Annotated in this window: 104 protein-coding genes (2 of these 104 cut by a window edge); 58 read left to right on the plus strand and 46 right to left on the minus strand. The window is 64.4% G+C overall.

Features of this window, described 5'->3' with window-relative positions; translation table 11 throughout:
* From ABKS89_RS08180 to ABKS89_RS08205, 6 genes are all read left to right on the plus strand, one after another.
* A protein-coding gene (locus ABKS89_RS08180) for a TetR/AcrR family transcriptional regulator (protein ID WP_138212622.1) crosses the window boundary here: on the plus strand, positions 1 to 466 show its 3' portion. 251 nt of this gene lie to the left of the window's left edge; 466 of the gene's 717 nt are visible here — the last part of the coding sequence; its start codon lies off the left edge, out of view; its stop codon occupies positions 464 to 466.
* Between the two features lie 107 nt (positions 467 to 573).
* A complete protein-coding gene (locus ABKS89_RS08185) occupies positions 574 to 1,137 on the plus strand; it encodes a hypothetical protein (protein WP_138212623.1) in 564 nt (187 codons plus the stop codon).
* Positions 1,134 to 2,438, plus strand: a complete 1,305-nt coding sequence (locus ABKS89_RS08190) for a flavohemoglobin expression-modulating QEGLA motif protein (RefSeq protein ID WP_138212624.1) — start codon at positions 1,134 to 1,136, stop codon at positions 2,436 to 2,438. Before ABKS89_RS08185 ends, ABKS89_RS08190 begins: the two co-directional genes overlap by 4 nt.
* Before the next feature lie 88 nt (positions 2,439 to 2,526).
* Positions 2,527 to 3,462, plus strand: coding sequence for an alpha/beta hydrolase (locus ABKS89_RS08195; protein WP_138212943.1), 936 nt, complete (start codon positions 2,527 to 2,529; stop codon positions 3,460 to 3,462).
* Complete coding sequence (locus ABKS89_RS08200) at positions 3,459 to 3,782, plus strand: PA3694 family proteiin (protein WP_138212625.1); 324 nt, start codon at positions 3,459 to 3,461, stop codon at positions 3,780 to 3,782. The genes ABKS89_RS08195 and ABKS89_RS08200 overlap by 4 nt, the downstream gene beginning before the upstream one ends.
* Positions 3,783 to 3,820: 38 nt before the next feature.
* Positions 3,821 to 4,330: an O-acetyl-ADP-ribose deacetylase gene (locus tag ABKS89_RS08205; protein ID WP_138212626.1), complete on the plus strand. Its 510-nt coding sequence runs from the start codon at positions 3,821 to 3,823 to the stop codon at positions 4,328 to 4,330.
* Positions 4,331 to 4,348: 18 nt separating this feature from the next.
* Here ABKS89_RS08205 and ABKS89_RS08210 read toward each other — a convergent pair whose 3' ends face one another.
* The 4 genes from ABKS89_RS08210 to ABKS89_RS08225 all read right to left on the minus strand — a co-directional run bounded on the left by ABKS89_RS08210 (position 4,349) and on the right by ABKS89_RS08225 (position 8,765).
* Positions 4,349 to 4,798, minus strand: a complete 450-nt coding sequence (locus ABKS89_RS08210; RefSeq protein WP_348587762.1) for a DUF7832 domain-containing protein — start codon at positions 4,796 to 4,798, stop codon at positions 4,349 to 4,351.
* Positions 4,799 to 4,964: 166 nt separating this feature from the next.
* Positions 4,965 to 5,756 (minus strand): lipotoxin F family OmpA-related lipoprotein LptF, encoded by a 792-nt coding sequence (gene lptF / locus ABKS89_RS08215; protein ID WP_348587761.1) that lies wholly within the window; start codon positions 5,754 to 5,756, stop codon positions 4,965 to 4,967.
* Between the two features lie 37 nt (positions 5,757 to 5,793).
* Positions 5,794 to 6,213 carry a DUF4398 domain-containing protein gene (locus ABKS89_RS08220; RefSeq protein WP_138212629.1) on the minus strand — a complete coding sequence of 140 codons (420 nt, stop codon included), beginning with the start codon at positions 6,211 to 6,213 and terminating at the stop codon, positions 5,794 to 5,796.
* A gap of 203 nt (positions 6,214 to 6,416) precedes the next feature.
* Positions 6,417 to 8,765 (minus strand): heavy metal translocating P-type ATPase, encoded by a 2,349-nt coding sequence (locus ABKS89_RS08225; RefSeq protein ID WP_348587760.1) that lies wholly within the window; start codon positions 8,763 to 8,765, stop codon positions 6,417 to 6,419.
* Positions 8,766 to 8,852: 87 nt separating this feature from the next.
* On the opposite strand from ABKS89_RS08225, the gene cadR reads away from it, so the two are divergent.
* On the plus strand, positions 8,853 to 9,320 hold the full coding sequence (cadR, locus tag ABKS89_RS08230; RefSeq protein ID WP_088417911.1) for a Cd(II)/Pb(II)-responsive transcriptional regulator: 468 nt from the start codon (positions 8,853 to 8,855) through the stop codon (positions 9,318 to 9,320).
* A 99-nt stretch (positions 9,321 to 9,419) separates the two neighbouring features.
* Here the strand turns inward: cadR and ABKS89_RS08235 are convergent, their stop codons facing one another.
* Positions 9,420 to 9,755 carry a pilin assembly protein gene (locus ABKS89_RS08235; RefSeq protein ID WP_138212631.1) on the minus strand — a complete coding sequence of 112 codons (336 nt, stop codon included), beginning with the start codon at positions 9,753 to 9,755 and terminating at the stop codon, positions 9,420 to 9,422.
* Between the two features lie 197 nt (positions 9,756 to 9,952).
* Between ABKS89_RS08235 and ppc the strand changes: the two genes are divergently transcribed.
* The 7 genes from ppc (at position 9,953) to ABKS89_RS08270 (ending at position 17,279) form a co-directional block, all read left to right on the plus strand.
* Entirely contained in the window at positions 9,953 to 12,589 is a 2,637-nt protein-coding gene (ppc, locus tag ABKS89_RS08240; RefSeq protein WP_348587758.1) for a phosphoenolpyruvate carboxylase, read from the plus strand.
* A 248-nt stretch (positions 12,590 to 12,837) separates the two neighbouring features.
* On the plus strand, positions 12,838 to 13,485 hold the full coding sequence (adk, locus tag ABKS89_RS08245; RefSeq protein WP_138212633.1) for an adenylate kinase: 648 nt from the start codon (positions 12,838 to 12,840) through the stop codon (positions 13,483 to 13,485).
* A 101-nt stretch (positions 13,486 to 13,586) separates the two neighbouring features.
* Complete coding sequence (tsaB, locus tag ABKS89_RS08250) at positions 13,587 to 14,261, plus strand: tRNA (adenosine(37)-N6)-threonylcarbamoyltransferase complex dimerization subunit type 1 TsaB (protein ID WP_348587756.1); 675 nt, start codon at positions 13,587 to 13,589, stop codon at positions 14,259 to 14,261.
* 67 nt (positions 14,262 to 14,328) lie between these two features.
* The gene (locus ABKS89_RS08255) at positions 14,329 to 14,676 is read left to right on the plus strand and encodes a hypothetical protein (protein ID WP_348587755.1); all 348 of its coding nucleotides are present in this window, start codon (positions 14,329 to 14,331) and stop codon (positions 14,674 to 14,676) included.
* Entirely contained in the window at positions 14,673 to 15,533 is an 861-nt protein-coding gene (locus tag ABKS89_RS08260) for a DUF72 domain-containing protein (protein ID WP_348588171.1), read from the plus strand. The genes ABKS89_RS08255 and ABKS89_RS08260 overlap by 4 nt, the downstream gene beginning before the upstream one ends.
* 75 nt (positions 15,534 to 15,608) lie before the next feature.
* Positions 15,609 to 16,436 carry an isocitrate lyase/PEP mutase family protein gene (locus ABKS89_RS08265; protein ID WP_138212637.1) on the plus strand — a complete coding sequence of 276 codons (828 nt, stop codon included), beginning with the start codon at positions 15,609 to 15,611 and terminating at the stop codon, positions 16,434 to 16,436.
* Positions 16,437 to 16,496: 60 nt separating this feature from the next.
* Positions 16,497 to 17,279, plus strand: coding sequence for a class I SAM-dependent methyltransferase (locus ABKS89_RS08270; protein ID WP_348587753.1), 783 nt, complete (start codon positions 16,497 to 16,499; stop codon positions 17,277 to 17,279).
* A 182-nt stretch (positions 17,280 to 17,461) separates the two neighbouring features.
* On the opposite strand, the gene ABKS89_RS08275 is transcribed toward ABKS89_RS08270, so the two are convergent.
* Positions 17,462 to 18,094, minus strand: a complete 633-nt coding sequence (locus ABKS89_RS08275; protein WP_138212639.1) for a TetR/AcrR family transcriptional regulator — start codon at positions 18,092 to 18,094, stop codon at positions 17,462 to 17,464.
* Positions 18,095 to 18,191: 97 nt separating this feature from the next.
* On the opposite strand from ABKS89_RS08275, the gene ABKS89_RS08280 reads away from it, so the two are divergent.
* From ABKS89_RS08280 to ABKS89_RS08290, 3 genes are all read left to right on the plus strand, one after another.
* Positions 18,192 to 19,295 (plus strand): efflux RND transporter periplasmic adaptor subunit, encoded by a 1,104-nt coding sequence (locus ABKS89_RS08280; protein ID WP_138212640.1) that lies wholly within the window; start codon positions 18,192 to 18,194, stop codon positions 19,293 to 19,295.
* A 6-nt stretch (positions 19,296 to 19,301) separates the two neighbouring features.
* Positions 19,302 to 22,370 (plus strand): efflux RND transporter permease subunit, encoded by a 3,069-nt coding sequence (locus tag ABKS89_RS08285; RefSeq protein ID WP_138212641.1) that lies wholly within the window; start codon positions 19,302 to 19,304, stop codon positions 22,368 to 22,370.
* A 552-nt stretch (positions 22,371 to 22,922) separates the two neighbouring features.
* On the plus strand, positions 22,923 to 23,387 hold the full coding sequence (locus ABKS89_RS08290) for a BRO-N domain-containing protein (RefSeq protein ID WP_242015300.1): 465 nt from the start codon (positions 22,923 to 22,925) through the stop codon (positions 23,385 to 23,387).
* A 318-nt stretch (positions 23,388 to 23,705) separates the two neighbouring features.
* On the opposite strand, the gene ABKS89_RS08295 is transcribed toward ABKS89_RS08290, so the two are convergent.
* The 18 genes from ABKS89_RS08295 to plsB all read right to left on the minus strand — a co-directional run bounded on the left by ABKS89_RS08295 (position 23,706) and on the right by plsB (position 43,835).
* Positions 23,706 to 24,383: a DUF4197 domain-containing protein gene (locus ABKS89_RS08295; RefSeq protein ID WP_138212642.1), complete on the minus strand. Its 678-nt coding sequence runs from the start codon at positions 24,381 to 24,383 to the stop codon at positions 23,706 to 23,708.
* A gap of 108 nt (positions 24,384 to 24,491) precedes the next feature.
* Entirely contained in the window at positions 24,492 to 24,890 is a 399-nt protein-coding gene (locus ABKS89_RS08300; RefSeq protein ID WP_348587751.1) for a YbaY family lipoprotein, read from the minus strand.
* 84 nt (positions 24,891 to 24,974) lie between these two features.
* On the minus strand, positions 24,975 to 27,062 hold the full coding sequence (locus ABKS89_RS08305; protein ID WP_348587749.1) for a YjbH domain-containing protein: 2,088 nt from the start codon (positions 27,060 to 27,062) through the stop codon (positions 24,975 to 24,977).
* Complete coding sequence (locus ABKS89_RS08310; RefSeq protein ID WP_348587747.1) at positions 27,059 to 27,832, minus strand: capsule biosynthesis GfcC family protein; 774 nt, start codon at positions 27,830 to 27,832, stop codon at positions 27,059 to 27,061. The genes ABKS89_RS08305 and ABKS89_RS08310 overlap by 4 nt, the downstream gene beginning before the upstream one ends.
* Complete coding sequence (locus ABKS89_RS08315; protein WP_138212646.1) at positions 27,829 to 28,485, minus strand: YjbF family lipoprotein; 657 nt, start codon at positions 28,483 to 28,485, stop codon at positions 27,829 to 27,831. Before ABKS89_RS08315 ends, ABKS89_RS08310 begins: the two co-directional genes overlap by 4 nt.
* 8 nt (positions 28,486 to 28,493) lie before the next feature.
* Complete coding sequence (locus ABKS89_RS08320) at positions 28,494 to 29,603, minus strand: polysaccharide biosynthesis/export family protein (protein WP_138212647.1); 1,110 nt, start codon at positions 29,601 to 29,603, stop codon at positions 28,494 to 28,496.
* A gap of 174 nt (positions 29,604 to 29,777) precedes the next feature.
* Positions 29,778 to 31,193, minus strand: a complete 1,416-nt coding sequence (locus ABKS89_RS08325) for an undecaprenyl-phosphate glucose phosphotransferase (RefSeq protein WP_348587745.1) — start codon at positions 31,191 to 31,193, stop codon at positions 29,778 to 29,780.
* Between the two features lie 25 nt (positions 31,194 to 31,218).
* Positions 31,219 to 32,295: a glycosyltransferase family 4 protein gene (locus ABKS89_RS08330; protein ID WP_348587743.1), complete on the minus strand. Its 1,077-nt coding sequence runs from the start codon at positions 32,293 to 32,295 to the stop codon at positions 31,219 to 31,221.
* Positions 32,267 to 33,457 carry an O-antigen ligase family protein gene (locus tag ABKS89_RS08335; RefSeq protein WP_348587741.1) on the minus strand — a complete coding sequence of 397 codons (1,191 nt, stop codon included), beginning with the start codon at positions 33,455 to 33,457 and terminating at the stop codon, positions 32,267 to 32,269. Before ABKS89_RS08335 ends, ABKS89_RS08330 begins: the two co-directional genes overlap by 29 nt.
* Before the next feature lie 9 nt (positions 33,458 to 33,466).
* Complete coding sequence (locus ABKS89_RS08340; RefSeq protein WP_138212650.1) at positions 33,467 to 34,150, minus strand: CDP-alcohol phosphatidyltransferase family protein; 684 nt, start codon at positions 34,148 to 34,150, stop codon at positions 33,467 to 33,469.
* Complete coding sequence (locus ABKS89_RS08345; RefSeq protein ID WP_348587739.1) at positions 34,134 to 35,402, minus strand: oligosaccharide flippase family protein; 1,269 nt, start codon at positions 35,400 to 35,402, stop codon at positions 34,134 to 34,136. Before ABKS89_RS08345 ends, ABKS89_RS08340 begins: the two co-directional genes overlap by 17 nt.
* Before the next feature lie 5 nt (positions 35,403 to 35,407).
* On the minus strand, positions 35,408 to 35,869 hold the full coding sequence (locus ABKS89_RS08350) for an adenylyltransferase/cytidyltransferase family protein (protein WP_138212652.1): 462 nt from the start codon (positions 35,867 to 35,869) through the stop codon (positions 35,408 to 35,410).
* A gap of 149 nt (positions 35,870 to 36,018) precedes the next feature.
* On the minus strand, positions 36,019 to 36,525 hold the full coding sequence (rfaH, locus tag ABKS89_RS08355) for a transcription/translation regulatory transformer protein RfaH (RefSeq protein ID WP_348587737.1): 507 nt from the start codon (positions 36,523 to 36,525) through the stop codon (positions 36,019 to 36,021).
* A 28-nt stretch (positions 36,526 to 36,553) separates the two neighbouring features.
* On the minus strand, positions 36,554 to 38,797 hold the full coding sequence (locus ABKS89_RS08360) for a polysaccharide biosynthesis tyrosine autokinase (protein ID WP_348588170.1): 2,244 nt from the start codon (positions 38,795 to 38,797) through the stop codon (positions 36,554 to 36,556).
* Positions 38,798 to 38,816: 19 nt separating this feature from the next.
* On the minus strand, positions 38,817 to 39,263 hold the full coding sequence (locus tag ABKS89_RS08365) for a low molecular weight protein-tyrosine-phosphatase (protein ID WP_138212654.1): 447 nt from the start codon (positions 39,261 to 39,263) through the stop codon (positions 38,817 to 38,819).
* Positions 39,264 to 39,584: 321 nt separating this feature from the next.
* Positions 39,585 to 40,637, minus strand: coding sequence for a glycosyltransferase family 4 protein (locus ABKS89_RS08370; protein ID WP_348587735.1), 1,053 nt, complete (start codon positions 40,635 to 40,637; stop codon positions 39,585 to 39,587).
* Between the two features lie 149 nt (positions 40,638 to 40,786).
* Entirely contained in the window at positions 40,787 to 41,233 is a 447-nt protein-coding gene (locus ABKS89_RS08375) for a low molecular weight protein-tyrosine-phosphatase (RefSeq protein WP_348587733.1), read from the minus strand.
* A gap of 91 nt (positions 41,234 to 41,324) precedes the next feature.
* Positions 41,325 to 43,835: a glycerol-3-phosphate 1-O-acyltransferase PlsB gene (plsB, locus tag ABKS89_RS08380; protein ID WP_138212657.1), complete on the minus strand. Its 2,511-nt coding sequence runs from the start codon at positions 43,833 to 43,835 to the stop codon at positions 41,325 to 41,327.
* 169 nt (positions 43,836 to 44,004) lie between these two features.
* Between plsB and ABKS89_RS08385 the strand changes: the two genes are divergently transcribed.
* On the plus strand, positions 44,005 to 44,475 hold the full coding sequence (locus tag ABKS89_RS08385; RefSeq protein WP_348587731.1) for a hypothetical protein: 471 nt from the start codon (positions 44,005 to 44,007) through the stop codon (positions 44,473 to 44,475).
* Between the two features lie 557 nt (positions 44,476 to 45,032).
* The gene (locus ABKS89_RS08390; RefSeq protein WP_045209986.1) at positions 45,033 to 45,242 is read left to right on the plus strand and encodes a cold-shock protein; all 210 of its coding nucleotides are present in this window, start codon (positions 45,033 to 45,035) and stop codon (positions 45,240 to 45,242) included.
* 66 nt (positions 45,243 to 45,308) lie between these two features.
* On the opposite strand, the gene ABKS89_RS08395 is transcribed toward ABKS89_RS08390, so the two are convergent.
* From ABKS89_RS08395 to ABKS89_RS08415, 5 genes are all read right to left on the minus strand, one after another.
* Positions 45,309 to 45,680, minus strand: coding sequence for a hypothetical protein (locus ABKS89_RS08395; protein WP_348587729.1), 372 nt, complete (start codon positions 45,678 to 45,680; stop codon positions 45,309 to 45,311).
* Positions 45,681 to 45,690: 10 nt separating this feature from the next.
* Positions 45,691 to 46,500 (minus strand): putative RNA methyltransferase, encoded by an 810-nt coding sequence (locus tag ABKS89_RS08400; RefSeq protein WP_348587727.1) that lies wholly within the window; start codon positions 46,498 to 46,500, stop codon positions 45,691 to 45,693.
* Entirely contained in the window at positions 46,494 to 46,685 is a 192-nt protein-coding gene (locus tag ABKS89_RS08405) for a hypothetical protein (RefSeq protein WP_045209989.1), read from the minus strand. The genes ABKS89_RS08400 and ABKS89_RS08405 overlap by 7 nt, the downstream gene beginning before the upstream one ends.
* Complete coding sequence (gene dapE / locus ABKS89_RS08410; protein WP_171039347.1) at positions 46,682 to 47,839, minus strand: succinyl-diaminopimelate desuccinylase; 1,158 nt, start codon at positions 47,837 to 47,839, stop codon at positions 46,682 to 46,684. Before dapE ends, ABKS89_RS08405 begins: the two co-directional genes overlap by 4 nt.
* An 83-nt stretch (positions 47,840 to 47,922) precedes the next feature.
* Positions 47,923 to 50,523: a glycosyltransferase gene (locus ABKS89_RS08415; RefSeq protein WP_192289367.1), complete on the minus strand. Its 2,601-nt coding sequence runs from the start codon at positions 50,521 to 50,523 to the stop codon at positions 47,923 to 47,925.
* Positions 50,524 to 50,825: 302 nt separating this feature from the next.
* On the opposite strand from ABKS89_RS08415, the gene tcdA reads away from it, so the two are divergent.
* Complete coding sequence (gene tcdA / locus ABKS89_RS08420) at positions 50,826 to 51,632, plus strand: tRNA cyclic N6-threonylcarbamoyladenosine(37) synthase TcdA (protein ID WP_348587725.1); 807 nt, start codon at positions 50,826 to 50,828, stop codon at positions 51,630 to 51,632.
* Between the two features lie 50 nt (positions 51,633 to 51,682).
* Here the strand turns inward: tcdA and ABKS89_RS08425 are convergent, their stop codons facing one another.
* The 5 genes from ABKS89_RS08425 to ABKS89_RS08445 form a co-directional block, all read right to left on the minus strand.
* Positions 51,683 to 52,093 carry a SufE family protein gene (locus tag ABKS89_RS08425; protein ID WP_138212663.1) on the minus strand — a complete coding sequence of 137 codons (411 nt, stop codon included), beginning with the start codon at positions 52,091 to 52,093 and terminating at the stop codon, positions 51,683 to 51,685.
* On the minus strand, positions 52,090 to 53,295 hold the full coding sequence (locus ABKS89_RS08430; protein WP_348587723.1) for an aminotransferase class V-fold PLP-dependent enzyme: 1,206 nt from the start codon (positions 53,293 to 53,295) through the stop codon (positions 52,090 to 52,092). The genes ABKS89_RS08425 and ABKS89_RS08430 overlap by 4 nt, the downstream gene beginning before the upstream one ends.
* A gap of 94 nt (positions 53,296 to 53,389) precedes the next feature.
* A complete protein-coding gene (gene dapD / locus ABKS89_RS08435; RefSeq protein ID WP_081517880.1) occupies positions 53,390 to 54,424 on the minus strand; it encodes a 2,3,4,5-tetrahydropyridine-2,6-dicarboxylate N-succinyltransferase in 1,035 nt (344 codons plus the stop codon).
* Between the two features lie 43 nt (positions 54,425 to 54,467).
* The gene (locus ABKS89_RS08440; RefSeq protein WP_348587721.1) at positions 54,468 to 55,094 is read right to left on the minus strand and encodes a LysE family translocator; all 627 of its coding nucleotides are present in this window, start codon (positions 55,092 to 55,094) and stop codon (positions 54,468 to 54,470) included.
* A gap of 11 nt (positions 55,095 to 55,105) precedes the next feature.
* A complete protein-coding gene (locus tag ABKS89_RS08445; RefSeq protein ID WP_518301036.1) occupies positions 55,106 to 55,414 on the minus strand; it encodes a Spx/MgsR family RNA polymerase-binding regulatory protein in 309 nt (102 codons plus the stop codon).
* 213 nt (positions 55,415 to 55,627) lie between these two features.
* On the opposite strand from ABKS89_RS08445, the gene ABKS89_RS08450 reads away from it, so the two are divergent.
* Positions 55,628 to 57,292 carry a Na+/H+ antiporter gene (locus ABKS89_RS08450; RefSeq protein ID WP_138212666.1) on the plus strand — a complete coding sequence of 555 codons (1,665 nt, stop codon included), beginning with the start codon at positions 55,628 to 55,630 and terminating at the stop codon, positions 57,290 to 57,292.
* A gap of 55 nt (positions 57,293 to 57,347) precedes the next feature.
* Here ABKS89_RS08450 and dapC read toward each other — a convergent pair whose 3' ends face one another.
* The 3 genes from dapC to map form a co-directional block, all read right to left on the minus strand.
* A complete protein-coding gene (dapC, locus tag ABKS89_RS08455; RefSeq protein WP_348587718.1) occupies positions 57,348 to 58,544 on the minus strand; it encodes a succinyldiaminopimelate transaminase in 1,197 nt (398 codons plus the stop codon).
* A 52-nt stretch (positions 58,545 to 58,596) separates the two neighbouring features.
* Positions 58,597 to 61,296 (minus strand): [protein-PII] uridylyltransferase, encoded by a 2,700-nt coding sequence (locus ABKS89_RS08460; RefSeq protein WP_138212668.1) that lies wholly within the window; start codon positions 61,294 to 61,296, stop codon positions 58,597 to 58,599.
* Between the two features lie 143 nt (positions 61,297 to 61,439).
* Positions 61,440 to 62,222, minus strand: coding sequence for a type I methionyl aminopeptidase (map, locus tag ABKS89_RS08465; RefSeq protein ID WP_081517886.1), 783 nt, complete (start codon positions 62,220 to 62,222; stop codon positions 61,440 to 61,442).
* A gap of 319 nt (positions 62,223 to 62,541) precedes the next feature.
* Between map and rpsB the strand changes: the two genes are divergently transcribed.
* From rpsB to ispD, 23 genes are all read left to right on the plus strand, one after another.
* Positions 62,542 to 63,282 (plus strand): 30S ribosomal protein S2, encoded by a 741-nt coding sequence (gene rpsB / locus ABKS89_RS08470; RefSeq protein ID WP_045210003.1) that lies wholly within the window; start codon positions 62,542 to 62,544, stop codon positions 63,280 to 63,282.
* Positions 63,283 to 63,407: 125 nt separating this feature from the next.
* A complete protein-coding gene (gene tsf, locus ABKS89_RS08475) occupies positions 63,408 to 64,277 on the plus strand; it encodes a translation elongation factor Ts (protein ID WP_017521180.1) in 870 nt (289 codons plus the stop codon).
* A 206-nt stretch (positions 64,278 to 64,483) separates the two neighbouring features.
* Positions 64,484 to 65,221 (plus strand): UMP kinase, encoded by a 738-nt coding sequence (gene pyrH / locus ABKS89_RS08480; RefSeq protein ID WP_017521181.1) that lies wholly within the window; start codon positions 64,484 to 64,486, stop codon positions 65,219 to 65,221.
* Between the two features lies 1 nt (position 65,222).
* Positions 65,223 to 65,780, plus strand: coding sequence for a ribosome recycling factor (gene frr, locus ABKS89_RS08485; protein ID WP_045210004.1), 558 nt, complete (start codon positions 65,223 to 65,225; stop codon positions 65,778 to 65,780).
* 16 nt (positions 65,781 to 65,796) lie between these two features.
* Complete coding sequence (uppS, locus tag ABKS89_RS08490; protein WP_138212669.1) at positions 65,797 to 66,552, plus strand: polyprenyl diphosphate synthase; 756 nt, start codon at positions 65,797 to 65,799, stop codon at positions 66,550 to 66,552.
* Positions 66,546 to 67,361, plus strand: a complete 816-nt coding sequence (locus ABKS89_RS08495) for a phosphatidate cytidylyltransferase (RefSeq protein WP_348587716.1) — start codon at positions 66,546 to 66,548, stop codon at positions 67,359 to 67,361. Before uppS ends, ABKS89_RS08495 begins: the two co-directional genes overlap by 7 nt.
* Complete coding sequence (gene ispC / locus ABKS89_RS08500) at positions 67,358 to 68,548, plus strand: 1-deoxy-D-xylulose-5-phosphate reductoisomerase (protein ID WP_348587714.1); 1,191 nt, start codon at positions 67,358 to 67,360, stop codon at positions 68,546 to 68,548. Before ABKS89_RS08495 ends, ispC begins: the two co-directional genes overlap by 4 nt.
* Before the next feature lie 16 nt (positions 68,549 to 68,564).
* Entirely contained in the window at positions 68,565 to 69,917 is a 1,353-nt protein-coding gene (gene rseP, locus ABKS89_RS08505; protein WP_348587712.1) for an RIP metalloprotease RseP, read from the plus strand.
* 73 nt (positions 69,918 to 69,990) lie between these two features.
* Entirely contained in the window at positions 69,991 to 72,384 is a 2,394-nt protein-coding gene (gene bamA / locus ABKS89_RS08510; RefSeq protein WP_138212673.1) for an outer membrane protein assembly factor BamA, read from the plus strand.
* Positions 72,385 to 72,432: 48 nt separating this feature from the next.
* The gene (locus ABKS89_RS08515) at positions 72,433 to 72,936 is read left to right on the plus strand and encodes an OmpH family outer membrane protein (protein WP_138212674.1); all 504 of its coding nucleotides are present in this window, start codon (positions 72,433 to 72,435) and stop codon (positions 72,934 to 72,936) included.
* Positions 72,936 to 73,997 carry a UDP-3-O-(3-hydroxymyristoyl)glucosamine N-acyltransferase gene (lpxD, locus tag ABKS89_RS08520; RefSeq protein WP_348587710.1) on the plus strand — a complete coding sequence of 354 codons (1,062 nt, stop codon included), beginning with the start codon at positions 72,936 to 72,938 and terminating at the stop codon, positions 73,995 to 73,997. Before ABKS89_RS08515 ends, lpxD begins: the two co-directional genes overlap by 1 nt.
* Before the next feature lie 48 nt (positions 73,998 to 74,045).
* Positions 74,046 to 74,486, plus strand: coding sequence for a 3-hydroxyacyl-ACP dehydratase FabZ (gene fabZ, locus ABKS89_RS08525; RefSeq protein WP_081517895.1), 441 nt, complete (start codon positions 74,046 to 74,048; stop codon positions 74,484 to 74,486).
* Positions 74,483 to 75,259 (plus strand): acyl-ACP--UDP-N-acetylglucosamine O-acyltransferase, encoded by a 777-nt coding sequence (gene lpxA / locus ABKS89_RS08530; RefSeq protein ID WP_138212676.1) that lies wholly within the window; start codon positions 74,483 to 74,485, stop codon positions 75,257 to 75,259. The genes fabZ and lpxA overlap by 4 nt, the downstream gene beginning before the upstream one ends.
* Positions 75,260 to 75,261: 2 nt before the next feature.
* Positions 75,262 to 76,404 carry a lipid-A-disaccharide synthase gene (lpxB, locus tag ABKS89_RS08535; protein ID WP_348587708.1) on the plus strand — a complete coding sequence of 381 codons (1,143 nt, stop codon included), beginning with the start codon at positions 75,262 to 75,264 and terminating at the stop codon, positions 76,402 to 76,404.
* Positions 76,404 to 77,015, plus strand: coding sequence for a ribonuclease HII (gene rnhB, locus ABKS89_RS08540; protein WP_348587706.1), 612 nt, complete (start codon positions 76,404 to 76,406; stop codon positions 77,013 to 77,015). Before lpxB ends, rnhB begins: the two co-directional genes overlap by 1 nt.
* A gap of 154 nt (positions 77,016 to 77,169) precedes the next feature.
* Positions 77,170 to 80,700: a DNA polymerase III subunit alpha gene (gene dnaE / locus ABKS89_RS08545; RefSeq protein ID WP_348587704.1), complete on the plus strand. Its 3,531-nt coding sequence runs from the start codon at positions 77,170 to 77,172 to the stop codon at positions 80,698 to 80,700.
* A gap of 127 nt (positions 80,701 to 80,827) precedes the next feature.
* The gene (gene accA / locus ABKS89_RS08550; protein ID WP_138212679.1) at positions 80,828 to 81,778 is read left to right on the plus strand and encodes an acetyl-CoA carboxylase carboxyl transferase subunit alpha; all 951 of its coding nucleotides are present in this window, start codon (positions 80,828 to 80,830) and stop codon (positions 81,776 to 81,778) included.
* Between the two features lie 69 nt (positions 81,779 to 81,847).
* Positions 81,848 to 83,167, plus strand: coding sequence for a tRNA lysidine(34) synthetase TilS (tilS, locus tag ABKS89_RS08555; protein ID WP_348587702.1), 1,320 nt, complete (start codon positions 81,848 to 81,850; stop codon positions 83,165 to 83,167).
* A 171-nt stretch (positions 83,168 to 83,338) separates the two neighbouring features.
* The gene (gene pyrG, locus ABKS89_RS08560; RefSeq protein WP_348587700.1) at positions 83,339 to 84,967 is read left to right on the plus strand and encodes a CTP synthase; all 1,629 of its coding nucleotides are present in this window, start codon (positions 83,339 to 83,341) and stop codon (positions 84,965 to 84,967) included.
* 2 nt (positions 84,968 to 84,969) lie between these two features.
* Positions 84,970 to 85,815 (plus strand): 3-deoxy-8-phosphooctulonate synthase, encoded by an 846-nt coding sequence (gene kdsA, locus ABKS89_RS08565; RefSeq protein ID WP_138212681.1) that lies wholly within the window; start codon positions 84,970 to 84,972, stop codon positions 85,813 to 85,815.
* A gap of 107 nt (positions 85,816 to 85,922) precedes the next feature.
* Complete coding sequence (gene eno, locus ABKS89_RS08570; RefSeq protein ID WP_081517903.1) at positions 85,923 to 87,212, plus strand: phosphopyruvate hydratase; 1,290 nt, start codon at positions 85,923 to 85,925, stop codon at positions 87,210 to 87,212.
* 73 nt (positions 87,213 to 87,285) lie between these two features.
* Positions 87,286 to 87,570 (plus strand): cell division protein FtsB, encoded by a 285-nt coding sequence (gene ftsB / locus ABKS89_RS08575; RefSeq protein WP_017521200.1) that lies wholly within the window; start codon positions 87,286 to 87,288, stop codon positions 87,568 to 87,570.
* Entirely contained in the window at positions 87,567 to 88,265 is a 699-nt protein-coding gene (ispD, locus tag ABKS89_RS08580) for a 2-C-methyl-D-erythritol 4-phosphate cytidylyltransferase (RefSeq protein WP_138212682.1), read from the plus strand. Before ftsB ends, ispD begins: the two co-directional genes overlap by 4 nt.
* A 91-nt stretch (positions 88,266 to 88,356) precedes the next feature.
* On the opposite strand, the gene yedF is transcribed toward ispD, so the two are convergent.
* The 3 genes from yedF to ABKS89_RS08595 all read right to left on the minus strand — a co-directional run bounded on the left by yedF (position 88,357) and on the right by ABKS89_RS08595 (position 90,759).
* Positions 88,357 to 88,605: a sulfurtransferase-like selenium metabolism protein YedF gene (gene yedF / locus ABKS89_RS08585; protein WP_081517905.1), complete on the minus strand. Its 249-nt coding sequence runs from the start codon at positions 88,603 to 88,605 to the stop codon at positions 88,357 to 88,359.
* Positions 88,571 to 89,797: a selenium metabolism membrane protein YedE/FdhT gene (yedE, locus tag ABKS89_RS08590; RefSeq protein WP_348587698.1), complete on the minus strand. Its 1,227-nt coding sequence runs from the start codon at positions 89,795 to 89,797 to the stop codon at positions 88,571 to 88,573. Before yedE ends, yedF begins: the two co-directional genes overlap by 35 nt.
* A 68-nt stretch (positions 89,798 to 89,865) precedes the next feature.
* Positions 89,866 to 90,759, minus strand: a complete 894-nt coding sequence (locus ABKS89_RS08595; RefSeq protein ID WP_348587697.1) for a LysR substrate-binding domain-containing protein — start codon at positions 90,757 to 90,759, stop codon at positions 89,866 to 89,868.
* Between the two features lie 216 nt (positions 90,760 to 90,975).
* Here ABKS89_RS08595 and ABKS89_RS08600 point away from each other — a divergent pair, with 216 nt between their 5' ends.
* The 8 genes from ABKS89_RS08600 (at position 90,976) to rpoS (ending at position 98,002) form a co-directional block, all read left to right on the plus strand.
* Positions 90,976 to 92,088 carry an S-(hydroxymethyl)glutathione dehydrogenase/class III alcohol dehydrogenase gene (locus tag ABKS89_RS08600; RefSeq protein ID WP_348587695.1) on the plus strand — a complete coding sequence of 371 codons (1,113 nt, stop codon included), beginning with the start codon at positions 90,976 to 90,978 and terminating at the stop codon, positions 92,086 to 92,088.
* Between the two features lie 45 nt (positions 92,089 to 92,133).
* Complete coding sequence (gene fghA, locus ABKS89_RS08605; protein ID WP_348587693.1) at positions 92,134 to 92,985, plus strand: S-formylglutathione hydrolase; 852 nt, start codon at positions 92,134 to 92,136, stop codon at positions 92,983 to 92,985.
* Positions 92,986 to 93,044: 59 nt separating this feature from the next.
* Positions 93,045 to 93,518: a 2-C-methyl-D-erythritol 2,4-cyclodiphosphate synthase gene (gene ispF, locus ABKS89_RS08610; protein ID WP_138212686.1), complete on the plus strand. Its 474-nt coding sequence runs from the start codon at positions 93,045 to 93,047 to the stop codon at positions 93,516 to 93,518.
* The gene (gene truD, locus ABKS89_RS08615) at positions 93,515 to 94,573 is read left to right on the plus strand and encodes a tRNA pseudouridine(13) synthase TruD (RefSeq protein ID WP_348587691.1); all 1,059 of its coding nucleotides are present in this window, start codon (positions 93,515 to 93,517) and stop codon (positions 94,571 to 94,573) included. The genes ispF and truD overlap by 4 nt, the downstream gene beginning before the upstream one ends.
* Positions 94,561 to 95,319: a 5'/3'-nucleotidase SurE gene (gene surE / locus ABKS89_RS08620; RefSeq protein WP_348587690.1), complete on the plus strand. Its 759-nt coding sequence runs from the start codon at positions 94,561 to 94,563 to the stop codon at positions 95,317 to 95,319. The genes truD and surE overlap by 13 nt, the downstream gene beginning before the upstream one ends.
* Before the next feature lie 25 nt (positions 95,320 to 95,344).
* On the plus strand, positions 95,345 to 95,980 hold the full coding sequence (locus ABKS89_RS08625) for a protein-L-isoaspartate(D-aspartate) O-methyltransferase (RefSeq protein WP_088418250.1): 636 nt from the start codon (positions 95,345 to 95,347) through the stop codon (positions 95,978 to 95,980).
* A gap of 73 nt (positions 95,981 to 96,053) precedes the next feature.
* Positions 96,054 to 96,902, plus strand: a complete 849-nt coding sequence (locus tag ABKS89_RS08630; protein WP_431312025.1) for a peptidoglycan DD-metalloendopeptidase family protein — start codon at positions 96,054 to 96,056, stop codon at positions 96,900 to 96,902.
* 95 nt (positions 96,903 to 96,997) lie between these two features.
* Entirely contained in the window at positions 96,998 to 98,002 is a 1,005-nt protein-coding gene (gene rpoS, locus ABKS89_RS08635; protein WP_348587688.1) for an RNA polymerase sigma factor RpoS, read from the plus strand.
* 434 nt (positions 98,003 to 98,436) lie between these two features.
* Here the strand turns inward: rpoS and fdxA are convergent, their stop codons facing one another.
* Both fdxA and mutS read right to left on the minus strand, forming a co-directional pair.
* A complete protein-coding gene (gene fdxA / locus ABKS89_RS08640) occupies positions 98,437 to 98,760 on the minus strand; it encodes a ferredoxin FdxA (protein WP_015476292.1) in 324 nt (107 codons plus the stop codon).
* Positions 98,761 to 98,825: 65 nt separating this feature from the next.
* On the minus strand, positions 98,826 to 101,399 hold the full coding sequence (gene mutS, locus ABKS89_RS08645) for a DNA mismatch repair protein MutS (RefSeq protein ID WP_348587686.1): 2,574 nt from the start codon (positions 101,397 to 101,399) through the stop codon (positions 98,826 to 98,828).
* 82 nt (positions 101,400 to 101,481) lie between these two features.
* Here mutS and ABKS89_RS08650 point away from each other — a divergent pair, with 82 nt between their 5' ends.
* The 3 genes from ABKS89_RS08650 (at position 101,482) to recX (ending at position 103,605) form a co-directional block, all read left to right on the plus strand.
* Positions 101,482 to 101,994: a CinA family protein gene (locus tag ABKS89_RS08650; RefSeq protein WP_348587684.1), complete on the plus strand. Its 513-nt coding sequence runs from the start codon at positions 101,482 to 101,484 to the stop codon at positions 101,992 to 101,994.
* A gap of 85 nt (positions 101,995 to 102,079) precedes the next feature.
* Positions 102,080 to 103,135, plus strand: coding sequence for a recombinase RecA (recA, locus tag ABKS89_RS08655; RefSeq protein WP_045210034.1), 1,056 nt, complete (start codon positions 102,080 to 102,082; stop codon positions 103,133 to 103,135).
* Between the two features lie 5 nt (positions 103,136 to 103,140).
* A complete protein-coding gene (gene recX, locus ABKS89_RS08660; RefSeq protein ID WP_348587682.1) occupies positions 103,141 to 103,605 on the plus strand; it encodes a recombination regulator RecX in 465 nt (154 codons plus the stop codon).
* Positions 103,606 to 103,667: 62 nt separating this feature from the next.
* Here recX and ABKS89_RS08665 read toward each other — a convergent pair whose 3' ends face one another.
* Positions 103,668 to 104,741, minus strand: coding sequence for an LOG family protein (locus ABKS89_RS08665; protein ID WP_138212692.1), 1,074 nt, complete (start codon positions 104,739 to 104,741; stop codon positions 103,668 to 103,670).
* Positions 104,742 to 104,908: 167 nt separating this feature from the next.
* On the minus strand, positions 104,909 to 106,330 hold the full coding sequence (locus ABKS89_RS08670) for an MBL fold metallo-hydrolase RNA specificity domain-containing protein (protein ID WP_138212693.1): 1,422 nt from the start codon (positions 106,328 to 106,330) through the stop codon (positions 104,909 to 104,911).
* A gap of 125 nt (positions 106,331 to 106,455) precedes the next feature.
* Between ABKS89_RS08670 and xfp the strand changes: the two genes are divergently transcribed.
* Complete coding sequence (gene xfp, locus ABKS89_RS08675) at positions 106,456 to 108,861, plus strand: phosphoketolase Xfp (RefSeq protein ID WP_348587680.1); 2,406 nt, start codon at positions 106,456 to 106,458, stop codon at positions 108,859 to 108,861.
* A gap of 40 nt (positions 108,862 to 108,901) precedes the next feature.
* Here the strand turns inward: xfp and ABKS89_RS08680 are convergent, their stop codons facing one another.
* Both ABKS89_RS08680 and ABKS89_RS08685 read right to left on the minus strand, forming a co-directional pair.
* A complete protein-coding gene (locus tag ABKS89_RS08680) occupies positions 108,902 to 109,117 on the minus strand; it encodes a DUF3820 family protein (protein WP_017518005.1) in 216 nt (71 codons plus the stop codon).
* 9 nt (positions 109,118 to 109,126) lie between these two features.
* Positions 109,127 to 109,534, minus strand: coding sequence for a quorum-sensing-regulated virulence factor family protein (locus tag ABKS89_RS08685; RefSeq protein WP_138212695.1), 408 nt, complete (start codon positions 109,532 to 109,534; stop codon positions 109,127 to 109,129).
* 331 nt (positions 109,535 to 109,865) lie between these two features.
* Between ABKS89_RS08685 and ABKS89_RS08690 the strand changes: the two genes are divergently transcribed.
* A complete protein-coding gene (locus tag ABKS89_RS08690; protein WP_348587678.1) occupies positions 109,866 to 111,563 on the plus strand; it encodes an OmpP1/FadL family transporter in 1,698 nt (565 codons plus the stop codon).
* Positions 111,564 to 111,699: 136 nt separating this feature from the next.
* Positions 111,700 to 112,024 carry the start of a tRNA-uridine aminocarboxypropyltransferase gene (locus ABKS89_RS08695; protein WP_081517923.1) on the plus strand. Its footprint extends 392 nt past the window's final position, so only the first 325 of its 717 coding nucleotides appear in the window; the start codon lies at positions 111,700 to 111,702; its stop codon lies off the right edge, out of view.

A 112,024-nucleotide genomic window follows, 5' to 3' on the forward strand; every position in this document is an offset into this window, starting at 1 on the left:
CGATACCTTCGCGCTGTTCGTCGAACGCAGCGCAGAAGCCCTGTCGACCTTCTGGACCAGCGTCGAGGGCGACCTCCAGGCCATGGCCGCCGGCCTCGGCCAGGACGACCCGCAGGCGCGCCGCGAACTGACGGCCAATATCGTCGAGCTGGCGATCCAGTACGTCATGGTCCAGCTCAACGAGCGCCGCGAGCATCTGCTGGCCGAACAGGCCTTCCGCCAGGAAGCGCTGCTCAACCCCAGCCTCAGCGATCTGGCACAGCGTCACCGGCGGATTCTTTCCCTGGGCGTGGTGCATTTCTTCGAAGTGCTCGGCTCCAGACAGCCCGAGCAGGATGCCCGGGTGTTGACGGCCATCATCCTGCAGATGGAGTATCAGGGCCTGCTGGACGGGGCCGACCACCTGCAGATCGAGGAAATGCGTGCCATCCTTAGCCGCTATCTCGATCTGGTGATGGGCCTGTAGCCCCGGCTGCTGCATTCCAACCCCGCCATCCGGCGGGGTTTTCGTGTCGGAACTCCGGACGCCCTTGCGCATCGCATGCAAAGGCATCCGGACCTAAGGAGGGCGTGATGAAAGTCTGGCGTGCACTGCTGCTGTTGAGCATCGGCCTGCTCAGTGGCTGTCTGGTGACGTTCAAGGACCCGATTCCGGCCAATGAGCCCGCGCCGGCTCACCTGCTGGGCCAGTGGTCGCGTGTGGACGAGTACGGCGAGGAGCAGTTCCTCGAAGTCACCCGTTCCGGCTCCAACCTCTACCGCGCGCTCAGCTACGTCGACAGCAAGGACAACACCGACAGCGTCGAGGACTTCGGCTTCACCGTCGCCCACCACGGCAAGCGCTGGTACCTGTCGGCCGGTTTGCCGAAGAGCATGGGCGGCAACTTCGCCCTGGCCGGCTTCGAGATCACCGACAAGGACGAACTGGTGATCTATAACCTGGATGTCGAGCACATCCTGCAGGACATGAAGGAAGGCGCGCTCAAGGGCGAGAAGGTCGACACCGAACAGGGTGCCGGCGCGCTGGTGACCAGCCAGTTGCCCCAGGTCATCGCCTACCTCAACGATCCGGCCAACTCCGACGTGTTCATCGAAGCGCTGCGCTTTTCGCGCGTGACCCCGGGAGAAAAGCAATGACCCCACGGCGCAAGAAGTCCACGCCCAACGAGTACCAGCAGATCATCCGCGGCCTGTCCGACCGCATCGTCGAGGCGCAGACGCCGATCCGCGTGCTCGACGCCATCAAGTGGGACGACGGCGTCCGCGACGACTTCCTCAAGGGCCGCGGCAAGCACGCGCCCAAGGTCGACCGCGCCTACTACGACAGCCGCCCGCTGTCCTTCGACAGCAGCGCGAAGAAGCAGGAATTCCAGAACATCGAGCGCGACATCACCCGCCACCTGGGGCAGTTCAACCCGGTCGGGCAGATCATGCGGCGCATGTGCAAGGAATACCGCATGGTCATCCGCATGCTCGAAGCGCGCGGCACCCAGGACTTCGGCCTGATCTCCCAGGAGCTCTACGGCTCGGCCTCCGACGCCTTCCATGCCGGCGACCCGACCCTGGCAGACCTCGGCCTGATGCTCTCGGACTACCTGAACAACATCGCCGACCGCGGCGACCTCAAGGACGAACCCAAGACCCTCACCGCCAGCGATGCGGTGAAGATGCTGCAGGAGCGCCTGAACAAGGTGTTCGACGGCAAGGAAGACACCATCCGCGTCTTCGAGTCCGACGGCATCGTCGCCGACGCTGCGGCCGGCGCCGACTACATCAAGGTGCGCGCCGACGCCATGTTCAACGAGCGCGACGTGCGCGCGCTGGAAGTCCATGAAGGCCTGGTGCACGTCGGCACCACGCTCAACGGCCTCAACCAGCCGATCTGCACCTTCCTCGCCAAGGGGCCGCCGTCCTCCACGGTGACCCAGGAAGGCCTGGCGATCCTGATGGAAGTGATCGCCTTCGCCTCCTACCCGACGCGCCTGCGCAAGCTCACCAACCGCACCCGCGCCATCCACATGGCCGAGGAGGGGGCGGATTTCCTCGAGGTGTTCCAGTTCTACCGCGAGCAGAACTACAGCGTGGAGAGCAGCTACCAGAACGCCAGCCGCGTGTTCCGTGGCTCGACCCCGGTCGGCCTGCCGTTCACCAAGGACCTGTCGTACCTCAAGGGCTTCATCCTGATCTACAACTACATCCAGCTCGCTGTGCGCAAGGGCAAGCTGGAGCAGATCCCGCTGCTGTTCTGCGGCAAGGCCACCCTGGAAGACATGCGCACCCTGCGCCAACTGGTAGACGAGGGCCTGGTGGTGCCGCCCAAGTACCTGCCGCCGCAGTTCCGCGACCTCAACGCACTGTCGGCGTGGATGTGCTTCTCCAACTTCCTCAACCACCTCAGCCTCGACCGCATCGAGGCGGATTACGCGAATATCCTCTAACCAGTCGGTCACCGTGTAGGAGCGGGCCATGCCCGCGATCGCGCCCATGGGGCGCTCCTACAGGTCAGTTTCCAAGGATGACTTGCCGATGATCCGTTGCTTCAAGGCCGCCGCTCTCACGCTGCTTTTCGCACTCGGCGGTTGCAGCTCGCTGCTGTTCTACCCCAGCGACGACGTCGCCATCACCCCCGCCCGCGCCAAGCTCGACTACCGCGATGTCACCCTGACCACCGCCGACGGCGTGAAGCTTGCCGGCTGGTGGTTGCCGGCGAAGGCGGGCGTACCGGTGAAGGGCACCGTGCTGCACCTGCACGGCAACGGCGGCAACATGGCCTGGCACCTGGGCGGAGCCTACTGGCTGCCGGAGCAGGGCTACCAGGTGCTGATGGTGGATTACCGCGGCTACGGTCATTCCGAGGGCGAACCGAGCCTGCCGGCGATCTACCAGGATATCGATGCTGCCTTCGCCTGGCTGGACAAGGCGCCGGAAGTGCAGGGCAAGCCGGTGATCCTGCTCGGCCAGAGCCTGGGCGGCGCCATGGCCGTGCACTATCTGGGCCTGCACCCGGAGCGGCAGAAGCAATTGCACGCGGTGGTGCTCGATGGTGTTCCGGCCAGCTACCGCGACGTGGCGCGATACACGCTCTCCACCAGCTGGCTGACCTGGCCGCTGCAGGTTCCGTTGTCCTGGCTGGTGCCCGACGGCGACAGCGCGATCCGCTCCATGCCGCGACTTTCTGGCGCACCCGTGCTGCTCTTCCACAGCATCGACGATACCATTGTGCCCCTGGACAACGGCCTGAGCCTCTACAAGGCCAAGCAGCCGCCGAAGGTCTTCCAGCTGACGCGCGGCAACCATGTGGAAACCTTCGGCGAACCCGTGTGGCGCGAAGTGATGCTGCGCTTCCTCGACGACCCGCAGCACTTCACCGGTTTGCGTCGTCTGGCTGAAGTCCCGAACTATCCCTCTCCGGCGAAGCCACAGGAATCGCAGGCGGACCCGAAACAACAAGGCAACCCATGAACGACCGCAACCCGATCTCCTACATCCTCACCGTCATCGCCACCATCTTCGTCTCGGTCGGCACGCTCTGGTACTACGGCTACCTGCACTTCGCCAAGCCTGAGGACGCACTGGAACTGACCCAGTTCACCATGCTGAAAAGCATCCCCGGCCAGGACACCAAGCTTTCCCTCGACCCAGCCGACCAGCAGGCGCAGTGCATCGACGGCGTGCTGGTGATGTTCGACATGAGCCAGAAGGGCCTGACCGGCGTGCTGGTCGACGGCCGCAAGCGCGCCGTGCGCTGCATGGGCGAGCAGACCCCGCAAGAGGTCAAGTGACGGCGAGCCCGCCGTCGCAGGCCAAGGGAGCAAGCACAGTGAGTCATCTCGAGATCCGCGTCTGGCAGGGCGACATCACCCGTCTCGACGTCGATGCCATCGTCAACGCCGCCAACAGCTCGCTGCTGGGCGGCGGTGGTGTCGACGGCGCCATCCACCGGGCCGCCGGCCCGGACCTGGTCCACGCCTGCCGCCCGCTGGGTGGCTGCAAGACCGGCCAGGCGAAGATCACCGCTGGCTTCCGCCTGCCGGCGCGCTTCGTTATCCACACCGTCGGGCCGGTCTGGCGCGGCGGCGAGCACGGCGAGCCGGAGCTGCTAGCCCAGTGCTACCGCAACAGCCTGCAACTGGCCGAGGACAAGGGCCTCGCCAGTGTCGCATTCCCCGCTATCAGTACCGGCATCTACGGCTATCCCGCCGAAGCGGCAGCACAGGTCGCCGTGGACGAGCTGCGTCGTCCACGCGGGCAGGGGAGTTCGCTGAAGGAGTTGGTGCTGGTGCCGTTCTCGGCGGAGATGGCAGAGCTGTATCGGCGCTTGCTGGCCTAGATCAACGGCTGGTCCGGTTCAGACCACGTATTCCGGGCGTCCGTCGTCAATCCAGCGCTGATAACGCGCGTCGATAGCCGGGCTCAGCTTTGCGTAGTTGTCCCAGTTGTCGGTCACCGAATACAGCGCCTCTTCGTCCACGCCGAACGTCTCGAAGTAGTCATCGATATAGCGGCTGTCATGATCCAGGCCCCGGTAGTAGGCAATGGTGAACGCGTTGCCTTGCGCGGCGAGGTCTTCGCCGATCAGCTTCTCGTCCAGCACCTCGATCAGGAACCGGGCCCCGGTCATGTCCTTGCGCTGCAGCGCCGCTACTGCCTCGGCGGCATCCTCGAGCAACTCCTCGCTGACCATTTCATTGAGGATCAGCCAGGCCAGGAACATACCGATGTGGGTGGCGGCGGCGGACGGCGGCAGGTGTTCGGGGAAGTCGCCTTCGTAGTGCCAGGAGGCGTCATCGTATTTCATGGGAGCTCCGACTGCAGTTGGGCCGCTGATTCTGCCAGATCGGTAAGCACGTGGTTGGCGATGGGGCTCATCGTAGACGGGCCCCATGGGAACAATCGCGCTCTATACGCTCTTCTAAAAGGCGGCCCGCTCCTACCGTGCGAGCAGGAGCGGGCGTTCTGCCGGGTCAGTAGGTGCCGCTCACCGAAGAGCGCGGTTGCACCGGATTGGCGTCGTTGGAAATGGTCACCTCGACGCGCCGGTTCATGGCACGGCCGGCGGCAGTGCCGTTGCTCGATACCGGGTATTCCTTGCCGTAGCCACGGGCGACGACGCGGTCCGGCGTCACGCCCTGGCTGAGCAGCGCCAGGCGGATGGCGTCGGCGCGGCGCTCTGAGAGCCCCTGGTTATACGAGGACGAGCCGCTGCTGTCGGTGTAGCCCTCGACGATGACCTTGCGCTCGGGGTTCTGCTGCAGGTAACCCGCCAGGTTCTGCACGTTGCTCATGGCGCCGGGCTTGAGTTCGGCTCGGTCGAGATCGAACAGCACGTCACCGAAGGACACCATGGTCCCGCGCGAGGTCTGCTTGGCGTTCAGCTCGCCCTTGAGCTTGTTCAGTTGCGCGGTACGGGCGTCGAGACGAGCCTGGGCGCGCTGGGCGGAGGTGTTCTTCAGCTGATCCTCGGCGTCGCGCAGGGCAACGGTCTGGTTGGCCAGTTCGATGCGCTGCTGGGTCAGGTAGGCCAGCTGGTCCACTTCCTTCTGGTTGGCGCCGTCACGGTAGGCCTGGTCGGCCTTGGCCAGCCAGTCGCCGGCGTCCTTGGTTTCCAGCGCCGCCTGCTGGGTCGCCTGGGGCTCGGCCTGCAGGGCCTGGAAGTCGCCACGGGCTTTCTCCAGGTTGGCGTTGGGCGGCGTGGAGCAGGCAGCCAGGGCCAGGGCGAGGGTCGAGATGGCGGGCAGTACGATGAGTTTGTTCATGTCGAAATTCCTTATATGACCGGGCGTAGGGGCGGGATCACTGGGCCTGCTGCAGGCCTTCCTGACGCAACTCCATCACGCCCTGCTGGGCGTCCTTCACCGCGTTCTGGGCCTTCACGGCCTGGGATTTGCGCTCGGCCACGCGGGCGTCCCACTCGGCCTGCTGGGCCAGGTTGCGCGCCTGGTCGTATTCCTTGTCGTTCAGGGCGATGCGCGCCTGGGCGAGCTTGTCCTGGGCATTCTTGGTTTCCACCGGAGCGAATTCGGGGCCGCCGTTGCTGACGGCAGCATTCACCGCGGATTCGGTGACTGCCATCTGTTCGCTGGGCGGGTTACCGGCGCAGCCGGCCAGCAGCACGGCGCTGCCGAGGGCGAGCAGCCCCAGGCGCCAGCTGCGCAGCGAGGCGCGGGTGGAAAGGGCAGGGACGGTTCGAGCGCTCTGAGATTTCAGTTCCATTGGGCGAATCCTCTGACGTTGGTAAGGGGTTCCCTCGGCGTTTCGATTGCCGGCGGATGCGCGCCGCTCTCCGGTGTAGTTCTGCCAGACGGATAGCGAGCATCTGTTTAGGGGGCTATCTGTTTAGAGGACTGGGGTGTTGTCAGGGGGTTCAAAAAAAATGCCCGCCGTACAGGCGGGCATTCTTCGGTCATCGGTGTCGATCAGCCGCGATAGCGCAGCAACCGCAGGCCGTTGAACACCACCAGCAGGCTGGCGCCCATGTCGGCGAACACCGCCATCCACAGGGTGCCTTCGCCGGTCAGGGTGAGGGCGAGGAACACCGCCTTGATGCCCAACGCCAGCGTGATGTTCTGGATCAGCACGCGGTGGGTCTGGCGCGACAGGCGAATGAAGGACGGCAGCTTGCGCAGGTCGTCATCCATCAGCGCCACACCGGCGGTTTCGATGGCTGTGTCGGTACCGGCCGCGCCCATGGCGAAGCCGATGTCGGCGCGGGCCAGGGCCGGCGCGTCGTTGATGCCGTCGCCGACCATGCCGACGCGCTTACCGCCTTCCTGGCGCTGCTTCACTTCGCGCAGCTTGTCCTCGGGGAGCAGGTTGCCCAGGGCCTCGTCGATGCCCACCTGGGCGCCGATGGCGTTGGCGGTGTGCGGGTTGTCGCCGGTCAGCATCAGGGTCTTCACGCCCAGTTCGTGCAGCTGAGCGACCGCTTCACGGCTGCTCTGCTTGACCCCGTCGGCCACGGCGAACAGCGCCAGCGGACCTTGCGCATCGAGTAGCACGATGACCGTCTTGCCCTGTTGTTCGAGGGCGTCGAGGCGGGCTTCCAGCTCCCTGGAGCACAGCGCCAGTTCCTCCACCAGGCGGTGGTTGCCCAGGTGATAGGTGCGGCCGTCGATCTCGCCTTTCACGCCGCGACCGGGCAGGGCGGTCAGCTCGCCGACGCTGTACAGCGCGAGGTCGTCGGCCTCGGCGGCCTGGGCCACGGCCTGGGACACCGGGTGGTCCGAGCGCGCGGCGAGGCTGGCGGCCAGGGTGCGCACATCGCCGGCGACGGATTCGCGCAGGGCGGTGAAGTCGGTCTGGCGCGGGCGGCCTTCGGTGAGGGTGCCGGTCTTGTCCAGGGCGATCCATTCCAGCGAACGGCCCATCTCCAGAAACACCCCGCCCTTGATCAGGATGCCCAGGCGCGCCGCTGCAGACAGGCCGCTGACGATAGTCACCGGCGTGGAGATCACCAGCGCGCAGGGGCAGGCGATCACCAGCAGCACCAGCGCGCGGTATACCCAGTCCAGCCAGGCGCCGCCGAAGAACAGCGGCGGCAGCAGCGCGGTGGCGATGGCGATGAGGAACACCACCGGGGTATAGATGCGCGAGAACTGGTCGACGAAGCGCTGGGTCGGCGCGCGCGAGCCCTGGGCCTCTTCCACGGCGTGGATGATGCGCGCCAGGGTACTGTCGTCGGCCACGCGGGTGACACGGTATTCCAGCGCGCTTTCGCCGTTGATGGTGCCGGCGAACAGGGTGTCGCCGACCTGTTTTTCCACCGGCAGGCTCTCGCCGGTGATGGGCGCCTGGTTGACGCTGGAGCGGCCGTCGAGCACTTCGCCGTCCAGCGCGATGCGCTCGCCGGGACGCACCCGCACCCGCGCGCCGAGGGCGACGGATTTGGCGGAGACTTCCTGCCACTGTCCATTCACCTGCACCGTGGCCTGTTCCGGGGCCAGTTGCAGCAGGCCGCGGATGGCGTTGCGCGCGCGTTCCAGCGACTTGGCCTCGATCAGTTCGGCGATGGCGAACAGCACCGCTACCATCGCCGCTTCCGGCCACTGGCCAATCAGCATGGCGCCGGTCACGGCGATGCTCATCAGGGCGTTGATGTTGAGGTTGCGGTTCTTCAGGGCGATCCAGCCCTTGCGGTAGGTCGGCAAGCCTGCACCGAGGATGGCAGCGACGGCCAGTACGGCCACCAGCCATTGCGGGCCGATGGCGAACCACTCGAAGAACTCCGACGCAGCGGCCGCAACGGCGCCCACGGCCAGCGGCCACCAGGGTTTCTGCTTGGCAGGCGGCGCGGACGCGGGAGCGTTTTCATCCACCGGTTCGGCCTGCATGCCGAGGGAGGCCACCAGCTTCTGCAGCGGTTCGATACTGTCGAAGCGGTGCTGTACGCGCAGCAGGCGCTGCATCAGGTTGAAGTCCAGGTCTTCCACGGCGGACACACGGCCCAGCGCGTCGCGCAGCAGGCGTTCCTCGGTGGGACAGTCCATGGCTTCGATGCGCAGGCTGGTCCAGTGCAGTTCACCGCTGGCCGAACCGGCCGCGGCCGTGGCGGCACTTTTGGCACGCGCACTTCGATCGTCGCCATGATCATGGGTGTGATCGTGATCGTGATCGTGATCGTGATCGTGGTCGTGCTTGTGCGGTGCAGGTTCGGCCGTCGGGGCACGCAGCAGCGCGCCTTTGTCGCAGCCACAGCAGTCGGCGGCGTCATGTTCACGGTCCTGGACGGGGCCGTGAATGGTCGGCCCCTGGCGATTGGCAGTCATGTCGTCCGTTCCTGTTTGACGAGTTGCTGCTGATTGCACACCCTGTAGCAACTACAGAGTCAAGCGTCCGTTGGCGAGGAGTCGAAAATGAAGATCGGTGAACTGGCGAAACTGACCGGCTGCCCGGTGGAAACCATCCGCTACTACGAGCGCGAAGGCCTGCTGCCCGCGCCGTCGCGAAGCGAGGGCAACTACCGGCAGTACGACGCCAGCCACGTCGAGCGGCTGTCGTTCATCCGCCATTGCCGTTCGCTGGACATGACCCAGGAGGAAATCCGCATCCTGCTCGGCCTGCGCGACCGCCCCGAATCCGACTGCGGTACCGCCAACCGGCTGATCGACGAGCACCTGCACCACGTCGAGGTGCGCATCGCCGAGCTGCAGTCGCTCAGCCAGCAACTGCGCGACCTGCGCGCGCAGTGCCAGGGAGAGGGCAGCAGCGAGGATTGCGGCATCCTGCGTGAGCTGGAGCAGCCGGCGGAGCCGTCGGTGATTCCGGAGGCCTGTGCGGAGGCGGGGCACCTGCATGTGCCCGGCGTTCACGGCCGGCATTGATTGCACCCTGTAGGAGCGCCCCATGGGCGCGATCGCGGGCATGGCCCGCTCCTACAGGTGCCAAAACAAACGCCCCGGCATCTGCCGGGGCGTTTTCGTTCAGGAGTGCTCGGCCTCCGTCAGCTCATGCAGGTACTTGCGCGACAGCGCCAGGAAGCGCGGCGTAGGGCCGGTGTCTTCATAGATCGGGTCACCCTGTTCGTCCTGCGCCACCACCTTGGTCCCCTGCACATAGGGGAAGCTCGCCTCCAGCTCCTCCAGCGCCGCGTTGACCAGTTCCCCCAGCAGCTCCTCGACACTGCGCTTGGGGTACATGTCATGCAGCGCGGCCAGACGCGCGGCCGTCTCGACGTCCAGCGGAATGCTGTACTGGTGGTTGGTCATGCGCCCCCTGGCGTTCTTTTCCCAATGGCGTACCAGCTCGCGGATTTTCATGTTCACCTCTAGGGTCGTTACGTGGCGGTCGGCCCTCGTGAGGTCGCCGCAGGTTTTCCCATCGATGGGGATAACTTTCAGCCTAGACGTTGTCCGAGCAGGATTGCGGGCGTTCGTCGAGCGCTTGCCTGCCGGCCCGGCCGGCGGCACTGTGAAACCCAGCGACGCCCTTTCTCTCTCTGATTCAGGAGACTGCGATGCCGGATATCGATGCGCGCCTGCGCGAGGACGTTCACCTGCTCGGCGAGCTGCTCGGGCAGACCATCCGCGCCCAGTACGGGCAGGGCTTCCTCGACAAGATCGAACTGATCCGCACCGGCGCCAAGGCCGCTCGGCGCGGCTCCGCCGAAGGCGCCAAACAGCTCACCGCGACCCTCGACGGCCTCGGTGAAGACGAACTGCTGCCGGTGGCGCGAGCCTTCAACCAGTTCCTCAACCTGGCCAACATCGCCGAGCAGTACCACCGCATCCGCCGGCGCACGCCCAAGGAGCCGGAGCCCTTCGAGAACCGCGTGCTCGCCGAGCTGCTGGGCCGCCTGCGCAAATCCGGCCTGGGTGCCGAGGGCCTGGCGCGCCAGGTGGCGGACCTGGAAATCGAGCTGGTGCTCACTGCGCACCCCACCGAGGTGGCGCGCCGTACGCTGATCCAGAAGTACGACGCCATCGCCGCGCAACTGGCCGCCGGTGACCACTCCGACCTGCTGCCCGAGGAGCGCCAGGCCGTGCAGGAAAAGCTCCAGCGTCTGATCGCCGAGGCCTGGCACACCGACGAGATCCGCCGCACCCGCCCGACTCCGGTGGACGAGGCGAAGTGGGGCTTTGCGGTGATCGAACATTCCCTCTGGCATGCCTTGCCGGACTTCCTCCGCCACGTTGATCGAACCCTGCAGGAAACCCTCGGCGAGCGCCTGCCGTTGAGCGCCGCGCCGATCCGTTTCGCCTCCTGGATGGGCGGCGACCGCGACGGCAACCCCAACGTCACCGCCGCCATCACCCGCGAAGTACTGCTGCTGGCGCGCTGGATGGCGGCCGACCTCTACCTGCGCGACGTCGACAGCCTGGCCGCCGAACTCTCCATGCAGCAGGCCAGCGACGAGCTGCGTGCTGAAGTCGGCGACCTCGCCGAGCCTTACCGTGCGCTGCTCAAGCAACTGCGCGAACGCCTGCGGGCCACTCGTGCCTGGGCCGAGCGCGCCATCCACACCGGCGAGGAACCGGGCGCCGAAGTGCTGCAGGACAACCGCGAACTGCTGGAGCCGCTGCAACTCTGCTATCGCTCGCTGAAGGCCTGCGGCATGGGCGTGATCGCCGACGGCGACCTGCTCGACACTCTGCGCCGCGCCGCCACCTTCGGGCTATTCCTGGCGCGGCTGGACGTGCGCCAGGACTCCACGCGCCACGCCAAGGCCATGAGCGAAATCACCGAGTACCTGGGGCTGGGCAACTACGCCGAATGGGATGAAAGCGTGCGCCAGGAATTCCTCCTGGAGGAACTCGCCAGCCGCCGCCCGCTGCTGCCGGCCAATTACCAGGCCTCGGCCGAGACCGCCGAAGTCCTCGCCACCTGCCGCGTGGTGGCGCAGGCACCGGCCGCTTCGCTGGGTTCCTACGTCATCTCCATGGCCGGGCAGCCGTCCGACGTGCTCGCCGTCCAGCTGCTGCTCAAGGAATGCGGGCTGGAGCGGCCGATGCGCGTGGTGCCGCTGTTCGAAACGCTGGATGACCTGGACAACGCCGGCCCCTGCATCGACCGCCTGCTCAGCCTGGACAGCTACCGCACCCGTCTCGGCGGGCCGCAGGAAGTGATGATCGGCTACTCCGACTCGGCCAAGGACGCCGGCACCCTGGCCGCCGCCTGGGCGCAGTACCGCGCTCAGGAAGCGCTGGTGGACATCTGCCGCAACCATGGCGTCGAGCTGCTGCTGTTCCATGGTCGCGGCGGCACCGTCGGCCGTGGCGGTGGCCCGGCCCACGCGGCGATCCTCTCGCAGCCGCCGGGCTCGGTGGCCGGGCGTTTCCGTACCACCGAGCAGGGCGAGATGATCCGCTTCAAGTTCGGCCTGCCGGACATCGCCGAACAGAATCTCAATCTCTACCTCGCCGCCGTGCTGGAGGCCACCCTGCAACCGCCACCGGTGCCCGAACCGGCCTGGCGCGAAGAAATGGACCGACTGGCCGCCGACGGCGTACTCGCCTACCGCGCGGTGGTGCGGGAGAACCCGCAGTTCGTCGATTACTTCCGCGAGGCCACGCCGGAGCAGGAACTGGGCCGCCTGCCGCTGGGCAGCCGCCCGGCGAAGCGCCGCGAGGGCGGCGTGGAAAGCCTGCGGGCGATCCCCTGGATCTTCGCCTGGACCCAGACGCGTCTGATGCTGCCGGCCTGGCTGGGCTGGGAAGACGCCCTGTTCAAGGCCATCGAGCGCGGCGAAGGCGCACTGCTGGGACGCATGCGCAAGGAGTGGCCGTTCTTCACCACGCGCATCGACATGCTGGAGATGGTGCTGGCCAAGGCCGACCGGGAAATCGCCCAACTCTACGACGAGCGACTGGTGCAATCGGAACTGCGACCTTTAGGTGCGCATTTACGCGACCTATTGTCGCAGTCGGTGCGAGTGGTGCTGGGGCTTACAGGGCAATCGCAGCTGCTCGCCCATGCCGCCGAGACGCGTGAATCCATCGGCGTGCGCAACACCTACCTGGACCCGCTGCACCTGCTCCAGGCCGAGTTGCTGGCGCGCTCGCGGCGCTGCACGGGCGACGCCTGCGGCGGTCTGGAGCAAGCCATGCTGGTGACGGTGGCGGGGATTGCAGCCGGGCTGCGAAATACCGGCTGAGGCACTCCCACCCCCCACCAAAGGTGGATTGCCGAGCCGCCAGATGAGATTAATTTGATGGCTGATCCGGGCGTAGAAATACGCCTGGGATCGGTGCGCGCCGTCCCCATGGCTGGCTTGTGTGGTGGGGGACCGCTGTGTATCGTGAGCAACCTTTCGGCGCACCTCTGCGCCATTCCAAGCATGATGAGATTGGCCCCACGAGGCGGATCCGTGATTTCGCTTAACAAGTATTAAGGAGCATATCGATGCGTGTGATTCTGCTCGGGGCGCCCGGTGCCGGCAAAGGTACCCAGGCTCGCTTCATCACTGAGAAGTTTGGCATTCCGCAGATTTCCACCGGCGACATGCTGCGTGCAGCGGTCAAGGCTGGCACCGAGCTCGGCCTGCAGGCCAAGAGCGTAATGGACGCCGGCGGCCTGGTATCCGATGACCTGATCATCAACCTGGTCAAGGAACGTATCGCCCAGCCCGACTGCGCCAAGGGCTTCCTGTTCGACGGCTTCCCGCGCACCATTCCCCAGGCCGAGGCCATGAAGGAAGCGGGCGTCTCCATCGACCACGTGGTCGAGATCGCCGTGGACGACGAGGAAATCGTCGGCCGTATCGCCGGTCGCCGTGTTCACCCGGCCTCGGGCCGCGTCTACCACGTCGAGCACAACCCGCCGAAAGTGGCTGGCAAGGACGACGAGACCGGCGAAGAGCTGATCCAGCGCGAAGACGACAAGGAAGCCACCGTGCGTCACCGCCTGTCGGTCTACCACTCGCAGACCAAGCCGCTGGTCGACTTCTACCAGAAGCTGGCCGACGCCCAGGGCACTCCGAAATACACCCGCGTCGAGGGTGTCGGTTCGGTCGAGCAGATCACCTCCAAGGTGCTCGCCGCTCTGAACTGATCCATCGCCGTATCAGCCAAAGGCCCGCACATGCGGGCCTTTGGCGTTTATAATGCCCGCCCGTTTTTATCGCCCTGTTCTCACGCCCTATGGAAAACACCATGCCCACGCTGCTGGCCCTGGATACCTCGACCGAAGCCTGTTCCGTCGCCCTGCTGCATGACGGCCGCCGGTTCGTACGCCACGAGGTGATCCCGCGCCTGCACGCCCAGCGCCTGCTGCCCATGGTGCAGGACATCCTCGGCGAGGCCGGCATTGCACTCTCCGCCATCGACGCCATTGCCTTCGGTCGCGGCCCCGGCGCCTTCACCGGCGTGCGGATTGCCATCGGCGTGGTACAGGGCCTGGCGTTCGCGCTGCAGAAGCCGGTGCTGCCGATTTCCGACCTGGCGGTGCTGGCCCAGCGCGCCTACCGCGAGCACGGCGCCCATCAGGTGGCTGCTGCCATCGATGCGCGCATGGACGAGGTCTACTGGGGTTGCTACCGCCTGGAGCAGGGCGAGATGCGTCTGGCCGGCGCCGAGGCAGTGCTGCCGCCCGAGCGCGTCGAGCTGCCGCGCGACGCTCAGGGCGAGTGGTTCGGCTCCGGCACTGGCTGGGGCTTCGAAGAACGCCTGGCAGTGAAGGTTGCCGCCTGCGACGCCAGCCTGCTGCCGCACTCCGAAGACCTGCTGACCCTGGCCGAATTCGCCTGGGCGCGGGGCGATGCGGTTGACGCAGAGCAGGCCCAGCCGGTCTACCTGCGCGACAACGTGGCGACCCCCAAGAAAGCCTGACCTGTGCCAATTGACCGCAGTCGCGCGCGGTCGCTAGAGTGATGGGCATTCCCACCGAGTTTTCACCATGCGTATCGACGGCTTTACCTCCACATCCCAGACAACGGAGCGCAGTTCCCGCACGGGCACTGCTGTCACTCCGTTCCGGGAAGTGCAGCGTGACGTCGAGACCCGCCGCGAGCAGCCCGCGCCGCCCTCGGCGAGTCAGGGGCTCGACTCGCAGTCGCAGACCCGCCGCGTGGAGTCCTCCAACGCCAGCAGCTACAACCTGCCGGCGACCCTGCGCGACAACCTCGACTACCAGCGCCCGCTGACCTCCCGTGCGGCCCAGGCGCTCGCCAGCTACACCAGCACCGCCAGCATGGTCAGCCAGTACGAAGGCCAGGAAGTCGTCGGTCTCGATCTCTACGCCTGATGCAATTGCCGTATTTCCTGGGCTGCCCTTCGTGGAACGAGCCCGCCTGGCGCGGCACTTTCTATCCCGCCGACCTGCGCCCCGCCGAAACGCTGTCCTTCTACTCCCAGGTGTTCAACGCCGTGGAAGGCAACACCACCTTCTACGCCCGGCCCAACGCCGACACCCTCGCGCGCTGGGCGCAGACCATGCCGGAGACCTTCCGCTTCTGCGCCAAGCTGCCGCGCGATATCAGTCACGAAGGCGACCTGCGCGGCCAACTGGAAAACACCCGCGACTTCCTCGACCTGCTGGCGCCGCTGGCCCAGCGCGTGGCACCGCTGTGGCTGCAGGTTTCCGCCAGCTTCGGCCCGGATCGCCTGGGCGAGTTGGCTGCCTGGCTGGATGAGTTCGCCGAGCGGCGCATCGCCGTGGAAGTGCGCCACCCGGCGTTCTTCTCCAAGGGCGACGAGGAGCGGGCGCTGAACCGCCTGCTGCTGGACCGTGGCGTCGAGCGGATCTGCCTGGACTCGCGGGCGTTGTTCGCCGTGCAGTCCGATGACCCGGCGGTGCTCCATGCGCAGTCGAAGAAGCCCAAAGTGCCGGTGCGCCCGACGGCCTTCAGCGACAGCCCGCAGGTGCGCTTCATCGGCGGGCCGGACCTGGACGCCAATCTCGTCCATCTCACGCCCTGGATCGGCAAGGTCGCCGAGTGGATCGAGCAGGGCCTGACGCCCTATGTCTTCCTGCATACCCCGGACAACCACCGCGCCGCCGAACAGGCACGGCGTTTCCACGCCTTGCTGTGCGAGCGCCTACCGGGGCTGCCGGCGCTGTTCGAGCCCAAGCCGGAAGTGGAACAGCTCGGCCTGCTCTGAGCCGCCAACTGTGCATGGCGCAGGGCGGGCGAGGGGACTAACCTGCTCCTTCCCTCGTTTGGCAAGGAGTCCGCCATGACCAACCAACAGCAACGTGGTGAAGCCTTCCGCGCGCTGCACCAGCGCGACGGCCTGTTCGTCCTGCCCAACCCCTGGGACGCCGGCTCGGCGAAGATGCTTGCCCACCAGGGCTTCGAAGCCCTGGCGACCACCAGTGCTGGCCTGGCTTTCGCCCTCGGCCGGCGCGATGCCGAAGGCTCGGTGAGCCGCGACGAGGCACTGGCCAATGCGCGCGCGATAGTCGAGGCAACGCCGCTACCGGTCGCCGCCGACCTGGAGAACGGCTACGGCGATGCAGCGGAAGACTGCGCGGAAACCATCCGTCTGGCCGCCGCCTGCGGGCTGGTTGGCGGCTCCATCGAGGACGCAACCGGCCGCCCGGATGCGCCGATCTACCCGCTGGAGCTGGCAGTAGAGCGCGTCGCTGCCGCCGTGCAGGCCGCCCGCGCGTTGCCGTTCACCTTCACCCTGGCGGCGCGGGCGGAGAACTTCCTGCACGGACGCGTCGACCTGGACGACACCATCCGCCGTCTGGTGGCCTTCGCCGAAGTTGGCGCCGACGTGCTCTACGCGCCGGGCCTGAAAACCCGCGAGGAAATTGCCGCCGTGGTCAGCGCCGTGGCGCCGCGCCCGGTCAATGTGCTGGTGGGTTCGCCGGCCCTGCAGCTTGGACTGGAGGAGCTGGCCGAGTTGGGCGTGAAGCGCGTCAGCGTCGGCTCCTGCCTGGCTCGCGTGGCTTACGGGGCCTTCTTCGGTGCTTCGCAAGCGTTGGCCCAAGGCGACCTGAAACCCCTGCACGGCGCCATGCCGTTCGATGGGATCAACCAGCTGTTCCGTGGCTGAGGTCGAGCCCGCCGGCCATGGGCTGCGGTAGAATCGCGGTTTTTTCAGGATCGCCCCGTCATGACCGAAGTCCTCACCCCTCCGCGCATCGTCGTCCAGGCGCTGGCGCCTGCCTGGCAGGCTGCCGCCGAGCAGTGGGCGCAGCGGCTCGGGCTGCCGATGGGTAAGGACGATGCGGATTTCGCCCTGCAACTGGGCGCCGATGGATTGCAGCTGCTGCAGCTGGGGCCGGATTCGCCCGGCCCGGTGCGGGTGGATTTCCTCGAAGGGTCTGCTGCGCATCGCCGGCAGTTCGGCGGCGGCGCCGGGCAGATGATCGCCAAGGCTGTCGGCATCCAGCAGGGCGTGCGTCCCCATGTGCTGGACGCCACCGCTGGGTTGGGCAAAGACGCTTTCGTGCTGGCGACCCTGGGTTGCGAGATGGACCTGACCGAGCGCCAGCCGATCATCGCCGCGCTGCTTGAGGACGGGCTGGCCCGTGCCGCCGGGGACTTTGAGGTGGGCGCCATCGTCGCGCGCATGCTCCTGCTGCAGGGCAACGCCATCGAGCGCATGGCCGCCTGGGAAGGGGAGGCACCGCAGGTGATCTACCTCGACCCGATGTTCCCGCATCGCGACAAGAGTGCGCTGGTGAAGAAGGAAATGCGCCTGTTCCGCCCGTTGGTGGGCGATGACCTCGACGCTCCAGCGCTGCTGGAAGCCGCACTGAAACTGGCCAGCCACCGCGTGGTAGTCAAGCGCCCGCGCAAGGCGCCCATCATTGAAGGCCAGAAACCCAGCTACAGCCTGGAAGGCAAGTCCAGCCGCTATGACATCTACCCGCTGAAAAGCCTGAAGGGTTGAGAGACGCGCCTGTCGGCGCGGTTCGCGGGCGTGGCCCGCTCCTACAGATCGGGGCCTGCACCCGAAGGGCGAATAACCTGGAACGGGTTATCCGCCAGGACGGCGGATAACGCCATAGGCGTTATGCGCCCTACGCGGGGTATCGAGGTGTGGCGCTGTTGCAGGAGCGGGCCACGGATGCTTCAGGGCGCAAAGGCCCTGAGGAACAACGCCACCACTTCCTGCACATGCGCCTCGGACTCTTCCGGGGTCGGAGGATTCTCGCAGCCGATCATCAGGCGGAAGTGCACGCAGCCCTGCACCAGCATCAGGAAGTGCTCGGCGGCCCGGCGCGGGCAGTCCATCTTCATCTTGCCCTGCTGACGGGCCTGCTCCAGCAGGCGTTCCATCTGGTCCAGCACGCGCTGCGGGCCGGCCTCGAAGAACAGCTGCGAGAGATGTGGGTTGCCGGCGCCCTGGGCCACCATCAGCCGGCTCAGGGCAATCGCCTCGGGGCTGTTGATCAACTGGTTGAAGCCGCGCCCCAGGTTCAGCAGCAGGCTTTCCAGCGGCGCGTCGGCCGGTGGCTCGGCGAACAGCTCGGGCATGCGCTCGGCGCACTTGGCCTGCACCGCCTCGACGAACAGCGTCTCCTTGTCCGTGAAGTGGCTGTAAACGGTGAGCTTGGACACCCCGGCCTCGGCGGCGATGGCCTCCATGCTGCTGCCGTCGTAGCCGTAGCGGACGAACAGCTCCTTGGCGGCTTCGAGAATGGCCTTGCGCTTGGCCGGGTCCTTGGGACGACCCGGTCCGTTCGATGAGTTCGTTGGTGACATGTCTTTACATTTCTAATACTGGACTGATGGGTTCTGTATTTTTACTATACCGGCGAGTATAAGAATTCCAACCGCGTTTTGCGAAAGGTCACACATCATGTTCCGCCATGCTCTGTCTGTCGCGCTGCCTGCTGCCTTCATTCTCGGCCTTTCCGCCTGCGGAAACGGCGAGCCTCCCAAGCCCGCCGTTCGTCCGGCCATCGTCGTACAGCCGCTGCCGGCGCGGGATATCACCGAGGCCTATCCCGGTGAAGTGCATGCGCGCCATGAGCCGGAACTGGCCTTCCGCATCGGCGGAAAAGTCAGCAAGCGTCTGGTGGAAACCGGCGAACGGGTGAAGAAGGACCAGCCGCTGGCGGAACTCGATCCTGAAGACGTTCGCCTGCAGCTCGAAGCCACGCGGGCCCAGGTGGCCGCCGCCGAAGCCAACCTGCAGACGGTGCGCTCCGAATACGCCCGCTACAAGACTCTGCTGGAGCGCCAGCTGGTCAGCCAGTCGCAGTTCGACAACATTGAGAACACCTACCGCGCCGGCGAGGCGCGGGTGAAGCAGATTCGGGCCGAGTACGACGTGGCCAGCAACCAGGCCGGCTACGCGGTGCTACGTTCGCCCCAGGACGGCGTGATCGCCACCCGTCGGGTGGAAGTGGGGCAGGTGGTTGCCGCCGGGCAGACCGTCTTCACCCTGGCCGCCGACGGCGACCGCGAAGTGCTGATCAGCTTCCCCGAACACGCCTTCGAACGCTTCCGCGTCGGCGAGGCGGTGAGCGTCGAACTCTGGTCGCAGCGCGACAAACGCTTCAGCGGCAAGATCCGCGAACTGTCGCCGGCGGCCGACCCGCAGTCGCGCACCTTTGCCGCGCGGGTGGCGTTCGACGACGCCAAGGTGCCGGCCGAGCTGGGCCAGAGCGCCCGCGTCTACATCCATGCCGAGGGCACCGTGCCGCTCGCCGTGCCGCTCGCCGCGCTGACGTCCGAAGCTGGCCAGCCGTTCGTCTGGGTAGTCGATCCGAAAACCTCCACCCTGCATCGCCGCCTGGTGCGCATCGGCCCATACGCCGAGGACCGCGTGCCGGTGCTCGAAGGCCTGAAGGATGGCGACTGGGTGGTGGCAGCGGGTGTGCAGGTGCTGCGTGAAGGTCAGGAGGTACGGCCTGTCGACCGGGAGAACCGGTCGGTCAAGCTGGTGGCGAAGGAGTAACGCCCGATGCAATTCAACCTTTCCGCCTGGGCGCTGCAGAACCGCTCCATCGTCCTGTACCTCATGCTCCTGCTGGGCATCGTCGGGACGCTGTCCTACTCCAAGCTGGGGCAGAGCGAAGACCCTCCGTTCACCTTCAAGGCCATGGTGGTGAAGACCAACTGGCCGGGGGCGACCGCCGAGGAAGTCTCGCGCCAGGTCACCGAGCGCATCGAGAAGAAGCTGATGGAGACCGGTGATTTCGATCGCATCATCTCCTTCTCCCGCCCCGGTGAATCCCAGGTGACCTTCGTCGCCCGCGAGGACTTCCACTCCCGCGACATTCCCGAGCTCTGGTACCAGATCCGCAAGAAGGTCAACGACATCCGCTACACCCTGCCGCAGGGCATCCAGGGGCCGTTCTTCAACGATGAGTTCGGCACCACCTTCGGCAACATCTACGCGCTGTCGGGCAAGGGCTTCGACTACGCGGTACTCAAGGACTACGCCGACCGCCTGCAGCTGCAACTGCAGCGGATCAAGGACGTCGGCAAGGTCGAGCTGGTCGGCCTGCAGGACGAGAAAATCTGGATCGACCTGTCCAACACCAAACTCGCCACCCTCGGCCTGCCGCTGGCGGCGGTGCAGAAGGCGCTGGAAGAACAGAACGCGGTGACCGCCACCGGCTTCTTCGAGACCGCGACCGACCGCGTGCAACTGCGCGTCTCCGGTCGCTTCGATTCGGTGGAGGACATCCGCTCCTTCCCGATCCGCGTCGGCGACCGCACCTTCCGCATCGGCGATGTGGCCGAAGTGCACCGTGGCTTCAACGATCCGCCCGCGCCGCGCATGCGCTTCATGGGCGAGGACGCCATCGGCATCGCCGTGGCCATGAAGGACGGCGGCGACATTCTGGTGCTGGGCAAGAAGCTCGACGCCGAATTCGAACGCCTGCAGCAGACGCTGCCGGCCGGCATGGAGCTGCGCAAGGTATCCGACCAGCCGGCAGCCGTGCGCGAAGGCGTGGGCGAGTTCGTCCGCGTGCTGGCCGAGGCGCTGATCATCGTGCTGCTGGTGAGCTTCTTCTCCCTCGGCCTGCGCACCGGCCTGGTGGTGGCGCTGTCGATCCCGCTGGTGCTGGCGATGACCTTCGCCTGCATGTACTACTTCGGCATCGGCCTGCACAAGATTTCCCTCGGCGCGCTGGTGCTGGCGCTGGGGCTGCTGGTGGACGACGCGATCATCGCCGTGGAGATGATGGCGGTGAAGATGGAGCAGGGCTACGACCGGTTCAAGGCGGCGAGCTACGCCTGGACCAGCACGGCCTTCCCGATGCTCACCGGCACGCTGGTCACCGCCGCCGGCTTCCTGCCCATCGCCACCGCGCAATCCGGCACTGGCGAATACACCCGCTCGCTGTTCCAGGTAGTGACCATCGCGCTGCTGGTGTCGTGGATTGCTGCCGTGGTCTTCGTGCCCTACCTGGGCGAGAAGCTGCTGCCCGACCTCGCCAAGCGCCACGCGGAAAAGCACGGCGGCAGCGACAAGGGCCATGACCCGTATTCGACGCCTTTCTACCAGCGCTTCCGCCGCGTGGTGGAGTGGTGCGTGCGCTACCGCAAGACGGTGATCCTGCTCACCGTGGCGGCCTTCATCGGCTCGATCATGCTGTTCCGCCTGGTGCCGCAGCAGTTCTTCCCGCCATCGGCGCGCCTGGAACTGCTGGTGGACCTGAAGTTGGCCGAGGGCGACTCGCTCACCGCAACCACCGAGCAGGTCAATCGCCTGGAGAAAATGCTCGCCGAGCATCCGGGCATCGACAACTACGTGGCCTATGTCGGCACCGGTTCGCCGCGCTTCTACCTGCCGCTGGACCAGCAACTGCCGGCGGCGAGCTTTGCGCAGTTCGTGGTGTTGGCGAAGAGCCTGGAGTCGCGCGAAGAGATTCGCCAGTGGCTGATCAAGCACATGAACGAAGACTTCCCGACCCTGCGTACCCGTATCAGCCGCCTGGAGAACGGCCCGCCGGTGGGCTACCCGGTGCAGTTCCGCGTCTCCGGCGAGCACATCCCGGAAGTCCGCGAACTGGCGCGCAAGGTCGCCGACAAGATGCGCGAGAACCCCCACGTGGTGAACGTGCACCTGGACTGGGAAGAGCCGAGCAAGGCGATCTTCCTCGACATCGACCAGGAACGCGCTCGCGCCCTCGGAGTGAGTACTTCGGACATCTCGCAGTTCCTGCAGAGCTCGCTGACCGGCTCCACCGTCAGCTACTACCGCGAGGACAACGAGCTGATCGAGATCCTCCTGCGTGGCGACGAACGCGGCCGGCATGACCTGTCGCAGCTGCCCAGCCTGTCGATGCAGACCAGCAGTGGTCGCAGCGTGGCGCTGTCGCAGGTGGCGACGCTGGAGTACGGCTTCGAGGAAGGCATCATCTGGCGACGCAACCGCCTGCCCACGGTGACCATCCGTGCCGACATCTACGACGACTCGCTGCCAGCGACCCTGGTGAAGCAGATCTCGCCGACGCTGGACCCGATCCGCGCCGAGCTGCCCGACGGCTACCTGCTGGACGTCGGCGGCACCGTGGAGGATTCGGCCAAGGGGCAGAACTCGGTGAACGCCGGTGTGCCGCTGTTCATCGTGGTCGTGCTCAGCCTGCTGATGATCCAGCTGCGCAGCTTCTCGCGGATGATCATGGTGTTCCTCACCGCGCCCCTGGGCCTGATCGGCGTGACCTTGTTCCTGCTGGTGTTCCAGAAGCCCTTCGGCTTCGTCGCCATGCTCGGCACCATCGCCCTGGCGGGGATGATCATGCGCAACTCGGTGATCCTCGTGGACCAGATCGAGCAGGACCGCGCCCACGGCCTGGACACCTGGCACGCGATCATCGAGGCCACGGTGCGGCGCTTCCGCCCCATCGTGCTGACCGCGCTGGCCGCCGTGCTGGCGATGATCCCGCTGTCGCGCAGCGTGTTCTTCGGGCCGATGGCGGTGGCGATCATGGGTGGCCTGATCGTCGCCACGGCGCTGACCCTGCTGTTCCTGCCGGCGCTTTATGCGGCGTGGTTCCGCGTGAAGAAAGAGGTCTAGCTTCAGTACCTCCCTGTAGGAGCGGGCCATCCCCGCGATCGCGCGCATGGCGCGCTCCTACAGGTCGAATCCAATATCTAACATCGGTGTAGGGCGAATAACGCGCAGCGTTATCCGCCGTCCGACGTTCTGAAGCGAATCACCCGACAGACGCGAACCCTTCGGCCTGTCACCCTCGCTGTCCTTTCCTGAGCACGATTCCCAAGCCCGGATCACTCCGTCAGGCTCGGGGCATTCATTCGGGAACCGCCTGACTCATCAACGGCGTTGCGGTCCTACAAAGCCACTGCTTAGCGTTCTCTCCGCCACGGAACAGCCGTGGTCAGGTGTGGAAACCTGGATTGCTACAACTAGCGCCGTAACAGAGATGGCCCGGCCTTTTCGAAGGCCGGGCTGGCTCTGGCTGTCTATGGCGGACCGTGTGAGGCGGGCTTCGGTCCGACCGGTCTATGGCTGTAGCATCCCGGTTTCCACCCTTGCACGGTCCGCCTCCCCATTTCGGGATGGCGGCTTTCCAGCTGTAGCCAATTGAGCTGTACAGGGAGAGACCGCATGAACCCTTCAACGATGTTCCCGGCCGAAGACGGCCTGAGCTTCCACACCTTCCAGCGCTACGACCGCCCCTTGCGCGGCCTGATGATCGATCGTCAGGCCTGGTTCCCTGCCCGCGACCTCGCGCGCCTGACCAACTCCGACGTGAGCGGCCGCACCACCCGCAAGCTCGACCCGGACCAGTACCGCTGGGAACGCTTGGCCGGCAGCCGGGAGGATGAACTGCTGGTCAGCGAAAGCGGCCTCTACACCCTGCTGCTGGTGTACTTCTACCACCCGGAAAACCGCAACCTGCGCCAGTGGTTGAGCAACGAAGTCGTGCCGGCCCTGCGTGACGCGCAGTTGCCAGCCGGCTCCTTCCCCCGCCACGCCGTGCGTGAAGTGCAGGGTTACCCGCTGGCGGTACTGGAGTGGCAAGGCGGCGTCTGGCTACGCTTCGGCGATGCCGCCCGCGTGCTGGGCTGAGAGACGGACGTAGGGCGGATAACGCCCAACGCGTTATCCGCCCTACGGACTGGCCGGCGACGGTTCCGATAGCCACTCCCACTAAGCTCGACCAGCACCGATCCCCCCTGTAGGAGCGGGCCATGCCCGCGATCCGTGAGCAGGGCTCACGGCGTCAATGCAACGGGCGCGGACCTTGTCCGCGTTCGCGGGCATGGCCCGCTCCTACATGAAGTCCTGCGCGAGGGCATACCCCGGCGCAATGTTTCAGGTAGGAGCGAGCAGGCATGAAAAAGCCCGGCAGTTGCCGGGCTTTTTCTTTTGTCCTTCGGGCGAGGCTCAGAGCACCCCGAACACCTTCTTCGCCAGGCCAGTGGCTGCGGCGGTCGGGTTCTGGCGGATGGTCTTTTCCTGCTCGGCGATGAGCTTGAACAGGCCGTCCAGCGCTTCCTCGGTCACGTAGTTCTCGATGTTCGCATTCTTCGCATCGACCACGCCGAAGGCGGCTGCCTGGCTGGCGAAGGCGTTGTACTGCTTGGCTACGCCAACCTGGTCGGTGGCCTGCTTGATGATCGGCAGGAACTTGGCGCGCAGCTGTTCGCGGCTGCTGCGGTTCAGGTAGTCGGTGGCGGAGTGCTCGCCGCCCTGCAGGATGCCCTTGGCGTCGGTCACGCTCATCTTTTTCACCGCATCCACCAGCAGCACCTGCGCCTGGGGCATGGCGGCCTCGGCGGCCTTGTTCATGCTCGCTTCGAGCTGATCGACCTGAGCGCCCATGCCGAACTGCTTCATGGTCTTGGCGGCCTTGCCCAGCTTGCCGGGCAGCTCGATGCGCACGGCGGGGTCATTGCTGAAACCGCCGGGCTGGCTGAGCTGCTTCACGGCCACCTGCGCGCCCTGGGTCAGCGCATCCTTCAGGCCGCCGGTGGCGTCGCTCTGGCTGAGGTCGGAGAGGGACAGGGCGAAGGCATTGACGGACAGCAGGGCGCCGGCCAGCAGAACGGGGAATCGCAGCATCGGTACTTCCTTGGCGAAACCCGGCGGTTTGCGAACCGCCGAGGTGGAGAATGGAGGGGGGAGATTAACGGAGGATGGCCGCCGGGGAAAACCCGGCGGCGCGGTGAATCAGCGCACGGGATCGACGCGGACGCGTAGCGGCTGCGGATCGCTGCCATCGAGTTTCACGCTGTGGCGCTCGGTGGTGATGAACAGCAGGCGGCCGCTGTCCTCGATACGCGCGCTGACGGCGTAGCTGTGGCCCGGTTTGACCTGGTTGCGGTCGTAATCCAGATGGAACGCGAGCGGCACCTGGCGGCCGGGCTCCAGTTGCTGCTGGGCCAGGTCGATGGCCGGAGCATCGGCCAGCGATACATCCTGCAGGCTGACGGTGACCTGGGCGGTCGGCGGCAGTGCGATGCGCGGCAGGTAGAAGACTTCACCATCCAGTGACGCCTTGTCGCCGGAGGAAGTGGCACTGCAGGCGGCGAGAAGGCCAGTCATCAGTAGCAGGGGAAGGGTTTTCATACGGGAGCTCTCCTTGGATCCAGGGCGCGTCAGACCATTGTGGGTGACTTTGGTTTCCGCGCCATGATCTGGATGAGCGTCGAGTTATTTCACGATGCGTCCGAAGAGGTTCTGGAACATGACCTGATCGCGGCCGTCCGTGAGGTCATACAGCGAGTAGTAGTGGTTGATCCTTGCGCCGCCGTCGCGGGTCAGGGGATCCCAGGACAGGTTGGCGCGGCGCATGGTGGAGCTGCTCATCAGCTCGTCGAAGGGGATCGATACGTACATGCCCTTGTCGAAGCTGCCTTCGCCGTAGGCTTCCTTGTTGGCGGTGGTCAGCGTGACCCAGGCACCGAAGCGCACGCCGTTGCTGAACTGGCGGGAGAGGTCGAGGGTGCCGCCCCAGTCGCGCGCCAGGTAACGGCCGGCGCTGGCGGTGGCCAGGATGTCCTGGAAGCCGGTCTGCCAATAGAGGGTGACGAAGCCGGTCGCTGTTTGGTAATCGCGCAGACCGAAGTGCTGGTCGAATTCGCGCTGGCGAACCAGGTCGAGGTTGACGCCCAGTGCCCAGTCTTCGTTCATCGGGCGGTACAGCAGTTCACCGCCCAGGCCGGCGTACATGCTCTCCAGATAACCGCCGTAGACCATGCCGTACAAGTCCTGGTCCAGCCTTGCGGCCTTGTTCAGCTGGAAGTTTTGCAGCATGACGTTGGAGGCTGTCATGTATTCGCGGATATTGGTCCGCACGCGCGGCAGATTGCTCGGCGCATCGTAGGTGAAGTTGTCGAAGTTGTTGAACAGATTGACGCTGAGCAGTCCGTTCGCCCACAGGCTGGGCGTGAAGCGGTATTCGCTGTCGAGGTCGCCGGTGAACTGGTAGAGCAGGAAGTCGTTCGGCCCGCCGATGCTCTGGTTGTAGCCCAGGCCGACGTTGTAGCTGAGCGGGTCGGGTTTCTGCTGATAGAGCACCTGTTCCTGCTGTGGCAGTGGGGTGTTCTGCTCGGTTGTGCGGCGCAGGTCTTCCAGCGGTCGTTCCTGATTGGCCACGTCCTCGAACATCCGGCGCGGTACGCTGGTTTCGACGATAGGCTGGCCATAGCGCGTATCGACGACAGTGAACCACTGGACGTCGTCGCTGGTGCTGTTGTCGAGAATGCGCGCCGTACGCCCGACGGCTTCGGGCGTGTAGAGGTAGCGGGTCTGTTCGCCGTAGACCACGACTTCGCGATTCTTCTGGGTGATGCGATCCACCTTGTAGCCGGCGTTGGCTTCCAGACGGCGGGAGACGTCTGCCCAGTCGGTTGTCCCGGCGGGTTTCTGATCGGCTCGTTGCGCCAGGGTTTCAGGAGCGGGGTCGTTCACTTTCGCCGGCGCGGTGCGGGTTGCGAAGTTGGTGTGCAGGGTGATGCCGAACATCGCCGTGTTGCCGCGCTCGAAGGCTGCAGTCAGGTCGATTGCGTCAGTGGCTTTGAAGACCATGCCGATGTTGAAAGGGGAATCCTGCTTCTGGGGGTTGTCCAGCGGCTCGTGCTGGTAGTCGTTGCCGTCGTATTCGAGCTTGAAGGACAGGGGTTTCCAGGGTGTCTGCCAGTTGATGCCGCCGAAGAGGGAAGGGCGGCCGCGGAAATAGCTGTTGGAGCTGAGTTCCCCGGTACCTACGGATTTTGGCCGTGTGTTGAATCGGTCATCGACCCAGCCCAGCGGGTTGTCCATGTCGCCCCGATTGCCGATATAGCCCCAGGCCAGACCGAGGCTGAAATCAAGATCGCCGACACGCTTGTTGCCGGCGAAGTATTCGCTGGAGAACAGGCCGGTGCCGCCGATGTCCCTGCCCCCCAGAGCGATTTCTGGAGCCCAGCGACTTTCCTGAAGCAGGCGGAATTTGACGTCGAAGGCCTTGTCCTTGTAGTTCTGGTTGCCGCTTTCGTCTGCGGCCCCGTATTTGCGGTTGCTGATGGACGTATAGCGGAAAGTGCCTTCCATCCAGTCGAAGGGTTGCAGCGAGAAGCTGTAGCGCGAGTACGGATCGGTGCGGTTGGCATTGAGGCTGATTTCGCCGGCTGGCGCCATGCGCGCGGTTGGCGTCTGCAGCAGGCCGACACCACCGAAATCGTTCTGGGTGTAGCGCGGCTCGGCGATGGCCAGGCTGGCACCGACCAGCAGCAAATAAAGACTGTGGCGGCTGTTCATGGCGACTCCGTCGACAGCGGCTGAGTCGCGATGAACTTGGCCAGTTCACTGTTCAGGTCTGGGGCGATCGCATCCACTTGAGTGGCATCCAGCGGAATTAGCAGGATGGCGCCAGGAGCGGGAGGAGCGGCTTCTTCGCGATTCCACAAAGCTCTGCCCAGGCGGGAAACCTTCCCGTCGGGCTGGATCAGATAGAGGTAGTCCGGGTCCGCCTCCGCCAGGGCGGGGCACTGTTGCGCGTACCGATAGGCCTGTTGCAGTGGAGCGAACGGGAGCTTGCAGTCGTTCGACACCGCGCCGGTGACATGAATGCTGTCCGGCCGCGGAGGGAAGATCAGCCGATCGCCACCCTGAAGCTTGGGCGAGTGTGCGGCGTTCAGCTCGACAGCCAAGGGGTCGAGTCGGTACAGGCGCCGTCCGGTGATCGGAAGTTGGCTCACTTGCTCCTTCAATCGCTGGGCCGCAGTGGCGAGCCCCGGCTCGTTCTGAAGCATGGCGAGACGTTCGAGCTGGATCAGGTCGAACAGCACGCCTGCTTTCAGGCGTTGTTGTTCCTGCTTGAGGCTGTCGCGTTGCCAGGATGCGCCGAGCCAGTAGCCCAACGGGTCTACCCGCAACTGACTTATCAGATCGCCCAGGCGCAGGCCTTCGGCAATTTCCTTTTCCCCGGGAGAGGGGACCGCCCCCAATACTTCTATACGGGTACTGGCAAACAGTGTGCTGCCGAGGGTTAGACCCAGCAGCAGACAGCCGATCTGCGCAAGCTTCATGGTTGCCCTCGCAGTGGCCGCAGTTGGGTGAGGGTGACGCTCAGGTTTGGCGTGACCTGCTGGCGGCTCTGCATGACGAATCCGTCTTGCGGATCGACCCAGTAGTGGTTGGTCGAAGACATGCCCGCGATCGGGGATTTCAGTGATTCATCGATGCGCAGCAGGGCGTGATCCCGCTCCAGGATGTGGACCGTCTCGATGCCGGCCGGGTGGAAAGTACCGCTGAGGGGGATGTCGAACTGCATGTTCGAAGCGAGGTCGATCCGGCGCTGGCTTGGCTGCCCGTCCGCTACATGCTGCAACCCGCGAGGGAAGGGCGAATCCGGGGCCAACCGCGCACCCAGCAGGTCATTCGGGAAACCAAGGGTGCGCACGATCACGCCATCCTCCAGCAGCAACAGCTGGTTGGAGTTGGCTCGCCAGTACTGCAGCTTGCCCTGCACGCGCACCAGCGCCATCACCGCCGAGCCGTACTCGGTGGTGACCTGGATCTGGTAGTAGGGGAGGGCGTCGACCTGAGCCTGCGTCACTTCAAGCGAGGCAGGGCTGCGCAGACTGGCCCCTAGAGTATTGAGAGAGCCCTGCATCAATGGGTTGCAGGCACTCAGCGAAGCGGCCAATGCGGCCAGCGCGATCAGGCGAAGGGCTGTCATGACGCCGATCAGTTGTTGTTGGTGAGGTTGCGCTGGACGGTCGAACCGGTGCCCACGATACCGGCGGAGGGCACCAGTTGGCTGATCAGACGGTTCCAGCGGGTGACCCCGGCCGGGCCAACGTAGACGACGTCCTGAGGCTGCAGCTGGAACTGCTGGGCGAGGATGAAGGCGGTCGGCGAATTTGCGTCGAGCTGAAACACCGTGGCGCGTTCGGTTTCCAGGTTCTCCACGCCGCGAATGACGTAGACGGCCTTGCCATTGGCGGTGGTCTGGTTCAGGCCGCCGACACTGCCCAGCGCGTCGGCCAGGTTCATCTCGCGGGTCTTGAAGGTCAGCGCACGCGGTGCGTTGACTTCGCCCATCAGGTAAACCTTCTTGCGGTCGTTGTAGGGCAGGTAAATACGGTCGCCGTCCTTCAGGTACAGGTTGTACAGGTCGGCACCTTGCGCGGTGTTGAGGGCATCGAGATTCAGGTGGAATACCTGCTTGTCCCGCTGGAGCGTAAGGCCGGAAAGGTCCGCGTTGGCGGTGTCCAGTTCGGCGGCGCCGATCGCTTCCATGAGCGTCAGGGGCGTTGCAGTGATCGGCTGCTGCCCGGCCTTCACGAAGGCGCCATTGAGTACCACGCGCTGGCTGGCGTAGCGCATCACGGCGATGTCCACCTGCGGCTGCTCGACGTAGTCGGCCAGCGCTTCAGTGATGCTCCGGCGAACTTCCTCGATCGTCCGGCCACCGACCTTGATCTGGCCAATGTACGGATAGAAGAGTGTGCCGTCCGGGCGTACCAGGCGGCCGTTGGCATCGATCTGCTGTTGCTGGCCGGCCGGCGAGGTCAGTTCCGGGTGGTCCCATACGGTGATGTAGAGCAGATCGCCGGCACCGATTCGATAGCTTTCCGGCTGGTAGCCGAGCAACTCCGGTGGAACCAGATCGTCCTGCCGCGTAGCGGCTTCCACGGTGAGCAGCTTCGGCGTGATCTGCACCAGTTGGACACGGCTGGACTCGGCCGAGTCCTCCTGCATCAGCCGCCCGGTATCCAGGTTCTGGCCAGGGGAGAACATGCACCCCTGAAGCACGAGGGCAGACAGGACAGCTACAGACAATGGACGGATCATGGAGGGCTACACGGGAGAGGTGATGAGGATGACGCGGGGGACTTTCAGCGCCGGTATTCCTGGGTTTGGAGGCTGGTCAGGAGGCTGCGCAGGTTAGCAATGGGGCTTGGAGGCGGATGTAGGAAAAGGATGGTGAGGTGTGGCAGGGAATTCTTTAACTGCAGGCGCTTATGGCTAGTAGGCGTTCTGGTGCACGAAACCCTTGAACAGGGTCAGGAAGACAATCTTCAGGTCCCACCAGAGTGACCAGTTATTGATGTAGGCGAGGTCGAACTCGACCCGCTTCTGCATCTTCTCCAGGGTATCCGTCTCGCCACGCCAACCGTTTACCTGGGCCCATCCGGTGATGCCCGGCTTGACCTTGTGGCGCAGCATGTAGCTGCTGATCTGCCCGCGGTATTCCTCATTGTGGGCAATGGCGTGGGGGCGCGGGCCCACGATGGACATATCGCCCAGGAGCACGTTGATGAACTGTGGAAGTTCGTCCAATGACGTGCGGCGCAGGAAGGCTCCAACGGGAGTGATGCGGCTATCGTTGCGCGTCGCTTGAGTCACCGTTGCGCCGTTCTCCATCACCCGCATGCTGCGGAACTTCCACACTTCGATGGAGCGGCCATCGATGCCGTAACGTTTCTGCTTGAAAAACACAGGGCCGGGCGAAGTGAGCTTCACCGCCGCAGAGATCAGCAGCATGGGAATGGCGATCAGGCAGAGGATCAGTGTGGACAGCACGATGTCTTCCAGGCGTTTGACCAGGGCCCCGATGCCCGCCATCGGGCTATCGAAGATGCTGATGGTCGGGATGCCGTCAATGTTTTCCGCGCGCGCGTGCAGCAGGTTGAAGACGAAAACGTCCGGAACGACGTAGACCGACGCGGTGGTATCGCTGAGCTGATCGACCAGCCGGCGAATACGCTCTTCGCTGCGCATGGGCAGGGCAATGTAGATACGGTCGAGGGCCCCGGTGCGGGCCTGCTGTACCAGTTGCTCGAGGTTGCCGGAAACCCCCAGTTGTACTCGGTGGCCCGGAAGTCTCACTGGCTCGATTCTTTCGTCATCGTAGAAACCGAGAAGCTCCAGCCCCATCCAGGGCGCCCTGGCAATGTTTCCCGCCAGTCGAACGCCGAGAGAACCTGCACCCACCACAGCGACTTTCCGGGTATTGAATCCGCGGTATCGCAGGGCTTTCAGGGCCTTTCGAAGGAGTGTGCGGTAGGTTGTGAGGGCCAGCAGGGGGAGACCGCTCAATAGCGAGAATTGCAGTACATAGCCGGGCTTCGGATCGAGCAGCAGACTGTCTGCGCTGATGAGCACCAGGGCGCTCACCAGCCAGGTACCGGTCAGTTTTTGAAGCTCGTCCCGAATTCGTTCACCCCGCCAGGAACCATAGAGACCGACAGTATCGGCGAGCAGGGAATACGCCAGCAGCGTGAAGGCAGCAACCGCCAGCATGTCCCTGTTCTGTTCTATCCCCTGGAAGATGTAGAGGCAGACTATGGTGATCAGGATGATCAACAGGTCGAGCAGTCTTTGAAGTACGGAAATGCCGGCCCGATGGGCGCGCAAGATTCCGCGATCTCTTCTGTTCATCGAGTGAGTCTCTAAGACAATTGGTTCAGGCGGTGAGGCGCAGGGTGCGGGCATAGAATGCCGAGAGCTCACGGGCGAATCTGTCGGGCGCGAAGCGCTGGCGAACAAAGTCGCGCAGTTCTTCGGGGGATCGAGTCACCTCGGTCGAGAGGGCGCTCTTGATATGCCTGATCAATGTTTCTTCGCTGGAAAGATCCGCTACCAGCCCCACGGGGGCAACGATTTCCGGTAACGAGCCTGTCTGATTGACCAGCACCGGGGTGCCCTTGGCGAGGGACTCGATGGCGACCAGTCCGAAGCCTTCCCAGCGGGACGGCATGATCGTCAGCGTCGCTCGCTCATAGAGCTCGGACAGGCCGTTCTTGTCCTGCCATCCCAGGAAACGAATATTGTCGGTGGCGACGTATTCGCGACCCTCTAATACCGCGGAGCCCGCGACCAGGAGCTGGACATCTTTGAGGGACGGGCTGGTGAACGCGCGGTAGAGGAGGTCGAATCCCTTCTGACGGTCCAGTCGGCCGACGAACAGGACCGTACTGTCCAGCTTGCGACCTTTCCAAGGTAATCCGGACAAGAAATGCGGGTCGACCGGGTTGTAGATGATCGCCTGATTGGGATTGGGGATGAACGCCGCTCGCTGCTGCTCGGTCCTGGAAATATGAATGATGCCGTCGGAGAGCATTCCGGTGAGGAGATCCAGTGACCTGCTGGCCAGGTTCTCCATGCGCGAGGTTTCGCGCAGGAATGACCAGCCATGGGCGCAATAGATCGCCGGAGGATTCTTCAGCAGCAGCAGCCGGCGCAAAACGAAGATGTAGCCGGCCAATGAGCTGTGTAGGTGAATCAGATCATAGCGATCCTGCTTCAGTGCCTTGTGCAGTGCCTGGAAAAGATGAGTTGCGCGACTGATACGACTGTCTCCCTTGAACAGCAGGAGCTTTGAGCTATCGATGGCGATGCATTCGTGCTGGCTGCCCGGGATCAGATACCGATTTTCGTGGGGCGATGTCTTGTCCAGTGTCTCAAGGTAAGTAGCTACACCGCCTTGGATGGTCTCTGCGACGTGGAGGATTTTAAGGGGTCGGAGGGAAATTTCGTTCATGGTGGCGTGACAGGGAAAGTTTCAGGAATGCGAGAAATCCGTAGCAGGCGAAACTCGGCACGAAGAGCAGTGCCGAGTCGCTCAGGGAGGCGAATAGATAGATAAGTACTCCCGCATTCACCGCGCGCAGATCGGGGAGGAGGCGGAGACTGAACGGGCTCGGATTGCCGATCAGTAATGGCGAGATGAAGAAAAGAGCAAAGCCGGCCAGGCCTATCAGGCCGAAGTCGTGATAGATCGACAGGTAGGGAATTTCAGTGATGGCGGATATCGGCTCTTGAGGCATGAGCCGGAATTCATCGAGCATCCAGAAGAACTGATCCCGATTGCCCAGAGAGCTGTCCATCAGGAAACGATCGCCGCCGAGGTAGTTAGCGGAGAGGAATATGGCCGCTGCAGAGCAGACGACGAGGCTTGCGCACAGGGCAGTCAACCGACGAAGCGTGAGCCCCTGCCCGTAGGTCATCAGCAATGCAAGGACAGTGAGCAACCACACCGTGCGCGAGAGAGTGAGGATCATGCTGGCAAGCAGGATCACCTTGAAAAACGAACGGTGTTCCAGGCGGAAGTACAGTGGGGTAAGCATGGCCATACAGAGGCCATAGATGTTTCCGTTGTTGTAGGTGGATACTAGTTTGAACAGCTCCCCGCGCTGGTTATTGCGCTGCCAGACAGAAAGCACATCATCGCCGCCGCCTGTCGTCAGGTAGGGGATATTGAGATAGTCGCCCGTCAGTACCGCATTCAGAAAAGAGATAATTCCAAACACCGCTACTGCCCGGATGCAGAGCGTCAGTGTTCGATAAATAGTTGCCTGGGTGCGTTCGTTGTACAGCAGGGATAGCAGGTAGAAGAACGCCGGTATCAGGATGAACACAAACAGATGTCCACCCAGATAACCGACGTTCTCGTGACCGATGAATAGCGCTGTTGCACCCCAGACTGCCCAGAAGGGCGCAATTGCCAAGGTGCAGCGTAACAGCGGTCCGATTTGTCGTACTGGTGTGTTCAGCCGAAGCATCAGCAGGATCGGGGTGATCACCGGGACGATCAGGTAAAGGCTGTAGATCGGGGTGCTTCCTGCATAGAAGCCGCTCTTGGGAAGTGCCACCAGGAAGACGACGACGATGCAGTAGAGCATCCGAGACAGTTGTGTGGACATGGTCGGGGGTCAGCTTGCCTGAAGCTTCTTCCAGCCTTGCAGGAATGCTCCGCCGGTGAGGGCCGCTCCGGTCAGTGCCTGAAATGCGAGATAGCCCGCTTCTTGCTGGAACAGGATAGCGAGGATCAGCAGGAGCATGCCGATGCCCGAGAGGTTGTAGATGGACAGCAACCACATGGCCACTCTGCCCGAACCGGTGTCCCCCGATCCGTCTCGGCGGGCTCCCGCCAGTACGTTGACCTTGTTCAGAATCAATCGGGAGAAGAGCGAAAAGATGCTGGCCAGTGCGCCGAGCACCAGGCTTTCCATGTTGCCCGTGCCGTAGCCGATTGCCAGGTAGAGACCCGCGGTGATGGTATAGCCGCCCATGGCGTCGAGGAATTCTCCCCGGTTGGAACCGGTACGCGTAAAGCGGGCAATGTTGCCATCTACGCAATCGAGTATTAGCCACATCATCACGAGTCCACCGACCAACCAGGCCGATGACGCCATCGCCGCTGCGACGATGGAGAGCAAGGCAAACAGGATGGAGGCGGCAGACGCCGTATTGGCGCTCATGCCCAGTGCGATGAAGAGTGCGGTGACGGGATAGGACAGCGGCCTGGCACAGAAGTAGGCCGCCGGATTCCCCCAGCGGTCGTAGTGGCTCTTGTCCCGTGGCATGGACTGCTTGATTTCAGTAATGGTCGGCATGGCTATTGGTAGCGATTGGTCGTGGAAGGGATTTCCGGCAACTCAGGAGTGCGCGGATACGCAGCACAAGCACCAGAAGTTCGGTCGCCAGGATTGTCAGGGCGACGTTGCGGGCGTTGATCTGGTCGAAAACATAGAGGCATGCGAGCACCAGGATGTTGGCAATCGAGGCGTGCACGACCGTGCGGTTGGCATGGTCCAGACGATCCAGCGCGGCAAAGGCGGGATATCCGAACGCGGCGGCAAGATAGCTCGTGACCATGGCAGCGAGCATGATGGTGAAAGTGCCCCGGGCTGCGATGAAGACCTCGCCCAGTGCTGTTTGCAGGATATCTCCGGAAAAGACTGCAAGCAGACCAGCCAGCATGGCGAGTGCCGAGGCGGAACCCAGGGTCACGAGCAGGAATACCCGCCAGTTGCGATGCTTGGCCATGAACGGATAGAGCACTTGATTCACCGGCAGGGCAGAGCCGATCCGATAGACCTGCTGGCAGGCATAGAACTGTGCTGCCTGTATCTGCCCCGAGAGGCCAACGACGGTCGTGGCTGCCGATGTGTAGGTCGCGACGGCGATTCGCGAGGTGAAGAAAGGCAGCGCCGTGCGAAATTCCTGCACGACCTCGTGCATCCGTGGCCTGAGCACGCGAAAGCCGCAACGATATATCTGGTGGATCGAAAGTCCGGCCGCCGCCAACTGGGCGAGGCCCCACCCCAGAATCACCAGCCATGCGTCGCGATCATCGTGAACGAACAACAGCACGATCAGTAGGTAGAGCGCCTTGGTCGAGAGGTTGTAGAAGGTGATGACCTTCATGCGCTCCAGGCCTATGAACAGCCAGTTGGCCTGATACGCCTGGCCTACGATGGCGAGAATGCCCAGGGCGAAGAGCGACGTATCCGGGCGGTATGCCGGAAGCAACATCGGAACCAGCATGCCAATCGACGAGGCTGCGACAACGAGTGGCAATTTTCCCAGGAATACCGATCCCAGCAGTCGGCCGATCAACTGTGGCTCTTCACGATGGCAAGCGATCCTGTAGGTGCTCGAGAGCCCGTAGCCGAAGTCGGTGATGATCAGCGACAACTGACTGAAGGAGAGCACCATGGCCACCGACCCGAAACTGGCGATGCCCAGCCGTTGGGTAAGTACCGGCAACAGTAGCAACGGCAGGAAGTTGGCCAACTGCGTCAGGCTGGCAGCCAGCGTGTTTGTCGCCAGCGGATGGGTGACGAGCCGGGTGATCAATTTCATGGAAATCAGCGGAGGCGCTCGATGATCGATGAGATGGTGTCGAGCGAAGCCTTCAGGTCCGAGAGATGAGACTTGTCGAAATATCCCAGGCTTTGTTTGATCTGCGTGCTGGAGATGCCTTCGGTGCGAGGCAGGTAGACGACCTCGCAGAGCGAGTTCAGGTGGTCGAACTTCCCTTCCCAATCGTGTCCCATGCCGAGAATCGCCACGTCGTAGGTCACGATGTCTTGCGCTTTCTGCCCCCAGTCGGTTTCTGGAATCGCCAGGTCGACGAACTTGATCGACTGCACGATCTCTATTCGATCGGCGAACGGAATGATGGTCTTCTTGCCCTTGCCGGCATTGAACTCGTCGGTGGAAACGCCAACGATCAATCGATCGCCCAAGGCTTTCAGGCGGGTCAGCAATTTCAGATGGCCGTGGTGGAAAAGATCGAAGGTGCCATAGGTGAGAACGGTCGTTTTCATAGAGCGCAGAGTTCGTGACGCGTGCTTCAGCACCAAGGCTTCGGCACGCTACCGCCCCAGGATTTTTGGTTGATTTCCTGAGAACGCGGGTGCGGGTTGTTGTTATCGGTCGCAGGGACCGGGTTGCGGTGTTGTGTCGCGGGCTGCTTCTAACTCTGGTGTGCGAGCCGCTGGACGTGGACGACTGGCACGCTGACGCGTGACTCTCTTTGCAGCAGATTGAGCAGCAGGATCACTCGCTCGGTGCCATCCTTGGCTTCGAATATCGCTTCTACCCCGAAGGATCCCGAAGTGCTGATTCGAACTCGGTCCCCCGACTGAAACAGGCGAGTCACGGCGGCGGTATGTGATCGCACTCCTTCTATTACCGTGGAGGGGACGGGCAACGGTTGGCTGTCAAAGCGAACTATCTGGCTGACACCCCGAGTGGAGCGAATCGGCATCCAGTTGTCCTGCAGCGTGTCGAGCTCGATGAAGAGGTAGCCTGGAAACAGCGGTTCCGACCTTAGCTGCAGGGTTCCCTGGCTGATTCGCTCGACCTGGCGCATTGGCAACAGGCACTCGTAGTGCTGTTGCCGCAGATTGGCCAGTGCCCGCAGGTCTTGCCTGGGCTTGCATTGCACGAGGTACCAGCGCTTTTCTTCGACTGCTTGCATGGATTCGCTCCGGAATGGCCAACTGGTGTCAGCTGTTTCCCGACAGGTATTCATACTGGTAATTGGCATACGCCCCGTTGCCGTAGTAGTCCGAGGCGCGTCGCTCGACGCCATTGAAAATGGCGCCTTTGAGTTCGATTCCGTTCTGCTCGAAGCGCCGTATGGTCAGTTCGATTTCCCGTGGGGCGTTCTTGCCGAAGCGAGTGACTATCAGGCTGGTACCAGCCTGCCGGCCGACGATGGCGGCATCGGTGACGGCGAGCAGGGGAGGGGTGTCCAGGATTACCAGGTCGAATTCGGCACTGGCCCGCTCCAGCAAGTCGGTGAAGTTGGGATGCATCAGCAGTTCAGAAGGGTTCGGCGGAATCTGGCCGCGAGAGATAAAGCTGAGGTTTTCCACCTTCGTACGCTTAAGTGTCTGCTCGAAGGTGCAACGCTGGATGAGCAGGTCGGAAAGGCCGTGCTTGTCATCGGTGCCGAAGACCTTGTGCAGGTAGCCTTTGCGCATGTCGACGTCGATCAGCAGTACGCGTTGGCCTGCCTGGGCAATCACGGCGGCCAGGTTGGAACTCACGAAGGATTTGCCTACCGCGGGACTGGGGCCGGAGATCATCAGGCGGTTGTCGCCGGACTCCAGCATGGCGAAGTGCAGGCTGGTTCGCAGACTGCGTAGCGACTCGACAGCCAGATCAGTGGGATGGCCAGTCGCGAGGAGAGGCGCCGGGACGACAGACTTCGAGCCCTTCTTATTGCCTTTGTTGCGCTGGTCTTCTTCCGACTTCTGCAGTTCGCTGTACGGGATTGAGGCATAGACGGGGAGCCCGAGCTGTTCTATTGCCCCGGGATTTTCGATTCCGCGATTCAGTGCCTTGCGCAGCAAGACCAATGCGATGGCGAGGAACAGGCCGAGCAGGGTGGCAATGGCAACGATCAGTGGTTTCTTGGGCTTCACCGGTTTGGTGATGTCGACAGCGGCCGGATCGATGATGCGTACGTTGCCGACGGCGCCGGCCCGCATGACATCGAGCTCCTGGGCCTTGTTCAGCATTTGCGTATAGATGGCGGTGCTGACCTGCACATCGCGAGTCAGGCGCAGCAGGTCCTGCTGAGTTTCCGGCAGGGCCTCCACGCGCTTGGCCAGGCCGGATTGCTTGCTGGTCAGTTCGCCAATCTGCCGCATCAGCGCCTGGTAGGCCGGGTGCTGGTGGGTGAATTTCTGGTCCATCTCCGCCTGCTGGAGCTTCAGCTGCGAGATGCTGGTATCCAGCGCGACGATCTGGTCGAGCAAAGCCTTGGTTTCCAGGCTGATGTCGGCCGATTTGGCCTGCGACTGGTAGCTACTCAGGGCGTTCTCGGACTGTTCCAGATCGTGCCGCACTTCCGGCAGTTGCCCACGCAGGAAGTCGAGGCTGGAAGCGGCCTCGGCGGAGGCGCGTTCGACGTTCTGCAGCACGTACTGTTGGCTGATGGAATTGAGGACGGCGAGCGCCTGGTCGGAATCGTCGTCATCCAGCGACAACGTCAGGATGCCGGACTCTTTGCCAGTTTCGCTGACATTGAGCGCATCCTGATAACCAAGGATCGCGCTCAGTCGACGTTCACGCACAACAGTGAATCGGGTGCCTGGGTTGGCATTCAGTGTCTCGACTTGGATCTTTACGCCGTTCTGCTCGGTGGGCTGGCCCACCTGGCCTTCTACCAGAGCATTGTCGTCGTCATCGAACAGGGTGAATCGGCCCTTTTCGCCGGCGGTGAGCTTCAATTTTTTTTCCAGCAGTGCGTTGGGCACTTCGAGCTGAAAGATCTTCAAGGTCTCCCCGCCCCAGGCGAAACGGCTCATGCCCAGCAGGGGCGTGGCCACGTCTCCCTCGTGATCCGGGGTGAAACGGCGATGCAGGAAGTTGCCGATCACCGGGAGCAGCGAAGGCTGGATATCGATATCCAGCTTGAGCGCATCCACGGCTTTACCGATCACCGTACGCGAGGTCAGCAGCTGGATCTCGGTGACTGCCTGTGATTGCGCGCCCAGCAGGTCACTCATGTCCGACAGGCCGGGGATGCCGGGCTTCTTCTGCTCTACCTGGATGGTCGCGGTAGCGCGGTAGATCGGTGCGCTGAGCACGGCAAAGGCAGCGCCTACGACCATGAAGCCGGCAGTGATACCTGCGATCAGCCACTTGTGATCGAGCAGGGTGCCGAACAGGGCGAGCAGGTCGATTTCATCGTCATCGCTGACGGCCGGCGGAAGGGCGGGCGCTTGGGGGTATTGCATGAGAGGCTTCTTGAAGTAGTCAGCGTTGAGGTTGAAGGCGTCGGGACCAGGCATCAGCGCCCTCCTCGATGAGGGCGTAGGCATGCTCGAAGGCCGCTGTTCCTTGGCGATAGGGGTCGGGGATCTCGCGGTCGTTCTGCCATTTGCCGAGCAGGAAGGTCTTGCCGCGCGATACCGGCGACAGCTGGATCACGTCCCGCAGGTGACGGTTCTCCATGACCAGTACCAGGTCGGATGCCTGCAGGATCTGTCGCGTCAATTGCCGGGCTTGATGCTCGTGCGGCTGTTGGCCGTGACGCTGCAGGGTGGCAAGTGCGTGGCGCTCGAGTGGGCGCCCGACCAGAGCGGTGAGCCCCGCGGAGCTCACCCGGATGCCGGTGTCGGCCAGGCCCAGCCTGAGCAAATGCTCTCCTGTCGGACTGCGGCAGATGTTGCCTGCGCAGATAACCAGTACGTTCTTGAACACGCGGACCACCGCTGCTTGGTTTGATCGCTACTTATGGGCCGCGAAAATTAAGCTGCGAGCCTGGGCGATTCAATGCGTGCTCACCCCCGTTTCAGGGGTTTAGGAATTCTCTGAGGAGGGATAAAGGGAATCCCTTCAAATACCGGGCCGGGGCGGACAATTCTGGTGGCCTTAGGCCGTGTCAGATCGGCTGATCGATTGGTCAGCCTCAACCGTTGGAAGGCGTCGCGACGGAGGGTGAAATAACGGCGAGGAGGGGGTGCGTCAACGAGAGGCAGGCTATGGCGGTCACTGGCCCACCCGTCAGGGCAGGCTTCGGTGTCAGCCCGCGGCGAACTGATTGACGGAGTGTTGCGGGGTGAAGCGGGAGTAGAGGTGTTCCAGCGAAGACTGCAACTGCTCGCCGGAGTGCAGGCGCTGAATGTTCTGGCTATTGCGCGCCAGTTCAGCCAGAGCGCTCGGGTCGCCTTTGGCGAAGGCGATGACCTGCCGTTGTGCTTCTGTCAGGTCCTGAACGGTGGACAGACCTTCGGCGACGAAGGGGCCGATGCGCCGGAGTGCGATAGGGAGATCGAGCTTCGCCGCTTCGAGCACCGAGATGGGGAAGCCATCCCAGGCAGCGGTGTGGAAGTACAGGTCGAGCCCTTTCATGTGGGCGATGACCTCGCCGCGTGTGCGCCACCCGGTCACTTCGATGCCGGCCTGGACCATCTCTGCCATGACCTGGGCGTCGCCGCCGCCGATCCACTTGAAGTGCGCAACGTCCGCGCAGCTTTCCGCCAGCGCACGGAAGTACTCGTGGCCCTTCTGCCGGCTGATGCGCCCGACCATGCCGACCACGGGTTTGCTGGTGAGGCTGCGCACTGCCGGCACTTCCGGCAGGTCGTCGCAGACATTCACCAGTCCCAGGGTATGCGTCGGTTCGATCAGTTCCCCGGCGATACGCTGCTCGTCCAGGCCGCAGCCGGCAATCACCGCCGTCCGCTTCGCCAGCAGCGATTCGATGGTGCGGTAGGCCTTGAGCATCAACGGATGGTCGCCACGCAGGAAGGCGAAGCCGTGGGGGGTGTAGACGATCTTCTGCGTGGGGATGAAGGGCAGGGCGCGAATCAGCGCACCGGCATAGGTGCTGTGCAGATGGATGACATCCGGCTGCACACGTTCGATGTACGGCTTCACCCGGGCGAGGCTGGAAAGTCGGCGGGGCACCAGTTCCATGTGCTTGAACAGGCCCTGGCTTTCCTCTCCCGTGGTATCGCCCTTGCGCACCGAGGCCAGCAGGTAGTGCTCATGCTGCTGCGAGTTGAGGATGTAGGAATTGATGGCCGAGGTGACGCCGCCGCCGAAGGACTCGGTGATGTGCAGGATCTTCATAAAGCGATGTAGGCCCCTGGAAAATTACTTGTCGTAACTGGGAGACCAAACAGCTGAATATGGTCTTGCTGGGCTAGAGCGTAGCCTTTTTCATCATAGCCTTGTAAGGTTTTCTGACGCTTTCTTCGGAAGAAAAGTATTCCGCCAAATTACCGGCGAACCCGCAGGCGGTCGCCCCAGGGGGCTACCGCGGATTCGATCAGCGCGTAGGCACGCTCGAAGGCTTCCGGGCCTTTGCGGTAAGGGTCCGGAATTTCCTGGTCGGTCTGCCATTTACCCAGCAGGAAGGTCTTGCCGCGGGCCTCGGGGGCCAGGCGGATAACGCTCTGGATCTGCGATTGCTCCATCACCAGGACGAGGTTGGCCTCGTGAACCAGTTCGGCGGTGAGCTGGCGGGCGCGATGTGGTTGGGGATGGTGGCCGTGGCGGCGAAGGATGGCGAGGGCGGTGTTGTCGATGGAGTGGCCGACCAGCGCGCTGAGCCCGGCGGAGGCCACGGCGATGTCGCTGCCCTGCAGGGATTCGCGCAGCAGATGCTCGGCGATGGGGCTGCGGCAGATGTTGCCGATGCAGACGATCAGAATCCTGTTGAACACGAAGGAGCGTCCCTGACCGCGACCGAGGGTAGATCGTCAGAAATCTATCGGTCGCGGTGCAGGGGCGTCAAGCCGCCGGCAGGAGGGCGGATCAGCCCTGGCTGGCAGCCGGTGGCTCGGTGGGAGCGCTTTCTTCCTGGGGCGGCCGCTCCAGGGCGACCTGGCGGATGGACAGCCGGATCTCAGCCGGCAGCACGCGCTTGGCGGCACCTTCGGCCAGTTCGCCGAGCAGCTCGTGGTAGCTCAGCTTGCCGTTTTCGTCCTTGCGCAGCACGCCTTCGTCCAGCAGGGTCTGGATGAAGTGGCGGAACAGGCTCTTGTCGAAGAATTCCGGGGCGTTGAGGCCGTGGAGGACGGACAGGCGCTGGGCCATCACGGTGCAGAGGTTTTCCAGTTCCTCGGCGGTGAGCTGCTTCTGCCCGGCGTTGAGCACCAGCGAAATGGACATGTAGAAGCGCTGCAGGGTCTGTGCGATGGCGCGGGCCAGCAGGGTCAGCAGCACGTACTGGCGCGAGCTGGGCGGCGGGCGGATGAAGGTGTCGTTCTCCTGCTTGAGCAGTTCGCTGGCGACCATGGCCTGCAGCCACTGATCGACCACTGCGTCCAGCTCATCCAGGCTCCAGCGGATGAACAGTTCCGCCTGCAGGTACGGGTACAGCGCGCGGGTGTAGCGCAGCAGTTGCTCGCGGCTGATCCGCCCGCTGTTCTGGAAGAAGCTGGCGATCAGCGCCGGCAGGGCGAAGATGTGCAGCACGTTGTTGCGGTAGTAGGTCATCAGCACCGCATTCTGCTCGTCGAGGTAGCAGATGCGGCCGAGGGCGTCCTTCTGCTCGCTGAGCAGGTTCATGCTCTTCACGTACTCGATCAGCTGGTGGCCGTCGCCCTCGGGCAACGTGGCGCTGGGCGAGTAGGGCACCTTGCGCAGCAGGTCGAGGTAAAGGTCGATCACCCGCGCCAGGGCGGTTTCGTCCAGCGCCAGGCGGGTGGTGGAGAGCAGCGCCAGGGCCACCAGGTTCACCGGGTTGATCGCCGCGGCATCGTTGAGGTGACGGGCCACATCGCGAGCCAGATGGTTGGTGGTTTCCGAAAGCCAGGCCGGGCGGAACTCCGGGCCCAGTTCCTGCTGACGCCAGTCCGGTTGCTGCTGGTCGAGGAAGTTGTCGAGGTGGATCGGCTCGCCGAAGTTCACCCATACCTGGCCGAAGCGCTGCTTCAGCGCGCCGATGACCTTGAAGATGTCGAAGATCGATTCCTTCTTCTTCGCTGCGCCGCGCAGCTCGCCCAGGTAGGTACGGCCTTCGAGTACGCGCTCGTAGCCGATGTACACAGGGACGAAGACGATGGGGCGGCGCGAGTCGCGCAGGAAGCTGCGCAGGGTGATCGCCAGCATCCCGGTGCGCGGGTGCAGCATGCGCCCGGTGCGGGAGCGGCCGCCTTCCACGAAGTACTCGGTGGAGAAACCACGGCTGAACAAGGTGTGCAGGTATTCGTTGAACACCGCGGTGTACAGCTGGTTGCCCTTGAAGCTGCGGCGCATGAAGAAGGCGCCGCCGCGGCGCAGGATGGAGCCCACCACCGGCATGTTGAGGTTGATGCCGGCGGCGATGTGCGGCGGGGTCAGGCCGTTGCGGAACAGCAGGTAGGACAGCAGCAGGTAGTCGATGTGGCTGCGGTGGCAGGGCACGTAGACGATCTCGTGGCCCTGGGCGACTTCCTGCACGCGCTCGATGTGGTTGACCTTCACGCCCTCGTAGAGCTTGTTCCAGAACCAGGTCAGGGTCACTTCGAGGAAGCGGATCACCGGGTAGGAAACGTCGGCGGCGATCTCGTTGGCGTAGCGCAGGGCAGCGGCCTCGGCCTTGTCCTGGGAGATCTTCTGGGTCTCGCATTCTTCCTGGATCGCCTGGCGCACCAGCGGCGCGCGCAACAGGCCCTTGACCAGGGTGCGGCGGTGGGAGAGGTCCGGGCCGATTACCGCGGTTTTCTGGTTGCGGAAGTGCACGCGCAGGATGCGCTGGACCATGCGCAGGGTGCGCTCGTGGCCCTTGTCCTGTTCCACCAGCTCGCGCAGGTGGATGGGGGCGGAGAACTGCACACGGGTCTTGCGGCCGAGGATGAGGATGCGTGCCAGTTTGCGCAGGCGGCCGGTGACGGCCCAGTTGTCGGCGAACAGCAGCTTCCAGGCGCTCTTCTCGCTGTCCGGGGATTGGCCCCAGAACACGCTGACCGGGACGATCTGCGCATCGTCGATGCCGTTCTGGCCGATGGCACCGAGCATGCGCACCAGCGCTGGCGGCGCGCCGCGCTTGTCCTGGCGGCCGAGCCAGTCGGGCTCCGGCGTCAGGTAGAAGAAGGCCGCCGGCTCGATGGATTCACCCACTGCCACCGGCATCACCGGGCGCGGCAGGCCGGCCTTGCGGCACTCGGTATCGACCACGGCAAGGTCGGTCACCGAGGGCTGCTGCAGGACGTAGAGGACCGGTTTGCTGCGGTCGATCTTCAGGCTGAAGGCCGACTGGTTGATGGTTTCCGAGCGCACCCAGAGATAAAGCAGGCGGCGCAGGGCACCAAAACCGAAGCGGCGGAACGGGTAACGAGGCATACAGGCCCTATGGCTGGCGTAGGTAAAACGAGCGATTGCTCAGGCCGCCTAGTTTGCCGGATTAGGCCCCCGCCAGCAAAGTCGCGAGCGCTTGGTCGGCGCGGGCGGACACCCCGTGGACTGCGGCTATCCTGCCATTTAGGGGATGACATTCGAAGGAGGTTCCGTGATGCGTACGTTCACCTGGGGATGCCTGCTCGCCTTGTCGGTTGTGCTGCCCGCCGCGGCCCAGACCGTCGTTCCGCTCAAGGGCCAGAGCAGCCAGCAGATGCAGCAGGACATGACTGAGTGCAACAGCGTTGCCGCCAATGCGGCCAACAGCGCCACCACCAGCTCCGACCCGAAAGCCGGCGGACGGGTCCGCGGCGCGGCCAAGGGCGCTGCGGCAGGTGCGGTCGCTGCCGAAGTTCGCGGACAGCAACATGAAGAGTTGTATGACCGGGCGAGTGACGACGCCAAGCAGCAGTACCGGCAGAACCGCGCGGGCGAGGTAGCGGCGGCGGGAGCCGCGGTGGGCGCTTCGCGCCAGCGCCAGGATCGTCGGCAGGACCGCCGTGCGCAGGGCGAGGCGCAGAGCTCGGCCAGTGCCAGTGCTTACAGCGGTTGCCTGCAGGGACGGGGTTATCAGGTCAGCCCCTGAGTGTGCGAGTCCTTTGATGGTGCACGACTGACCGCGCATGAGGTGCGGTCAGTGCGTGTTTCATGGTCGTTATTCATCGGGCGCAAATGGATTGGCGGACTGCCAATTCAGCAGATAAATGATTGGGCATATTGCCGCGGCAGAAACTGCAGGGCCCATTCCGACTGCGTCTGAAAGACATTTCCGGAGACCGTGGAAAACGGATGAACGGGAACGAAACTACCCGCCGTAAATGCGCGAAAGTGCGAAAGGGTCCACGTTCGAAACACTTTCGTTACGCAGGGTAACGAGCACCAAAATGGCTCTGCAGGCCCCGAAAAATGGCACTTTGGCCTGATTGGTCATAGGGGCGGGGAGTTGATGAAAAAGTGCTTTTCAGCTGTAACTTTTGATTTATATACTCGGGAGCGCTGTCGCCCTTGGGCGTTATTCGAATTACCTTCCTACGTGCCTTTCGGCGCGGGTTGGATGATAAGGAAAGCGTTCAGCCGGCGACTGCCGAAGTCCTCATTCCCGGGGGCCATCCAAAAATAATAGGCAAGTTGGAGAGTGTGGTAATGGCTGATCGTGAGGTCGGAACCGTCAAGTGGTTCAATGACGCCAAAGGTTATGGATTCATTCAACGCGATAGCGGTCCGGACGTTTTCGTTCACTACCGTGCCATTCGTGGCGACGGTCACCGCTCCCTGGTCGAAGGCCAGAAAGTGGAGTTCTCGGTGATCCAGGGTCAGAAAGGCCTCCAGGCAGAAGACGTGTCTAAGGTCTGAGCCCCCGAAATCAAAGGCCCGTCCAATGGACGGGCCTTTGATTTTCACACTCTGCCGGCGGCGGTTTCAGCCCGTGCGCCAGGTAATCTCTTCGACGCCCGCGGCGGTCACTTTCAGCCAGCGGTCGGCGTCTTCCTCGCCCTGATCCTCGCTCCAGCTGCCCGGTGCGCAGCGCACTTCCACTTCCAGAGCGGCGCAGGCATCGCGAGCGCAGGCAACATCGTCGTCCCACGGGGTCTTGTCGCTGTCGAGGAACAGGCTGTTCCACTTGCCCACGGCCTTGGGCAGCCAGGTGGCGGGAATGCTGCCGGCGGTGCACTTGAAGGTCTCGCCCTGGGCGCGCCATTCGGAGCAGGGGCCAAGGGCCTTTTCCAGCCAGGTGCCGACGGCGGCCTGGTCGGCATCCTTGATGTAGATCTCGATATCCGGTTGGCGCATGGCGTCCTCGTCAGGGTTCTTGGCGTTCCAGCCAATCGTAGCGTACCGCGACCGTCACCTCGAAGGGCTCGGCGAGGATGCGCTCGCGCCGCTCGGGGTTCACCCGCCAGCCATGGGGCGTCATCGCCAGCAGGTGCTCGCGGGCTTCGCGGGTGTGCAGCGGCAGCTTGAAGCTCAACTGTTCTGTGTGCGCCAGTTTCAGCTCTTCGGGCAGGTCGGCGAGGTGCTTGTCCTCGACGTACTCGCGAACTTCGTCGTACAGACGCTCGCGCAGTTCCAGCAGGTGGTCGCGCGCCGGGCCCAGGCGCAGCACGCCGCCGCCGGGAGTGAGCAGGCGAGCCGCTTCCTTCCAGTCGATCGGGCTGAACACGCTGGCCAGCAGCTGGCAGGAAGCATCGGCCAGCGGCACGCGGGCCATGCTGGCGACCATCCAGGTCAGCTGCGGAGCGCGCTTGCAGGCGCGTTTGACGGCCTCGCGGGAGATATCCAGCGCATAGCCGTCGGCGTCGGGCAGGGCCTCACCGAGTTGTGCGGTGTAATAGCCCTCGCCACAGCCGATATCCAGCCAGCGCCCTGGAGCGCGCTCGGCGGCCAGTTCGGCCAGGCGCTTGGCCAGCGGAGCGTAGTGGCCGGCGCCGAGGAAGTGCCGGCGCGCCTCGACCATGGCGGCGTTGTCACCCGGGTCGAGGCTCTTCTTGTGCTGCACCGGCAGCAGGTTCAGGTAACCCTGGCGGGCGCGGTCGAAGCGATGGCCAGCGGAGCAGGCGACACCGTTGTCGACCTCGGTCAGCGCCTCGCGGCACAACGGGCAGATCAGCATCCTTTCTTCCCTTGCGGCGGCACCAGCGGCTGCGGCAGGTCGTTGCGCAGCACGGTGGGGAGGGAGCGACGGCGCTGGGCGATCTGGTACACGCGCAGGGAGTAGCGGCGCTCGGCGGCTGGCGCGGGCGGTGGGGTATCGGGCTGTACGGCGCCCAGGCAGAAGCCTTTGTTCGGTCCACTCATGCCAGCAGTCGCACCAGGGTCTGGTAATAGATTTCGGTCAGCACTTCGAGGTCGCTGGCCAGCACGCGTTCGTCCACCTGGTGGATGGTGGCGTTCACCGGCCCTAGCTCGACCACTTGGGTGCCCATGGTGGCGATGAAGCGGCCATCGGAGGTGCCGCCGGAGGTCGACGGCGTGGTCTCGCGGCCGGTTACCGCGCGGATCGCCGCCGCCACGCCATCGAGCAGCTCACCCGGTTGGGTGAGGAACGGCAGGCCGGACAGCGCCCAGTCGATGTGCCAGTCCAGGCCGTGCTTGTCGAGGATCGCCGCGACGCGCTGCTGCAGGCCTTCGACGGTGGATTCGGTGGAGAAGCGGAAGTTGAAGATCACCTTCAGCTCGCCGGGGATCACGTTGGTCGCGCCGGTGCCGCCATTGATGTTGGAGATCTGGAAGCTGGTCGGCGGGAAGTAGTCGTTTCCGTTGTCCCAGTGCTCGGCGGCCAGCTCGGCGAGGGCCGGGGCGGCGAGGTGGATCGGGTTCTTCGCCAGGTGCGGGTAGGCCACGTGGCCCTGCTTGCCGCGTACGCTGAGGGTTGCGCCGAGGGAGCCGCGGCGACCGTTCTTGACGATGTCACCGACCAGGGTGGTGCTCGACGGCTCGCCGACGATGCACCAGTCCAGCCGCTCGTTGCGCGCCTTGAGTCGCTCGACCACGGCCTTGGTGCCGTGATGGGCCGGGCCTTCCTCGTCGCTGGTGATCAGGTAGGCGATGCTGCCGCGGTGGTCCGGGTGGTCGGCGACGAAGCGCTCGGTGGCGATGATCATCGACGCCAGGCTGCCTTTCATGTCGGCCGCGCCACGGCCGCAGAGCATGCCGTCGGCGTCGATCAGGGCGTCGAACGGCTGGTGCTGCCAGGCCTGCTCGGGGCCGGTGGGGACCACGTCGGTGTGGCCGGCGAAGCACAGCACCGGGCCATTGGCGCCGTCGCGGCCCTGACGCAGGGCCCAGAAGTTATCCACCTCTTCGATGCGCATGGGCTCCAGGGCGAAGCCGCAGGCGTCCAGGCGCTGCATCATCATCTGCTGGCAGTCGGCATCGACCGGTGTGACGGAGGGACGGCGAATCAGCTCGCAGGCGAGGGCCAGTGTCGGCGAGAGGGACATTGAGGGCATCCTGGGGGTGGAACGGAAAAAGGCGCCCATCTTAAAGCAAAAACGCCGGCGCATGGCCGGCGTTCTTGGTTACGGATGGGCGGTCAGGCCGCCGGTGTCGCCGGGCTGGCTACCGGTGCTTCCTGGGCCTTGGGCGCCGCGGACAGCAGCGCCATCACCAGGGCGGCGAGGTAGGGCAGCGACTGCACCAGCAGCATGGCCACCCAGAACATCATGTCGCGGCTCGGCACGCCCTGCACCAGCACGATGCCCAGCGCCGCGCCCCACAGCAGCAGCATGATGAAGACCTCTTCGCGCGCTTCGGCCAGTGCGACCAGCAGGCCGTGGTTGGAGGCCATCTTCGGCGTGCGGAAGAACGGGATGGTCTTGGTGAACGTCCCGTAGAGCACCGCCTTGGCGATGGTGTGCGACAGCGCAAGGCCGGCCACCGCCGCCTGGAACGAGCGCAGCAGGTCGACGCCCACCGCGCGGCGGTAGAGGAACATGATCTTGCCGAACTTGAAGAAGAACAGCGCCAGCGGCGGGATGGCGAAGATCAGCAGCGGCGGGTCGACCCGCTTGGGCACGATGATCATCGCCGAGGACCAGAGCAGCGCGCCGACGGTGAAGAAGATGTTCATGCCGTCGGCGATCCACGGCAGCCAGCCGGCGATGAAGTGGTAGCGCTGGCCGAGGGTGAGCTTGCTGTCCTTGCCCTGGAACAGCGCGCGGGCGTGGCCCTTCATGATCTGGATGGCGCCGTAGGCCCAGCGGAAGCGCTGTTTCTTGTAGTCGATGAAGGTGTCGGGCATCACGCCCTTGCCGAAGCTCTGGTGCGAGTAGGCGGCCGAATAGCCCTTCTCGAACACCCGCAGGCCCAGCTCGGCGTCCTCGCAGATGGTCCAGTCGGCCCATTTCAGCTCGTCCATCACGGTGCGGCGAATCATCGTCATGGTGCCGTGCTGGATGATCGCGTCGCGGTCGTTGCGGGTGACCATGCCGATGTGGAAGAAGCCCTTGTACTCGGCGTAGCAGAGCTTCTTGAAGACGTTTTCCTCGCCGTCGTGGTAGTCCTGCGGGGACTGCACCACGGCGATCTTCGGATCGCTGAAGTGCGGCACCATCTGCTTGAGCCAGTTCGGCTCGACGCAGTAGTCGGCGTCGATCACCGCCACGACTTCGACGTCCGGCGCGGTGTGCGGCAGGATGTAGTTCAGCGCACCGCCCTTGAAGCCGGCCAGCGGCGCGACGTGGAAGAAGCGGAAGCGCGGGCCGAGGACTTCGCAATAGTCGCGCACTGGCTCCCAGACCGCCGGGTCCTTGGTGTTGTTGTCGATGATCAGGACTTCGAAGTCCGGATAGTCGAGCCTGGACAGCGCATCCAGGGTCTTCTTCATCATCTCCGGTGGTTCGTTGTAGCAGGGCACGTGCACCGAGACCTTGGGCCGGTAGCCGGTATCGGTGAGGACCGGATCGAACGGCCGGCGGCGCTTGCGCACCCAGACAGTCTCGGCCAGTTCGTGGGCTTCGGTGAGCAGGACGATGAACACGCCCAGCGCGCCGATGCCCAGCAGGCCGCCGACGGTCATGCTGAACCAGGTGCTGTACTGCTGGCTGTAGTCGTAGGCGATCCACACCAGCACCGAGCCGCCGGCGAAGGCGACCACGGTGAGGAAGGTCCGCCCGCGCTGGCGCAGGGCACTGCCATCGATCATCAGCAGGGTCAGGGCGAGCAGCGCCATCACCACCGAGGCCACCGCCAGGGCGCGCCACTGCGGGATGTTCACTACCGGCCCGTCGAAGTTGAACTTCGGTTGGCGCTGGGCGTTGTAGACGCCCCAGTAGGCGCCTACCGAGCCTTCGTCACCGACTTTCCACGGCTGGTCGAAGGCCTCGACGACGAAGTAGTTGTAGCCGCGCTTGTTCAGCGCATTGGTCAGCGTGCGCAGGTAGATGGCCTGGTCCGCCTGGGTGGCGTCGGCGCCGCCGCGCATGCGGCCGTTGCTCGGCCAGCCGACTTCGGCCAGCAGCAGCGGCTTGCGCGGAAACTTGGCGCGCAGCTCCTTGGCGCGTTCGAGGACGAACGGTATGGCATCGTTCATCGCCGTGTATTCCCAGTAGGGCAGCACGTGAGCGGCGATCAGGTCGACGTGCTTGGCCATCTCCGGGTACTTCTCGTAGATGTGCCACTGCTCGGCGGTGGTCACCGGCACCTTCACCGCCTTGCGCACGCGGTCCAGGTAGGCCGTCAGTTGTTCGACCGTGACCTCGCGGCGGAACAGCGCCTCGTTGCCGACTATCACCCGCACCACGCTGCGCGAGTTGTTGGCGATCTCGATGCCACGCTCGATCTCGGCTTCGTTCTCGGCCTCATCTGGGCCGATCCAGATGCCGAGGCTGACGCGCATACCCAGCTCTTCGGCCAGGCGCGGGATATCGGCCAGCGACCCCTTCACCGAGTAGGTGCGGATGTTGTCGGTGCTCTTGGAAACCAGCTCCAGGTCCGAGCGGATCTCGTCGTCGCTGGGGAACTGGTTCTTCTGCGGATTCTGGTTCAGGCGGAAGGGCGAGAAGGAGAATCCGGAAATGCTTTCCGGCCAGTCGGGAACGCTGACGGGGCGGTTATAGAGGGCCCAGAAGCCGGTGAAGAGTGCCGCGAGGGCAACGAACACCACCAGGTTGAGGCCGAACTTGCGTGCAGGCATGGTGCGATCGGGTTCCAAAGGGTGGAACGGGGAGGGGCCCGGGGCAGTCGCTGTACGGGATAGCCCGGTCGGGGCGCATCCTACCCCGCACTCCCGGGGCTGTACAGGTTGCCGGCGCCGTCCGCCGCGTAGGCGTTCGTGGGCATTTCCCGACAGTTTAGAATGTGTGGCAGGCGCGTGACTGAGACTGCGGCAATCGGGCTTTGTTGCAGGCGGGCCCAGGCCGATTGTTAAAGGGGCGCGGTCGTTACAGGGGCCCGGTCGTTATAGAATGCCGGCCGTTTCGAGATGAGGTGTGGGCGATGCAACTGGATGAACAGCGTTTCGGCGGAATCGCGCGGCTCTACGGCCGTGAGGGCCTGGAGCGGCTGGCGGCCAGCCATGTGGCGGTGGTCGGGATCGGCGGCGTGGGCTCCTGGGCGGCCGAGGCCCTGGCGCGCAGCGGCGTGGGCGAGATTTCGCTGTTCGACCTGGACGACGTCTGCGTCACCAACACCAATCGCCAGGTCCACGCCATCCAGGGCGCCGTGGGCAAGCCCAAGGTCGAGGTCATGGCCGAGCGCCTGAAGGCGATCAACCCCGGCATCGTCGTGCACGCCGTAGCCGATTTCGTCACCCGCGAAACCATGGCTGACTACATCACCCCCGAGCTGGACTGCGTGATCGACTGCATCGACAGCGTCGCCGCCAAGGCCGCGCTGATCGCCTGGTGCAAGCGCCGCAAGTTGCAGATCATCACTACCGGCGGTGCGGGTGGGCAGGTGGATCCGACGCAGATCCAGGTCGCCGACCTGAACAAGACGTTCAACGACCCGCTTGCGGCCAAGGTGCGCTCCACGCTGCGTCGCGACTACAACTTCTCCCGTACGCCGGGCCGGCATTACAGCGTGCAGTGCGTGTTCTCCACCGAGCAGCTGCGCTATCCCAAGCCGGATGGGACCGTGTGCCAGTCCAAGAGCTTTGTCGGCGAGGGCGTGAAACTGGACTGCGCCGGCGGTTTCGGCGCGGTGATGATGGTGACTGCGACCTTCGGCATGGTCGCGGCGGCGCGGGCTGTGGACAAGATCGTCGCCGGCGCGCGGCGCCCTTCAGAGCGTTCCACTGGCTGACATCACCTGTAGGAGTGGGCCATGCCCACGATCGCGCGCATGGCGCGCTCCTACGCAGTGCCAATGAGCTCCTGCATCCGTTTCAGCACGGCATTCAAGCCGTTGCTGCGCGACGGCGACAGTTGCCGGCCCAGCCCTAGGTGGTTGAACCAGTCCGGCAGATCGATGGTGGACAGCTCGTCCACCGACAAGCCTTCCACCCGCACCAGCAGCAACGCCAGCAGCCCGCGCAGCAGGCGCGCATCGCTGTAGGCGCGGAAGTGCCAGCGCTCGTCACGCCGATCCGCCACCAGCCAGACGTTGCTCTCGCAGCCCTGCACGCGCTGCTCGTCGCCCAGCTCGGCTTCGCCCAGCGGCTCCAGGCGTTCGCCCCACTGCATCAGCAGGCGGGCGCGTTGCTCCCAGCCCTGCAGGGCGGTGAAGGCCAGCAGCGCCTCGGCGGCAGCGACGGGGAGGCTCATCGCAGCAGTTCCAGGGCGCTGTCCAGCGCGCCGAAGAAGCGCTCGATATCCGCACTGTCGTTGTACAGGCCGAGGGAGACGCGCAGGGCGCCGGCGACATCCAGGGTCTTCATCAACGGCATGGCGCAGTGGTGCCCGGCGCGCACGGCGATGCCCTGTTCGGTGAGCAGGTGGCCGAGGTCGGAGACGTGCACGCCCTCGACCACGAAGCTGGCCAGCGCCACTTCCGGCTCGCCCAGCACACGCACGCCGTCGCGGGCGCGCAGGCCGGCCAGCAGGCGGGCGTGGAGGAAGTCCTCGTGGGCGCTGACTTCAGCGCCGTCCTGGGCGGCCAGCCATTCCAGCGTGGCGCCCAGGGCGATCACCGGGCCGATGGGCGGGGTGCCGGCTTCGAAGCCCATGGGCGCGCTGTGGAACTGCGAGTCGAAGTAGTCCGCCACGCGCACCATCTCGCCGCCGAACTGCCAGTGCGCCAGGCGCTCCAGCGCTTCCGGGCGGCCCCAGAGCAGGCCGAGGCCTTCCGGGCCGTAGAGCTTGTGGCTGGAGCAGACGTAGAAGTCGCAGCCCAGCGCCGACAGGTTGTGCCGGCCGTGGACCACGCCCTGGGCGCCATCGACCACGCTCAGGGCGCCGTGCTGGCGGGCCATCTGCAGCAATTCCGGCAGCGGCTGCCAGGTGCCTAGCACGTTGGACAGCTGGCTGACGGCGAGCAGCCGGGTGCGCGGGCCGATCAGGCTGGCGGCGCGGTTCAGATCGATGCGGCCGTCGGTGTCCAGCGGCAGGACCAGCAGCTTCAGGCCGCGGCGCTGCGCCAGTTGCTGCCAGGGCAACAGGTTGGCGTGGTGTTCCAGCGCGCTGACGACGATCTCGTCGCCCGCCTGGAACTGGCCTTCCAGTCCATAGGCCAGCAGGTTCAGCGCTTCGGTGGCGCCGCGGGTGAAGATGATCTGCGCCGGGCTGCCGCCATTGAACCAGTTGGCGGCCAGGCTGCGGGTCGCCTCGAAGGCTCGGGTGGCGCGCTCGCCGGGCAGGTGCTGGGCACGGTGCACGTTGGCGGCGCCGCTGGCGTAGTAGCCGGCGAGGGCGTCGATCATGGCGCGCGGTTTCTGCGCGGTGGCGGCGCTGTCGAGGTAGGTCTGGCCTTCTGTCTCGAAGGCGGCGAGGGCCGGGAAGTCGGTGCGCCAGGGCGAGGGAATGGACATGGGCGTGCGGCCGGTTGTGGAGAATGGAAAACGGGGGCCGCAGCCCCCGCTTCTCAAAGCTTAGTGCGTACCCCGCGCGAGCGGGGCGCCCAGCTTAGTTGTGCGCGTGCAGCGCCTCGTTCAGCTCGATGGCAGTCTTGTTGGTCTTGCACTCGACTGCGCCGGTCTGGGAGTTGCGACGGAACAGCAGGTCGGCCTGGCCGGCCAGGTCGCGGCCCTTGACCACTTTCACCAGGTTGTTCTGGTCGTCCAGCACGGCGATCTTGGTGCCGGCAGTGACATACAGGCCAGCTTCGACGATGTTGCGGTCGCCCAGCGGGATGCCGATGCCGGCGTTGGCGCCGATCAGGCAGCCTTCGCCGACGCTGATGACGATGTTGCCGCCGCCGGACAGGGTGCCCATGGTGGAGCAGCCGCCGCCCAGGTCGGAACCCTTGCCGACGAAGACGCCTGCGGAGACGCGGCCTTCGATCATGCCCGGGCCTTCGGTGCCGCCGTTGAAGTTGACGAAGCCTTCGTGCATCACGGTGGTGCCTTCACCGACGTAGGCGCCCAGGCGTACACGCGCGGTGTCGGCGATGCGCACGCCGGCCGGGACCACGTAGTCGGTCATCTTCGGGAATTTGTCGACGGAGAAGACTTCCAGCAGCTTGCCCTTCAGGCGCGCTTCCAGTTGCAGTTCGGCCAGTTCGGCCAGGTCGACGGCGCCCTGGTTGGTCCAGGCGACGTTGGGCAGCAGCGGGAAGATGCCGGTCAGGTTCAGGCCGTGCGGCTTGACCAGGCGGTGGGACAGCAGGTGCAGCTTCAGGTACGCCTCCGGGGTGGAGCTGGGGGCGGCGTCTTCGGCCAGCAGGGTGGCGACCAGCGGCTTCTGGCTCTCGGCCAGGCGGTTGAGCAGGGCGGCCTGGGCGGCGTCGACGGTCTCGACGGCGTCGGCCAGCTGGTAGGCCTGGTGAGCGGTGAAGGCGATCGCCTGGTTGCCGCCTTCATAGGCCAGCAGCGGGGCGATGGCAGCGACCAGTTCGGCGCTGGGGTTCAGCAGCGGCTGCGCGTAGAAGACTTCCAGCCAGTTGCCCTGGCGGTTCTGGGTGCCGACACCGAAAGCGATGCTGAACAGGGATTTCGACATGTGGGTATTTCCTTGAAAAGAGGTTCTTGGCGAATGAAGTCGGTCAGGCCGGACGGCGGCTGAGCAGCAGGCCCAGCCCGGCGCTGCCCAGCAGCGCGGCACAACCACGGTTGAACAGGCGCCGGGCGCGTGCGCCGGCGAGCAGCTTGCCGAGGCGGACCCCGGCGAGCCCGTAAAGGGCGATGGCCAGCCATTCCAGAAGCAGGAAGGCTGCGCCGAGTTGGGCGAACTGGGCGCCCACGGCCTGACGCGGATCGACGAACTGCGGCAGGAAAGCGGTGAAGATGAGGATTGCCTTGGGATTGCCGGCGGCCACCCAGAACTCCTGGCGAGCCAGGCGCCACAGGCTGGTGGCGGGAGCCGGGGTGCCGTCCACCGACAGGTTCGCCGTCGGGGCGCGCCACAGCTGTACGGCGAGCCACAACAGGTAGCCGGCGCCCACCAGCTTGATCGCCAGGAACAGCCAGGCCGAAGCCTGCAGCACCAGCGCCAGGCCGGAAGCGGCCAGGGCCAGCATGCCGGCGAAGGCGACCAGCCGGCCGGCGCCCGCAACCGTGGCGCGCAGCAGGCCGAAGCGTGCGGCGTTGTTCAGCGACAGCAGGTTGTTCGGTCCCGGTGCCAGGTTCAGGGCGAAGCAGGCGGGGAGGAACAGGGCCCAGGCGATGCTCATCGTGGCGTTGCTCAGGCCAGTGCGGCGGCGTAGGCGTCGGGCTTGAAGCCGACCAGGGTGCGGTCACCCAGGTCCAGCACCGGGCGCTTGATCATCGACGGCTGCGCGACCATCAGTTCGATGGCCTTGTCCTGGTCGAGATCGGCCTTCTGCGCGTCGTCGAGCTTGCGGAAGGTGGTGCCGGCGCGGTTCAGGACGGTTTCCCAGCCATGCTCGGTGCACCACTGGCGCAGGTGTTCGCGGTCGATGCCGCTACTCTTGTAGTCGTGGAAGGCGTAGTCGATGCCATGCTCTTCCAGCCACACGCGGGCTTTCTTCATGGTGTCGCAGGCCTTGATGCCATACAGCGTCCGCTCACTCACGGGGCGCTACTCCTTTTCGATGCTTTTTTCAGGCGCGGGATTATGCCATTTCCGCAGCGCTTGCGGGACGCCGCCGGGAGGTCGGTGGTTTGCAACAGTTTTTTGCCCATTGCGGGGCTGATCCGCCGCGCAACGGGTGCTTCAATGGAGAGCTGTGCTGGGAGTTCGTCGATGCAAACCGTTTACACCGTACTCATCCTGCTGCTGGTCGTGGGGGGAACCCGGCTCGCGGCGCAGTTGATCCCGCTGCCGCTGCCGCTGATCCAGATCGCCGCCGGCGCGATGCTGGCCTGGCCGAGCCTGGGACTGCATGTCGGCCTGGACCCGGAACTGTTCATGTTCCTGTTCATCCCGCCACTGCTGTTCGCCGATGGCTGGCGCATGCCCAAGGGCGAGTTCTGGAAGATGCGCTGGCCGATCCTCACCCTGGCCTTCGCCCTGGTGCTGTTCACCGTGGTCGGCGGCGGCGTGTTCATCCATCTGCTGATCCCCGAGATTCCTTGGGCCGCGGCCTTCGCCCTGGCGGCGGTATTGTCACCGACCGATGCGCTGGCGGTCTCGGCCATCGCCCAAAACCGCCTGCCCAAGCGCCTGATGCATGTGCTGCAGGGCGAGGCGCTGATGAACGACGCTTCCGGGCTGGTGGCGTTCAAGTTCGCCATCGCCGCGGCCCTGACCGGCACCTTCTCGCTGATGGACGCCAGCCTGAACTTCCTCCTGGTGGCCATCGGCGGCCTCGCCAGCGGCGTGTTCCTCAGCTGGCTGCTGGGGCGCATCCGCGCCTGGATGATCCGCCGCGGCTGGGACGACCCTGCCACCCACGTGGTGCTGATGCTGCTGTTGCCCTTCGCCTGCTACATGATCGCCGAGGAGCTGGGCGTCTCCGGCATTCTCGCGGCGGTGGCGGCGGGCATGATGCAGAGCTGGGTCGACCTGCTGCCCCGGCAGACCAACACCCGCCTGCTCAACCGCAGCGTCTGGTCGATGCTGGAGTTCACCTTCAACGGGGTGGTGTTCCTGCTGCTGGGCCTGCAACTGCCGGACATCCTCAAGTCCGTCGCACATCACGCCGACGACGTGATGTGGCGCTCGTCGCTGCTGGCTTTCTACGTGTTCGCGGTATTCGCCGTGCTGCTCGCGCTGCGCTTTGGCTGGGTCTGGTGCTACTGGAAGATTTCCGTGCGTTTCGAGCAGTGGTGGGGCATCGAGCTGGGCGGCAAACCGGGTGAGCCGGTGCTGCGGCTGTCGGCGATCTCCGCGTTGAGTGGAGTGCGCGGGGCGGTGACCCTGGCCGGTGTGCTGTCGGTTCCTTTGCTGCTGCTGGACGGTTCGGCCTTCCCGCAGCGTGACCTGATCATCTTCATCGCCGCCGGGGTGATCCTGGTGTCGCTTATTGCGGCCACCATTGGCCTGCCGATCCTGTTGCGTGGCTTGCCGGCGGCCAGCAACGACCAGCGCGAGCTGGAGGTGCAGGCAGTCTGGCGCAAGACCGCGGCGGCGGCCATTCACATGCTGGAGAGCGAGGAGGTGCCTGCCAGCGAGGGTGGCGGCGATGCCGACGAGACGGCACGGCTGGCGGAGATGAAGGCCAGGCTGATGGCCGAATATCGCCACGAACTGGACCCGGCTCCGGACAGCAAGGAGGCCCGCGAGCGCGCCCGTGCCCTGGAGCTGGCTGATCAGGCGCTACGCATCAAGGCACTGCGTGCGCAGCGGCTGGAGCTTTACCGGATGCGCCGGGAGCACGAGATCGACGACGAAACCATGCGCGAGGTGCTGGGCGAGCTGGATAACCAGGAGGCCTGGGTGACCAGCAAGGCAGGGCGGTGGGTGTAGGGGTTCCCCTGTAGGAGCGCCCCATGGGCCCGCTCCTACAAGGGGTGGTGCAGCGTCAGAGGCTTTTCACGTACTGCTTGATGCGCTCGGCCGCTTCCACGCATTCCGCCAGCGGAGCCACCAGCGCCATGCGCACCCGGTTGGCGCCGGGGTTCTCGCCGTTCACTTCGCGGGACAGGTAGGAGCCCGGCACCACGGTGACGTGCTGCTGGTCGAACAGGCCGCGGCAGAACTCGGTGTCGGCCACCGGGGTTTTTGCCCACAGGTAGAAACTGCCGTCCGGGCGCTGCACGTCGAGCACGCCGCCGAGGATGTCCAGTACAGCGTCGAACTTCTCGCGGTACAGGTCGCGGTTGGCGCGCACGTGGTCTTCGTCGTTCCAGGCCGCGACGCTGGCCAGCTGGGTCTGAACCGGCATGGCGCAGCCGTGGTAGGTGCGGTACAGGAGGAATTTCTTCAGCACTTCCGCGTCACCGGCGACGAAGCCCGAGCGCAGGCCCGGCAGGTTGGAGCGCTTGGACAGGCTGTGGAACACCACGCAGCGCGCAAAATCCGAGCGACCCAGTTCGGCGCACGCGGTCAGCAGGCCGGCCGGCGGGTTCTGTTCGTCGAAGTACAGTTCGCTGTAGCACTCGTCGGCGGCGATCACGAAATCGTGCTCGTCGGCCAGGGCGATCAGCTTCTTCAGGGTTTCCAGCGGAACCAGCGCGCCGGTGGGGTTGCCCGGCGAGCAGAGGAAGAGGATCTCGCAGCGCGCCCAGACGTCTGCCGGGACGGCGTCGAAGTCCGGGTTGAAGCCGTTGTCTTCCATGCACGGCAAGTAGTGCGGCTCGGCGCCGGCCAGCAGGGCTGCGCCTTCGTAGATCTGGTAGAACGGGTTCGGGCTGATCACCAGGCCCTTGGCGTGGCGGTCCACCACGGTCTGGGTGAAGGCGAACAGCGCTTCACGGGTGCCATTCACCGGCAGCACGTGGCGCGCGGCGTCCAGCCAGCCGGCCGGCACCTTGAAGCGGCGCTCGCACCAGGCGGCGATGGCTTCGCGCAGGGCGGGGATGCCCAGGGTGGTCGGGTAGACGGCCAACTGGTCGAGGCTGTCGGCCAGGGCCTTGGCGACGAAGTCCGGCGAGCGGTGCTTGGGCTCGCCAATGGACAGCGCGATGGGCTTCAGCTCAGCCGGCGGCTGGGCGCCGGCCAGCAGGGCGCGGAGCTTCTCGAAGGGGTAGGGCTGGAGCGAGTCGAGGGCAGGGTTCATGGCAAGGCTCTTTCTTTCTGATTCTGACGACTGATTCTGACTGAATAGCGGGCTAGATGCTGATGCGCACTGGCATGCTCGGCTGGCCGCCATCCGAGAGGATGTCCACCAGGGCTGTCTGGATGCGCTTGCACAACTCCGGGTCGGAGAGCGGCTGGTTGTGCGCATCGGTAACGAAGAACACGTCCTCCACGCGCTCGCCCAGGGTGGCGATCTTGGCGTTCTGTACCGACAGGTCGAAGTCCAGGAACAATCCGCCGATACGCGCCAACAGGCCGGGGCGATCCGGCGCGGTGACTTCCAGCACGCTGACCTGGCGGGCCGCGTCGGTGGAGATGGTCACCTGCGGGTTGAAGGCAAAGTGCTTGAGCTGGCGCGGCACGCGGCGCTGGATGATGGTCGGGTACTCGTCCGGGTCCTTCAGGGCATTGACCAGGCCCTCGCGAATTTCCTCGACCCGGCTGGGATTGTTGCCGATCGAGCCGCCATCAGCGTCGAGCACTATGTAGGTGTCGAGGGTGAAAAGGCTGGTCGAGGTGATGATCCGCGCGTCCTGAATGTTCAGGTTGAGCTGGTCCATGGCTGCCACGGTCACGGCGAAGAAGTCGTGCTGGTCACCGGCGTAGATGAAGATCTGCGTGCCACCCTCGAATTCGCGCTGGGCGGTTTCCTTGATCAGCACCAGCGGGGTGCCGTCATCCGGGTGCTGGAGGATGGCTTCGGTGTGCCACGCCACGTCGGCGGCACTGTGGCGCAGGAAGTAGTCGTCGCCCAGCTGGCTCCAGAGCTGCTCGGCGTCGTCCTGGTCGATGCCGCCGCGCACCAGGATGTCGATGGCCGCGCTCTGCGTCTGGCGAATCTGCTCCTCGCGGTCCACTGGGTTCTCCAGGCCGCGCCGCAGCGCGCGCTTGGTCTCGGTGTAGAGCTGGCGCAGCAGGCTGGCGCGCCAGGAGTTCCATAGCGTCGGATTGGTGGCGTTGATGTCGGCCACGGTGAGCACGTAGAGGTAGTCCAGGTAGGTCTGGTTGCCCATCAGCTGGGCGAAGTCGTAGATCACCTGCGGGTCGGACAGGTCCTTGCGCTGGGCGGTGGTCGACATGATCAGGTGGTTCTGCACCAGCCAGGACACCAGGTTGGTGTCCCACGGCGGCAGCTGGTGGCGCTGGCAGAAGTGCTCGGCGTCCACCGCGCCCAGTTCCGAGTGGTCGCCGCCGCGGCCCTTGGCGATGTCGTGGTAGAGGCCGGCGATGTAGATCAGCTCCGGCTTGGGCAGTCGCTCCATGATCTTGCTGGCCAGCGGGTACTTCTCCGCCATGTCCGGTCGGCGCAGCTTGCGCAGGTGCTTGATCAGGTTGAGGGTGTGCGCGTCGACCGTATAGATGTGGAACAGGTCGTGCTGCATCTGCCCGACGATCAGGCCGAATTCCGGCAGGTAGCGGCCAAGAATGCCGTAGCGGTTCATCCGCCGCAGGTTGCGGTGGATGCCTTCCTGGCACTTGAACAGCTCGATGAACAGGCTGGTGTTGCGGATATCGTGGCGGAAGTCGTCGTCGATCAGGTGCCGGCTGTCGCGCAGCAGGCGGATCGTATCGGCGCGTACGCCCTTGATCTCCGGGTGCTGGGCCAGCAGGACGAAGATTTCCAGCAGGGCGAACGGGGTGCGCTTGAAGACGTTGGCGTGGGTGACTTCCAGGTAGCCGTCGCGCAGCTGGAAGCGGCTGTTGAGCGACTGGATCTGGCCGTTCTCGCCGGCCCGCAGGATGACTTCCTCGAAGTGCTGGGTGATCAGGTCGTTCAGCTCGGAGACGGCCATCACCACGCGGTAGTACTTCTGCATGAAGCGCTCGACGGCCAGCTTGGCGTCGTTGCCTTCATAGCCGAGCAACCCGGCGATGCGCCGCTGGTGGTCGAACAGCAGGCGGTCTTCGGCGCGGCCGGCGAGCATGTGCAGGGCGTAGCGGACCTTCCAGAGGAATTCCTGACTGGAGGCCAGTACCGCGCACTCGCTTTCCACCAGGAAACCTTCACGTACCAGGGCGTGCAGGTTGAGGCTGCCGAAGTGGCGGCGGGCAACCCAGAGCAGTGTCTGTACGTCGCGCAGGCCGCCGGGCGAACCCTTCACGTTGGGTTCGAGGTTGTATTCGGTGTCGTTGTATTTGGTGTGGCGGTGAATCTGTTCCTTGCGCTTGGCCAGGTAGAACTGCCCGCTGGGCCACATCTGCTTCGTGCTGGTGGCTTCGAGCATGCGCAGGCGCAGGCTGTCCGGACCGGAGATGGTCCGGCACTCCATCAGGTTGGTGACCACGGTCAGGTCGGCGCGCGCTTCCTCGGCGCACTCGGCCACCGAGCGCACGCTCTGGCCGACTTCCAGGCCGATGTCCCAGAGCAGGGTGAGGAAGCCCTCGATGGGCTCGCGGAAACTTTCCTGGTCCTCGCTGTCGAGCAGGACCAGCAGGTCGATGTCCGAGTGCGGGTGCAGCTCGCCGCGCCCGTAGCCGCCCACGGCGACCAGCGCGATGTCGGCGTCGTCGCCCCAGTCGAAGCGATTCCAGGCCTGCTGCAGGATCTGGTCGACGAACCAGGCGCGGTCCTCGATCAGCCGGCGGATGTCGCGGCCGCCGTTGAAGCGGGCGTCGAGCACCTCGTTGGCCTGACGGATGGCCTTCTTGAAGGCGGCGATGGGGCTGGATTTGAGGGCCAGTTCCGCCTGGAACTGCCCACGGTCGAACAACTCGGGATCCACCTGCGGCATGGCGGCCTTCCTGATCAATGGCTTAGGGGAGGGCAGGGGCAAGAGGGCAACCGGGCCTGTGCGCATGGCGCCAGGCCCGATGGCTGTGCCGGGCCGGGATTTCTATGTTCTACCCAGCCGTCGGCGAGATTGCAAACCGCGCCTCAGGCCGAGGTGCGCGGGAAACTTTCGTCGTTACGCAGGGTCAGGATCTCGTAGCCGTCGGCGGTGACCAGCACGGTGTGCTCCCACTGTGCGGACAGCTTGCGGTCCTTGGTGATGGCGGTCCAGCCGTCGCCCAGCAGGCGGGTTTCCGGGCGGCCCTGGTTGATCATCGGCTCGATGGTGAAGATCATGCCTTCCTTGAGCTCCAGGCCGGTGCCGGCGCGGCCGTAATGCAGCACCTGAGGCTCTTCGTGGAACACCTGGCCGATGCCGTGGCCGCAGTACTCGCGCACCACAGAGAAGCCGTTCTTCTCGGCGTACTTCTGGATCACTTCGCCGATGTCGCCCAGGCGCGCGCCGGGCTTGACCACGTCGATACCCTTGTACATGCATTCCTGGGTGATCTGGCACAGGCGGTCAGCCCATTCCGGGGTCTTGCCGACGGAGAACATCTTGCTGGTATCGCCGTGGTAGCCGTCCTTGATCACGGTGACGTCGATGTTGACGATGTCACCTTCCTTGAGCGGCTTCTCGTTGGGGATGCCGTGGCACACCACGTGGTTGATCGAGGTGCAGATGGACTTGGGGAAGCCCTTGTAGTTCAGCGGCGCGGGAATGGCCTTCTGCACGTTGACGATGTAGTCGTGGCAGATGCGGTCCAGTTCGTCGGTGGTGACGCCGGGCTTGACGTGTTCGCCGATCATTTCCAGCACTTCGGCGGCCAGACGGCCGGCGACGCGCATTTTCTCGATGTCTTCGGGCGTCTTGATGGTGACGGTCATGCGACTTCTCTTCAGGCGCTGCGTACGCGCGGGTAAATGAGAGGAATACGCAAGTCTATCAGATTTGGCGCCTTTCTATTAAGGGCGGGTGGCTAGCGGGGCTGGTCGGCCGAGGCGGCGGGGGAGGTGCCGGGCGTCCTTGCCGGGTTTTGTTCTGGCCGAGGTTGTGGTATAAAGCGCCCCGCTCTGAAGGCTACGGCCATTTCGGGGCATTAACCCACACATGCATCGACACGATGGCCTGGGTGCCTTTCGACACAGTCGGAGGGTTGGCCGTTGGGATGCATGGAGGCCTAACCCGACTTATCGAGGAACTATCATGTCCCAAGTCAATATGCGCGATATGCTGAAGGCCGGTGTGCACTTCGGCCACCAGACCCGTTACTGGAACCCGAAAATGGGCAAGTTCATTTTCGGCGCGCGTAACAAGATCCACATCATCAACCTCGAAAAAACCCTGCCGATGTTCAACGAGGCCCTGACCTTCGTTGAGCGCCTGGCCCAGGGCAAGAACAAGATCCTGTTCGTCGGCACCAAGCGTTCCGCCGGCAAGATCGTTCGCGAAGAAGCTGCCCGTTGCGGCATGCCGTACGTCGACCACCGTTGGCTGGGCGGCATGCTCACCAACTACAAGACCATCCGTCAGTCGATCAAGCGTCTGCGCGAGCTGGAAGTGCAGTCCCAGGACGGCACCTTCGCCAAGCTGACCAAGAAAGAAGCTCTGATGCGCTCCCGCGATCTGGAAAAACTGGATCGCAGCCTGGGCGGCATCAAGGACATGGGCGGCCTGCCGGACGCTCTGTTCGTGATTGACGTTGACCACGAGCGCATTGCTATCACCGAAGCCAACAAGCTGGGCATCCCGGTTATCGGCATCGTCGATACCAACAGCAGCCCGGAAGGCGTTGACTATGTTATCCCGGGTAACGACGACGCCATCCGCGCCGTACAGCTGTACCTGGGCTCGATGGCTGAAGCCGTACTGCGTGGCAAGAACGCCGGTGGCGTGACTGCTGACGAGTTCGTCGAAGAAGCACCGGCCGAATCCGCCGAAGGCTGATTCCAGGACGTCCAGACGTCCTACGGTGAGCAGGAAGGGGGCTAGGCCCCCTTTTTGCCACCCTGAGAATTCCGCCCGGGTATCCGGGCGATCTGGTTTTGAGAACAACTCAAGAGGATTTCGAAATGGCAGAAATTACTGCAGCACTGGTCAAGGAACTGCGTGAGCGTACCGGCCAGGGCATGATGGAGTGCAAGAAGGCACTGGTAGCCGCCGAAGGCGATATCGAGAAAGCCATCGACGACATGCGCGCTTCCGGCGCCATCAAGGCTGCCAAGAAGGCTGGCAACATCGCCGCCGAAGGCGCCATCGCCGCCAAAGTGGCTGACGACGGCAAATCGGCCACCATCATCGAAGTCAACTCGCAGACCGACTTCCTGGCCCTGCAGGACGACTTCAAGAACTTCGTCGCTGCCAGCCTGGACAAGGCTGTTGCCCAGAAGCTGACCGATGCCGCTCCGCTGATCGCGGAACAAGAGCCGGCTCGTGAAGCCCTGGTTGCCAAGTGCGGCGAGAACGTCAACATCCGTCGCCTGGCCCGCACCGAAGGCGAAGTGGTTGGCGCCTACCTGCACGGCCACCGCATCGGCGTTCTGGTCACCCTGAAGGGCGGCAACGCTGAACTGGCTCGCGACATCGCCATGCACGTCGCTGCCAGCAACCCGCAGTTCCTCGATCCGTCGCAGGTTTCCGAAGAAGCCGTGGCCAAAGAGAAGGAAATCTTCCTCGCTCTGAACGCCGACAAGATCGCTGGCAAGCCGGAAAACATCGTCGAGAACATGGTCAAAGGCCGTATCTCGAAGTTCCTGGCCGAAGCCAGCCTGGTCGAGCAAGCGTTCGTCAAGGATCCGGAAGTCAAGGTCGGTGACCTGGCCAAGAAAGCCGGCGCTGAAATCGTTTCCTTCGTTCGCTTCGAAGTAGGCGAAGGCATCGAGAAAGTCGAAGCCGACTTCGCTGCCGAGGTTGCTGCTCAAGTAGCCGCTTCCAAGCAGTAATAGACAGTCTCACGACTGTCGCCCCGCAAGAGGCTGCCCGCTAACGCGCGCGGCCTCTTTGCCAAACTGGGGAAACCAAAAGGGGCGGTTTCCACGGCGCAGGCCCGCAAGGCGGGTTTAAAGGCGCCGTAAGGCTGGCTGGTCCAAGCTTTCCGCCAAGCGCCCACAAGGCGCACAGCATTCAATCGCCGCAGGAGAAAAAGGTCATGGCTCAGCAGCTGAGCGCTCGTCAACCTCGCTATAAACGCATTCTTCTAAAACTGAGCGGCGAAGCCCTGATGGGCTCCGAGGAGTTCGGCATCGATCCCAAGGTGCTGGACCGCATGGCGCTGGAGATCGGCCAGCTCGTCGGTATCGGCGTGCAGGTCGGCCTGGTGATCGGTGGTGGCAACCTGTTCCGTGGCGCGGCGCTGTCCGCGGCCGGCATGGATCGCGTCACCGGCGACCACATGGGCATGCTCGCCACCGTCATGAACGGCCTGGCCATGCGTGACGCCCTGGAGCGCTCCAACATCACCGCCATCGTCATGTCCGCCATTTCCATGGTCGGCGTGACCGATCACTACGACCGCCGCAAGGCCATGCGCCACCTGAAGAGTGGCGAAGTGGTGATCTTCTCCGCCGGTACCGGTAACCCGTTCTTCACCACCGATTCCGCCGCCTGCCTGCGCGCCATCGAAATAGATGCTGACGTAGTACTCAAGGCGACCAAGGTGGACGGCGTGTACACTGCCGACCCGTTCAAGGACCCGAATGCCGAGAAATTCGAACGTCTGACGTACGATGAAGTGCTCGATCGCAAGCTGGGTGTGATGGACCTCACTGCCATCTGCCTGTGCCGGGACCAGAAAATGCCGCTGCGCGTGTTCAACATGAACAAGCCCGGCGCGCTGCTGAATATTGTTGTAGGTGGTGCTGAAGGCACCCTGATCGAGGAGGATTGAGATGATCAACGAGATCAAGAAGGAAGCACAGGATCGTATGGGCAAAACCCTGGAAGCCCTGGGCCATGCCTTCGCCAAGATTCGTACCGGCCGTGCGCATCCGAGCATCCTGGATAGCGTGATGGTGTCCTACTACGGTTCCGACACTCCGCTGCGCCAGGTGGCCAACGTCACCGTGGAAGATTCCCGCACCCTGGCCCTGAGCGTGTTCGACAAGAGCATGATCCAGGCGGTCGAGAAGGCCATCATGACCTCCGACCTGGGCCTGAACCCGGCGACCGCCGGTACCACCATTCGTGTACCGATGCCGGCTCTGACCGAGGAAACTCGCAAGGGCTTCACCAAGCAGGCTCGCGCCGAGGCCGAGCAGGCTCGCGTTTCCGTGCGCAATATCCGCCGCGACGCGCTGGCTCAGCTGAAGGATCTGCAGAAAGAGAAGGAAATCAGCGAAGACGAAGAGCGTCGCGCTGGTGACGATGTGCAGAAGATCACCGACAAGTTCGTCGCCGAGATCGAAAAGGCCCTCGAGGCCAAGGAAGCGGACCTGATGGCCGTTTGACGGCCGGGCTCTCGTCATGGAAAAGACCAAGCAGGTGACGGACGTGCCCCGGCACGTCGCGATCATCATGGACGGCAACAATCGCTGGGCGAAGAAGCGTCTGATGCCCGGTGTGGCCGGGCACAAGGCTGGCGTGGATGCCGTCCGTGCGGTGATCAAGACCTGCGCCGAGGCAGGCGTCGAAGTGCTGACGCTGTTCGCCTTCTCCAGCGAGAACTGGCAGCGCCCGGCCGACGAGGTCGGTGCGCTGATGGAGCTGTTCCTCATGGCCCTGCGCCGTGAGGTACGCAAGCTCAGTGCCAACGGCATCCGCCTGCGCATCATTGGCGACCGCAGCCGCTTCGCTCCTGAGTTGCAGGCGGCGATGCGCGAAGCCGAAGCACTGACCGCCAAGGGCGGCAGCATGCTACTGCAGGTGGCGGCGAACTATGGCGGCCAGTGGGATATCACCCAGGCGGCCCAGCGTCTCGCCCGTGAAGTACAGGCCGGCCATCTGGCGGCAGAGGAAATCACCCCGGAGCTGATCCAGGGTTGCCTCTCCACCGGTGACCAGCCGCTGCCCGACCTGTGCATCCGCACCGGTGGCGAGCACCGCATCAGTAACTTCCTTCTCTGGCAGCTGGCCTATGCCGAGCTGTATTTCTCCGATCTCTACTGGCCCGACTTCAAGCACGAAGCCATGCAGGCTGCGTTGCAGGACTATGCCTCTCGTCAGCGCCGCTTCGGCAAGACCAGCGAGCAGGTCGAGGCCGAGGCACCCCCGTCATGTTGAAACAACGAATCATCACGGCGCTGATCCTGTTGCCGATCGCGCTGGGTGGTTTCTTCCTGCTCGATGGTGCGGCGTTCTCGCTGTTCATCGGTCTGGTGGTCAGCCTCGGTGCCTGGGAATGGGCGCGTCTGGCCGGTTACAACGAACAGTCCGCCCGCGTTGGTTATGCCGCCGTCGTCGCCGCGCTGATGCTCGTACTGGCCTGGCTGCCGCAGCTGGCAGGTGCTGTGCTGGTGCTGGCGCTGCTCTGGTGGGCGCTCGCGATCGTCATGGTGCTGACCTATCCGGATAGCGCGTCGAGTTGGGGTGGGCGCTGGCGCCGCCTGCTGATCGGCCTGCTGATCCTGCTGCCGGCCTGGCAAGGGCTGGTGCTGCTCAAGCAATGGCCGCTGTCCAACTGGCTGATCGTTGCCGTGATGGTGCTGGTCTGGGCTGCCGACATCGGCGCCTATTTCTCCGGCAAGGCCTTCGGCAAGCGCAAGCTCGCCCCGCGCGTCAGCCCGGGCAAGAGCTGGGAAGGTTTCTTCGGCGGGATGGCGCTGTGCCTGGCGATCACCGTCGCCGTCTCCATCTACCGTGACTGGACCGTCCGTGAGCTGCTGCTGGCGCTGCCGTGCGCGGCCATCGTGGTGGCCCTGTCGGTCATCGGTGACCTGACCGAAAGCATGTTCAAGCGCCAGTCCGGCCTCAAGGACAGCAGCAACCTGCTTCCGGGGCATGGTGGCGTGCTGGACCGCATCGACAGCCTGACCGCGGCCGTCCCGGTGTTCACCGCGTTGCTCTGGGCCGTGGGCTGGGGTGCGCCGTGAGCCATCCGCAGTGGATCACCGTGCTGGGGGCGACCGGTTCGATCGGCCTCAGTACCCTCGACGTCATCGGGCGTCACCCTGATCGTTACCGCGTCTTTGCGCTCAGCGGCTTTTCCCGGCTGGCCGAGCTCGAGTCGCTGTGCCTGCGCCACCGTCCGCGTTTTGTTGTGGTGCCGGAGGCTGAGCAGGCGCGCGCTCTGCAGGATCGTCTGAGTTCCACGGGCTTCGAGGTTCGGGTTCTGGTCGGCGAGGCCGGTCTTTGCGAGGTTTCCGCCCATCCCGAAGTGGATGCGGTGATGGCGGCCATCGTCGGTGCCGCGGGTCTGAAGCCCACTCTGGCGGCTGTCGAGGCTGGCAAGCGGGTCTTGCTGGCCAATAAAGAGGCGCTGGTGATGTCCGGCGCGCTGTTCATGGATGCCGTGCGGGCCAGTGGCGCTGTACTGCTGCCGATCGACAGCGAGCACAATGCGATCTTCCAGTGCATGCCGGCAGACTATGCTCGCGGCCTGGGCGAAGTGGGCGTTCGCCGTATCCTGCTGACTGCCTCGGGCGGCCCGTTCCGCGAAACGCCGCTGGAGCAGTTGGTCCAGGTTTCGCCAGAGCAGGCCTGCGCACATCCCAACTGGTCGATGGGGCGGAAGATCTCCGTCGATTCGGCCAGCATGATGAACAAGGGCCTGGAGCTGATCGAGGCCTGCTGGCTGTTCGACGCTGCGCCGTCGAAGGTCGAGGTGGTGATCCATCCGCAGAGCGTGATCCACTCCCTGGTGGACTACGTCGATGGCTCGGTACTGGCCCAGTTGGGTAATCCGGACATGCGAACCCCCATTGCCCATGCCCTGGCCTGGCCGCAGCGGATCGATTCCGGCGTTTCGCCGCTGGACCTGTTCTCCATCGCTCGCCTGGACTTCAGTGCGCCCGATGAGCAGCGTTTCCCCTGCCTGCGCCTGGCGCGCCAGGCCGCCGAGGCGGGTGGCAGCGTGCCGGCGATGCTCAATGCGGCGAACGAGGTGGCCGTCGCGGCGTTCCTCGAACGGCGCATCCGCTTCACGGATATCCCGGTTATCATCGACGAAGTGCTGAACCGCGAGGCGCACACGCCGGTCGAATCGCTCGATGCGGTGCTGGCGGCCGACCAGCGCGCACGCGGCGCCGCACTGGCGTGGTTGCAGGAGCGCGGGCATTGAGCCCGAGGAGGTAGCGATGAGCGCCCTTTATATGGTGGTGGGACTGATTGTCGCCCTGGGCGTACTGGTCACCTTCCACGAATTCGGACACTTCTGGGTTGCCCGCCGCTGCGGGGTCAAGGTCCTGCGCTTCTCCGTGGGCTTCGGCACGCCGCTGGTGCGCTGGCACGATCGCCACGGCACCGAGTTCGTCGTCGCCGCCATTCCCCTGGGTGGCTACGTGAAGATGCTCGATGAGCGGGAAGGCGATGTTCCCGCCGAGCTGCTCGACCGCGCGTTCAATCGCAAGACCGTGTTCCAGCGCATCGCCATCGTTGCGGCGGGGCCGATCGCCAACTTCCTGCTGGCCATCCTGTTCTTCTGGGTCCTGGCCATGCTGGGCAGCCAGCAGATCAAGCCGATCATCGGCTCCGTGGTGGCGAACAGCCCGGCCTCCGTCGCCGGCCTTGCGTCCGGCCAGGAAGTCGTGGCGGTGGATGGCGAGGCTGTGGACGGCTGGAGTGGCGTCAACCTGCAGCTGGTGCGCCGTCTCGGTGAAACCGGCGAGGTGAGTGTTGCGGTGCTGGAGCAGGGGTCGAGTGCTCCGGCCGTGCACCAGGTGCGCATCAGTTCCTGGCTGAAGAGCGAAGACAATCCCGATCCCATCGGTGGTTTGGGGATCCAGCCCTGGCGACCCGCTGTCGCGCCAGTGATCGCCGAGCTGGACGAAAAAGGGCCTGCCAAGGCTGCCGGCCTGCAGATTGGTGATCGGCTCGTCAGTCTGGATGGCAAATCGGTCACGGATTGGCAGGAAGTGGTTACGCGTGTCCGCGCCATGCCTCAGGGCAAGGTGATCCTGGGTATCGAGCGCGCCGGCCAGCGCGAGGAACTTGCCCTGACCCTGGCGGCCAAAGGCGAGGGCAAGGCACGCACCGGTTACCTGGGCGCAGGTGTCGCCGGTGGTCAGTGGCCGCCGGAAATGCTCCGCGAAGTGAGCTATGGGCCGGTGGCAGCGGTGGGGCAGGCGCTCTCCCGAACCTGGTCCATGAGCCTGCTAACTCTGGATTCTCTAAAGAAAATGGTGCTCGGGCAGCTCTCGGTAAAAAACTTGAGCGGGCCGATAACCATTGCTAAAGTGGCGGGCGCTTCAGCCCAGTCCGGCGTAGGGGATTTTCTGCATTTCCTCGCCTATCTGAGCATCAGCTTGGGGGTTCTCAACCTGTTGCCGATTCCTGTCCTCGATGGCGGGCATCTGCTGTTCTACATGGTCGAGTGGGTGCGAGGTCGCCCACTGTCGGAGCGGGTCCAGGCTTGGGGGATGCAGATTGGCATCAGCCTGGTAGTCGGGGTCATGTTGTTGGCCCTGGTCAACGATCTGAGTCGACTGTAACCGCCCGTTGGTTTTCGGATCTGCCGCCCTTTGCGGCAGATTCTCTATTTGTCAGTTGGAATAAAAGGACTCCATGAAACGCTTTCTGCTTCCCGCGGCCCTTTCCGCGCTGATGATCGCCCAGGTTCACGCCGAGTCCTTCACTGTTTCCGATATCCGGGTCAACGGCCTGCAGCGTGTATCGGCCGGCAGCGTGTTCGCGGCACTGCCGCTGAACGTCGGTGAGCAGATCGACGATCGCCGCCTGGTCGAAGCGACCCGCTCGCTCTTCAAGACCGGCTTCTTCCAGGACATCCAGCTCAGCCGTGATGGCAATGTGCTGATCGTCAACGTGGTCGAGCGTCCGTCCATCTCCAGCATCGAGATCGAGGGCAACAAGGCCATCACCACCGAAGACCTGATGAAGGGTCTGAAGCAGTCCGGCCTTTCCGAGGGCGAAATCTTCCAGCGCGCGACCCTCGAGGGCGTGCGCAACGAGCTGCAGCGCCAGTACGTGGCCCAGGGCCGCTACTCCGCCGAGATCGAGACCGAAGTGGTGCCGCAGCCGCGCAACCGCGTCGCGCTGAAGATCAACATCAACGAAGGCACCGTGGCGGCCATCGCCCATGTCAACGTGGTGGGCAACACCGTCTTCTCCGAAGAAGACCTGACCGACCTGTTCGAGCTGAAGACCACCAACTGGCTGTCCTTCTTCAAGAACGACGACAAGTACTCCCGCGAGAAGCTCTCCGGCGACCTGGAACGTCTGCGTTCGTACTACCTGGACCGCGGCTACATCCACATGGATATCGCCTCCACCCAGGTGTCCATCACCCCGGACAAGAAGCACGTCTACATCACCGTCAACGTCAACGAAGGCGAGAAGTACACCGTCAGCGACGTGAAGCTCTCCGGCGACCTGAAGGTGCCGGAAGACGAAGTGAAGAAGCTCCTGCTGGTGAAGAAGGGCCAGGTGTTCTCCCGCAAGGTGATGACCACCACCTCCGACCTCATCACCCGTCGCCTGGGCAACGAGGGTTACACCTTCGCCAACGTCAACGGCGTTCCCGAGCCGAACGACGAGAACAAGACCGTATCGATCACCTACGTGGTCGATCCGGGCAAGCGCGCCTACGTCAACCGCATCAACTTCCGTGGCAACACCAAGACCGAGGACGAAGTACTCCGTCGCGAAATGCGCCAGATGGAAGGCGGCTGGGCCTCGACCTACCTGATCGACCAGTCCAAGCAGCGCCTGGAGCGCCTGGGCTACTTCAAGGAGGTCAACGTCGAGACCCCGGCGGTTCCGGGTACCGACGATCAGGTCGACGTCAACTACAGCGTGGAAGAACAGCCGTCCGGCTCGATCACCGCCAGCGTGGGCTTCGCCCAGAGCGCCGGCCTGATCCTCGGTGGCTCGATCAGCCAGAACAACTTCCTGGGTACCGGTAACAAGGTCAGCATCGGCCTGACCAAGTCCGACTACCAGACCCGCTACAACTTCGGCTTCGTCGACCCCTACTGGACCGTCGACGGCGTGAGCCTGGGCTACAACGCGTTCTACCGCAAGACCGACTACGACGAGCTCGACGTCGACGTTTCCAGCTACTCGGTGAACAGTCTGGGTGCCGGCGTCAGCATCGGCTACCCGATCAGCGAGACCTCGCGCCTGACCTACGGCCTGACCGTGCAGCGCGATGACATCGACACTGGTGCCTATACCGTCGACGAGATCTTCGACTTCATCGATAAGGAAGGCGACAGCTTCACCAACTTCAAGGCGTCCATCGGCTGGTCCGAGTCGACCCTGAACAAGGGTGTGCTGGCGAACCGAGGTCACTCGCAGAGCCTGGTGCTGGAATCCACCATTCCGGGTAGCGACCTGTCGTTCTACAAGCTCGACTACCGTGGCCAGATCTTCGCGCCACTCACCGAAAACTACACCATGCGCTTCCATACCGAGCTCGGTTACGGCGGCGCCTACGGCGACACCGATCGTCTGCCGTTCTACGAGAACTACTACGCCGGTGGCTTCAACTCGGTACGTGGCTTCAAGGACAGCACCCTGGGCCCGCGTAGCACCCCGAGTATCGCGCGCAACCCAGATGGTTCCGAGATGGCAAGTGGCGGCCCTGACAGTAAAGGTCGCTACACCGACCCGGATCAGGATCGCGAAGCCTTCGGTGGTAACATCCTGATCACCGGTGGTGCGGAACTGCTGTTCCCACTGCCCTTCGTGAAGGACCAGCGCCAACTGCGTACCGTGCTGTTCTATGACATCGGTAACGTGTTTGACACCGACTGCCCGACTTCCTCCACCCAAGGTTGTGACGGCGTCAAGTTCCAGGACATGGCCATGTCCGCGGGTGTCGGTCTGACCTGGATCACCGCTCTGGGCCCGCTGAGCTTCAGCCTGGCGACTCCGATCAAGAAGCCGGACAACGCCGAAACCCAGATCTTCCAGTTCTCCCTGGGACAGACCTTCTAATTGGCCGTATCGTTGTAATGACAACCATGCTTTGTGCAGGAGTGCATTGTGCGTAAGTTGACCCAGTTCGTCCTGATCACCGCCGCCCTGGCAGCGAGCCCCGCGTTCGCCGACATGAAGATCGCGGTGCTCAACTATCAGATGGCACTCCTCGAGTCCGATTCGGCCAAGCAGTACGCCGTCGACGCCGAGAAGAAATTCGGCCCCCAGCTGACCAAGCTCAAGGCCCTGGAAACCGATGCCAAGGCCCTGCAGGACAAGCTGGTCAACGGCGGCAGCAAGATGTCCGCTTCCGAGCGCGACAAGGCTGAAGGCGACTTCAAGCAGAAGGCCCGTGATTTCCAGTTCCAGTCCAAGGAGCTGAACGAAGCCAAAGCCGTCGCCGACCGCGACATGCTGAAGAAGCTCAAGCCGAAGCTGGACCAGGCCGTCGAGGAAACCATCAAGAAAGGTGGTTATGACCTCGTGGTCGAGCGTGGTGCCGTGGTCGACGTCAAGCCGCAGTACGACATCACCCGCCAAGTCATCGAGCGCATGAACCAACTGCGCTGATGATGACCGAGCTGTCCTTTACCCTCGCCGAACTGGCTGCGCAACTCGATGCCGAGTTGCGCGGCGATCCCGCTCAGGTGATCAGCGGGCTGGCTACCCTGCAGGACGCAGGCGCCGGTCAGCTGAGCTTTCTGGCCAATCCGCAGTATCGCAAGTTCCTCGAAGGCAGCCAGGCCAGCGCCATTCTGCTGACTGCTGCCGATGCCGAAGGCTTTACCGGCAATGCGCTGATCGTCCCCAATCCCTACCTGGCCTATGCCGGCCTGTCCCACCAGTTCGACCGCAAGCCCAAGGCGCCGGTCGGCATTCATCCCACTGCGGTGGTCGATGAAGGTGCGCAGGTTGACACGAGTGCCAGTGTCGGACCCTATGCCGTGATCGAGGCCGGTGCGCAGATCGGTGCCAACGTCACCATCGGTGCCCACTGCTTCGTCGGCGCGCGCAGCGTGGTGGGCGAGGGTGGCTGGCTTGCGCCGCGCGTGACGCTCTACCACGACGTGCGCATCGGCAAGCGCGTGGTGATCCAGTCCGGCGCCGTACTGGGTGGCGAGGGCTTCGGCTTCGCCAACCACAAGGGTATCTGGCAGAAGATCGCCCAGATTGGCGGCGTGACCCTGGGGGACGACGTCGAGATCGGCGCCAACACCACCATCGACCGTGGTGCGCTGTCCGACACCCTGGTGGGCAATGGCGTGAAGCTGGACAACCAGATCATGATCGCCCACAACGTGCAGATCGGCGATCACACTGCCATGGCCGGCTGCTGCGGGATTTCCGGCAGCGCCAAGATCGGCAAGCACTGCATGCTTGCCGGCGGTGTCGGCCTGGTTGGCCATATCGAGATTTGTGACAACGTCTTCGTCACCGGGATGACCATGGTGACCCGTTCGATCACCGAACCGGGCTCCTACTCGTCCGGTACCGCCATGCAGCCTGCGGCTGAATGGAAGAAGAGTGCCGCGCGCATTCGTCAGCTGGATGACATGGCCCGTCGTCTGCAGCAGCTGGAAAAGCGCGTGGCCGCCGTGACCCCAAGCGGAGACGCTCCATCAGATGCGTGATCCACGCATTTTTTGGCGTTTCCCTTTTCTGAACAGGCTCCCCTGAACATGATGGACATCAACGAGATTCGCGAATACCTGCCTCATCGCTACCCCTTCCTGCTGGTGGATCGGGTGGTCGAGCTGGACATCGAAGGCAAGCGCATTCGCGCCTACAAGAATGTCAGCATCAACGAGCCGTTCTTCAATGGCCACTTCCCGCAGCATCCGATCATGCCGGGTGTGCTGATCATTGAGGCCATGGCGCAGGCCGCCGGCATCCTCGGCTTCAAGATGCTCGACGTGAAGCCCGCCGATGGCACCCTGTACTACTTCGTTGGCTCCGATAAGCTGCGCTTCCGCCAGCCGGTGCTGCCGGGCGACCAGCTGCAGCTCAACGCCCAGTTCCTGAGCGTCAAGCGCGGCATCTGGAAGTTCGATTGCCATGCCACCGTCGATGACAAGCCGGTATGCTCGGCCGAAATCATCTGTGCGGAACGCAAACTATGAGTTTGATCGATCCTCGCGCCATCATCGACCCGCGCGCAAAGCTGGCTGACGACGTAGAAGTGGGCCCCTGGTCCATGGTCGGGCCGGATGTGGAGATCGGCGAAGGTACGGTGATCGGTCCGCACGTGGTGGTCAAAGGCCCCACGAAGATCGGTAAGAACAATCGGATTTTCCAGTTCTCCAGCGTGGGTGAAGATACCCCCGACCTGAAGTACAAGGGCGAACCGACTCGCCTGGTGATCGGCGACAACAACGTGATCCGCGAGGGTGTGACCATCCATCGCGGCACCATCCAGGATCGCTCGGAAACCACTATCGGCGATCACAACCTGCTCATGGCCTATGTGCACATCGGCCACGACAGTGTGATCGGCAACCATTGCATCCTCGTGAACAACACCGCGCTGGCGGGGCATGTTCATGTGGATGACTGGGCGATCCTCTCCGGCTACACCCTGGTGCATCAGTTCTGCCGCATCGGCGCGCACGCCTTCTCCGGCATGGGCACCACCATCGGCAAGGACGTCCCGGCCTATGTCACGGTCTTCGGCAACCCCGCCGAGGCCCGCAGCATGAACTTCGAGGGCCTGCGCCGTCGTGGTTTCAGCGCCGAATCGATCCAGGCGCTGCGCCGGGCGTACAAGGTTGTGTACCGCCAGGGCCTGACGGTGGACGAGGCGCTGGCCGAGCTGGCCGAAGTCTCCGAGCAGTTCCCGGAAGTCGCGGTGTTCCGCGACTCCATCCAGAGCTCCACCCGCGGCATCACCCGCTGACCATGCAGCCGACCGCACGCAAGCTGCGCGTCGCCCTGGTCGCGGGCGAGGCGTCCGGCGATATCCTTGGTTCCGGCCTCATGCAGGCGCTCAAGCAGCGTCACCCCGACATCGAGTTCATCGGCGTCGGTGGACCGCGCATGCAGGCCGAAGGGTTGCAGTCGCATTTCCCGATGGAACGCCTGGCCGTCATGGGCCTGGTCGAGGTGCTTGGCCGCCTGCGCGAACTGCTGCGCCGGCGCAAGGACCTGGTGAAGATGCTGATCGCGGCCAGGCCAGACGTGTTCATCGGCATCGATGCGCCGGACTTCAACCTGACGCTTGAATTGAAGTTGCGCCGCGCGGGCATCCGCACCGTGCACTACGTCAGCCCCTCCGTCTGGGCCTGGCGGCAGAAGCGTGTACTGAAAATCAAGGAAGCCTGCGACCTGATGCTCGCGCTCTTCCCCTTCGAGGCGCGTTTCTACGAAGAGCACGCGGTACCGGTGCGGTTCGTCGGCCATCCGCTGGCCAACACCATTCCGCTGGAAGCCGACCGCGCCGGCGCGCGCGAGCGTCTCGGCCTGCCGCAGGATGCCACCGTCGTCGCGCTTCTGCCCGGTAGTCGGGGAGGGGAGGTTGGCAAGCTCGGGGCGTTGTTCCTCGATACCGCCCAGCGCCTGCTCCAGGATCGCCCTGGCCTGCGCTTCGTGCTGCCGTGCGCGAGCCCTGAGCGCCGCGTGCAGATCGAAGAAATGCTCGCGGGTCGCGATCTGCCGGTGCAAATGCTTGACGGTGCGTCCCACGAGGCGCTTGCCGCCTGTGACGCCGTGCTGATCGCTTCCGGTACCGCCACACTGGAAGCGCTGCTGTACAAGCGGCCGATGGTCGTCGCCTACAAGGTGGCGCCGATGACCTACCGCATCCTCAAGCGCCTGGTGAAGAGTCCTTACATCTCGCTGCCGAACCTGATGGCCGGCCGCCTGCTGGTGCCCGAACTGATCCAGGACGCGGCGACCCCGGAGGCGCTGGCCACGACCTTGTTGCCCCTGCTCGACGACGGCAGCGTGCAGACCGAATCCTTCGACGCCATCCATCGCGCCCTGCGCCAGGATGCGTCCGCGCAGGCCGCCGAAGCGGTGCTTGCCCTGGTGGAGAAACGCTGATGCAGATGGGCCTGGACTTCACCCTGGTGGAAGAACTGGTGGCCGGTGTCGACGAAGTCGGTCGTGGTCCGCTGTGCGGCCCCGTGGTCACCGCCGCGGTGATCCTCGATCCGGCACGCCCGATCAAGGGCCTCAACGACTCGAAGAAGCTCAGCGAAGCACGCCGCGAGGCTCTGTTCGACGAGATCCGCGAGAAGGCCCTGGCCTGGTGCATTGCCCGTGCGGATGTGCATGAGATCGACCAGCTGAACATCCTCCACGCCACCATGCTCGCCATGCAGCGCGCGGTGGAAGGCCTCAGCGTTATGCCGAAACTGGCGCTGATCGACGGCAACCGCTGCCCGAAACTGAAGGTGCCTTCCGCGCCGGTCGTGCAGGGCGACGCCAAGGTGCCGGCCATCGCTGCCGCGTCGATCCTGGCCAAGGTCAGCCGCGACCGTGAGATGCAGGAAATGGAAGCGCAGTACCCCGGCTACGGCATCGGCGGCCACAAGGGCTACCCGACGCCAGTGCATCTGGAGGCGCTCAAGCGTCTGGGCCCGACGCCCATCCACCGTCGCTCCTTCGGGCCGGTGCGCGCCTTGCTGGAAAACCCTGCCGGCATCCTGTAACACCCTGTTATTACTCTGGAATTCCTCCCGGCCAGCGGCCCGTCGGTGACTTCAAACACCCGGCGCGACGGCTGGCCCATTGATCCCTGTAGCTTTGCGGACAGCCCCGGTACAATCCGGGGCTTGCCGTTTTTCGCGTTTGCCAAGGACCACCATGACCGCCACCTTCGTTCACCTGCGTCTGCACACCGAATTCTCCCTGGTCGACGGCCTGGTACGGGTCAAGCCGCTGATCAAGGCGGTCGGCGGGGCGGGCATGCCGGCGGTGGCGGTGACCGACCTGAGCAACATGTGCTCGCTGGTGAAGTTCTACAAGACGGCCATGGGCGGCGGTATCAAGCCGATCTGCGGCGCCGACATCTGGCTGGCCAATCGCGACGAGGACGGCCCGCTGACCCGCCTGACCCTGCTGGCGATGAACGCCAAGGGCTACCGCAACCTCACCGAGCTGATTTCCCGTGGCTGGCAGGAAGGCCAGCGCAACGGCGAGATCATCATCGAGCGGCAGTGGATCAAGGACGCTGCCGAAGGCCTGATCGCGCTGTCCGGTTCCAAGGAAGGCGAGATCGGCATGGCGCTGCTGGAGGGCGACGACGCTCTCGCAGATTCCCTGCTGGCCGAGTGGCTGGAAGTCTTCCCGGACCGCTTCTACCTGGATATCCAGCGCACCAGCCGGGTGAACGACGAGGAGCACGTGCACGCCGCCGTGGCTCTGTCCGCTCGTAGTGGCGCGCCGCTGGTGGCGACCAACGACGTGCGCTTCATCAAGGAAGCGGACTTCGAAGCCCACGAGACCCGCGTTTGCATCGGTGAAGGCCGTGCCCTGGATGACCCGCGCCGTTCGCGCAGCTATTCCGATCAGCAGTACTTGAAGAGCCCGGAGGAAATGGCCGAGCTGTTCAGCGACATTCCCGAGGCTCTGGAAAACTCCGTCGAGATCGCCAAGCGCTGCAACATCGATGTGCAGTTGGGCAAGTACTTCCTGCCCAACTTCCCGATCCCCTTTGATGACATGGACATCAACGACTACCTGCGCCATGTCTCCTACGAGGGCCTGGAAGAGCGCCTGGCGGTGCTATGGCCGAAGGACACCACGCCGAACTACGAAGAGAAGCGGCAGCTCTACGTCGACCGCCTGGAGTTCGAGCTGGGTACCATCATCCAGATGGGCTTCCCCGGCTACTTCCTGATCGTGATGGACTTCATCAAGTGGGCGAAGAACAACGGCGTGCCGGTAGGCCCTGGCCGTGGCTCGGGTGCAGGCTCGCTGGTCGCCTACGTGCTGAAGATCACCGACCTCGACCCGCTGGCCTATGACCTGCTGTTCGAACGCTTCCTGAACCCTGAACGTATTTCCATGCCCGACTTCGATGTCGACTTCTGCATGGAAGGCCGCGACCGGGTGATCGACTACGTGGCGGGCGCCTACGGCCGCAACGCGGTGAGCCAGATCATCACCTTCGGCTCCATGGCCGCGAAGGCGGTGGTGCGCGACGTGGCGCGGGTGCAGGGCAAGTCCTACGGCCTGGCCGACAAGCTGTCGAAGATGATCCCCTTCGAAGTGGGCATGACCCTGGAGAAGGCCTTCGAGCAGGAAGAGATGCTCCGCGACTTCCTCAAGACCGACGAGGAAGCCCAGGAAATCTGGGACATGGCGCTCAAGCTGGAAGGTGTGACCCGTGGTACCGGCAAGCACGCTGGTGGTGTGGTGATCGCGCCGACCAAGCTGACCGACTTCGCTCCCATCGCCTGTGACGAAGAGGGCGCCGGCCTGGTAACCCAGTTCGACAAGGACGACGTAGAGGCCGCCGGTCTGGTGAAGTTCGACTTCCTCGGCCTGCGGACCCTGACCATCATCAAGTGGGCGATGGAGATCATCCATCGCATCCAGAAGAAGGCCGGCGAGACCGATCTGGTCGACATCGACCGCATCGCGCTGGACGACAAGAAGACTTACGACCTGCTGCAGAAGGCGGAAACCACTGCGGTCTTCCAGCTTGAATCGCGTGGAATGAAGGAGCTGATCAAGAAGCTCAAGCCGGACTGCCTGGAAGACCTCATCGCACTGGTGGCGCTGTTCCGTCCCGGTCCGCTGCAGTCGGGCATGGTGGACGACTTCATCAACCGCAAGCACGGTCGCGAAGAGATTTCCTACCCGCACCCGGATTACCAGTACGCCGGCCTCGAACCGGTGCTCAAGCCGACCTACGGCATCATCCTGTACCAGGAACAGGTGATGCAGATCGCCCAGGTGATGGCGGGCTACAGCCTCGGCGGCGCGGACATGCTGCGTCGCGCCATGGGCAAGAAGAAGCCCGAGGAAATGGCCAAGCAGCGCGGCGGCTTCATCGAAGGCTGCTCCAACAACGGCATCGACGAAAACCTCTCGGGCAACATCTTCGACCTGGTGGAAAAGTTCGCCGGCTACGGCTTCAACAAGTCGCACTCGGCCGCCTACGGCCTGGTGTCGTACCAGACCGCCTGGCTGAAGACCCACTGGAAAGCCCCGTTCATGGCCGCGGTGCTCACCGCGGATATGCAGAACACCGACAAGGTGGTGACGCTCATCGAAGAGTGCCGCCACATGAAACTGCGCATCCTGGCGCCGGACGTGAACAACTCCGAGTTCCGCTTCACCGTCGACGAGGACAACCAGATCGTCTACGGCCTGGGCGCGATCAAGGGCGTCGGCGAGGGCCCGGTGGAAGCCATCACCGAGTGCCGCAACGAAGGCGGGCCATTCAAGACCCTGTTCGACTTCTGCGACCGCATTGACCTCAAGCGGGTCAACAAGCGCACCCTGGAGGCGCTGATCCGCGCCGGCGCGCTGGATCGCCTCGGCCCGCATTTCCATGAAGAGCAGAAGGCCTACCACGCCCACGTCGACATCAACCGCGCCGTGCTGCTGGCGTCCATGGAAGAAGCCGTCAAGGCCGCCGAGCAGACCTCGCGCAGCCACGACAGCGGCCACATGGACCTGTTCGGCGGCGTGTTCGCCGAGCCCGAGGCGGATGTCTACGCCAACCACCGCAAGGTCAAGGAGCTCAACCTCAAGGAGCGCCTGAAGGGCGAGAAGGACACCCTCGGCCTGTACCTGACCGGTCACCCCATCGACGAGTATGAAGGCGAGGTGCGACGTTTTGCCCGCCAGCGCATCGTCGAACTGAAGCCCGCGCGTGATACCCAGACCGTCGCTGGCCTGATCGTCAACCTGCGGGTGATGAAGAACAAGCGCGGCGACAAGATGGGTTTCGTGACCCTGGACGACCGCTCCGGCCGTATCGAAGCCTCGTTGTTCGCCGAAGCCTTCGCCGCCAACCAGGCGCTGCTGCAGACCGACGCGCTGGTGGTGATCGAGGGCGAAGTCAGCCAGGACGATTTCTCCGGCGGCCTGCGCCTGCGCGCCAAGCGCGTGATGGGCCTGGAAGAGGCGCGCACTTCGCTGGCGGAAAGCCTGCGAGTGCGCGTGCATGCCGATGCGCTCAAGGGCGACCGTCTGCGCTGGCTGGCCGACCTCTGCACCCGTCACCGCGGCAGCTGCCCGGTCACTGTCGACTACAGTGGCGAGCAGGCGCGCGCCCTGTTGCAGTTCGGCGAGCAGTGGCGGATCGATCCCGCAGATAACCTGATTCAAGCGTTGCGTGACCAGTTCGGCCGCGACAACGTCTTCCTCAACTACCGCTAGTGAAGCCCGCTAGTGAAGCCGGTGGCCAAAGGCCGCCCGCCCGCCAGTCTCGACCCTTGGCGCCCGATACCGTAAGGTAGGGCGCCTACGGACCAGGCCCAGCCGCCAACAGAACGACGGATAGCCCATGAACCCGAATTTTCTCGATTTCGAACAGCCCATTGCCGACCTGCACGCCAAGATCGAAGAGCTGCGGTTGGTCGGTAACGACAACGCCCTGAACATCACCGACGAAATCTCCCGTCTGCAGGAGAAGAGCAAGGCGCTGACCGAGAACATCTTCGGCAACCTGTCCAGCTGGCAGATCGCCCAGCTCGCGCGCCATCCGCGTCGCCCCTACACCCTGGACTACATCGAGCACATCTTCACCGAGTTCGAAGAGCTGCACGGTGACCGCCACTTCTCCGACGACGCCGCGATTGTCGGTGGCGTTGCCCGCCTGGAAGACCAGCCGGTGATGATCATCGGCCACCAGAAGGGTCGTGAAGTGCGCGAGAAGGTACGCCGCAACTTCGGCATGCCGCGTCCGGAAGGCTACCGCAAGGCCTGCCGCCTGATGGAAATGGCCGAACGCTTCAAGATGCCGATCCTGACCTTCATCGACACCCCCGGCGCCTATCCGGGCATCGACGCCGAAGAGCGCGGCCAGAGCGAAGCGATCGCCTGGAACCTGCGCGTCATGGCGCGCCTGAAGACCCCGATCATCGCCACCGTGATCGGCGAAGGCGGTTCCGGCGGTGCGCTGGCCATCGGCGTGTGCGACCAGTTGAACATGCTGCAGTACTCCACCTACGCGGTGATCTCGCCCGAAGGTTGCGCCTCGATCCTCTGGCGTACCGCCGAGAAGGCGCCGGAAGCGGCCGAGGCCATGGGCATCACCGCCAACCGCCTGAAGGACCTGGGCATCGTCGACAACGTCATCCCCGAGCCGCTGGGCAGTGCCCACCGCGACCCGGCCGCGATGGCCGAGACCATCCGCAAGTCCCTGCTGGGCCAGCTCGACACGCTGAACCAGCTGAGCAGCGAAGAGCTCCTGGCGCGCCGCTACGAGCGCCTGATGAGCTACGGCATCGCCTGATCGACGCCTTCGGCGCAGCGCGGGTGACGAGGTATCCTTGCCTCGTCCCCGACCCTGCCGATCTGCGCCATGTCTGCTGATTTCCAATCCCGACTGCTGAATTTTCTCGCGCCCTGGCGCAACGCGCCGGCGTGGCGTGTCGCCTTGTCCGGCGGGCTGGACTCCACCGTTCTCCTGCATCTCCTGGCGCAACTCGCTGCCCGCGAGGCCTTGCCGCCGATTTCCGCTATTCACGTGCACCACGGCCTGCAGGCTGTCGCTGATGCCTGGCCGGAACATTGCCAGCGTTTCTGCGACTCCCTTGGCGTGCCAATGCAGGTGGCGCGCGTGCAAGTCGATGACGGTGCCAGCCTGGAGCGCGCGGCGCGCGAGGCGCGGTATGCGGCTTTCGCCGCGGCGCTAGGGGCGGGCGAATGCCTGCTGACCGGTCAGCACCGTGACGATCAGGCGGAAACCGTCCTGTTCCGGCTGTTCCGCGGCGCCGGTGTGCGGGGCCTGTCCGCCATGGCGACCAGTCGTCCGCTGGGTACTGGAATGCTGCTGCGACCGTTGCTGGGGTTCAGTCGCGCGGAGCTGGAGCGGTACGCCCGCAGTCATGGGCTGAGCTGGGTGGAGGACCCGTCCAATGCCAGCGACGATTACGACCGCAACTACCTGCGCAACCGGGTGCTGCCGGGCATCGTCCAGCGCTGGCCGTCGGCCGTTGAGACCATCGCCCGCAGCGCCGAGCACCTGGCGGAAGCCGACGGTCTGCTGGGCGAGCTGGCACAGAACGACCTGATTTCCGCCGGTGCCCGCAACGAATACATCGGCATGCAATTGCCCTCGCTGGCCATCGCCGCGCTGGCGGAACTGAGCGAGCCTCGCCAGCGCAATGCATTGCGCCACTGGCTTGCTCCTCTGGCACGACTGCCTGACAGCGCGCACTGGGCCGGCTGGCGGGACCTGCGAGATGCCCGCGAGGACGCCGAGCCGATCTGGCGCCTCGCAGACGGTGAGTTGCGCCGTGCCCATGGCCGGCTCTGGTGGCTGGCCAACCCCTGGCTCGGTTTCGTACCGGCGAATCAGGCCTGGTGCGATTCGTCGCAGCCGCTTTCGCTACCGGACAACGGCTCGCTGCGTTTCGAGGGTGAACCGCCGGGCGGGCTGCTGGAGGTTCGCTACCGGCAGGGAGGAGAAGTCATGCTGCTGGTCGGTCGAGGCTCCCGCGACCTCAAGCGCCTGCTCAATGAAGCGGCCGTGCCGGCCTTCCTGCGTGGCCGTCTGCCGCTGCTCTGGCGAGCCGACGAACTGCTCGGGGTGGCCCTGCTGCCGGACCTGCGGGTGGAGGCAGGGCAGGGCTGGACTCTGCGCTGGACACCTCCGACGAATGACTCGGGTTTGAGCTGATAGCGGCTTTCCGGTAGACTACGCTCCCGTCTTGTACCGCTCCTGTTGATTCGTCTTCGAATCAGTGGGAGTTCGCTATTTTCACGACGAAGTCGTGAGCCGGGTCTTGTACCCGACACCTTCGCTTCCCCGGCGGCCGAGCCGCCTAAACGCTGACATTCAGGGCTTTTCATGACGCGCTACATCTTCGTCACGGGTGGTGTTGTTTCTTCATTGGGGAAAGGCATCGCCTCGGCTTCCTTGGCTGCCATTCTGGAAGCGCGTGGCCTGAAGATCACGATGCTCAAGCTGGACCCCTACATCAACGTCGATCCGGGCACCATGAGCCCGTTCCAGCACGGTGAGGTGTTCGTCACCCACGACGGCGCTGAGACCGACCTCGATCTGGGCCACTACGAGCGTTTCGTTCGTACCACGATGACCCAGAACAACAACTTCACCACCGGTCGCGTCTACATGGACGTGCTGCGCAAGGAGCGCCGTGGTGACTATCTGGGCGCCACCGTGCAGGTCATCCCGCACATCACCGACGAGATCAAGCGTCGCATCATCAAGGGCGCCGGCGATGCCGACGTGGCCCTGGTTGAAGTTGGCGGCACCGTCGGTGATATCGAGTCGCAACCCTTCCTCGAGGCCATCCGCCAGCTGCGCGTGGAGATCGGTTCGCGCCGTGCCATGCTGATGCACCTGACGCTGGTCCCGTACATCGCCACTGCCGGCGAGACCAAGACCAAGCCGACCCAGCACTCGGTCAAGGAGCTGCGCTCCATCGGCCTGCAGCCGGACATCCTGATCTGCCGCTCCGACCATCCGGTGGACGTGTCCTCCCGCCGCAAGATCGCCCTCTTCACCAACGTGGAAGAGCGCGCGGTCATTTCGCTGGAAGACGTCGACACCATCTACCGCATTCCGTCCGTACTGCACGCCCAGGGCGTCGACGACCTGGTCGTCGAGCGCTTTGGCCTGGAGTGCGGCCCGGCTGACCTGTCCGAATGGGACCGCGTGGTCGACGCCAAGCTCAACCCCGAGCGTGAAGTCACCATCGCCATGGTCGGCAAGTACATGGAACTGCTCGACGCCTACAAGTCGCTGATCGAAGCCATGACCCACGCCGGCATTCAGAGCCACACCAAGGTCAACCTGCGCTACATCGACTCCGAGGACATCGAGCAGCAGGGCACCAGCCTGCTCGAAGGCGCCGACGCCATCCTGGTTCCGGGCGGCTTCGGCCTGCGCGGCGTGGAAGGCAAGATCACCGCTGTGCAGTACGCCCGTGAGAACAAGGTTCCGTACCTGGGCATCTGCTTGGGGATGCAGGTGGCTGTCATTGAGTACGCCCGCAACGTGCTGGGCTGGACCGATGCCAACTCCACCGAGTTCGACAAGTCCAGCGGCCACCCGGTCGTCGGCCTGATCACCGAATGGCAGGACGCTACCGGCGCCACCGAAGTGCGCACCGAAGCTTCCGACCTGGGCGGCACCATGCGCCTGGGCGCCCAGGAATGCCTGCTGTCCGCCGGCACCCTGGTGCACGACTGCTACGGCAAGGAAGTGATCGTCGAGCGTCACCGTCACCGCTACGAAGTGAACAACAACCTGCGTCCGCAACTGGAAGCCGCTGGCCTGAAGATTTCCGGCCGCTCCGGCGACGGTGCGCTGGTGGAAGTCGTGGAAGCGCCGGACCACCCGTGGTTCGTGGCCTGCCAGTTCCACCCGGAATTCACTTCCACCCCGCGTGATGGTCACCCGCTGTTCAGCGGCTTCGTCAACGCCGCCCTGAAGCAAGCCGGGAAAGCCTGAACATGACACAGAAGATCATCCGCGTCGGGGATATCCAGATCGGCAACGACCTGCCGTTCGTGCTGTTTGGCGGCATGAACGTGCTGGAATCGCGCGACCTGGCGATGCAGGTCTGCGAAGAGTACGTCAAGGTCACCGAGAAGCTCGGTATCCCCTACGTGTTCAAGGCCAGCTTCGACAAGGCCAACCGTTCCTCGATCACGTCCTACCGTGGTCCGGGCATGGAAGAAGGGCTGAAGATCTTCGAAGAGATCAAGAAGACCTTCAACGTGCCGGTCATCACTGATGTGCACGAGCCTTACCAGGCCGCTCCGGTGGCCGAGGTCTGCGACATCATCCAGCTGCCGGCCTTCCTGTCCCGGCAGACCGACCTGGTCGTGGCCATGGCCCAGACCAAAGCGGTGATCAACATCAAGAAAGCCCAGTTCCTCGCGCCGCAGGAGATGAAACACATCCTGCGCAAGTGCGAGGAGGCGGGTAACGACCAGCTGATCCTCTGCGAGCGTGGCTCCTCCTTCGGGTACAACAACCTGGTGGTGGACATGCTCGGCTTTGGCATCATGAAGCAGTTCGAGTACCCGGTGTTCTTCGACGTGACCCACGCCCTGCAGATGCCGGGCGGTCGCGCCGATTCCGCCGGCGGCCGCCGCGCCCAGGTCACCGACCTGGCCAAGGCCGGCATGAGCCAGGGCCTCGCCGGCCTGTTCCTGGAGGCCCATCCGGACCCCGAGAACGCCAAATGCGACGGTCCGTGCGCCCTGCGCCTGAACAAGCTCGAGCCTTTCCTGTCCCAGCTCAAGCAGCTGGACGACCTGGTCAAGAGTTTCCCCACTATCGAGACTGCCTGAGAGTCCGCCCGATGTGCCCCGTAGCGTCAAGCTCGGCGGGGCATCGGGCAGGTTCTGATGTCTCACCAGCCGCCCCGTTTATCTCTATCTTCGGAGTGTTATCAAGAATGGCAAAGATCGTCGACATCAAGGGCCGTGAGGTCCTGGACTCCCGCGGCAACCCGACCGTTGAAGCGGACGTGATCCTGGACAACGGCATCGTCGGCAGCGCTTGCGCCCCGTCCGGTGCATCCACCGGTTCCCGCGAGGCTCTCGAACTGCGCGATGGCGACAAGAGCCGTTACCTGGGCAAGGGCGTGCTGAAAGCCGTGGCCAACATCAATGGCCCGATCCGCGACCTGCTGCTGGGCAAGGACGCGGCTGACCAGAAAGGTCTGGATCACGCGATGATCGACCTCGACGGCACCGAGAACAAAGGCAAGCTGGGCGCCAACGCCATCCTGGCCGTCTCCCTGGCTGCCGCCAAGGCCGCCGCTCAGGCCAAGGGCGTGCCGCTGTACGCGCACATCGCCGACCTGAACGGTACCCCGGGCCAGTACTCCATGCCGGTTCCGATGATGAACATCATCAACGGCGGCGAGCACGCTGATAACAACGTCGACATCCAGGAATTCATGGTTCAGCCGGTTGGCGCCAAGAACTTCGCCGACGCACTGCGCATGGGCGCCGAGATCTTCCACCACCTCAAAGCCGTGCTGAAGGCCCGTGGCCTGAACACTGCCGTGGGTGACGAAGGTGGCTTCGCGCCGAACCTGGCTTCCAACGAAGACGCCCTGGCCGCCATCGCCGAAGCCGTCGCCAACGCCGGCTACAAGCTGGGCGACGACGTGACCCTGGCCCTGGACTGCGCCTCCTCCGAGTTCTTCAAGGACGGCCAGTACGACCTGGAAGGCGAAGGCAAGGTGTTCAGCGCCGAAGGTTTCGCCGACTACCTGGCCGGCCTGACCCAGCGCTACCCGATCATCTCCATCGAAGACGGCATGGACGAGTCCGACTGGGCTGGCTGGAAAGTCCTGACCGACAAGATCGGCGAGAAGGTACAGCTGGTCGGTGACGACCTGTTCGTGACCAACACCAAGATCCTCAAGCGCGGCATCGACGAGCAGATCGGCAACTCGATCCTGATCAAGTTCAACCAGATCGGCTCGCTGACCGAGACCCTGGAAGCCATCCAGATGGCCAAGGCTGCCGGCTTCACCGCCGTCATCTCGCATCGTTCGGGCGAAACCGAGGACAGCACCATCGCTGACCTGGCTGTCGGCACTGCCGCTGGTCAGATCAAGACCGGTTCCCTCTGCCGCTCCGACCGCGTTTCCAAGTACAACCAGCTGCTGCGTATCGAAGAGCAGCTGGGCGCCAAGGCGCCGTACCGTGGTCGCGCGGAATTCCGCGGCTGATCCTGATCCTGATACTAGTCTGGTACGGTGAAGGGGTGGCAGGAGCCACCCCTTTGCGTATGGAGCTGATAGTTTGAGGTTACGTAGCCCTTACTGGCTGTTCGTCGTGCTGATCCTGGCGCTGGCCGGCCTGCAGTATCGCCTGTGGGTTGGTGATGGCAGCCTGGCGCAGGTGCGCGACCTGCAGAAGCAGATCGCCGACCAGCAGGGCGAGAACGAGCGCCTGCTCGAGCGTAACCGCATCCTCGAGGCGGAAGTCGCCGAGCTCAAGAAAGGCACCGAGACCGTCGAGGAGCGTGCACGCCACGAACTCGGCATGGTCAAGGACAAGGAAACCCTCTACCAGCTCGCGCAATGACCACTCCCGCCTTCTGGGCCGTGATCCCGGCCGCCGGCATCGGTTCGCGGATGCGCGCCGACCGCCCCAAGCAATACCTCGACCTTGCCGGTCGCAGCATTCTCGAACGCACCCTCGACTGCTTCCTCGGCCATCCCCGGCTGAAGGGTCTGGTGGTGTGCCTGGCCGCCGACGATCCCTGGTGGCCGACCTTGCCGAGCGCTTCCAACGAACTGATCCAGCGTGCCGACGGTGGCCGGGAGCGCGCCGATTCCGTGCTCAATGGCCTGCTGCGTCTGACCGAGCTGGGCGCAGGCAGCGACGACTGGGTGCTGGTGCATGACGCCGCCCGGCCGAACCTGGCTCGCGCTGATCTGGATCGCCTGCTGGGCGAGCTGGAGTTCGACGCCGTGGGTGGCCTGCTCGGCGTGCCCGCAAGGGACACCCTCAAGCGCGTGGGTGCCGACGGCCGCGTCGTGGAAACCATCGACCGCAGCGTGGTCTGGCAGGCCTATACCCCGCAGATGTTCCGCCTCGGCGCGCTGCACCGCGCGCTCGCCGATGCGCTGGTGGCCGACGCCGCCATCACCGACGAGGCTTCTGCCATGGAATGGGCGGGCTATGCGCCGCGCATGGTGGAAGGGCGGGTGGACAACATCAAGGTCACCACCCCGGAAGACCTGCAGCGCCTGCTGCGCAACTTCGCCAAGCACTGACCCCTTCGCAGCCAGATCGGAGCACCCTGTAGGAGTGCGCCATGCGCACGAGCGCGACCATGGCCCGCCCCTACAGGTTGAGCGCCGGGCATTAGCCCAGCAGCGGGACTTCGATCAGGAAGCGGAACAGCGCTCCATGCTGCTCCACCGCCAGGCAGTGATAGCCATGGCGCTTGGTGTCTTCCGGAATGCCGTGCACCGACTGCGAACAGTCGGTGATCACCTCCAGCAGATCGCCCGGCTTGAGCGTCTCCAGGGTCTCCAGGGTGGCGATGGCGTTGTACGGGCAGTGTTCGCCGCGCAAATCAAGCGACAGCGTCGGCGTCTTGGTGTCGGGCATCGGACGGTTTCCGTTTACGGGTGAATCGTTGCGCGTTGAGTTGTACCAGCAGCATGCACAATGCGAGGCCGGCAAAGGTGATCAGCAGGCCGCCCCCAGGGCCGAACTCCTGCAGCAGGTTGAGCTTGGGATAGGGCAGGGCGAGGCTGGTGCCGAGCTGGTCCCAGTACACCGCGACCAGAGTGCCGCCGATGACGTTGCCGACGCCCACTACCCAGAAGTGCACCTGGCCTTCCATCGAGCGATACATCCAGCCTGTCTCGCAGCCGCCGGCCAGCACGATGCCGATACCGAACAGTACGCCGCCGATCACGGCGTTCGGGCCCATCCAGAAGATCTTCGGCGGCAGGCCGTTGTGGATCGCCGCAAAGGTGCCGACGCAGGCGGCCGCCATGCCCAGCAGGATGCCCAGTGCAGCCTGGGTCCGGCCGGTGGTCCAGAGGTCGCGGGCGGCGCTGGTGAAGCAGATCTGCGCGCGCTCGATCAGGCCGCCGAACAGCAGGCCGAACAGGCAGGCCATGCCCAGCACCAGCGAGACTTCGAAGCGCCAGGCAGCGAACAGCGCGGCGATCGCCAGCACGCCCATGCCCAGTCGCCATTGCAGCTTGGCGCGGCGAGCGAGCGCTTCGGCAGTTGGCAGGGCGGCGGCCTTGCCGCCGACTTTGAGCGGAATGCGCAGGAAGGGCAGCAGGCTGATCTTCACGCCGAACCAGGCACCGATAACGGTGGAGATCATGAAGGCCCAGGCGTGCACGGAGAACATCGGGATGCCGGTGAAGAAGGCCGCCAGGTTGCAGCCCATCGCCAGGCGCGCGCCGAAGCCGGCGATGACCCCGCCGATCAGGCCTTGGAGCAGACGGCGCTTGCTGGTCGGCCAGCGCAGGCTGACGTTGCCGGCCCAGAGCGCGCAGACCAGTGCGCCGAGGAACATGCCGATGATCATCACGCCATCAATGCGGTCCAGCGGCGTGCCTTGCAGGCCGATGATCTTGAAGTAGCTCCATTCCTGCGGTTGCAGGCCGAACCAGGACAGCACATGGCCGCCCCAGCGGGTGAACTCGCCGGTGACCGCCCAGAAAGTGCCGGTCATGGCGAAGTAGTAGGCCGAAATGACGCCCAGGGCGACCAGCGTCGGCAGGGGCGACCAGAAGCGCAGCAGATAGCGCTCGCGGAAGGAAGAAAGGGCTGACATCGCGTCGTCCTTGATCCGAAGGGTGGGAAACCGCCCATTCTAGCCAACGCGTCTTTCAGGCGCTTGTTTCAGGGCAACGGAGTGGGTTGAAGATGCTGCAGGCCTTCCTTCAGATGATCCACCAGCTGCCGCACCTTGGGCGACAGGTGCCGCTGCTGTGGATAAAGCGCCCAGACCCCGGTATTGGGCGGCTGGTGCGCGTCCAGCAGGGACACCAGGCGGCCGCTGCGCAGGTGCTCCAGCACGTAGTAGTCCGGCAACTGGCACAGGCCGAAACCGCGCAGGGCTGCATCGAGCACCGCCTGGCCGCTGTTGCAGCGCCAGTTGCCCTGCACCCGGTGCTGGGTTTCGCGGCTGTCTTCCAGGAAGCTCCACTGGTCGCTGCTGCCTATCAGGCAATTGTGCTGCGCGAGTTCGGCGACGCTTTGTGGTGCGCCGTGGCGGGCCAGGTATTCCGGCGTAGCGCAGAGATACATCACCCGCGGTGCCAGGCGGGTCGCCACCAGCCGTGAATCGCTCAGCCGGCCGAGGCGGATCGCCAGGTCGAAGCCTTCGTGGAGCAGGTCGAGCTGGCGATTGGACAGCTCGATCTCCACCCGCAGTTGCGGAAACTGCGCCATGAACTCGTTCACCAGCGGCACCACGAAGCGCTCGCCGTAGGCCACGGCGCAAGTCATGCGCAGCAGCCCCTTGGGCTCGGCGGACAGATCGCTGACTGCGCGCAGCGCTTCCTCGCGGGCATCCTGCAGGCGCCGGCAGTGCTGCAGGAAGGTCTGCCCGGCTTCGCTCAGCGTCACCTTGCGCGTGCTGCGGTAGAGCAGGCGCGTCTGCAGCCGTTCTTCCAGTCGCGCGACCTGGCGGCTGACGTGGGACGAAGAAACCCCGAGGCGTTCGGCGGCGGCGGTGAATTGGCCGGTTTCGGCGACGGCGACGAATTCGTCCAGTCCTTCCCAGCGGTGCATCTGGATTATCCCTGTCTGGCAATAATGTTTTGATTATTGCCTGATTATTCCCTGAAACGGGGTTTTCTACACTTCCAAAGCTTTGGGGCGTGCTTTTGCCGCGCTGCCCCGAACGCTCCCCGACGTGGCCCTGGCCCGTCCCGGTTTCTCGGCCGCCGCGCCGAACCCGTCCGCCCAAGGCGGGCGTTGTCGCTTCCTTTGTTCAGGAGTTTCCAGATGATCAAGTCCCGTGCCGCCGTCGCCTTCGCCCCCAACAAGCCGTTGGAAATCGTCGAAGTGGATGTGGCGCCGCCGCAGAAGGGCGAAGTGCTGGTGCGCATCGTCGCCACCGGCGTTTGCCACACCGATGCGTACACCCTGTCCGGCCAGGATTCCGAAGGCGTGTTCCCGTGCATCCTGGGCCATGAAGGCGGCGGCATCGTCGAAGCGGTGGGCGAGGGCGTGACCTCGCTGAAAGTGGGCGACCACGTGATCCCGCTGTACACCGCCGAATGCCGCGAGTGCAAATTCTGCAAATCCGGCAAGACCAACCTCTGCCAGGCCGTACGCGCCACCCAGGGCAAGGGCCTGATGCCCGACGGTACCAGCCGCTTCTCCTACAAGGGCGAGCCGATCTTCCACTACATGGGCTGCTCGACTTTCTCCGAGTACACCGTGCTGCCGGAAATCTCCCTGGCGAAGATCCCCGAGGAAGCGCCGCTGGAGAAGGTCTGCCTGCTCGGTTGCGGCGTAACCACCGGCATCGGTGCCGTGCTGAACACCGCCAAGGTGGAAGAGGGAGCTACCGTCGCCATCTTCGGCCTGGGCGGCATTGGCCTGGCGGCGATCATCGGCGCGAAGATGGCCAAGGCTGCGCGCATCATCGCGGTCGATATCAACCCGGCCAAGTTCGACATCGCCAAGGAACTGGGCGCTACCGACTTCGTCAATCCGAAGGATCATCAGAAGCCGATTCAGGAAGTGATCGTCGAAATGACTGATGGCGGCGTGGACTATTCCTTCGAGTGCGTGGGCAACGTCCAACTGATGCGCGCGGCACTGGAGTGCTGCCACAAGGGCTGGGGTGAATCCACCATCATCGGCGTCGCCGGCGCCGGTCAGGAAATCAGCACCCGTCCGTTCCAGCTGGTCACCGGCCGCGTCTGGCGCGGTTCCGCTTTCGGCGGCGTGAAGGGCCGCACCGAACTGCCAAGCTATGTGGAAAAAGCGCAGAAGGGCGAAATCCCGCTGGATACCTTCATCACCCACACCATGGGCCTGGAGAAGATCAACGAGGCCTTCGACCTGATGCACGAAGGCAAGAGCATCCGCTCCGTCATCCATTACTGATCGAACCGCCGGGCGCCCCTTGCGCCCGGCCTCACAGGAGGCTCCATGACGGATTCCATCGAACTCATCAGCAGCCAGAAGAGCTTCGGCGGCTGGCACCAGCGCTACCGCCACCGCTCCGCAACCCTGGGCTGCGACATGGTCTTCGCGGTCTACCTGCCGCCCCAGGCCGAGCCCGAGGCTGGCCTGCCGGTGCTGTACTGGCTGTCCGGCCTGACCTGCACCGACGAGAACTTCATGCAGAAGGCCGGCGCCCAGCGCATGGCTGCCGAGCTGGGGATTGTCATCGTCGCGCCGGACACCAGCCCGCGCGGGCCGGAAGTACCGGGTGATCCGGATGGCGCGTGGGACTTCGGCCTCGGCGCCGGCTTCTACGTCAACGCCACCCAGGAACCCTGGGCGCGCCACTACCGCATGCACGACTACGTGGTGCAGGAGCTGCCGGCGCTGATCGAGGCGAACTTCCCGGTCTCGCAGAAACGCGGCATCAGCGGGCACTCCATGGGGGGCCATGGCGCGCTGATCTGTGCCCTGCGCAATCCGGGCCGCTATCTGTCACTGTCGGCCTTCGCGCCCATCACCCATCCGAGCGATTGCCCGTGGGGCCAGAAGGCCCTGGGCCGCTTCTTCGGTGAAGACCCGGCGACCTGGCGCGAGTGGGATGCCGTGGAGCTGCTGGCGAATGCCAGTGAGCGCCTGCCGATCCTGGTGGACCAGGGCGAGCGCGACGACTTCCTCGCCGTGCAGCTCAAGCCCGAAGCCCTGCGTGAAGCCGCCGCTGCGGTCGGTCATCCGCTGGAGCTGCGCCTGCAGCCCGGCTACGACCACAGCTACTACTTCATTGCCAGCTTCATCGAAGATCACCTGCGCCACCACGCCGCGGCGCTCTGTGGCTGACACCCTCGGGGCAGTGATCCGGTAGAATCGACGCCCTGACATCTACAGGGCGTTTTTTCATGCGTATCGGACATGGCTACGACGTGCACCGCTTCGGCGAGGGCGACTTCATCACCCTCGGCGGCGTGCGTATTCCCCACAAGTTCGGGCTCGTCGCCCACTCCGACGGCGACGTGCTGCTGCACGCGCTCTCCGATGCCCTGCTGGGCGCCTGTGCGCTGGGCGACATCGGCAAGCACTTCCCCGACACCGACCCGCAGTTCAAGGGTGCCGACAGCCGCGCGCTGCTGCGCCACGTGCTGAGCCTGGTGGAAGCCAAGGGCTGGAAGGTGGAGAACGTCGACACCACCATCATCGCCCAGGCGCCGAAGATGGCCCCGCACATCCAGAGCATGCGCGAGACCATCGCCGCCGACCTGAAGGTCGAACTGGACCAGGTCAACGTCAAGGCCACCACCACCGAGAAGCTCGGCTTCACCGGCCGTGAAGAGGGCATTGCGGTCCACGCTGTCGCCCTGCTGGTTCGCGCATGACGGAGCTGGAACTGCTGGGCCCGCGCGCCCATGGCGACGCCTGTGGAAGTGCGGTGCTCAAGGCCGTGGCGGAAGACTTCCAGGTCGACGAAGTGCTGGACATCCCACTCTCCGATGACGGCGAACACCTCTGGCTGTGGGTCGAGAAGCGCGGCCTGAACACCGAGGAAGCGGCCCGTCGCCTGGCCCGTGCTGCCGGCGTGCCGGTGAAGATGATCAGCTACGCCGGCCTCAAGGATCGCCAGGCGCTGACCCGCCAGTGGTTCAGCCTGCACCTGCCGGGCAAGTCCGATCCGGACCTGGCCGCCGCCGAGGACGACAGCCTGCGCATCCTCGAGCGCAATCGCCATCGCCGCAAGCTACAACGCGGCGCGCATTCGGCCAACGGCTTCACCCTGCGCCTGACCGAGCTGCAGGCGGATCGCGAGCAGCTCGAAGCGCGTCTGAAGGCCATCCTCGCCCAAGGCGTGCCGAACTACTTCGGTACCCAGCGTTTCGGCCATGACGGCGGCAACGTCTTCGACGCCCGCAGCTTCGCCGAGCGCGGCAAGCTGCCGGAACATCGCAACATGCGCTCGCGGATGCTCTCGGCGGCTCGCAGTTACGTCTTCAACCAGGTTCTGGCCCGCCGCGTCGCGGAAGGCACCTGGAACCAGGCGTTGGTCGGCGACCTGCTGGCGTTCACCGATAGCCGCAGCTTCTTCCCTGCCGGCGAAGCGGAATGCTCCGATCCGCGCCTCGCCGCACTCGACCTGCACCCCACCGGCCCGATGTGGGGGGAGGGCGATTCACCGGCAGCCAACCAGCCCGGAGAGATCGAGCGCAGCGTGCAGCAAGCCGAGATGGCGCTTTGCCAGTGGCTCGCCAGTGCGGACATGGCGCACGAACGGCGCATTCTGCGCCTCCCCATCCCGGGTCTTACATGGCATTATCCCGCCCCTGACATTCTGCAACTGGAATTCGTCCTGCCGGCTGGCTGCTTCGCCACCGTGGTAGTGCGCGAGCTGATCGACCTCGTGCCGGCAGGGCAGACGGAAAGCCCATGCGCATATTGATTGCCAACGACGACGGGGTCACTGCACCCGGTATCGCCGCGCTTCACGACGCGTTGTCCGACTATGCGGACTGCATCGTGATCGCCCCGGAAGCCGATCGTAGCGGAGCGAGTAGTTCGCTGACGCTGGATCGGCCGCTGCATCCTCATCGCCTGGGCAATGGTTTCATCAGCCTCAACGGCACCCCGACCGACTGCGTGCACCTGGGCCTCAACGGCCTGCTCGACGACGTGCCGGAGATGGTCGTCTCGGGTATCAACCTCGGCGCCAACCTGGGCGACGACGTGCTCTATTCGGGCACCGTGGCGGCGGCCCTGGAAGGGCGCTTCCTGTCCCGCCCGGCCTTCGCCTTCTCGCTCTGCTCGCGCCTGACCGACAACCTGCCGGCCGCCATGCACTTCGCCCGGCTGCTGGTGGAATCCCACGAGAAGCTCGAGCTGCCGCCGCGCACTGTGCTCAACGTGAACATTCCCAACCTGCCGCTGGAGCGCATCAAGGGCATCCAGCTGACCCGCCTGGGGCATCGCGCCCGCGCCAAGCCGCCGGTCAAGGTGGTCAACCCGCGTGGCAAGGAAGGCTACTGGATCGCCGCTGCCGGCGATGCCGAGGATGGCGGCGAGGGCACCGATTTCCACGCGGTCATGCAGGGTTACGTGTCGATCACGCCGCTGCAGATGGACCGGACCTTCCGGGAGGCGTTCAATGTCCTTGGCGACTGGCTCGGAGGGCTCGACCATGGCCAATGAATTGTCGCGCCGCGGCGGGATCGGCATGACCTCCCAGCGCACCCGCGAGCGCCTGATCCAGCGTCTGTACGAAGAGGGCCTGTCCAACGCCCACGTGCTGGAAGTGATCCGTCGTACGCCGCGCCACCTGTTCGTCGACGAGGCGCTGTCGCACCGCGCCTACGAAGACACCGCGCTGCCCATCGGGCACAACCAGACCATCTCGCAGCCCTTCATGGTGGCGCGGATGACCGAGTTGCTGCTGGCCGCCGGCCCGCTGGACAAGGTGCTGGAGATCGGCACCGGCTCCGGCTACCAGACCGCCGTGCTGTCGCAACTGGTGGAGCGGGTGTTCTCCGTCGAGCGCATCCAGGCCCTGCAGGATCGCGCCAAGGAGCGACTTGCGGAGCTAAACCTGAGAAATGTTGTCTTTCGTTGGGGCGATGGCTGGGAAGGCTGGCCCGCCCTGGCGCCTTACAACGGCATCATCGTCACCGCGGCAGCGGCGGAGGTTCCGCAGGCGTTGCTGGACCAGCTGGCGCCCGGGGGGCGGCTGGTGATTCCGGTCGGTGGCGGCGAGGTGCAGCAACTGATGCTGATCGTCCGCACCGAGGACGGCTTCCAGCGCCAGGTGCTGGATTCCGTACGCTTCGTCCCGCTGCTCAACGGTCCGCTAGGCTGAGAGCAAGCCGGTCAAGGCTGCGGTAACTGCCGGCCAGTGAGGCTGGACGTCAATTCATGGATAAGGGGGATGGGTGAGCTTGACAGCGACCCTGTGTCAACGGAACTGGATCAAGGGCCTGGGCCACGCTGTGGTGGCCATTGCCGTCTGCTCTCTGCTGGCGGCCTGTTCTTCAACCTCGCGCAGCACCACGACCGTGGTGGATCGCAACGCCCAGCAGAAGCCGGCTGTCACCAGCGGGCAGTATCTGGTGCGTCGCGGTGACACGCTGTACTCCATCGCCTTCCGTTACGGCTGGGACTGGAAAGCCCTGGCCGCACGCAACAACATCTCCGCGCCGTACACCATTCGCCCGGGCCAAACCATCCGCTTCGATGGTGGCTCGTCGACAGCACCGTCTGTCGCAAAAAATACGACGCCTGTCGCGCCGGTCATCGTCAACAAACCGACATCTACCCCGGCGACCGCCAGCAAACCGACCACGCCTGCCGTCACGACTCCAGCGCAGCCGCCCGCCAGTGGCGGAACTCCGGCGGTCGCAGGCGGCGCTCCGGGGGGCTGGATATGGCCAACCAATGGCACTCTTATTGGGCGTTTTGCATCAAACGGCAGTTTGAATAAAGGGATTGATATAGGCGGGCAATTGGGCCAGCCTGTCCTGGCTGCGTCTAATGGCACGGTGGTGTACGCCGGTAGTGGTTTGCGGGGCTACGGCGAACTCGTGATCATCAAGCACAGCGATACCTACGTAAGCGCCTACGGTCACAACCGCAGGTTGCTGGTGCGGGAAGGGCAACAGGTCAAAGTCGGGCAGAACATTGCCGAGATGGGCTCCACAGGGACCGACCGGGTGAAGCTGCACTTCGAGATTCGCCGCCAGGGTAAACCTGTAGATCCGCTGCAATACCTGCCAAGTCGTTGACGGTAGCTGTTCCCCTGCGTGGGTGAGCGGGCCTAGGTGTCCTAAGGATAAGGAAACACCTGGGCTTGTTGTCGAACTCAGCAAGGGATAACGACATGGCACTTAAAAAAGAAGGGCCGGAGTTTGACGTCGATGATGAAGTGCTCCTGCTGGAGCCTGGCATCATCCTCGAAGAGTCATTTGCCGAAGAGCAGGTATCGCTTCGAGTCACTCCTAAAGCCACCTCATTCTCTTCTCTCAAGCAACACAAGCACATCGACTACAGCCGCGCGCTCGACGCGACCCAGCTGTATCTGAATGAAATCGGTTTCTCGCCGCTCCTGACTCCGGAAGAGGAAGTCCATTTCGCGCGTCTCGCGCAGAAGGGCGACCCGGCCGGTCGGCGGCGAATGATCGAAAGCAACCTGCGTCTGGTGGTGAAGATCGCGCGACGTTACGTCAACCGCGGCCTGTCCCTGCTCGACCTGATCGAAGAGGGCAACCTCGGGCTGATCCGCGCGGTGGAGAAATTCGACCCCGAACGTGGCTTCCGCTTCTCCACCTATGCAACCTGGTGGATTCGTCAGACCATCGAACGGGCCATCATGAATCAGACCCGCACCATTCGTTTGCCGATCCATGTGGTGAAGGAACTCAATGTCTACCTGCGGGCCGCTCGCGAGCTGACCCACAAGCTGGACCACGAGCCGTCGCCCGAGGAAATCGCCAACCTGCTCGAGAAGCCGGTGGAAGAGGTCAAACGGATGCTCGGTCTGAATGAGCGGGTCACTTCGGTGGATGTCTCCCTCGGCCCGGATTCGGACAAGACTCTGCTCGATACCCTGACCGACGACCGTCCTACCGATCCCTGCGAGCTGCTGCAGGACGACGACCTCAGCGAGAGCATCGACCTTTGGCTGTCGGAACTGACCGACAAGCAGCGCGAGGTGGTGATTCGCCGCTTCGGCCTGCGCGGCCATGAAAGCAGCACCCTGGAGGAAGTCGGCCAGGAAATCGGCCTGACCCGCGAGCGGGTTCGGCAGATCCAGGTCGAGGCCCTCAAGCGTCTGCGCGAGATTCTCGAGAAGAACGGCCTGTCGAGCGACGCATTGTTCCAGTAGCGTTCAGACCGACAACGAAGAAGCCCGGATGATTCCGGGCTTTTTTATTCGTCGCGATGTAAGCATTCGCTTACACAGTGTGTGAGCGTTCAGCTTGAAGTACCGCCAGTTTTAACGTCGACTTTTCGTATCTTATTGTTTTATAAGTATTTTTATTAAGGTATGGGATGCCGTCAGCGATGTATGCGCGGAAGTGTCCCAGTTGCCGCGTTCCTGCAGGCGGGTAATATCACTTCTGCGTACACGGAAAGGCGCAGGCCGGTAAGGATGTCGGTCAGGACCCACCGCAGGATGCGGTTCATCAGGATGATGAAGAAGGGAAGAAAGAGTGGGCGGGTTATCCCGCCCCTTTTTTTGCCTGCAGAAAAGTGAAGCTCCAGATGCAGAAAGGCCCGCACTAGGCGGGCCTTTTCTATTTCCGGAGGTGCTGGAAATCAGCGCTCCAGATACTGCATCTTGTTCGGCTTGCCGTCCCACTCTTCGGCGTCCGGCAGGGAATCCTTCTTCTCAGTGATGTTCGGCCATACATCGGCCAGATCCTTGTTCAGCTCGATGAACTCCTGCATGCCATCCGGGACCTCGTCCTCGGAGAAGATCGCCTGCGCCGGGCACTCCGGTTCGCACAGGGCGCAGTCGATGCACTCATCCGGGTGGATGACCAGGAAGTTCGGGCCTTCGTAGAAGCAGTCCACCGGGCATACTTCCACGCAGTCGGTGTATTTGCACTTGATGCAGTTGTCGGTGACGACGAAGGTCATTTCTAATTTTCTCCTCAGGCGGGCGGCTAAGCGCGCGCGATTCTAGCAGCTTGTCCAGCGGTCCGTCAGACCCGCATCTTCCATGCATATAACAATTCGAGAGCTTGACGCGGTGTCAGGTCATCGGGGCTGACACGCATCAGCTCTTCGACGATCGGGTGCGGCAGGCTGGCAAACAGGTCGCTTTGCAGTGGCGCCGGGCTTTTCGGGTCGGCCGAACGCGGTACTTCATGGGGCAGGCTGGTGGTTTCCAGGCGCGACAGATGCTCGCGGGCGCGCTGAATTACCGCACCCGGCACACCGGCCAATTGTGCAACCGCGAGGCCATAACTCTGGCTGGCAGGGCCGGGCAGTACGTGGTGCAGGAACACGATGCGCTCGTTGTGTTCGGTGGCGTTCAGGTGGACGTTGGCCACCGCCGGTTCGCTTTCGGGCAGCACGGTCAGCTCGAAATAGTGCGTCGCGAACAGGGTAAAGGCGCGTAGTTTGGCCAAGTGTTCGGCGGCGGACCAGGCCAGCGACAGGCCGTCGAAAGTGCTGGTGCCACGGCCCACTTCGTCCATCAGCACCAGGCTGCGGTCGCTGGCGTTGTGCAAAATGTTCGCGGTTTCGCTCATTTCTACCATGAAGGTGGAGCGGCCGCCGGCGAGATCGTCGGAGGAGCCGATGCGGGTGAAAATTCGGTCTACCAGGGACAGCTCGCAGCGCGCGGCCGGAACGAAACTACCGATGTGCGCTAGCAGCACGATTAGCGCTGTTTGCCGCATATAGGTCGATTTACCGCCCATGTTCGGGCCGGTAATCACCAGCATGCGGGTGTCTTCATCGAGGTTAAGGTCGTTGGCGACGAAGGGCGTATCCAGCACCTGCTCGACCACCGGATGACGGCCCTGCTCGATGAGGATGCCGGACTCTTCGACGAAGCGCGGGCGGTTCAGGTCGAGGTTCAGTGCACGCTCGGCGAGGTTGGACAGCACGTCCAGTTCGGCCAGAGCGGCAGCGGTGTCCTGTAGTGGCGCCAGTTGGCCGATCAGCAGTTCCAGTAGTTCTTCGTAGAGCTGCTTCTCGCGAGCCAGGGCACGGCTCTGGGCCGACAGCGCCTTGTCTTCGAAGGCCTTCAGTTCCGGCGTGATGAAGCGCTCGGCGCCTTTCAGGGTCTGGCGGCGGATGTAGTCGGCAGGGGCCTGTTCGGCCTGTACGCGGGGCAATTCGATGTAGTAGCCGTGGATGCGGTTGTAGCCGACCTTCAGGTTCGGCAGGCCGGTGCGGGCCTTCTCGCGAGTCTCCAGGTCCATCAGGTACTGACCGGCGTTCTCGCTGAGCATCTGCAGCTCGTCCAACTCGGCGTCGTAGCCGCGGGCAATGACGCCGCCATCGCGGATCACGGCCGGCGGGTTCTCGATCACCGCGCGGGCCAGCAGGTCGGCCAATTCCGGGTAGGTACGGATGCTGACGGCCAGTTCGCCCAGGTGCGGGGCTTCCAGCTCGGTCATACCAGTCTGCAGTTCCGGCAGGGCGGCGAGGGCATCGCGCAGGCGAGCGAGGTCGCGCGGGCGGGCGTTGCGCAGGCCTATTCGGGCGAGAATTCGTTCGACGTCACCGATTTCCTTCAGCTGCGGCTGGAGGACTTCGAAGCGATAACGCTCCAGCAGGCAGGCAATGGACTCCTGGCGAGCTTCGAGCACGGCACGGTCACGCAGCGGGCGGTTCAGCCAGCGGGTCAGCAGCCGGCTGCCCATGGCAGTCTGGCAACGGTCGACTACCGACTGCAGCGTGTTGTCGCGGCCGCCGGCGAGGTTGGTGTCCAGCTCCAGGTTGCGGCGACTGGCGCCATCGAGGATCACGGTGTCGTCGATGCGCTCGTGACGCAGGCTGCGCAGGTGCGGCAGCGCGGTGCGCTGGGTTTCCTTGGCGTAGGTCAGCAGGCAACCCGCGGCGCCGATGGCCAGGGTCAGCTCCTGGCAGCCGAAGCCCTTGAGGTCCTGCACGCCGAACTGCTGGCACAGGCCTTTCTTCGCCGAGTCGCGATCGAAGTCCCAGGGCGCGCGGCGGTGCGCGCCACGGCGCTTCTCCGCCGGCAGGCCCTGGGGCCAGTCGTCGGGGATCAGCAGCTCGGCGGGATTCAGGCGCTCCAGTTCGGCCAGCAGGGTTTCCCAGCCTTTTATTTCCTGGACGTTGAAACGGCCGCTGGTGATGTCCAGCACGGCGAGGCCGAACAGGCGCTCGTCGCCGAGCACGGCAGCGATCAGGTTGTCGCGGCGCTCGTCGAGCAGCGCTTCGTCGCTGACGGTTCCGGGAGTCAGGATGCGTACGACCTGGCGTTCCACCGGGCCCTTGCTGGTGGCCGGGTCGCCAATCTGTTCGCAGATCACCACCGATTCACCGAGCTTCACCAGCTTGGCCAGGTAGCCTTCGGCGGAGTGGAAGGGAATGCCGGCCATGGGAATGGAGTTGCCGGCGGACTGGCCGCGCGCGGTCAGGGTGATGTCCAGCAGCTTGGCGGCCTTCTTGGCGTCCTCGTAGAACAGCTCGTAGAAGTCGCCCATGCGGTAGAACATCAGTTGGTCCGGGTGCTGGTTCTTCAGCCTCCAGTACTGTTGCATCATCGGTGTGTGGGCGGAGAGGTCGCTCTGACTCATGGCTTCTGGCTGTCCGGCTTCAACATGCAAAAGCGCCTAGTGTACGGTATCCGCCTGGCCTTCTTTAACCCCGGAGCGCACCGTGCCCGTTACCGATTCCTTTATTACCGAGCTCTCCTCCCGACTTGGAGGACGGCTGGCTGCCAATAAATTGCGCGTCACCACCGCTGAATCCTGCACCGGTGGAGGAATAGCCGAGGCGATAACCCGTATTTCCGGCAGCTCCGCCTGGTTCGAGGCGGGCTATGTGACTTACTCCAACAGCCAGAAGACTCGTCAGCTGGACGTTCCGGTCGAATTGTTCCCCCAAGTCGGCGCGGTGAGCCGCGAAGTGGTCGAGGCGATGGTTGCCGGCGCCCTGCCTCGTAGCGGGGCGGATATTGCTGTAGCGGTGAGTGGTATTGCCGGGCCGGACGGCGGTTCTGCCGAGAAGCCGGTAGGCACCGTCTGGCTGGCCTGGAGGAAAGGCGAACAGGTGTTCAGCGAACGCCGTCTTTATGCCGGTGATCGGGAAGCTGTGCGCCGGCAGACCGTGGCGACCGCTCTGGAAGGGCTGTTGCGACTGGCGGACGGCGAAAATCCGATTCAGGGGTAGGCGAGCGGCTTGCCCTGTGGAATAATACTGGCTACTTATACAGTTGTTCGTGGCCGCCCGGCCGCCTGACTTCGCGAGGACTTCAATGGACGACAACAAGAAGCGCGCCCTGGCCGCGGCCCTGGGACAGATCGAACGCCAATTCGGCAAAGGCGCGGTCATGCGCATGGGCGACCATGAGCGCCAGGCTATCCCCGCCATCTCCACCGGCTCGCTGGGTCTGGACATCGCGCTGGGCATTGGCGGTCTTCCGCGCGGCCGTATCGTCGAGATCTACGGTCCGGAATCCTCGGGTAAGACCACGCTGACCCTGTCGGTCATCGCCCAGGCGCAGAAAGTCGGCGCCACCTGCGCCTTCGTCGACGCCGAACACGCGCTGGACCCGGACTACGCCGGCAAGCTGGGCGTCAATGTCGACGACCTGCTGGTTTCCCAGCCGGACACCGGCGAACAGGCCCTGGAAATCACCGACATGCTGGTGCGCTCCAACGCCGTTGACGTGATCATCGTCGACTCCGTGGCTGCCCTGGTACCGAAAGCCGAAATCGAAGGCGAGATGGGCGATCAGCACGTCGGCCTCCAGGCCCGCCTGATGTCCCAGGCGCTGCGCAAGATCACCGGCAACATCAAGAACGCCAACTGCCTGGTTATCTTCATCAACCAGATCCGCATGAAGATCGGCGTGATGTTCGGCAACCCGGAAACCACCACCGGTGGTAACGCGCTGAAGTTCTACTCCTCCGTCCGTCTCGACATCCGCCGTACCGGCGCGGTGAAGGAAGGTGACGAGGTGGTCGGCAGCGAAACCCGCGTCAAGGTCGTGAAGAACAAGGTTGCTCCGCCGTTCCGTCAGGCCGAGTTCCAGATCATGTACGGCCGCGGCATCTACCGCACTGGCGAGATCATCGACCTGGGCGTACAGCTGGGTCTGATCGAGAAGTCTGGCGCCTGGTACAGCTACCAGGGCAGCAAGATCGGCCAGGGCAAGGCGAACGCTGCCAAGTTCCTGGAAGACAACGCCGAGGTTTGCACCACCCTGGACAAGGCTATCCGTGACCAACTGCTGTCCAAGCAGACTCCGCCGACCAAGGCCGAGCTCGCTGCGGCGGAAGCCGAAGCAGAAGCTGAAGCCGACTACTGATAGCGATGGCCGTCGAGCTCGATAATCCCGTCGCGGTGCGGCGGGTCGCCATGGACCTGCTGGCAAGACGCGAGCATGGTCGGGCGGAGCTCTCGCGCAAGCTGCGGCAACGTGGCGCCACGCAGGACCTGATCGATCCCGCCCTCGACCGTCTGGCCGAGGAGGGGTTGCTCAATGAAACCCGCTACCTGGAAAGCTACATCGCCAGCCGTGCGCGGGCCGGTTACGGTCCGGTGAGGATTCGCGAGGAGTTGTCGCAGCGAGGTTTACCCCGTGGCGAGATTGACGGTGCGCTGAGCGAGTCGGATGTCGACTGGAGCGAAAACCTGCGTGAGGTCTGGCGCCGCAAGTTCGCCCGGCTGCCGCAGGACGCCCGCGAGCGAGCCCAGCAGGGCAGGTTCCTGAGTTATCGGGGCTACTCGATGGAAGCCATCAGCCGGCTTCTGAGCGGTCGACGATCAGATGATTGAACGAAAAAGGCACCCAACCGGGTGCCTTTTTTGTTTCCTGGCTCTGGAGAAAGCTCTGGAAATCAGCGCTCCCAGTTCTCCGGCTGGTTGATGAAGTTCAGCAGTTCCCGCAGACGCCCCTGGTCACGGCCGTTGAAGGCGAAGGCCAGGCGGGTGAGGTGGGAGAACTCCGGCTCGTCCAGTTCCGATTCGCTGTAGGGCTGCTGGTGGAAGCCATCGGTGACGCACAGGTTGCCGAACTCGCGTTCCAGCAGCTGCAATGCGCGCACACTCAGCGGATGGTTCAGGCGGATCACGAAGCGATCCTTGAGCCAGCGGCTGGAGTGGAAGTTGCTGTAGAACTGGGCGATTTCCTCGGCGGCTTCCTCGGCGGTGTGCACCAGTTTCATCAGGTTCATGTCGCTGGGCAGGATGTAGCCGTTGTCTTCCAGCTGTTCCTTGATGAATTCCAGGGCGTGGTCCCAGTAGTGCCCACCCGGTTGGTCCAGCAGCACGATCGGTACCAGCGGGCTCTTGCCGGTCTGGATCAGGGTCAGTACCTCGAGCGCTTCGTCCAGCGTGCCGAAGCCGCCGGGGCAGAGCACCAGGGCATCGGCTTCCTTGACGAAGAACAGCTTGCGCAGGAAGAAGAAGTGGAAGGACAGCAGATTGCTGGTGCCATCCACGGTACGGTTGGCGTGCTGTTCGAAGGGCAGGGTGATATTGAATCCAAGGCTGTTTTCCAGCCCGGCGCCTTCGTGGGCCGCAGCCATGATGCCGCCGCCGGCGCCGGTGATGACCATCAGGTCGTAGCGGGCAAGGGTTTCGCCCAGTTCGCGGGCCAGAACGTAGACGGGGTGGTCGGCCGGTGTACGGGCCGAGCCGAACACCGTGACTTTGCGGCGACGCTTGAACTGCTCCAGGGTGCTGAAGGCGTGCTCCATCTCGCGCAGGGTCTGCAGCATGATCTTGGCGTCCCAGCGGTTGCGGTCGGCCTGGGCCATGCGGGCCACGGTGGTGAGCATCTCGCGGTACAGCGGCAGGTTCTGGCTGTTGCCGGGGGCGGCCAGTTCGGCCAGTTCCTCGATCTTCTGTGCGAGGTCGGTGCCGCTGGTCTGGAAGTGTCTGGAGAGGTAGTCGTCGGGCTCATAGGGCATGTTGATACTCCTTGTTCATCAACCCCTGATCGCCTGTCCATGGGCGGCGCCGGCCACGCAAGGTGGCTCTGGCGGTCACGCATTGGCGCTTCGCCGCACGCACAGGGTTCAGCAGGAGGCCTGCCGAGTCTGGCACGCGGGGTGTGACAGTCGGTGAGGCCCCGATTTCAGATGGCGATCCGGTCTCCGGGCTCCGGAATGTTGGCCGTCCAGTTCAGGCGATCCTGGAGTGCACCCTTGAGTACATCCATCTTTTCCCGCTCGCCATGTATCAGGTATAGCTCGGGTTTGTTCTCGAAGTGGCCAACCCACTGAATTAATTGTGATTGTCCCGCATGCGCGGAGAACCCGCCGAGGGTATGAATCTGCGCTTTCACGCTGATGCGCTGGCGCAGGATGCGCACCGTCTCTGCGCCGTCGACGATGGCGCGGCCCAGCGTGCCCTTGGCCTGGAAGCCGGGGAAGACGATATGGCATTCCTCGCGCCAGAGGTTGTGCTTGAGGTGGTGGACGATGCGCCCGCCAGTGCACATGCCGCTGCCGGCAATGATGATGGCGCCGCTCTTGATCCGGTTCAGCGCCATGGACTCGTCGGCGCTCTGCGTGGTGCGCAGGATCGGCAGCCACTCGCCGACCTTGGCCGTGCCAGTGCCGCGCATGTACTCGCGGTCGACGTCGGCGATCTCGCCGATGTGTTGCAGGTAGATGTTGTTGGCTCGGGCGGCCATGGGACTGTCGAGGTAGACGACCTGCTGCGGCAGGCGACCCTCCTGGTAGAAACGCCCGAGGTAGTAGATCAGGTCCTGGGTACGGCCGACGGCGAACGACGGGATCAGCACGTTGCCGCCTTCGTTCTGCGCGCGTTGCAGGATGCCGGCCAGCTCCAGCAGGGTCTCGTTGGCGTCGCGGTGGTCGCGGTCACCGTAGGTGGATTCCAGCAGCACCACGTCAGCGCGGGTCAGCGGCGTCGGCGTGCGCATCAGCGGTGAGCAGGTGCTGCCCAGATCGCCGGAGAACACCAGGCGGCGGGTCGAGCCGAATTCATGGATTTCCAGTTCGACGATGGCCGAGCCGAGGATGTGCCCGGCGTTGTGGAAGGTCACGCGGATGCCGCGGGCCACGTCCACCGTGCTGCCATAGCTGACGCGGCGGCGCTGGTTCAGGGCGCGGGAAGCGTCTTCGACGGTGTACAGCGGCTTGACTGGTGGCTTGCCCAGGCGTGCGCGCCACTTGTTCTCCCACTCGGCGTCCTTCTCCTGAAGGTGCGCCGAGTCCATCAGCATCAGCTCCAGCAGGTCGCAGCAGGATTCGGTGGCGTAGATCGGTCCCTTGTAGCCTTCCTTCGCCAGCCGCGGCAGCAGGCCGCTGTGGTCCAGGTGGGCGTGGGACAGGACGACGGCGTCCAGTTCCTTTGGATCGAAGGGGAAGGGCGTGCGGTTGGTCGCCTCGTTTTCGCGGGTGCCCTTGTTGCCGCCGCGCCCCTGGCGCATCCCGCATTCGAGCAGCACGCGGACGCCGTCGCGGGTTTCCAGGAGGTAGCAGGAACCGGTGACTTCCTGGATCGCGCCAATGAAGGTGAGAAGCGCCATGTCGTCTCCTTGTCGGAATTCTCTTTCAGCCTTGCTCGAATGGTCGGGGCGCTCGTTGATACATGTCAGCGCCCGTCCGATCTGTGACGACCTAGACTTTCCGCCATAGCCAAGGGAGAGCCGACATGTCACAGATCCTGCCAAGCCCCGAGGAACTTGCCACCCATGCGGCTGCCGAGCCGGAATACGCCCGCTGGCTGCGAGGCCGTGGTCCGCTTCAGCATAGCGTGCAGACCCAGGCGGCGGTTTTTCGTGTCGCTCATCAATTGGTCCAGTACGGACTGCAGCCGGATCTGGCCAGCGTCTACCGGCTGCTCGGCGCTCTGGATCGCCTGACCTGTGCCGGCCTCTGGCTGGTGGCGCACATGACGTACGCCCGGCGTGTACGCCTCGATGGCGCCCCCTTGCAGGCCGAGGATTTCAAGGCACAGCCCGAAGGTCATACCGGCGGCGCGCTGAACATGGTGCCGGCCTACGCCGGTTATCTCGCCCTGAATGCCCTGAGCGGCAAGACCCGCGGCTGGCTGATGGGCCAGGGGCACTGCGTGGCGGCGATCGATGCGCTCAACGTGCTCACCGGTAACCTGCATCCGGAACAGGCTGCCGCCTACGGAAGCGGCGACGCCGGGCTGGATCGGCTGGTGCAGGACTTCTACAGCTACGCGCAGAAGCCGGACGGCAAGGTCGCCGCGCCGCTGGGCAGCCACGTCAACCCGCATACCGCCGGCGGCATTGCCGAAGGCGGCTATCTCGGTTTCGCCGAGCTGATGTATGCGCACATGCCGCTACCGGGCGAGACCCTGGTGGCCTTCCTCTCCGACGGAGCCGCCGAAGAGCAGCGCGGCAGCGACTGGATTCCCCGCTGGTGGCGCGCCGAGGATTGCGGCACGGCGCTGCCGGTGATGATCGCCAACGGCCGGCGCATCGAGCAGCGTACCGACCTCGGTACGCACGAAGGTCTGGAGGGATTCAAGCTGCACCTGCGGCGCTGTGGCTTCGACCCGATCAGCTTCGACGGTCGTGACCCGGCGGCATTCGTCTGCGCCCTGTGGGAAATGGAAGAGCGCGTGCAACACCGCGTCGACGAGAAGGAGCGCGGTATCCTGCGCTATCCGCTGCCGATTCCCTATGGCATTGCCGAGACGACCAAGGGTTACGGCTTCTACGGTGCCGGCAGCAACGCCGCGCACAACCTGCCGTTGCCGGGAAACCCCAGCGTGGACGCTGAGGCGCGCGACCTGTTCAACCAGCATGCGGCGCCGCTGTGGGTCGAGCCGGAGGAACTGGCCGAAGCATGCCGGATGTTCGCCGATTCGCGCAGCGGCCGGGTAATGGAACGGGACAACTCGCTGGCCGTGCGTCGGCCCATCGAACCTTCGATCCCGCCGCTGCATTACCGCAACGACGAATGCTCGCCCATGGCCGCGCTGGATCGCTTCTATGTCGACCTGTGCGGCGCCAACCCGGACCTGCGCGCTCGCGTCGGCAATCCGGACGAGCTGGCGAGCAACCGCCTGGGCGGCGTGCTCAAGGCGCTGCGGCACCGGGTGAGTGAGCCGGAAAGCGATCTCGAGGCCGTGGATGGCCGGATCATCACCGCACTCAACGAGGAGGCGGTGGTTTCCGCCTGCCTGGCCAACCAGGGCGGGCTGAACCTGGTGGCCAGCTACGAAGCCTTCTGCGTGAAGATGCTCGGGGCCGTGCGCCAGACGCTGATCTTCGCCCGCCAGCAGAAGGAAGCCGGGCGCCCGGCTGGCTGGCTCGGCTGGCCGCTGGTGGCGACTTCGCATACCTGGGAGAACGGCAAGAACCAGCAGTCGCACCAGGACACCACCTTCTGCGAGGCGCTGCTGGGCGAAATGAGCGACATGGTGCGGGTGGTCTTCCCGGCTGACCACAACAGTCACCTGGCCCTGCTGCCGGACATCTACCGCAGTCGCGGGCAGCTGGCCTGTATCGTGGCGCCCAAGCGTGAGCGTCCGGCCGTGTTCAACCAGGTCCAGGCGGAACAGTTGGCCCGCGATGGCGCGATCCTGATGGATGAGCATCCCGGCGCCGAGCCGCTGCTGCTGATTGCCAATGGCAGTTACCAACTGGCCGAGATGCGTCGCGCTGCATTGCGACTGGAGGAGGCTGGTTATCCCTATCGGCTGGTTTATCTGCAGGAGCCGGGGCGCTTCCGTGCGCCGCGTGACAACTGGGAGTTGCAGGCGTTGGCGGACGAATCCATCGCCATGCGGCTGTTCCCTGATCACTACGAGCGCCGCGTGCTGCTCACCCACATGCGCCCGGAAGTGGCGCGCGGGCACCTCTGGCCGATCCTGCCGGACGCCTTGAAGACGGCGGTGCTGGGCTATCGCAACCAGGGCGGAACGCTGGACGAGGCGGGCATGCTGTTCGCCAACCGTTGCAGCTGGGCCCACGTGCTGGCGGCCTGTGCGCGTTTGCTGGACGTGCCGCGCAGTGCCTTGCTGGCGCCGGATGAAGCGGCGGCGGTGGCCGGCAAGGAAAACCCCGCCGTACTGCGCTGACGAGCTTTGGCGCAACCGCCGCAGGGCGGTTGCGCGGGACTCAGCGCTTGAGCGGTTTGATCAGGCCGTCGAGGCCGTCGATCTTCAGTTCCAGGGTCAGCTGCATCAGCCGGCCCAGTTCACCGGGCGGGAACTGGCCCTTCTTGTAGAACCACAGCAGGTACTCGTCGGGCAGGTCCACCAGCATGCGGCCCTGGTACTTGCCGAAGGGCATCGGCGTGCGCGCGATCTTCAGCAACTGTTCCTTGTCGAGCATCGGCGCGGCTTACTTCTTCAGCTTGATCTTGCAGCTGCCGGCGTCGAAGCGCTCGGTGGCGACCGGGGCGTTGGTCTTGTACTCGGTGAAGCTGTAAGTGAGGATCGCGCCCTCGGCCAGCAGCTGGCGGTAGGCGGTGTTGCTGCAGACGCTGTCGCCCAGCTGGCTGCGCACGCTGTCGGGGTTCTCGCGCATGCGCTCGGCATGGCTGGCACGCACGCTCAGGTGGTTGATCAACTGAGGGCCGTCGACGGTGTAGCCCTGGTCGAGGATGTCCTCGTTGATGGCGCGCGGGGTGCCTTCGCTGCTTTCCTTGGCGACCTTTTCCAGGGTCTTGGTCAGTTCGAAGTCCTTCTTCGACGCGGCGTGCGCGACGGGAATGACGAGGCAGAGGGCGAGGGCGGTGAGGCGCAGCATGGGCATCTCCTGACAATGGTGCCGATTCGACCGTGGCGAGCCTTCCGGGTTCGACGGTCATTCAAGCCGCCTATTGTCCCTTAAAACGGCGCGCGTGCCGAGGAACTGTTACCTTAGACCCCATACTGCGCCGCCGGGCGGCCAACCCCGTCAAAGGATGGGGGAAAGATGGCGCCACTCTCCGGTCACAACCTCTGCCCTCCAAGCGGGAGGGTCGACCATCGGGAGGTCCAGCCGCCGCGCAAGGCGGTGCCATTTTCATGCTGCTTCTGCGGTAGGGCGGACTCTTGTCGATGCGTCGGGCGAATCATCCCATCGCAGGAGAAGAACAATGACAAGAGTATTGCGCCCCTGGCCGCTTGCCCTGGGCTCCTGGTGCCTGATCGTGGTTCCCGCGCAGCAGGCCGTGGCGTCCGGTTATCACTTCGGCTCACAGTCGGTGTCCGCCCAGGGCACCGCCCATGCCAACGGCGCCGAAGCGGCCGACGCCTCGACCATCTTCTACAACCCCGCCGGCATGGCCCGCCTGCCCGACAACCAGGTCACCGGCGGCCTGACCATCCTGCTGCCCAAGGGCGAGTACGATGACGACGGCTCCACCGACGTGTTCGGCAACCGCACCGGTGAGGGCGACGGCGACGCCGGCTCCTACCTGCCGGACGCGGCCGCCGCGCCGAACTTCTACTTCTCCCACCAGGTGAACGACACCATCAACATCGGCCTGGGCATCTTCACGCCCTATGGCGCCAAGCTCGACTACGAGAAGGACTGGAGCGGCCGCTACGGCATCCAGTCGGCCTCGCTGGAAACCGTCACCTTCAACCCGAGCATTTCCTTCCGCCTCAACGAGCACCACAGCGTCGGTTTCGGCGTCTCGGCCCAGTACATCCGCTCCATCCAGCGCGGCGCGGCCGACGTGAAGGGCGCCTCGCGGCAACTGGCCGGGCAGTTCGTCAAGGAGAACCAGGACGTCACCGAACTGGCCGCCTCGCCCCTGGGGCAGGCGGTGATCCCGCTGGTCTACGGCGTGCAGGTGCCGGAGGAGGTGACCAGTTGTAACGGCCAGAACGGTGATGCCTTCGTCGACTGCGTGGCGAAGAACTTTTCCGACAACGTCCAGGGCGACGGTTACTTCCGCGTGAAGGGTGACAACTGGGGCTACGGCTGGAACTTCGGCTACCTGTGGGAACCCACCGAGCGCACGCGCTTTGGCGTCGCCTACCGCTCGCGGATCAAGCACGAACTGGAAGGCCGCACCAAATGGAGCTTCTCCGACGTGCAGGGCACGGTGCCGTCGCCGGATACCGACCTCAGCGGCGGCCTGGACCTGGGTATCATCGAACTGCCGCCCAAGGATGCCATCCAGCAACTGTTCGACCCGGACCAGTGGGTGAATCCCGGCCAGTTCGCTGCCACCCGGCTGCACCCCAACTCCAAGGCCAAGGTCACCATCGACACGCCCGAGTCGCTGTCCATCAACGGCTTCCACCAGCTCAACGACAAGGTTGCGCTGATGGCCGACGTGACCTGGACGCGCCACTCGCGGCTGGACTCGGTGGATATCGGCATCGACCAGGTGGAGGGCTACCCGTATTTCAACGGTGTCAACGAGGGTGACCTGAGCGTCAAGCAGGACTGGAAGAACACCTACAAGGTCTCCCTGGGGATGAACTACCAGTTCAACGACGACCTGATGCTGCGCAGCGGCATCGCCTACGACAAGACCCCGGTCAGCGGCGATGGCCTGCGCCACCCGGCCTTCCCCGACGCCAATCGCAAGTGGCTGTCGCTGGGCGCCAACTACCACTTCACAAAGGACACCTCGGTGGACCTGGCCTACAGCTTCGTGAAGTTCGACAGCGGCAAGATGGACTATGCCGACGGCTGCTCGCCGGCCGGCTGGGCACCCGGTTCGGGAGGGCTCTACGTCGACAGCGGGGTGCGCTGCACCGGTAACGGCGGCAACTACAAGGGCGAATACAAGCAGCAGATCCAGTTCATCGGCCTGGCGCTCAACCACAGCTTCTGAAGGTCGTTTATCTCAAAGCCACGCGTCGTCCGCAGGGAGGTGGGCGGCGGCTCTGGTACAATCGACGGTCCGCAACCGTCGTCCCGTTCGAGCCTTCGATGTCCCGTCCGCTTTCCCTCATCCCGGTGGCTACAGCATGAGCCACGCTGTCGCCCGCCTTCGCGATGAACGCCTGGCCCGCTGCATCAAGCCGTTCTTCGCCCGTGGCTCGCGCTCGCCGCGCTGCCCCGGTTGCCGCCTGCGGCCGAACTACTGCATGTGCAGCCTGCGTCCGCAGGTCGAGTCCAACTCGGCGATGTGCCTGGTGATGTTCGACACCGAACCGCTCAAGCCCAGCAACACCGGCTGGCTGATCGCCGAAACCGTGCCCGAGACCTGGGCCTTCGGCTGGTCGCGCATCGAGGTCGACCCGGCGTTGCTGGCGCTGCTCGACGATCCGCAGTGGCAGCCGTATGTGGTGT

Source organism: Pseudomonas sp. LABIM340 (assembly GCF_040017195.2).
Lineage (GTDB): Bacteria > Pseudomonadota > Gammaproteobacteria > Pseudomonadales > Pseudomonadaceae > Pseudomonas.

What these genes read in the sequence shown, in the direction of transcription:
- ABKS89_RS08335 (WP_348587741.1), bottom strand. Translation starts at nt 33,457, where the DNA reads ATGTCCACACAACTGTCTCGGATGCTCTACTGCATCGTCGTCGTCTTC.
- fghA (WP_348587693.1), top strand. Translation starts at nt 92,134, where the DNA reads ATGACGGATTCCATCGAACTCATCAGCAGCCAGAAGAGCTTCGGCGGC.
- ABKS89_RS08405 (WP_045209989.1), bottom strand. Translation starts at nt 46,685, where the DNA reads ATGAGTGGACCGAACAAAGGCTTCTGCCTGGGCGCCGTACAGCCCGAT.
- ABKS89_RS08200 (WP_138212625.1), top strand. Translation starts at nt 3,459, where the DNA reads ATGAACGACCGCAACCCGATCTCCTACATCCTCACCGTCATCGCCACC.
- eno (WP_081517903.1), top strand. Translation starts at nt 85,923, where the DNA reads ATGGCAAAGATCGTCGACATCAAGGGCCGTGAGGTCCTGGACTCCCGC.
- tsf (WP_017521180.1), top strand. Translation starts at nt 63,408, where the DNA reads ATGGCAGAAATTACTGCAGCACTGGTCAAGGAACTGCGTGAGCGTACC.
- tilS (WP_348587702.1), top strand. Translation starts at nt 81,848, where the DNA reads ATGTCTGCTGATTTCCAATCCCGACTGCTGAATTTTCTCGCGCCCTGG.
- ABKS89_RS08680 (WP_017518005.1), bottom strand. Translation starts at nt 109,117, where the DNA reads ATGCTCGACAAGGAACAGTTGCTGAAGATCGCGCGCACGCCGATGCCC.
- uppS (WP_138212669.1), top strand. Translation starts at nt 65,797, where the DNA reads ATGGAAAAGACCAAGCAGGTGACGGACGTGCCCCGGCACGTCGCGATC.
- rpsB (WP_045210003.1), top strand. Translation starts at nt 62,542, where the DNA reads ATGTCCCAAGTCAATATGCGCGATATGCTGAAGGCCGGTGTGCACTTC.
- lptF (WP_348587761.1), bottom strand. Translation starts at nt 5,756, where the DNA reads ATGAACAAACTCATCGTACTGCCCGCCATCTCGACCCTCGCCCTGGCC.
- dapC (WP_348587718.1), bottom strand. Translation starts at nt 58,544, where the DNA reads ATGAACCCTGCCCTCGACTCGCTCCAGCCCTACCCCTTCGAGAAGCTC.
- ABKS89_RS08460 (WP_138212668.1), bottom strand. Translation starts at nt 61,296, where the DNA reads ATGCCGCAGGTGGATCCCGAGTTGTTCGACCGTGGGCAGTTCCAGGCG.
- recA (WP_045210034.1), top strand. Translation starts at nt 102,080, where the DNA reads ATGGACGACAACAAGAAGCGCGCCCTGGCCGCGGCCCTGGGACAGATC.
- ABKS89_RS08195 (WP_138212943.1), top strand. Translation starts at nt 2,527, where the DNA reads ATGATCCGTTGCTTCAAGGCCGCCGCTCTCACGCTGCTTTTCGCACTC.
- accA (WP_138212679.1), top strand. Translation starts at nt 80,828, where the DNA reads ATGAACCCGAATTTTCTCGATTTCGAACAGCCCATTGCCGACCTGCAC.
- ABKS89_RS08235 (WP_138212631.1), bottom strand. Translation starts at nt 9,755, where the DNA reads ATGAAAATCCGCGAGCTGGTACGCCATTGGGAAAAGAACGCCAGGGGG.
- ABKS89_RS08300 (WP_348587751.1), bottom strand. Translation starts at nt 24,890, where the DNA reads ATGAAAACCCTTCCCCTGCTACTGATGACTGGCCTTCTCGCCGCCTGC.
- fdxA (WP_015476292.1), bottom strand. Translation starts at nt 98,760, where the DNA reads ATGACCTTCGTCGTCACCGACAACTGCATCAAGTGCAAATACACCGAC.
- ABKS89_RS08190 (WP_138212624.1), top strand. Translation starts at nt 1,134, where the DNA reads ATGACCCCACGGCGCAAGAAGTCCACGCCCAACGAGTACCAGCAGATC.
- ABKS89_RS08670 (WP_138212693.1), bottom strand. Translation starts at nt 106,330, where the DNA reads ATGGCGCTTCTCACCTTCATTGGCGCGATCCAGGAAGTCACCGGTTCC.
- ABKS89_RS08310 (WP_348587747.1), bottom strand. Translation starts at nt 27,832, where the DNA reads ATGAAGCTTGCGCAGATCGGCTGTCTGCTGCTGGGTCTAACCCTCGGC.
- ABKS89_RS08445 (WP_518301036.1), bottom strand. Translation starts at nt 55,414, where the DNA reads ATGAAGAAAGCCCGCGTGTGGCTGGAAGAGCATGGCATCGACTACGCC.
- ABKS89_RS08665 (WP_138212692.1), bottom strand. Translation starts at nt 104,741, where the DNA reads ATGCCCTATGAGCCCGACGACTACCTCTCCAGACACTTCCAGACCAGC.
- ABKS89_RS08220 (WP_138212629.1), bottom strand. Translation starts at nt 6,213, where the DNA reads ATGGAACTGAAATCTCAGAGCGCTCGAACCGTCCCTGCCCTTTCCACC.
- ABKS89_RS08315 (WP_138212646.1), bottom strand. Translation starts at nt 28,485, where the DNA reads ATGACAGCCCTTCGCCTGATCGCGCTGGCCGCATTGGCCGCTTCGCTG.
- ABKS89_RS08345 (WP_348587739.1), bottom strand. Translation starts at nt 35,402, where the DNA reads ATGAAATTGATCACCCGGCTCGTCACCCATCCGCTGGCGACAAACACG.
- frr (WP_045210004.1), top strand. Translation starts at nt 65,223, where the DNA reads ATGATCAACGAGATCAAGAAGGAAGCACAGGATCGTATGGGCAAAACC.
- plsB (WP_138212657.1), bottom strand. Translation starts at nt 43,835, where the DNA reads ATGCCTCGTTACCCGTTCCGCCGCTTCGGTTTTGGTGCCCTGCGCCGC.
- ABKS89_RS08280 (WP_138212640.1), top strand. Translation starts at nt 18,192, where the DNA reads ATGTTCCGCCATGCTCTGTCTGTCGCGCTGCCTGCTGCCTTCATTCTC.
- truD (WP_348587691.1), top strand. Translation starts at nt 93,515, where the DNA reads ATGACGGAGCTGGAACTGCTGGGCCCGCGCGCCCATGGCGACGCCTGT.
- tcdA (WP_348587725.1), top strand. Translation starts at nt 50,826, where the DNA reads ATGCAACTGGATGAACAGCGTTTCGGCGGAATCGCGCGGCTCTACGGC.
- lpxA (WP_138212676.1), top strand. Translation starts at nt 74,483, where the DNA reads ATGAGTTTGATCGATCCTCGCGCCATCATCGACCCGCGCGCAAAGCTG.
- rnhB (WP_348587706.1), top strand. Translation starts at nt 76,404, where the DNA reads ATGCAGATGGGCCTGGACTTCACCCTGGTGGAAGAACTGGTGGCCGGT.
- ABKS89_RS08390 (WP_045209986.1), top strand. Translation starts at nt 45,033, where the DNA reads ATGGCTGATCGTGAGGTCGGAACCGTCAAGTGGTTCAATGACGCCAAA.
- ABKS89_RS08320 (WP_138212647.1), bottom strand. Translation starts at nt 29,603, where the DNA reads ATGATCCGTCCATTGTCTGTAGCTGTCCTGTCTGCCCTCGTGCTTCAG.
- ABKS89_RS08325 (WP_348587745.1), bottom strand. Translation starts at nt 31,193, where the DNA reads ATGAACAGAAGAGATCGCGGAATCTTGCGCGCCCATCGGGCCGGCATT.
- adk (WP_138212633.1), top strand. Translation starts at nt 12,838, where the DNA reads ATGCGTGTGATTCTGCTCGGGGCGCCCGGTGCCGGCAAAGGTACCCAG.
- mutS (WP_348587686.1), bottom strand. Translation starts at nt 101,399, where the DNA reads ATGAGTCAGAGCGACCTCTCCGCCCACACACCGATGATGCAACAGTAC.
- ABKS89_RS08360 (WP_348588170.1), bottom strand. Translation starts at nt 38,797, where the DNA reads ATGCAATACCCCCAAGCGCCCGCCCTTCCGCCGGCCGTCAGCGATGAC.
- rpoS (WP_348587688.1), top strand. Translation starts at nt 96,998, where the DNA reads ATGGCACTTAAAAAAGAAGGGCCGGAGTTTGACGTCGATGATGAAGTG.
- ABKS89_RS08350 (WP_138212652.1), bottom strand. Translation starts at nt 35,869, where the DNA reads ATGAAAACGACCGTTCTCACCTATGGCACCTTCGATCTTTTCCACCAC.
- ppc (WP_348587758.1), top strand. Translation starts at nt 9,953, where the DNA reads ATGCCGGATATCGATGCGCGCCTGCGCGAGGACGTTCACCTGCTCGGC.
- ABKS89_RS08370 (WP_348587735.1), bottom strand. Translation starts at nt 40,637, where the DNA reads ATGAAGATCCTGCACATCACCGAGTCCTTCGGCGGCGGCGTCACCTCG.
- ABKS89_RS08450 (WP_138212666.1), top strand. Translation starts at nt 55,628, where the DNA reads ATGCAAACCGTTTACACCGTACTCATCCTGCTGCTGGTCGTGGGGGGA.
- ABKS89_RS08330 (WP_348587743.1), bottom strand. Translation starts at nt 32,295, where the DNA reads ATGAACGAAATTTCCCTCCGACCCCTTAAAATCCTCCACGTCGCAGAG.
- map (WP_081517886.1), bottom strand. Translation starts at nt 62,222, where the DNA reads ATGACCGTCACCATCAAGACGCCCGAAGACATCGAGAAAATGCGCGTC.
- surE (WP_348587690.1), top strand. Translation starts at nt 94,561, where the DNA reads ATGCGCATATTGATTGCCAACGACGACGGGGTCACTGCACCCGGTATC.
- ABKS89_RS08415 (WP_192289367.1), bottom strand. Translation starts at nt 50,523, where the DNA reads ATGCCTGCACGCAAGTTCGGCCTCAACCTGGTGGTGTTCGTTGCCCTC.
- kdsA (WP_138212681.1), top strand. Translation starts at nt 84,970, where the DNA reads ATGACACAGAAGATCATCCGCGTCGGGGATATCCAGATCGGCAACGAC.
- fabZ (WP_081517895.1), top strand. Translation starts at nt 74,046, where the DNA reads ATGATGGACATCAACGAGATTCGCGAATACCTGCCTCATCGCTACCCC.
- ABKS89_RS08285 (WP_138212641.1), top strand. Translation starts at nt 19,302, where the DNA reads ATGCAATTCAACCTTTCCGCCTGGGCGCTGCAGAACCGCTCCATCGTC.
- rseP (WP_348587712.1), top strand. Translation starts at nt 68,565, where the DNA reads ATGAGCGCCCTTTATATGGTGGTGGGACTGATTGTCGCCCTGGGCGTA.
- bamA (WP_138212673.1), top strand. Translation starts at nt 69,991, where the DNA reads ATGAAACGCTTTCTGCTTCCCGCGGCCCTTTCCGCGCTGATGATCGCC.
- ispD (WP_138212682.1), top strand. Translation starts at nt 87,567, where the DNA reads ATGACCACTCCCGCCTTCTGGGCCGTGATCCCGGCCGCCGGCATCGGT.
- yedE (WP_348587698.1), bottom strand. Translation starts at nt 89,797, where the DNA reads ATGTCAGCCCTTTCTTCCTTCCGCGAGCGCTATCTGCTGCGCTTCTGG.
- ABKS89_RS08385 (WP_348587731.1), top strand. Translation starts at nt 44,005, where the DNA reads ATGCGTACGTTCACCTGGGGATGCCTGCTCGCCTTGTCGGTTGTGCTG.
- ABKS89_RS08685 (WP_138212695.1), bottom strand. Translation starts at nt 109,534, where the DNA reads ATGCTGCGCCTCACCGCCCTCGCCCTCTGCCTCGTCATTCCCGTCGCG.
- ABKS89_RS08430 (WP_348587723.1), bottom strand. Translation starts at nt 53,295, where the DNA reads ATGTCCATTCCCTCGCCCTGGCGCACCGACTTCCCGGCCCTCGCCGCC.
- pyrG (WP_348587700.1), top strand. Translation starts at nt 83,339, where the DNA reads ATGACGCGCTACATCTTCGTCACGGGTGGTGTTGTTTCTTCATTGGGG.
- pyrH (WP_017521181.1), top strand. Translation starts at nt 64,484, where the DNA reads ATGGCTCAGCAGCTGAGCGCTCGTCAACCTCGCTATAAACGCATTCTT.
- ABKS89_RS08295 (WP_138212642.1), bottom strand. Translation starts at nt 24,383, where the DNA reads ATGCTGCGATTCCCCGTTCTGCTGGCCGGCGCCCTGCTGTCCGTCAAT.
- ABKS89_RS08400 (WP_348587727.1), bottom strand. Translation starts at nt 46,500, where the DNA reads ATGCTGATCTGCCCGTTGTGCCGCGAGGCGCTGACCGAGGTCGACAAC.
- ABKS89_RS08270 (WP_348587753.1), top strand. Translation starts at nt 16,497, where the DNA reads ATGACCGAAGTCCTCACCCCTCCGCGCATCGTCGTCCAGGCGCTGGCG.
- dapD (WP_081517880.1), bottom strand. Translation starts at nt 54,424, where the DNA reads ATGTCGAAATCCCTGTTCAGCATCGCTTTCGGTGTCGGCACCCAGAAC.
- ABKS89_RS08625 (WP_088418250.1), top strand. Translation starts at nt 95,345, where the DNA reads ATGACCTCCCAGCGCACCCGCGAGCGCCTGATCCAGCGTCTGTACGAA.
- tsaB (WP_348587756.1), top strand. Translation starts at nt 13,587, where the DNA reads ATGCCCACGCTGCTGGCCCTGGATACCTCGACCGAAGCCTGTTCCGTC.
- ABKS89_RS08440 (WP_348587721.1), bottom strand. Translation starts at nt 55,094, where the DNA reads ATGAGCATCGCCTGGGCCCTGTTCCTCCCCGCCTGCTTCGCCCTGAAC.
- ABKS89_RS08495 (WP_348587716.1), top strand. Translation starts at nt 66,546, where the DNA reads ATGTTGAAACAACGAATCATCACGGCGCTGATCCTGTTGCCGATCGCG.
- ABKS89_RS08265 (WP_138212637.1), top strand. Translation starts at nt 15,609, where the DNA reads ATGACCAACCAACAGCAACGTGGTGAAGCCTTCCGCGCGCTGCACCAG.
- ABKS89_RS08255 (WP_348587755.1), top strand. Translation starts at nt 14,329, where the DNA reads ATGCGTATCGACGGCTTTACCTCCACATCCCAGACAACGGAGCGCAGT.
- ABKS89_RS08225 (WP_348587760.1), bottom strand. Translation starts at nt 8,765, where the DNA reads ATGACTGCCAATCGCCAGGGGCCGACCATTCACGGCCCCGTCCAGGAC.
- ABKS89_RS08305 (WP_348587749.1), bottom strand. Translation starts at nt 27,062, where the DNA reads ATGAACAGCCGCCACAGTCTTTATTTGCTGCTGGTCGGTGCCAGCCTG.
- cadR (WP_088417911.1), top strand. Translation starts at nt 8,853, where the DNA reads ATGAAGATCGGTGAACTGGCGAAACTGACCGGCTGCCCGGTGGAAACC.
- ABKS89_RS08600 (WP_348587695.1), top strand. Translation starts at nt 90,976, where the DNA reads ATGATCAAGTCCCGTGCCGCCGTCGCCTTCGCCCCCAACAAGCCGTTG.
- rfaH (WP_348587737.1), bottom strand. Translation starts at nt 36,525, where the DNA reads ATGCAAGCAGTCGAAGAAAAGCGCTGGTACCTCGTGCAATGCAAGCCC.
- yedF (WP_081517905.1), bottom strand. Translation starts at nt 88,605, where the DNA reads ATGCCCGACACCAAGACGCCGACGCTGTCGCTTGATTTGCGCGGCGAA.
- dnaE (WP_348587704.1), top strand. Translation starts at nt 77,170, where the DNA reads ATGACCGCCACCTTCGTTCACCTGCGTCTGCACACCGAATTCTCCCTG.
- ABKS89_RS08690 (WP_348587678.1), top strand. Translation starts at nt 109,866, where the DNA reads ATGACAAGAGTATTGCGCCCCTGGCCGCTTGCCCTGGGCTCCTGGTGC.
- lpxD (WP_348587710.1), top strand. Translation starts at nt 72,936, where the DNA reads ATGATGACCGAGCTGTCCTTTACCCTCGCCGAACTGGCTGCGCAACTC.
- ABKS89_RS08395 (WP_348587729.1), bottom strand. Translation starts at nt 45,680, where the DNA reads ATGCGCCAACCGGATATCGAGATCTACATCAAGGATGCCGACCAGGCC.
- dapE (WP_171039347.1), bottom strand. Translation starts at nt 47,839, where the DNA reads ATGCCCTCAATGTCCCTCTCGCCGACACTGGCCCTCGCCTGCGAGCTG.
- xfp (WP_348587680.1), top strand. Translation starts at nt 106,456, where the DNA reads ATGTCACAGATCCTGCCAAGCCCCGAGGAACTTGCCACCCATGCGGCT.
- ABKS89_RS08210 (WP_348587762.1), bottom strand. Translation starts at nt 4,798, where the DNA reads ATGAAATACGATGACGCCTCCTGGCACTACGAAGGCGACTTCCCCGAA.
- ABKS89_RS08275 (WP_138212639.1), bottom strand. Translation starts at nt 18,094, where the DNA reads ATGTCACCAACGAACTCATCGAACGGACCGGGTCGTCCCAAGGACCCG.
- ABKS89_RS08185 (WP_138212623.1), top strand. Translation starts at nt 574, where the DNA reads ATGAAAGTCTGGCGTGCACTGCTGCTGTTGAGCATCGGCCTGCTCAGT.
- ABKS89_RS08595 (WP_348587697.1), bottom strand. Translation starts at nt 90,759, where the DNA reads ATGCACCGCTGGGAAGGACTGGACGAATTCGTCGCCGTCGCCGAAACC.
- ispF (WP_138212686.1), top strand. Translation starts at nt 93,045, where the DNA reads ATGCGTATCGGACATGGCTACGACGTGCACCGCTTCGGCGAGGGCGAC.
- ABKS89_RS08290 (WP_242015300.1), top strand. Translation starts at nt 22,923, where the DNA reads ATGAACCCTTCAACGATGTTCCCGGCCGAAGACGGCCTGAGCTTCCAC.
- ABKS89_RS08340 (WP_138212650.1), bottom strand. Translation starts at nt 34,150, where the DNA reads ATGCCGACCATTACTGAAATCAAGCAGTCCATGCCACGGGACAAGAGC.
- recX (WP_348587682.1), top strand. Translation starts at nt 103,141, where the DNA reads ATGGCCGTCGAGCTCGATAATCCCGTCGCGGTGCGGCGGGTCGCCATG.
- ABKS89_RS08425 (WP_138212663.1), bottom strand. Translation starts at nt 52,093, where the DNA reads ATGAGCCTCCCCGTCGCTGCCGCCGAGGCGCTGCTGGCCTTCACCGCC.
- lpxB (WP_348587708.1), top strand. Translation starts at nt 75,262, where the DNA reads ATGCAGCCGACCGCACGCAAGCTGCGCGTCGCCCTGGTCGCGGGCGAG.